The sequence below is a fragment of the Methylorubrum podarium genome, assembly GCF_040270385.1.
GTDB lineage: Bacteria > Pseudomonadota > Alphaproteobacteria > Rhizobiales > Beijerinckiaceae > Methylobacterium > Methylobacterium podarium.
Genome location: NZ_JBELQE010000126.1, coordinates 1 through 111,405 on the forward strand (window position 1 = coordinate 1; position 111,405 = coordinate 111,405).

At 71.1% G+C, this 111,405-nt stretch carries 102 protein-coding genes and 1 tRNA gene; 49 read left to right on the forward strand and 54 right to left on the reverse strand.

The genetic code is table 11. The annotated features are described in order from the left end of the window. Positions 1 to 474: 474 nt before the first annotated feature. Together ABS772_RS24005 and ABS772_RS24010 are read left to right on the forward strand one after the other, a co-directional pair. Positions 475 to 969 (forward strand): cupredoxin domain-containing protein, encoded by a 495-nt coding sequence (locus ABS772_RS24005; protein WP_350397201.1) that lies wholly within the window; start codon positions 475 to 477, stop codon positions 967 to 969. Between the two features lie 149 nt (positions 970 to 1,118). Continuing rightward, positions 1,119 to 1,508, forward strand: coding sequence for a hypothetical protein (locus ABS772_RS24010; RefSeq protein ID WP_350397202.1), 390 nt, complete (start codon positions 1,119 to 1,121; stop codon positions 1,506 to 1,508). Positions 1,509 to 1,575: 67 nt separating this feature from the next. On the opposite strand, the gene ABS772_RS24015 is transcribed toward ABS772_RS24010, so the two are convergent. Continuing rightward, a complete protein-coding gene (locus tag ABS772_RS24015; RefSeq protein WP_350397203.1) occupies positions 1,576 to 2,877 on the reverse strand; it encodes an MFS transporter in 1,302 nt (433 codons plus the stop codon). Between the two features lie 88 nt (positions 2,878 to 2,965). Then, the gene (locus ABS772_RS24020) at positions 2,966 to 4,141 is read right to left on the reverse strand and encodes a pyridoxal-phosphate-dependent aminotransferase family protein (RefSeq protein WP_350397205.1); all 1,176 of its coding nucleotides are present in this window, start codon (positions 4,139 to 4,141) and stop codon (positions 2,966 to 2,968) included. Between the two features lie 163 nt (positions 4,142 to 4,304). Here ABS772_RS24020 and ABS772_RS24025 point away from each other — a divergent pair, with 163 nt between their 5' ends. After that, positions 4,305 to 5,096: a GntR family transcriptional regulator gene (locus ABS772_RS24025; protein WP_350397206.1), complete on the forward strand. Its 792-nt coding sequence runs from the start codon at positions 4,305 to 4,307 to the stop codon at positions 5,094 to 5,096. A gap of 55 nt (positions 5,097 to 5,151) precedes the next feature. Next, entirely contained in the window at positions 5,152 to 5,922 is a 771-nt protein-coding gene (hyi, locus tag ABS772_RS24030; protein WP_350397207.1) for a hydroxypyruvate isomerase, read from the forward strand. A gap of 124 nt (positions 5,923 to 6,046) precedes the next feature. Here the strand turns inward: hyi and ABS772_RS24035 are convergent, their stop codons facing one another. The 6 genes from ABS772_RS24035 to ABS772_RS24060 all read right to left on the reverse strand — a co-directional run bounded on the left by ABS772_RS24035 (position 6,047) and on the right by ABS772_RS24060 (position 14,281). Then, complete coding sequence (locus tag ABS772_RS24035) at positions 6,047 to 6,919, reverse strand: SDR family oxidoreductase (RefSeq protein ID WP_350397208.1); 873 nt, start codon at positions 6,917 to 6,919, stop codon at positions 6,047 to 6,049. A gap of 77 nt (positions 6,920 to 6,996) precedes the next feature. Next, positions 6,997 to 9,969 (reverse strand): FAD-binding and (Fe-S)-binding domain-containing protein, encoded by a 2,973-nt coding sequence (locus ABS772_RS24040; protein ID WP_350397209.1) that lies wholly within the window; start codon positions 9,967 to 9,969, stop codon positions 6,997 to 6,999. A gap of 163 nt (positions 9,970 to 10,132) precedes the next feature. Further along, positions 10,133 to 11,509: a polyhydroxyalkanoate depolymerase gene (locus tag ABS772_RS24045; RefSeq protein WP_350397210.1), complete on the reverse strand. Its 1,377-nt coding sequence runs from the start codon at positions 11,507 to 11,509 to the stop codon at positions 10,133 to 10,135. 590 nt (positions 11,510 to 12,099) lie between these two features. Then, positions 12,100 to 13,533, reverse strand: a complete 1,434-nt coding sequence (locus tag ABS772_RS24050) for an NAD-dependent succinate-semialdehyde dehydrogenase (RefSeq protein ID WP_350397211.1) — start codon at positions 13,531 to 13,533, stop codon at positions 12,100 to 12,102. 231 nt (positions 13,534 to 13,764) lie between these two features. After that, a tRNA-Leu gene (locus ABS772_RS24055) sits at positions 13,765 to 13,849 on the reverse strand. Positions 13,850 to 13,975: 126 nt separating this feature from the next. Continuing rightward, positions 13,976 to 14,281, reverse strand: coding sequence for a FliM/FliN family flagellar motor switch protein (locus ABS772_RS24060; RefSeq protein ID WP_238256838.1), 306 nt, complete (start codon positions 14,279 to 14,281; stop codon positions 13,976 to 13,978). 57 nt (positions 14,282 to 14,338) lie between these two features. Here ABS772_RS24060 and lipB point away from each other — a divergent pair, with 57 nt between their 5' ends. Then, positions 14,339 to 15,082 (forward strand): lipoyl(octanoyl) transferase LipB, encoded by a 744-nt coding sequence (lipB, locus tag ABS772_RS24065; protein WP_238256839.1) that lies wholly within the window; start codon positions 14,339 to 14,341, stop codon positions 15,080 to 15,082. 115 nt (positions 15,083 to 15,197) lie between these two features. Here lipB and ABS772_RS24070 read toward each other — a convergent pair whose 3' ends face one another. Further along, a complete protein-coding gene (locus ABS772_RS24070; protein ID WP_350397212.1) occupies positions 15,198 to 16,358 on the reverse strand; it encodes a glycosyltransferase in 1,161 nt (386 codons plus the stop codon). A 187-nt stretch (positions 16,359 to 16,545) separates the two neighbouring features. On the opposite strand from ABS772_RS24070, the gene ABS772_RS24075 reads away from it, so the two are divergent. From ABS772_RS24075 to ABS772_RS24085, 3 genes are all read left to right on the forward strand, one after another. Next, entirely contained in the window at positions 16,546 to 17,040 is a 495-nt protein-coding gene (locus ABS772_RS24075; RefSeq protein ID WP_350397213.1) for a YciE/YciF ferroxidase family protein, read from the forward strand. 144 nt (positions 17,041 to 17,184) lie between these two features. Further along, on the forward strand, positions 17,185 to 18,342 hold the full coding sequence (locus ABS772_RS24080) for a Gfo/Idh/MocA family protein (RefSeq protein WP_350397214.1): 1,158 nt from the start codon (positions 17,185 to 17,187) through the stop codon (positions 18,340 to 18,342). Positions 18,343 to 18,556: 214 nt separating this feature from the next. After that, positions 18,557 to 19,003: a DMT family transporter gene (locus ABS772_RS24085; RefSeq protein WP_350397215.1), complete on the forward strand. Its 447-nt coding sequence runs from the start codon at positions 18,557 to 18,559 to the stop codon at positions 19,001 to 19,003. Positions 19,004 to 19,029: 26 nt separating this feature from the next. Here the strand turns inward: ABS772_RS24085 and ABS772_RS24090 are convergent, their stop codons facing one another. Then, a complete protein-coding gene (locus ABS772_RS24090; protein ID WP_350397216.1) occupies positions 19,030 to 20,982 on the reverse strand; it encodes an AI-2E family transporter in 1,953 nt (650 codons plus the stop codon). A gap of 86 nt (positions 20,983 to 21,068) precedes the next feature. Further along, positions 21,069 to 21,443, reverse strand: coding sequence for a response regulator (locus ABS772_RS24095; RefSeq protein ID WP_238254810.1), 375 nt, complete (start codon positions 21,441 to 21,443; stop codon positions 21,069 to 21,071). Between the two features lie 207 nt (positions 21,444 to 21,650). Between ABS772_RS24095 and ABS772_RS24100 the strand changes: the two genes are divergently transcribed. Next, positions 21,651 to 23,012: a pentapeptide repeat-containing protein gene (locus tag ABS772_RS24100; protein WP_350397217.1), complete on the forward strand. Its 1,362-nt coding sequence runs from the start codon at positions 21,651 to 21,653 to the stop codon at positions 23,010 to 23,012. Positions 23,013 to 23,091: 79 nt separating this feature from the next. Then, positions 23,092 to 25,500: a hybrid sensor histidine kinase/response regulator gene (locus tag ABS772_RS24105; RefSeq protein ID WP_350397218.1), complete on the forward strand. Its 2,409-nt coding sequence runs from the start codon at positions 23,092 to 23,094 to the stop codon at positions 25,498 to 25,500. Between the two features lie 126 nt (positions 25,501 to 25,626). On the opposite strand, the gene ABS772_RS24110 is transcribed toward ABS772_RS24105, so the two are convergent. Continuing rightward, the gene (locus ABS772_RS24110; protein ID WP_350397219.1) at positions 25,627 to 27,054 is read right to left on the reverse strand and encodes an aminotransferase-like domain-containing protein; all 1,428 of its coding nucleotides are present in this window, start codon (positions 27,052 to 27,054) and stop codon (positions 25,627 to 25,629) included. A gap of 121 nt (positions 27,055 to 27,175) precedes the next feature. Here ABS772_RS24110 and ABS772_RS24115 point away from each other — a divergent pair, with 121 nt between their 5' ends. Beyond that, positions 27,176 to 28,066 carry a DMT family transporter gene (locus tag ABS772_RS24115; protein WP_350397220.1) on the forward strand — a complete coding sequence of 297 codons (891 nt, stop codon included), beginning with the start codon at positions 27,176 to 27,178 and terminating at the stop codon, positions 28,064 to 28,066. 116 nt (positions 28,067 to 28,182) lie between these two features. Here the strand turns inward: ABS772_RS24115 and ABS772_RS24120 are convergent, their stop codons facing one another. After that, complete coding sequence (locus tag ABS772_RS24120; RefSeq protein ID WP_350397221.1) at positions 28,183 to 28,914, reverse strand: response regulator transcription factor; 732 nt, start codon at positions 28,912 to 28,914, stop codon at positions 28,183 to 28,185. A 132-nt stretch (positions 28,915 to 29,046) separates the two neighbouring features. Next, positions 29,047 to 29,601 carry a GNAT family N-acetyltransferase gene (locus tag ABS772_RS24125; RefSeq protein WP_350397222.1) on the reverse strand — a complete coding sequence of 185 codons (555 nt, stop codon included), beginning with the start codon at positions 29,599 to 29,601 and terminating at the stop codon, positions 29,047 to 29,049. Positions 29,602 to 29,783: 182 nt separating this feature from the next. Here ABS772_RS24125 and ABS772_RS24130 point away from each other — a divergent pair, with 182 nt between their 5' ends. Further along, positions 29,784 to 30,233: a DUF983 domain-containing protein gene (locus ABS772_RS24130; protein ID WP_238255782.1), complete on the forward strand. Its 450-nt coding sequence runs from the start codon at positions 29,784 to 29,786 to the stop codon at positions 30,231 to 30,233. Positions 30,234 to 30,314: 81 nt separating this feature from the next. Here ABS772_RS24130 and ABS772_RS24135 read toward each other — a convergent pair whose 3' ends face one another. Continuing rightward, positions 30,315 to 32,054: an L-lactate permease gene (locus ABS772_RS24135; RefSeq protein ID WP_350397223.1), complete on the reverse strand. Its 1,740-nt coding sequence runs from the start codon at positions 32,052 to 32,054 to the stop codon at positions 30,315 to 30,317. 279 nt (positions 32,055 to 32,333) lie between these two features. Here ABS772_RS24135 and ABS772_RS24140 point away from each other — a divergent pair, with 279 nt between their 5' ends. Continuing rightward, positions 32,334 to 33,257 carry a manganese catalase family protein gene (locus ABS772_RS24140; RefSeq protein ID WP_350397225.1) on the forward strand — a complete coding sequence of 308 codons (924 nt, stop codon included), beginning with the start codon at positions 32,334 to 32,336 and terminating at the stop codon, positions 33,255 to 33,257. Positions 33,258 to 33,344: 87 nt separating this feature from the next. Here the strand turns inward: ABS772_RS24140 and ABS772_RS24145 are convergent, their stop codons facing one another. The 6 genes from ABS772_RS24145 to yajC form a co-directional block, all read right to left on the reverse strand. Further along, the gene (locus ABS772_RS24145) at positions 33,345 to 35,015 is read right to left on the reverse strand and encodes a methyl-accepting chemotaxis protein (protein ID WP_350397226.1); all 1,671 of its coding nucleotides are present in this window, start codon (positions 35,013 to 35,015) and stop codon (positions 33,345 to 33,347) included. Positions 35,016 to 35,163: 148 nt separating this feature from the next. Next, a complete protein-coding gene (locus ABS772_RS24150; RefSeq protein ID WP_238256268.1) occupies positions 35,164 to 36,060 on the reverse strand; it encodes a phytoene/squalene synthase family protein in 897 nt (298 codons plus the stop codon). Between the two features lie 29 nt (positions 36,061 to 36,089). Then, a complete protein-coding gene (locus ABS772_RS24155; protein ID WP_238256269.1) occupies positions 36,090 to 36,488 on the reverse strand; it encodes an Mth938-like domain-containing protein in 399 nt (132 codons plus the stop codon). Positions 36,489 to 36,589: 101 nt separating this feature from the next. Continuing rightward, the gene (gene secF, locus ABS772_RS24160; RefSeq protein WP_238256270.1) at positions 36,590 to 37,534 is read right to left on the reverse strand and encodes a protein translocase subunit SecF; all 945 of its coding nucleotides are present in this window, start codon (positions 37,532 to 37,534) and stop codon (positions 36,590 to 36,592) included. Between the two features lie 106 nt (positions 37,535 to 37,640). Then, positions 37,641 to 39,242 carry a protein translocase subunit SecD gene (gene secD / locus ABS772_RS24165; protein WP_238256271.1) on the reverse strand — a complete coding sequence of 534 codons (1,602 nt, stop codon included), beginning with the start codon at positions 39,240 to 39,242 and terminating at the stop codon, positions 37,641 to 37,643. Positions 39,243 to 39,391: 149 nt separating this feature from the next. Then, entirely contained in the window at positions 39,392 to 39,724 is a 333-nt protein-coding gene (gene yajC / locus ABS772_RS24170; RefSeq protein ID WP_238256272.1) for a preprotein translocase subunit YajC, read from the reverse strand. Positions 39,725 to 39,945: 221 nt separating this feature from the next. Between yajC and ABS772_RS24175 the strand changes: the two genes are divergently transcribed. After that, on the forward strand, positions 39,946 to 40,827 hold the full coding sequence (locus tag ABS772_RS24175) for an ATP-binding protein (protein ID WP_350397227.1): 882 nt from the start codon (positions 39,946 to 39,948) through the stop codon (positions 40,825 to 40,827). Here the strand turns inward: ABS772_RS24175 and ABS772_RS24180 are convergent. The 5 genes from ABS772_RS24180 to serS all read right to left on the reverse strand — a co-directional run bounded on the left by ABS772_RS24180 (position 40,756) and on the right by serS (position 47,765). Continuing rightward, positions 40,756 to 43,317 (reverse strand): tetratricopeptide repeat protein, encoded by a 2,562-nt coding sequence (locus ABS772_RS24180; RefSeq protein ID WP_350397228.1) that lies wholly within the window; start codon positions 43,315 to 43,317, stop codon positions 40,756 to 40,758. The genes ABS772_RS24175 and ABS772_RS24180 overlap by 72 nt on opposite strands. Positions 43,318 to 43,452: 135 nt before the next feature. Then, the gene (locus ABS772_RS24185; RefSeq protein ID WP_350397229.1) at positions 43,453 to 44,829 is read right to left on the reverse strand and encodes a murein hydrolase activator EnvC family protein; all 1,377 of its coding nucleotides are present in this window, start codon (positions 44,827 to 44,829) and stop codon (positions 43,453 to 43,455) included. 186 nt (positions 44,830 to 45,015) lie between these two features. Further along, on the reverse strand, positions 45,016 to 45,696 hold the full coding sequence (locus ABS772_RS24190; protein WP_350397230.1) for a protein-L-isoaspartate O-methyltransferase family protein: 681 nt from the start codon (positions 45,694 to 45,696) through the stop codon (positions 45,016 to 45,018). Between the two features lie 18 nt (positions 45,697 to 45,714). Then, on the reverse strand, positions 45,715 to 46,479 hold the full coding sequence (gene surE, locus ABS772_RS24195; protein WP_350397232.1) for a 5'/3'-nucleotidase SurE: 765 nt from the start codon (positions 46,477 to 46,479) through the stop codon (positions 45,715 to 45,717). Further along, on the reverse strand, positions 46,479 to 47,765 hold the full coding sequence (serS, locus tag ABS772_RS24200; protein WP_350397233.1) for a serine--tRNA ligase: 1,287 nt from the start codon (positions 47,763 to 47,765) through the stop codon (positions 46,479 to 46,481). The genes surE and serS overlap by 1 nt, the downstream gene beginning before the upstream one ends. Before the next feature lie 533 nt (positions 47,766 to 48,298). On the opposite strand from serS, the gene pqqA (ABS772_RS24205) reads away from it, so the two are divergent. Next, the gene (gene pqqA / locus ABS772_RS24205) at positions 48,299 to 48,388 is read left to right on the forward strand and encodes a pyrroloquinoline quinone precursor peptide PqqA (RefSeq protein ID WP_015857429.1); all 90 of its coding nucleotides are present in this window, start codon (positions 48,299 to 48,301) and stop codon (positions 48,386 to 48,388) included. A gap of 63 nt (positions 48,389 to 48,451) precedes the next feature. Next, positions 48,452 to 48,541 carry a pyrroloquinoline quinone precursor peptide PqqA gene (gene pqqA, locus ABS772_RS24210; RefSeq protein ID WP_015857429.1) on the forward strand — a complete coding sequence of 30 codons (90 nt, stop codon included), beginning with the start codon at positions 48,452 to 48,454 and terminating at the stop codon, positions 48,539 to 48,541. A 149-nt stretch (positions 48,542 to 48,690) separates the two neighbouring features. Here the strand turns inward: pqqA (ABS772_RS24210) and ldtR are convergent, their stop codons facing one another. The 3 genes from ldtR to ABS772_RS24225 form a co-directional block, all read right to left on the reverse strand. After that, on the reverse strand, positions 48,691 to 49,209 hold the full coding sequence (gene ldtR / locus ABS772_RS24215; RefSeq protein WP_238258325.1) for a transcriptional regulator LdtR: 519 nt from the start codon (positions 49,207 to 49,209) through the stop codon (positions 48,691 to 48,693). A 160-nt stretch (positions 49,210 to 49,369) separates the two neighbouring features. Further along, entirely contained in the window at positions 49,370 to 49,837 is a 468-nt protein-coding gene (locus ABS772_RS24220) for a DUF6163 family protein (protein WP_238258327.1), read from the reverse strand. Then, on the reverse strand, positions 49,834 to 51,003 hold the full coding sequence (locus ABS772_RS24225; RefSeq protein WP_350397234.1) for an enoyl-CoA hydratase/isomerase family protein: 1,170 nt from the start codon (positions 51,001 to 51,003) through the stop codon (positions 49,834 to 49,836). The genes ABS772_RS24220 and ABS772_RS24225 overlap by 4 nt, the downstream gene beginning before the upstream one ends. Before the next feature lie 464 nt (positions 51,004 to 51,467). Between ABS772_RS24225 and ABS772_RS24230 the strand changes: the two genes are divergently transcribed. The 7 genes from ABS772_RS24230 (at position 51,468) to ABS772_RS24260 (ending at position 55,867) form a co-directional block, all read left to right on the forward strand. Further along, a complete protein-coding gene (locus ABS772_RS24230) occupies positions 51,468 to 51,704 on the forward strand; it encodes a DUF6894 family protein (protein ID WP_350397236.1) in 237 nt (78 codons plus the stop codon). 372 nt (positions 51,705 to 52,076) lie between these two features. Further along, complete coding sequence (gene hemB / locus ABS772_RS24235) at positions 52,077 to 53,132, forward strand: porphobilinogen synthase (protein ID WP_350397237.1); 1,056 nt, start codon at positions 52,077 to 52,079, stop codon at positions 53,130 to 53,132. Positions 53,133 to 53,162: 30 nt separating this feature from the next. Further along, positions 53,163 to 53,579: a hypothetical protein gene (locus ABS772_RS24240; protein WP_350397239.1), complete on the forward strand. Its 417-nt coding sequence runs from the start codon at positions 53,163 to 53,165 to the stop codon at positions 53,577 to 53,579. Between the two features lie 112 nt (positions 53,580 to 53,691). After that, a complete protein-coding gene (locus tag ABS772_RS24245) occupies positions 53,692 to 54,186 on the forward strand; it encodes an RDD family protein (RefSeq protein WP_350397240.1) in 495 nt (164 codons plus the stop codon). Between the two features lie 232 nt (positions 54,187 to 54,418). Continuing rightward, positions 54,419 to 55,165, forward strand: coding sequence for an arginyltransferase (locus ABS772_RS24250; RefSeq protein ID WP_238258077.1), 747 nt, complete (start codon positions 54,419 to 54,421; stop codon positions 55,163 to 55,165). A gap of 43 nt (positions 55,166 to 55,208) precedes the next feature. Beyond that, complete coding sequence (locus ABS772_RS24255) at positions 55,209 to 55,565, forward strand: addiction module toxin RelE (protein WP_350397242.1); 357 nt, start codon at positions 55,209 to 55,211, stop codon at positions 55,563 to 55,565. Continuing rightward, positions 55,562 to 55,867 carry a helix-turn-helix domain-containing protein gene (locus ABS772_RS24260; protein WP_350397243.1) on the forward strand — a complete coding sequence of 102 codons (306 nt, stop codon included), beginning with the start codon at positions 55,562 to 55,564 and terminating at the stop codon, positions 55,865 to 55,867. Before ABS772_RS24255 ends, ABS772_RS24260 begins: the two co-directional genes overlap by 4 nt. 1 nt (position 55,868) lies before the next feature. On the opposite strand, the gene ABS772_RS24265 is transcribed toward ABS772_RS24260, so the two are convergent. The 3 genes from ABS772_RS24265 to ABS772_RS24275 form a co-directional block, all read right to left on the reverse strand. Continuing rightward, positions 55,869 to 56,426, reverse strand: a complete 558-nt coding sequence (locus ABS772_RS24265) for a sugar O-acetyltransferase (protein WP_350397244.1) — start codon at positions 56,424 to 56,426, stop codon at positions 55,869 to 55,871. A gap of 34 nt (positions 56,427 to 56,460) precedes the next feature. Then, positions 56,461 to 57,366, reverse strand: coding sequence for a KPN_02809 family neutral zinc metallopeptidase (gene ypfJ, locus ABS772_RS24270; RefSeq protein WP_350397245.1), 906 nt, complete (start codon positions 57,364 to 57,366; stop codon positions 56,461 to 56,463). A gap of 105 nt (positions 57,367 to 57,471) precedes the next feature. Then, positions 57,472 to 58,398 (reverse strand): uracil-DNA glycosylase, encoded by a 927-nt coding sequence (locus tag ABS772_RS24275; RefSeq protein ID WP_350397246.1) that lies wholly within the window; start codon positions 58,396 to 58,398, stop codon positions 57,472 to 57,474. A 233-nt stretch (positions 58,399 to 58,631) separates the two neighbouring features. Between ABS772_RS24275 and ABS772_RS24280 the strand changes: the two genes are divergently transcribed. Continuing rightward, entirely contained in the window at positions 58,632 to 60,305 is a 1,674-nt protein-coding gene (locus tag ABS772_RS24280; protein WP_350397247.1) for an electron transfer flavoprotein-ubiquinone oxidoreductase, read from the forward strand. A 109-nt stretch (positions 60,306 to 60,414) separates the two neighbouring features. Here ABS772_RS24280 and ABS772_RS24285 read toward each other — a convergent pair whose 3' ends face one another. The 3 genes from ABS772_RS24285 to ABS772_RS24295 are packed head-to-tail and all read right to left on the reverse strand — an operon-like array spanning position 60,415 to position 62,678. Then, positions 60,415 to 61,416, reverse strand: coding sequence for a P1 family peptidase (locus tag ABS772_RS24285; RefSeq protein WP_350397248.1), 1,002 nt, complete (start codon positions 61,414 to 61,416; stop codon positions 60,415 to 60,417). Continuing rightward, entirely contained in the window at positions 61,413 to 62,333 is a 921-nt protein-coding gene (gene rarD, locus ABS772_RS24290; RefSeq protein ID WP_350397249.1) for an EamA family transporter RarD, read from the reverse strand. The genes ABS772_RS24285 and rarD overlap by 4 nt, the downstream gene beginning before the upstream one ends. 57 nt (positions 62,334 to 62,390) lie before the next feature. Continuing rightward, on the reverse strand, positions 62,391 to 62,678 hold the full coding sequence (locus tag ABS772_RS24295; protein ID WP_350397250.1) for a hypothetical protein: 288 nt from the start codon (positions 62,676 to 62,678) through the stop codon (positions 62,391 to 62,393). A gap of 155 nt (positions 62,679 to 62,833) precedes the next feature. Between ABS772_RS24295 and ABS772_RS24300 the strand changes: the two genes are divergently transcribed. The 3 genes from ABS772_RS24300 (at position 62,834) to ABS772_RS24310 (ending at position 64,897) form a co-directional block, all read left to right on the forward strand. Beyond that, positions 62,834 to 62,998, forward strand: a complete 165-nt coding sequence (locus ABS772_RS24300; RefSeq protein WP_350397252.1) for a ribosome modulation factor — start codon at positions 62,834 to 62,836, stop codon at positions 62,996 to 62,998. Between the two features lie 83 nt (positions 62,999 to 63,081). Continuing rightward, complete coding sequence (gene metC / locus ABS772_RS24305; RefSeq protein ID WP_350397253.1) at positions 63,082 to 64,266, forward strand: cystathionine beta-lyase; 1,185 nt, start codon at positions 63,082 to 63,084, stop codon at positions 64,264 to 64,266. Positions 64,267 to 64,369: 103 nt separating this feature from the next. Continuing rightward, positions 64,370 to 64,897 carry a hypothetical protein gene (locus tag ABS772_RS24310; RefSeq protein ID WP_350397254.1) on the forward strand — a complete coding sequence of 176 codons (528 nt, stop codon included), beginning with the start codon at positions 64,370 to 64,372 and terminating at the stop codon, positions 64,895 to 64,897. A gap of 38 nt (positions 64,898 to 64,935) precedes the next feature. Here ABS772_RS24310 and ABS772_RS24315 read toward each other — a convergent pair whose 3' ends face one another. Then, the gene (locus ABS772_RS24315; RefSeq protein ID WP_350397255.1) at positions 64,936 to 65,532 is read right to left on the reverse strand and encodes a pyridoxamine 5'-phosphate oxidase family protein; all 597 of its coding nucleotides are present in this window, start codon (positions 65,530 to 65,532) and stop codon (positions 64,936 to 64,938) included. Positions 65,533 to 65,912: 380 nt separating this feature from the next. On the opposite strand from ABS772_RS24315, the gene ABS772_RS24320 reads away from it, so the two are divergent. After that, the gene (locus ABS772_RS24320; protein ID WP_350397256.1) at positions 65,913 to 69,173 is read left to right on the forward strand and encodes a PAS domain S-box protein; all 3,261 of its coding nucleotides are present in this window, start codon (positions 65,913 to 65,915) and stop codon (positions 69,171 to 69,173) included. A 260-nt stretch (positions 69,174 to 69,433) separates the two neighbouring features. On the opposite strand, the gene ABS772_RS24325 is transcribed toward ABS772_RS24320, so the two are convergent. Together ABS772_RS24325 and ABS772_RS24330 are read right to left on the reverse strand one after the other, a co-directional pair. Next, positions 69,434 to 71,662, reverse strand: coding sequence for a glycosyltransferase family 2 protein (locus ABS772_RS24325; RefSeq protein ID WP_350397257.1), 2,229 nt, complete (start codon positions 71,660 to 71,662; stop codon positions 69,434 to 69,436). Positions 71,663 to 71,823: 161 nt separating this feature from the next. Continuing rightward, the gene (locus ABS772_RS24330) at positions 71,824 to 72,150 is read right to left on the reverse strand and encodes a cupin domain-containing protein (protein WP_238256496.1); all 327 of its coding nucleotides are present in this window, start codon (positions 72,148 to 72,150) and stop codon (positions 71,824 to 71,826) included. A gap of 118 nt (positions 72,151 to 72,268) precedes the next feature. Here ABS772_RS24330 and ABS772_RS24335 point away from each other — a divergent pair, with 118 nt between their 5' ends. From ABS772_RS24335 to ABS772_RS24350, 4 genes are all read left to right on the forward strand, one after another. Continuing rightward, positions 72,269 to 72,427, forward strand: coding sequence for a hypothetical protein (locus ABS772_RS24335; protein ID WP_350397258.1), 159 nt, complete (start codon positions 72,269 to 72,271; stop codon positions 72,425 to 72,427). Then, entirely contained in the window at positions 72,399 to 73,085 is a 687-nt protein-coding gene (locus tag ABS772_RS24340; protein WP_350397259.1) for a protein-L-isoaspartate(D-aspartate) O-methyltransferase, read from the forward strand. The genes ABS772_RS24335 and ABS772_RS24340 overlap by 29 nt, the downstream gene beginning before the upstream one ends. A 405-nt stretch (positions 73,086 to 73,490) precedes the next feature. Continuing rightward, a complete protein-coding gene (locus tag ABS772_RS24345; RefSeq protein ID WP_350397260.1) occupies positions 73,491 to 73,988 on the forward strand; it encodes an Hsp20 family protein in 498 nt (165 codons plus the stop codon). Between the two features lie 110 nt (positions 73,989 to 74,098). Then, positions 74,099 to 74,602, forward strand: a complete 504-nt coding sequence (locus ABS772_RS24350; RefSeq protein WP_350397261.1) for a hypothetical protein — start codon at positions 74,099 to 74,101, stop codon at positions 74,600 to 74,602. An 84-nt stretch (positions 74,603 to 74,686) separates the two neighbouring features. Here the strand turns inward: ABS772_RS24350 and ABS772_RS24355 are convergent, their stop codons facing one another. From ABS772_RS24355 to ABS772_RS24365, 3 genes are all read right to left on the reverse strand, one after another. Further along, positions 74,687 to 75,301 (reverse strand): Uma2 family endonuclease, encoded by a 615-nt coding sequence (locus ABS772_RS24355; RefSeq protein ID WP_350397262.1) that lies wholly within the window; start codon positions 75,299 to 75,301, stop codon positions 74,687 to 74,689. Between the two features lie 80 nt (positions 75,302 to 75,381). Then, on the reverse strand, positions 75,382 to 77,373 hold the full coding sequence (gene mutL, locus ABS772_RS24360) for a DNA mismatch repair endonuclease MutL (RefSeq protein ID WP_350397263.1): 1,992 nt from the start codon (positions 77,371 to 77,373) through the stop codon (positions 75,382 to 75,384). 209 nt (positions 77,374 to 77,582) lie between these two features. Next, entirely contained in the window at positions 77,583 to 78,809 is a 1,227-nt protein-coding gene (locus tag ABS772_RS24365; protein ID WP_350397264.1) for an acyl-CoA dehydrogenase family protein, read from the reverse strand. 159 nt (positions 78,810 to 78,968) lie between these two features. On the opposite strand from ABS772_RS24365, the gene ABS772_RS24370 reads away from it, so the two are divergent. The 3 genes from ABS772_RS24370 to ABS772_RS24380 all read left to right on the forward strand — a co-directional run bounded on the left by ABS772_RS24370 (position 78,969) and on the right by ABS772_RS24380 (position 82,822). Continuing rightward, a complete protein-coding gene (locus ABS772_RS24370) occupies positions 78,969 to 80,831 on the forward strand; it encodes an ABC-F family ATP-binding cassette domain-containing protein (protein WP_350397265.1) in 1,863 nt (620 codons plus the stop codon). Between the two features lie 162 nt (positions 80,832 to 80,993). After that, the gene (locus tag ABS772_RS24375; protein WP_350397266.1) at positions 80,994 to 82,019 is read left to right on the forward strand and encodes an alpha/beta hydrolase; all 1,026 of its coding nucleotides are present in this window, start codon (positions 80,994 to 80,996) and stop codon (positions 82,017 to 82,019) included. Between the two features lie 305 nt (positions 82,020 to 82,324). Next, positions 82,325 to 82,822 (forward strand): hypothetical protein, encoded by a 498-nt coding sequence (locus ABS772_RS24380; RefSeq protein WP_350397267.1) that lies wholly within the window; start codon positions 82,325 to 82,327, stop codon positions 82,820 to 82,822. A gap of 33 nt (positions 82,823 to 82,855) precedes the next feature. Here the strand turns inward: ABS772_RS24380 and ABS772_RS24385 are convergent, their stop codons facing one another. Then, the gene (locus tag ABS772_RS24385; protein ID WP_350397268.1) at positions 82,856 to 83,587 is read right to left on the reverse strand and encodes a RibD family protein; all 732 of its coding nucleotides are present in this window, start codon (positions 83,585 to 83,587) and stop codon (positions 82,856 to 82,858) included. A 164-nt stretch (positions 83,588 to 83,751) separates the two neighbouring features. On the opposite strand from ABS772_RS24385, the gene ABS772_RS24390 reads away from it, so the two are divergent. The 5 genes from ABS772_RS24390 (at position 83,752) to ABS772_RS24410 (ending at position 88,712) form a co-directional block, all read left to right on the forward strand. Next, complete coding sequence (locus ABS772_RS24390; RefSeq protein ID WP_350397269.1) at positions 83,752 to 84,204, forward strand: OsmC family protein; 453 nt, start codon at positions 83,752 to 83,754, stop codon at positions 84,202 to 84,204. A 185-nt stretch (positions 84,205 to 84,389) separates the two neighbouring features. Next, entirely contained in the window at positions 84,390 to 84,827 is a 438-nt protein-coding gene (locus ABS772_RS24395) for a GlcG/HbpS family heme-binding protein (RefSeq protein ID WP_350397270.1), read from the forward strand. 263 nt (positions 84,828 to 85,090) lie between these two features. Further along, a complete protein-coding gene (locus ABS772_RS24400) occupies positions 85,091 to 86,689 on the forward strand; it encodes a peptide ABC transporter substrate-binding protein (protein ID WP_350397271.1) in 1,599 nt (532 codons plus the stop codon). Beyond that, entirely contained in the window at positions 86,686 to 87,609 is a 924-nt protein-coding gene (locus ABS772_RS24405) for an ABC transporter permease (protein WP_350397273.1), read from the forward strand. Before ABS772_RS24400 ends, ABS772_RS24405 begins: the two co-directional genes overlap by 4 nt. Further along, positions 87,606 to 88,712 carry an ABC transporter permease gene (locus ABS772_RS24410; RefSeq protein ID WP_238256525.1) on the forward strand — a complete coding sequence of 369 codons (1,107 nt, stop codon included), beginning with the start codon at positions 87,606 to 87,608 and terminating at the stop codon, positions 88,710 to 88,712. Before ABS772_RS24405 ends, ABS772_RS24410 begins: the two co-directional genes overlap by 4 nt. Here the strand turns inward: ABS772_RS24410 and ABS772_RS24415 are convergent. Beyond that, complete coding sequence (locus tag ABS772_RS24415) at positions 88,688 to 88,978, reverse strand: hypothetical protein (protein ID WP_350397274.1); 291 nt, start codon at positions 88,976 to 88,978, stop codon at positions 88,688 to 88,690. The genes ABS772_RS24410 and ABS772_RS24415 overlap by 25 nt on opposite strands. A 131-nt stretch (positions 88,979 to 89,109) precedes the next feature. Here ABS772_RS24415 and ABS772_RS24420 point away from each other — a divergent pair, with 131 nt between their 5' ends. Then, positions 89,110 to 90,585, forward strand: a complete 1,476-nt coding sequence (locus ABS772_RS24420) for an MFS transporter (protein ID WP_350397275.1) — start codon at positions 89,110 to 89,112, stop codon at positions 90,583 to 90,585. A 256-nt stretch (positions 90,586 to 90,841) separates the two neighbouring features. On the opposite strand, the gene ABS772_RS24425 is transcribed toward ABS772_RS24420, so the two are convergent. The 4 genes from ABS772_RS24425 to ABS772_RS24440 all read right to left on the reverse strand — a co-directional run bounded on the left by ABS772_RS24425 (position 90,842) and on the right by ABS772_RS24440 (position 93,811). Beyond that, positions 90,842 to 91,090, reverse strand: coding sequence for a type II toxin-antitoxin system ParD family antitoxin (locus tag ABS772_RS24425; RefSeq protein WP_350397276.1), 249 nt, complete (start codon positions 91,088 to 91,090; stop codon positions 90,842 to 90,844). A 48-nt stretch (positions 91,091 to 91,138) separates the two neighbouring features. Next, entirely contained in the window at positions 91,139 to 91,729 is a 591-nt protein-coding gene (locus ABS772_RS24430) for a hypothetical protein (protein WP_350397277.1), read from the reverse strand. A 118-nt stretch (positions 91,730 to 91,847) separates the two neighbouring features. Next, positions 91,848 to 92,552, reverse strand: a complete 705-nt coding sequence (locus tag ABS772_RS24435) for a DUF1013 domain-containing protein (protein WP_238255469.1) — start codon at positions 92,550 to 92,552, stop codon at positions 91,848 to 91,850. Positions 92,553 to 92,932: 380 nt separating this feature from the next. Beyond that, positions 92,933 to 93,811, reverse strand: coding sequence for a LysR family transcriptional regulator (locus tag ABS772_RS24440; RefSeq protein ID WP_350397278.1), 879 nt, complete (start codon positions 93,809 to 93,811; stop codon positions 92,933 to 92,935). A 187-nt stretch (positions 93,812 to 93,998) separates the two neighbouring features. On the opposite strand from ABS772_RS24440, the gene wrbA reads away from it, so the two are divergent. Next, complete coding sequence (gene wrbA / locus ABS772_RS24445; protein ID WP_350397279.1) at positions 93,999 to 94,598, forward strand: NAD(P)H:quinone oxidoreductase; 600 nt, start codon at positions 93,999 to 94,001, stop codon at positions 94,596 to 94,598. A gap of 142 nt (positions 94,599 to 94,740) precedes the next feature. Here wrbA and ABS772_RS24450 read toward each other — a convergent pair whose 3' ends face one another. Both ABS772_RS24450 and mutS read right to left on the reverse strand, forming a co-directional pair. Then, on the reverse strand, positions 94,741 to 96,858 hold the full coding sequence (locus ABS772_RS24450; RefSeq protein WP_350397280.1) for a protein-disulfide reductase DsbD family protein: 2,118 nt from the start codon (positions 96,856 to 96,858) through the stop codon (positions 94,741 to 94,743). Between the two features lie 181 nt (positions 96,859 to 97,039). After that, entirely contained in the window at positions 97,040 to 99,691 is a 2,652-nt protein-coding gene (mutS, locus tag ABS772_RS24455) for a DNA mismatch repair protein MutS (RefSeq protein WP_407943018.1), read from the reverse strand. A gap of 408 nt (positions 99,692 to 100,099) precedes the next feature. On the opposite strand from mutS, the gene hrpB reads away from it, so the two are divergent. Further along, entirely contained in the window at positions 100,100 to 102,574 is a 2,475-nt protein-coding gene (gene hrpB, locus ABS772_RS24460; protein ID WP_350397282.1) for an ATP-dependent helicase HrpB, read from the forward strand. Here the strand turns inward: hrpB and ABS772_RS24465 are convergent. Then, on the reverse strand, positions 102,531 to 103,259 hold the full coding sequence (locus ABS772_RS24465) for a hypothetical protein (RefSeq protein ID WP_350397302.1): 729 nt from the start codon (positions 103,257 to 103,259) through the stop codon (positions 102,531 to 102,533). The two genes, hrpB and ABS772_RS24465, sit on opposite strands and share 44 nt — an antisense overlap. A gap of 115 nt (positions 103,260 to 103,374) precedes the next feature. On the opposite strand from ABS772_RS24465, the gene ABS772_RS24470 reads away from it, so the two are divergent. Beyond that, on the forward strand, positions 103,375 to 103,743 hold the full coding sequence (locus tag ABS772_RS24470; RefSeq protein WP_350397283.1) for a hypothetical protein: 369 nt from the start codon (positions 103,375 to 103,377) through the stop codon (positions 103,741 to 103,743). Between the two features lie 15 nt (positions 103,744 to 103,758). On the opposite strand, the gene ABS772_RS24475 is transcribed toward ABS772_RS24470, so the two are convergent. Beyond that, positions 103,759 to 104,154: a VOC family protein gene (locus ABS772_RS24475; RefSeq protein ID WP_350397284.1), complete on the reverse strand. Its 396-nt coding sequence runs from the start codon at positions 104,152 to 104,154 to the stop codon at positions 103,759 to 103,761. Positions 104,155 to 104,267: 113 nt separating this feature from the next. Between ABS772_RS24475 and ABS772_RS24480 the strand changes: the two genes are divergently transcribed. Continuing rightward, complete coding sequence (locus ABS772_RS24480) at positions 104,268 to 105,392, forward strand: tyrosine recombinase XerC (protein ID WP_350397285.1); 1,125 nt, start codon at positions 104,268 to 104,270, stop codon at positions 105,390 to 105,392. A 105-nt stretch (positions 105,393 to 105,497) separates the two neighbouring features. Continuing rightward, complete coding sequence (locus ABS772_RS24485; protein WP_350397304.1) at positions 105,498 to 105,626, forward strand: hypothetical protein; 129 nt, start codon at positions 105,498 to 105,500, stop codon at positions 105,624 to 105,626. Positions 105,627 to 105,671: 45 nt separating this feature from the next. Here ABS772_RS24485 and ABS772_RS24490 read toward each other — a convergent pair whose 3' ends face one another. After that, the gene (locus ABS772_RS24490) at positions 105,672 to 106,268 is read right to left on the reverse strand and encodes a histidine phosphatase family protein (protein WP_350397286.1); all 597 of its coding nucleotides are present in this window, start codon (positions 106,266 to 106,268) and stop codon (positions 105,672 to 105,674) included. 159 nt (positions 106,269 to 106,427) lie between these two features. Between ABS772_RS24490 and ABS772_RS24495 the strand changes: the two genes are divergently transcribed. From ABS772_RS24495 to ABS772_RS24505, 3 genes are all read left to right on the forward strand, one after another. Beyond that, positions 106,428 to 107,426 (forward strand): polyphosphate kinase 2 family protein, encoded by a 999-nt coding sequence (locus ABS772_RS24495; RefSeq protein WP_350397287.1) that lies wholly within the window; start codon positions 106,428 to 106,430, stop codon positions 107,424 to 107,426. Positions 107,427 to 107,510: 84 nt separating this feature from the next. Then, entirely contained in the window at positions 107,511 to 108,650 is a 1,140-nt protein-coding gene (locus ABS772_RS24500) for an AAA family ATPase (protein WP_350397289.1), read from the forward strand. Positions 108,651 to 108,653: 3 nt separating this feature from the next. Further along, on the forward strand, positions 108,654 to 109,337 hold the full coding sequence (locus ABS772_RS24505) for an MOSC domain-containing protein (protein ID WP_350397290.1): 684 nt from the start codon (positions 108,654 to 108,656) through the stop codon (positions 109,335 to 109,337). 3 nt (positions 109,338 to 109,340) lie between these two features. Here the strand turns inward: ABS772_RS24505 and fabI are convergent, their stop codons facing one another. Next, a complete protein-coding gene (gene fabI, locus ABS772_RS24510; protein ID WP_238256050.1) occupies positions 109,341 to 110,168 on the reverse strand; it encodes an enoyl-ACP reductase FabI in 828 nt (275 codons plus the stop codon). 239 nt (positions 110,169 to 110,407) lie between these two features. Continuing rightward, positions 110,408 to 111,361, reverse strand: a complete 954-nt coding sequence (locus ABS772_RS24515; protein ID WP_350397291.1) for a DnaJ C-terminal domain-containing protein — start codon at positions 111,359 to 111,361, stop codon at positions 110,408 to 110,410. Positions 111,362 to 111,405 lie beyond the last annotated feature (44 nt).

Here is a 111,405-nt window from a genome sequence, read left to right on the forward strand (position 1 = left end):
GCTCGTGCCCCCGCCCGCCGCGCCGGAGGCGTGACACGGTCCCGTTCCGGCACGCGGCCCGTTTCCGGCATTGACCGTCGGCTAACCGGTCGCGGTCATTCTACGGGGGAGCCAGGTTGCGTATCGGCTCAGTCGTGCGAACGACGCCCCCCGCCGTCCCAGCTTGGACGGCGGGGACGCCCGCCCCGCGCCGCCCTCGAACGGGCGGCCCCGGGCCCGCCGGAGCGGAGGGCCCGCGAGACCGGGGCCTGGGCGGCATCGAACCTTTTCACCGAATGCGATCGGCCGGCGCTCGACCGCCGATCGATGCGCCCGTCGCGCGGCGGGGCGTCGCGGACCGGAACAGGGCCGTGGTGCCGCCTCTTCCCTGGACGAACCGGCGCCCCCGCGCGGCCGCATCGCTCGGGCCGCGTCGGCCCGGGGGCGGATCGTCGTCGCGAAGGGTGCCGTGGACCCACCGCGAAGGATCCGTGCATGCCCCGACACCCGACCCGCCGCATCCCGGCCGCCCTGCCCGCCGCTGCGGCCGGCCTTGCCGCGAGCCTTGCCCTGTGCCTCGCCCTGCCGGCCGTCGCCCAGGGGCAGGGGAAGCCGCTGCCGCCGCCCGCGAGCGAGGTGATGCCGCCGGTCGAGCTGACCGTCGAGATGCGCGACGGTCATCCTGTCTGCCAGCCGGCGGAGCTGCGCCTTCCGGCCGACACCAACGTGGCGCTCAACGTGGTGAGCCGGGCCGACCAGCCGGTGACGATCACCATGCCGGGCCAGTTCGAGAACGGCCGCGTGCTGCACGCCGACGGCGATCTCGCCCACGTGGCGAGCGAGAAGGGCTACACGGTCAAGCGGGAGGGCCGGGGGCAGCTGCGCCTGCGCACGCTCGCGGCCGGCGAGAAGCCCTTCGCCTGCACCGGCGCCAACAGCCGCAGCAACCCGTTCGAGGGCAAGGTCATCCTGACCCCGCCCGCGGGCTGAGGCCGCCGCCCGCAGGACCGAGCCGGCCCTGCGGGCGATAAGGCATGGCAGGTCCCCTCCCCCATCCGTTAAGGGAGGGGGCGATTCCCGGTCGCTGCGTCTCGGCGGCGGGCAGGGGATCGGACCAGTGGATGCGAGATAGAGGGCGCATGGCCAAGCCGGGGGACGACGACGAGCAGGCCATCGACCGCCTGACCCTGTACATGCTGAAAGAGACCTATTGCGCGGCCGCCGGCGCCCTGATGCGGATGAACCCGCTGGCCGCCGAGGCGCTGTTCCAGGCCTTCGAGCGGCAGATCGCCGACGCGCTCCAGCGCATGCACGCCCACCGCTCGGAGGGGCCGGATTCGACCGCCATCGCCATGGCGGTCGGCGACCGGATCGCCGACATCCTCGATCAGGCCCACCGCCGCCAGTTCGAGCCGGCCGGCGCGCCGGGCCCTGAGGATCGCAGCCTCAAGGCCGTGCGGGAATCGGGCCTCTCGAACGAGGCGGTGGAGATGCTGGCCGACCTCCAGCGCCGCTTCCCCGCGCCCTGACCGCAGCCGTCGCCGCCATGACGGCGACGCGACGGCGGCGACGCGGCGGCGGCGACGGGGCCGGGTTCTACTCCGCCGGCACCGCCCGCGGTGCCAGGGGGGCCGGCTCGTCCTCGAACGGGCGCTCGGGATGCATGGTGAAGGCGAGCCCCGCGCCGAGGAGCAGCAGCCCGATCGAGCCGGCGAACGGCAGGATCCAGTTGCCGGTGAGATCCACGATCAGGCCGAAGGTGAGCGGCGAGACGATCGCGGCGAAGGCCGAGCCGAAATTCATCAACCCGCTCGCGGTGCCGGCATATTGCGGGGCGATGTCCATCGGCACCGACCAGATCGGCCCGATCACCAGTTCGAGGAAGAAGAAGCCGCCGCTGAGCATCAGCGCCACCAGGGTCAGGTCCTTGGTGAAGAACACCCCCGCGAGGCAGGCGGCGGCGCCCAGCATGCCGAGGGAGATCACGTTGCGGCGGGCCTTCTGCAGGTCGCCGGTCTTCTTCAGGATGCGGTCGGACATCACGCCGCCCAGCGTGTCGCCGACGACGCCGGCGAAGAACACGCCCGAGGCGAACAGGGCCGAGTTCTTGATGTCGAGGCCGTAGCCGTCCTTAAAGAACGAGGGCAGCCAGTTGAGGTAGAGCCACAGCGACCAGCCGTAGCAGAAATAGGTCAGCGTCACGGGCGCCATGCGCGGGATCAGGCGGCGCCACGGCACCGGCGGCTTGGCGGCGGGCTTGGCCGTCCGGTCGTGGATCGCCAGGCGCTCCAGATCCTCGTTCGTGATGCTCTTATGCTCGCGCGGGTCGTCCCGGTAGTAGAACGCCCAGACCAGCACCCAGGCGAAGCTGACGATGCCGAGGACGACGAAGGCGCCGCGCCAGCCGACATAGGCCATCATCAGCACGACGAGCGGCGGCGTGATCGCGTTGCCGAAGCGGGCGAACGAGTGGGTGATGCCCTGCGCGAAGCCGCGCTGGTCCTTGGCCACCCAGGACTGCATGGCGCGGGTCGCGGTGGGGAAGGTGGCGCCCTCGCCGAAGCCCAGGGCGAAGCGGGCCAGGAACAGCGAGACCACGCCGCCGACGAAGCCGGTCGCCACCGTCGCCGCCGCCCAGATCAGGCCGCAGATCAACAGGGTGCGCCGCGCGCCCCACTTGTCGGCCATCGCGCCGCCGACGATCTGGAACACCGCGTAGGGGTAGGCGAAGGCGGAGAAGACGAGGCCGAGCTCGGTGTTGGTGAGGCCGAGCTCACCCTTGATCGCCGGGCCGGCGGTGCCGACGTTGACCCGGTCGACATAGGTGATGAAGTACATCAGGCAGAGCAGGAACAGCACCATGCCCGGCGCCGTCACGCGGCGTGGGATCGTGATCATCGGAGCTTCCTCCAGTTCAATGGCAAGCACCCCGGGCCCCCGCGTCCGATGCGCGGGCTGGCCCGGGGCGTGGGCGTCGTGAGGCGGATCAGCCGTCGAGGCCGGCGCGCAGGCTCGCCATGGCGGCGAGCACGCCGCCGCGCTGGTGCGGCACGCCGGCCGCCGCGAGGCCCATCTCGACGCCGGAGAGGGCCCCCATCAGGGTCAGGTCGTTGGTCTCGCCGAGATGGCCGATGCGGAAGATCTTGTCGGAGAGCTTCGACAGGCCGGCGCCGAGCGACATGTCGAACTTTTCCAGCACCACCGCGCGGAAGGCGTCCGCGCCCTTGCCCTCGGGCATCATCACCGCGGTCAGCACCGGCGAGTACTCGTCCGGGTTCTGGCACAGCACTTCGAGGCCCCAGGCCTCGACCGCGGCGCGGGTCGCGGCGGCGAGCCGCTGGTGGCGGGCGAAGACGTTGTCGAGCCCCTCCTCCAGCATCATCGCCACGGCCTCGCGCAGGCCGTAGAGCAGGTTGGTGGCCGGCGTGTAGGGGAAGTAGCCCGTGGCGTTGGGCTTCAGCATCTCCTCCCAGTCCCAGTAGGACCGGGGCAGGTTGTTGGACTTGCCCGCCGCCCGCGCCTTGTCCGAGATCGCGGTGAAGCCGAGGCCCGGCGGCAGCATCAGCCCTTTTTGCGAGCCGCTGACGGTGACGTCGACGCCCCACTCGTCGTGGCGGTAATCGACCGAGCCCAGCGAGGAGATGGTGTCGACCAGGAGCAGGGCCGGGTGCCCGGCCGCGTCGATCGCCTTGCGGATCGCCGGAATGCGGCTCGTCACGCCGGTGGAGGTCTCGTTGTGGACCACCATCACCGCCTTGAAGCTGTGGCCGCGATCCTCCGCGAGCTTGGCCTCGACCAGGGCCGGATCGACGCCGTGGCGCCAGTCGCCGGGCACGAACTCGACCTCGATGCCCCAGCGCGCCGCCATCTGACGCCACAGGGTGGCGAAGTGGCCGGTCTCGAACATCAACACCCGGTCGCCGGAGGAGAGCGTGTTGACGATCGTCGCCTCCCAGGCCCCGGTGCCGGAGCCGGGATAGATCACCACCGGTCCCTCGGTGCGGAAGATCGTGCGGCAGCCCTCCAGCACCTCGCGGCCGAGCACGCCGAATTCCGGCCCGCGGTGGTCGATCACCTGCCGGTCCATGGCGCGCAGCACGCGCTCCGGCACCGGGCTCGGACCCGGAATATGCAGGAAATGTCGTCCGGTGCGGCTCGTCATGGTTCCTCCCGTTCAGCCGAATGCCGGGCGTTCCACGTCGCACCCGGTCTTTTCATCCCCCAGGTTTGCATTCATTTTGAGCGGAGACAAGAAGTATCATGCCTTCATTCCACCCATCGACGGCGATCGGACCCGCTGCTACCAATCCCTGATGACTTCCGCCATGACACTCGACGGACCTGACTCGGAGGGCACGGACGGCCCGATCCCCCTCCCCGCCGAGCTGCCCGTCGCGGCGCCGGCCAAGCTGCCCGCGCGGCCCCGGGAAAACCTCGTGCATTCCCTCCACGACGAGGTGCTGGCGCGGCTGCGCGACTTCATCGTCGAGGGCAACCTAGCCCCCGGCGCCCGCGTGCCCGAACGTCTCCTGTGCGAGCGCTTCGGCATCTCGCGCACGCCCCTGCGGGAGGCGCTGAAGGTCCTGGCTTCGGAGGGGCTGATCGACCTGCTGCCGAATCGCGGCGCGCGGGTCCGCCGAATCGGCGAGCGGGAGATCGTCGAGCTGTTCGACGTGATGGGCGGCCTGGAGGCCCTGGCCGGACGGCTCGCCTGCGAGCGCATCACGGAGGAGGCCTACGCGGCGATCGAGCGGCTGCACCACGAGATGTACGGCCACTACCTGCGGCGCGACCTGCACGGCTACTTCGCCTGCAACCAGGCGATCCACGACCGGATCGTCCAGGCCGCGGACAACGCGCCCCTGAGCGCCACCTACACGAGCTTCGCGGGGCGGCTGCGGCGGGCGCGCTACTCGGCCAATCTCGACGCCAACCGCGACCGCTGGGGCGAGGCGATGCGCGAGCACGAGGAGATGCTCGACGCCCTGCGCCGCCGCGCCGGGGCGGAACTCAGCGACATCCTGTTCCGACACCTGCGCAACAAGCGGAAGGCCGCCGCCGACCGCGAGGCCGCGGCACCGGCCCAGAGCGTGATCGAGGTCGGTGAGAGCGCCTGACGCGCGAACTTTCCATCATTTTTGAATGCATTTTGCACGACCGAGCGGCCCGTTCATGCCACGCTTTGCCGCCAATCTGAGCCTGCTGTTCACGGAGCTGCCGCTGCTCGACCGGTTCGCGGCGGCCCGCGCCGCCGGGTTCGCGGCGTGCGAGATGCAGTTCCCCTATGCCGAGCCGAAGGAGACGCTCGCCGCGCGCCGCGCCGAGGCCGGCCTGCCGCTCGTGCTGCACAACCTGCCCCCCGGCGACTGGGCTGCGGGCGAGCGCGGCATCGCCATCTTCCCTGAACGGATCGCCGCGTTCCGCGACGGCGTCGCACGGGCGATCGACTATGCCGGGGCGCTCGGCTGCCGGCAGATCAACTGCCTCGCCGGCCTCGCGCCGCCGGGCGCCGAGCGGGCACGCCTGCGCGCGACGCTCTCCGAAAACCTCGCCTACGCCGCCGACGCGCTGGGCGAGGCGGGCATCCGCCTGCTGATCGAGCCGATCAACGACCGCGACATGCCGGGCTTCTTCCTGAACCGCCTCACTGAGGCAGCCGCGGTGATCGAGTCGGTCGGGTCCGACAACCTCTTCATCCAGGCCGACCTCTACCACATGGCGATGATGGGCGAGGATCTGGCGGAGAGTCTCGCCGCCCACCGCGACCGCATCGCCCATGTCCAGATCGCCGACGCCCCCGGCCGCCACGAGCCCGGCACCGGCACCATCGATTTTCCCGCCGCCTTCGCGGCCCTCGACCGCCTCGGCTACGACGGCTTCATCGGCTGCGAATACCTGCCCGCGTCCGGCACCGAGGCGGGCCTCGGCTGGATGGCGTCCTAGCGCTGAAAGTTCCGGGTTCCCAAAGGGCTAGCCCTTTGGCGGGGCGCCGGGGCAGCGCCCCGGCCTTCTTCCAGGGCTCTGCCCTGGACCCGCGAAAGGACTCGTCCTTTCGAAACCTGCTTCTTCAGAAGATCGGCATGCCGCCCGCGACGGTGATGAGGGCGCCGGAGGTGTAGCTGCTCTCCTCCGCCGCCAGCATGACGTAGGCCGAGGCGAGTTCCGCCGGCTGTCCCGGGCGGTTGAACGGCACCTGGCTTCCGAAGGTCTTCACCGCATCCTCGCTCATCCCGGCGGGGATGAACGGGGTCCAGATCGGACCGGGCAGCACGCCGTTCACGCGGATGCCGGTCTCGGCGAGGAGCTGGGCGAGGCCGAGCACCATGTTGCTGAGCGCGCCCTTGGTGGCGCTGTAGGCGAACAGGGTCGGCACCGGGTGCTTGGAATTGACCGAGGAGGTGAAGATCACCGAGGCGCCGGGCTTGAGATGCGCCAGCGCCGCCTTGGTGGCGTAGAACGGGCCGAAGATGTTGGTCTGGAAGTGTTTTTCGAAGATGGCGTCGTCGATGTCGGCGACCCCCTGGTTCGGCTGCTGGAAGGCGGCGTTGTTCACCAGGATGTCGAGCCGGCCGAATTCGCGGGCGGTGCGCTCGACGATCTCGCGGGCATAGGCCGCGTCCTTGATGTCGCCGGGGAGCAGCAGGGCGCGGCGGCCCGCCCGCTCGATCCAGTTGCCGACGGTCTCGGCATCCTTCTGCTCGTCGGGCAGGTAGGAGATCGCCACGTCCGCGCCCTCGCGGGCATAGGCGATGGCGACCGCCCGGCCGATGCCGCTGTCGCCGCCCGTCACCAGGGCGGCCTTGCCGGCGAGCCGGCCCGAGCCCTTGTAGCTCTCCTCGCCGTGATCGGGCTCCGGCGCCATCCTGGCCGTTTGGCCGGGAAAGCTCTGGGCCGGCGTCTCGAAGGGCGGGCGCGGGTACTTCGTCAGCGGATCGGTCATCACGGCTCCTTCTCGGGGATTGCCGCGACAACCGGGTGCGAGGGGCGCCGTTCCGACGCGGCGACCCTGGGCCGCGGTCAGCGCGCCGGCACGAGGGTCGCGTCGAGCACGCGGGCGACGTGGAGGGCGTCGCGCCCGAGACCGTCGTGGATCTGGTGGCGGCAGCTGGTGCCGTCGGCGACCACGAGGTCGTCGGCGCCCGCCTTGCGCAAAGCCGGGAACAGCGACAGCTCGGCCATGGCGAAGGAGACGTCGATGGTGTCCCGCCCGTAGCCGAAGGCGCCGGCCATGCCGCAGCAGCTCGATTCGATGACGCGCACATCGAGCCCCGGCACGGCGCGCAGCACCGTCTCGACGGCGCCCATCGCCCCGAAACTCTTCTGGTGGCAGTGGCCGTGCAGGTGGGCGACCCGGCCGCCCTGATCGGCGAGCGGCAGGCTGATGCGGCCCGCGGCGAGGTCGGCGGCGAGAAGCTCTTCGAAGAGGAATGCCTTGCTCGCGAGTTCCCCCGCCTCCTCGCGCGGCAGCAACGACAGAAACTCGTCGCGGAAGGTGAAGAGGCAGGAGGGCTCAAGGCCCACCACCCGGGCGCCGGCCCGCACGAACGGCAGGAGCGTGTCGAGGGTGCGCCGGGCCTCCTCGCGCGCCCGGTCGGTCTGGCCGGAGGCGAGGTAGGTGCGGCCGCAGCAGAGCGGGCGGCGGCCCTTGTGCGCGACGACGCGGTGCAGGCGGTAGCCGGCCGCCCGCAGCACCCGCTCGGCGGCCTCGAGGTTCTCGCGCTCGAAAGCGCGGTTGAAGGTGTCGCCGAACAGGACGAGATCGCGGAAGTCGCCGCTCACGTCCTCCGGGTGGGCGACCTCGCCGGTCTCGCGCCAGGGCCGGCGCCACTCGGGCAGCGAGCGGCGGGCGGAGAAGCCGGCCCAGCTCTCGCCGAACCGGGCGAGCGCGGGGTAGCGGTTGCGCAGGTTGAGCAGCGGCGCCAGGGCGGCGGCGACGCCGGCATAGCGCGGCATCTCGGCGACCAGCCGCTCCTTCAGCGGCAGGCCGTGCCGGGCGTGGTAGTGGTGCAGGAACTCGACCTTCATCTTGGCCATGTCGACGCCGGTCGGGCATTCCCGGCGGCAGGCCTTGCACGACACGCACAGGTCCATCGTGCGCTTCATCTCAGGTGACAGGAACGCGTCGTCCCCGAGCTGGCCCGAGATCGCGAGGCGCAAGGAGTTGGCGCGGCCGCGGGTGAGGTGCTGCTCGTCGCGGGTGGCGCGATAGGAGGGGCACATCGCGCCCCCGGCGAGCTTCCGGCAGGTGCCGTTGTTGTTGCACATCTCGACCGCGGGGCCGAACCCGCCCCAGTCCGACCAGTCCAGCGCGGTCTTCTGCGGGGCGCTCACGGCGTAATCCGGCGAGAAGCGCATCAGGGAACGGTCGTCCATCTTCAGCGGGCGGACGATCTTGTTCGGGTTCAGGCGGTTGTCGGGATCGAAGCCGTCCTTCACCGTCTCGAAAGCGCGGGTGAGCTTCGCGCCGAACAGCGGCTCGACGAATTCGGAGCGCGAGATGCCGTCGCCGTGCTCGCCCGAGTAGGAGCCCTTGTGGCGGCGCACCAGCTCCGCCGTCTCCTCGGCGATGGCGCGCATCTTTTTCACGTCGCCGCCCTCCTTCATGTTGAGGATCGGACGCACGTGCAGGCAGCCGACGGAGGCGTGGGCGTACCACGTGCCGCGGGTGCCGTGCTTGGTGAACACCTCGGTGACCGCGTCGGTGTAGTCGGCCAGATGGTCGAGGGGGACGGCGCAGTCCTCGATGAAGGAGACGGGCTTGGCGTCTCCCTTCATCGACATCATGATGTTGAGGCAGGCCTCGCGCACTTCCCAGACCGCCTTCTGGCGGTTGGGCTCCACCACCTCGACCACGGCGTCGGCGAAGCCGTGATCGGCCATGCACTGGTCGAGGCGCTTCAGGTCGCGCTTGAGCGCGGAAAGATCGTCGCCGGCGAACTCGGCGAGCAGCAGGCAGTTGGGCTGGCCCCTGGTGATGTCGGCGAGCGTCGTGCGGAACAGCGGGATGTCGGCGCCAAGTACCAGCACGTTGTTGTCGACGAGCTCCACCGCCACCGGGTCGAGGGCGACGATGTGCTGCGTCGTCTCCATCGCCGCGCGGAACGAGGGGAAGTGGCACACGCCCATGACCCGGTGGGTCGGCAGGCGCGAGAGCTTGAGCGTCACCGAGGTGGTGGCGGCGAGCGTCCCCTCCGAGCCGACGAGGAGATGGGCGAGGTTCGGGCGCGGCTCGATCAGCGAATCGAGGTTGTAGCCGCCGACCCGCCGCTGCACCCGCGGGTACATCTTCTCGATCTCGTCGCGGTTCTCAGCGGCCAGGGCGAGCATGCGCCGGGCGAGGTCGTCCGCCCGCGCGCCGCCGGTGACCGCGCTCGCCTCGTTGCCGGTCAGCCCGAAGCCGAAGGCGGCGCCGTCGTGGAACAGCGCCTCCATGGCGAGCACGTTGTCGCTCATCTTGCCGTAGCGCAGCGAGCGGGCGCCGCAGGAATTGTTGCCGGCCATGCCGCCGATGGTGCAGCGGGTCGCGGTGGAGGGCTCCACGGGGAAGAACCAGCCGTCGGCCTTCAGCCGGGCGTTGAGGCGCTCCAGCACGTGGCCGGGCTCGACGGTGACCGTGCCGGCCTCCGCGTCGTAGGCGAGGACGCCGTTGAAGTGGCGCGAGCAATCGACCACGAGGCCGGCGCCGATCGGCTGGCCGTTCTGCGAGGTGCCGCCGCCGCGCAGGATCACGGGGACATCGAACTGCGCCGCCACCTTCAGCGTCGCGGCGATGTCGGCGGCGCTCTTCGGGAAGACGACGCCCGCCGGCATGATCTGGTAGATCGAGGCGTCCGTGGCGTAGCGCCCGCGGGTGAAGGTGTCGAAGCGGGCCTCGCCCTGCAGCACCTCCGCGAGCTTGCGCGGCAGCCCGGCATCGTTGCGGGCCTTTGCCCGCGCGCTGGGAGCCGGCGCTTCGGGAGCCGCCTCGGCCGGTTTCGCGCTCGCGCTCAAGTGGAACCTCCCTCCCCTCGCCTCACCCTGGATCGGCGCCCGGCGTTTTTGAATTCATAATTCTCCGGAAAGGGCGGGTCAAACGCGACGAGGTCGCGGGGGGACGGAAAAGCGGCCGCCGATGGGACCGGCAGCCGCCTCGCCTGAGCGGGTGTCCTGCGGACTACAGGGCGATCCGCTGCGGGATCGATTCCGGCGCGCGGTGCCGCTCCGCCAGGACGGGCACCGGCAACACGATCGGACGCTCGGGTGCCGCGGCCGCAGCCTGCGCGGCCGGGCCGCGGCGCAGGAGGATCGGGTGCGGCTCCGGCGCCGGCACCACGGGGGCCGGACGCGGCGCGACGGGCCGCAGGCTGCGCTCCATGAAGCCGCGCATCAGCGGCACGATGTCCTGGCGGAAGCGCGAGCCGTTGAAGATGCCGTAATGCCCGGCACCCGGCTGCATGTGGTAGGCCTTGGCCGCCTCGGGCAGGTTCACCGTGAGGTCGAGCGCGGCCCTGGTCTGGCCGAGGCCGGTGATGTCGTCCTTCTCCCCCTCGATCGCCATCAGGTGGCAGCGGCGGATCGCGCCGAGATCGACCGGCTCGCCGTGGTGGCGCAGGGTGCCGCGGGGCAGGTCGTGATTCACGAAGACGCTCTCGATCGTCTCCAGGTAGAACTCGGCGGTCAGGTCCATGACGGCGAGATACTCGTCGTAGAAGGCCCGGTGGCGGGCGGCGGAGTCGCCGTCGCCGCGCACGAGATGGTCGAACATCGCGTGGTGGGCGTCCCTGTGTCGCTCGAGGTTCATCCCCATGAAGCCGGCCAGCTGCAGGAAGCCCGGATAGACCGCGCGTCCGACGCCGGGATAGCCCGGCGGCACGGTGTGGATGCAGTGCCGCTCGAACCAGGAAAAGCCCTTCTCCTGCGCCAGCGCGTTGACGGCGGTGGGCGAGCGGCGGGTATCGACCGGACCGCCCATCAGCACCGCCGAGCGCGGCACGAGCGGGTGCTCCTGCGCCTCCATGCGGGCGATGGCCGCGAGCACCGGCACCGAGGGCTGGCACACGGCCGCGACGTGCAGGTCCGGTCCCAGCGCCGCGAACAGGGCGATGCAGGTGTCGATGTAATCATTGAGGCCGAACCGGCCGGCGGCGACCGGCACCTGCCGGGCATCGGTCCAATCGGTGATGAAGACCTGATGGCTGTCGAGGAAGGCCTCGACGGTGCCGCGCAGCAGCGTGGCGTAGTGGCCCGACATCGGCGCGACGATCAGGAGCTTCGGCTTCGCCGCCAGCGCCCCGGACGGCTCGCCGAACGCGATGACGCGGCAGAACGGGCGCTCCCAGACGATCCGCTCCGGCACGCCGAGTCCGAAGGCCGGCTTGGCGTAGACGCGGGTGGCGCGCTCGAACATCTCGCAGCCGGCGGCCACGGTGCGGCTCTGGGGGGCGTAGGCAAGGGGATTGAACGGATTCTCGCAGGCAAGCCGGGTGACCTCCGCCGCCAGGCGCATCGGTGCGAGCATGAGATGGCCAGCCTCGTATAGAGGGTACAGCATGCGAGCGCTTTCCTGGAGCAGCTCGCTTGACCCAAGCTGTCCTTTTCTTGCGTTGGTGGAGTGTGCAACTCGCCGTGCTGAGAAAAGGTTTCGTTTTTACAAGATCCTCCTGTTGACGGCGCCGGCCGAGCTTCAGAAAACGCAGTCAAAACAGGGGGGAGGTCCGCTGCGCTCGCACGTTTCGACTGGGAGCGCCCATCGCGGGCGCGTACGCGACCGAGCGGACCGTCCTGCCGAAGAGGTCGCGCCCTCGATTGCCTCGGCTCCGCCTCGAATTGTGGATGTTCAGCAATTCGCTGATCGTGGTCCGCTGCTGTCGGTGCTGCGAACACGCGTGACTGGGCGGTCGCCGCGAACGTCGTCACCACCGCCGTCATTCCGGGGCCGCGCAGCGGAACCCGGAATCCACGACTGGGCACGCCCGCCTGTCAAAACGTTCGGCATCTCGGGTGGATTCCGGGTTCTCGCCTACGGCGAGCCCCGGAATGATGGGATTAGGGCATCGATCAAGAAGGCCGGGAAATCAGCGAATTGCTGAACATCCACAGCAATGACGGCGGAGACACCGAAGCGATCCAGCAGAAGACGTCTCAGCCGTTGGCCTGCGTCACGAACTTCGTCGTGAGATAGGCCTCGATCGCCTCCGAGCCGCCCTCGCTGCCGTAGCCGGAATCCTTGACGCCGCCGAAGGGCGTCTCGGGCAGCGCGATGCCGTGATGGTTGATCGAGATCATGCCGGCCTCGACGCCCGCCCCGACCCGGTTCGCGCGGGCGGCGGAGCGGGTATAGGCGTAGGCCGCGAGCCCGTAGGGCAGGCGGTTGGCCTCGGTCAGCGCCTCCTCGTCCTCCGCGAAGCGCCGGATCGCGGCGATCGGCCCGAACGGCTCCTCGTTCATGATCCGGGCCTCGTACGGCACGTCGGCGAAGACGGTGGGCTCGAAGAAGTGGCCGCGATTGCCGATGCGGCTGCCGCCGGTGAGCAGCCGCGCACCCTTGGCCTCGGCGTCGGCCACGAACGCCTCCATCGCCTCGACCCGGCGGCCGTGGACGAGGGGGCCCATCTGCGTCTCGGGATCGAGGCCGTCGCCGACTTTGAGTGCCTTCGAGGCCGCGACGAAGCCGTCGACGAAGCGGTCGTAGACGCTGTCCTGCACGAGGAAGCGGGTCGGAGCGACGCAGACCTGACCGGCATTGCGGTACTTGTTGGCGGAGAGCACCCGCACGGCGGTGTCGATGTCGGCGTCGTCGAACACGATCGCCGGGGCGTGGCCGCCGAGCTCCATCGTCGCCCGCTTCATGTGCTGGCCCGCGAGCGCCGCGAGCTGCTTGCCGACCGCGGTCGAGCCAGTGAAGGTGATCTTGCGGATCACCGGATGCGGGATGAGATAGCCGGAGATTTCGGCTGGATCGCCGTAGACGAGGGCCAGCGCATCGCCCGGCACGCCCGCGTCGAGGAAGGCGCGCACCAGTTCGGCGCAGGAGGCCGGGGTGTCCTCCGGGCCCTTGAGGATGACGGGACAGCCGGTGCAGAGCGCCGCCGAGAGCTTTCGCACCGCCTGGTTGATCGGAAAATTCCACGGCGTGAAGGCCGCCACGGGGCCGACGGGCTCGCGGGTGACGATCTGCAGCACGCCCTCGGCCCGGGCGGGAATGACCCGGCCATAGGCGCGCCGCCCCTCTTCCGCGAACCACTCGATGATGTCGGCGGCGACCCCCGTCTCGATGCGCGACTCGGCGAGCGGCTTGCCCTGTTCGACGGTCATGGTGCGGGCGATCGTCTCCGCGCGCTCGCGCATCAGCGCCGCGGCCCGGCGCAGCACCTTGGACCGGTCGAAGGCGGAGACCCGCCGCCAGGCGGAAAAGCCGCGCTCGGCCGCTGCAAGCGCCTCGTCGAGATCGGCTTGCGTCGCCACCGCGACGCGCCCGACCGGCTCACCGGTGGCGGGGTTGAGGATCGACAGGGTCTCGCCGCCGCTTCCCGAGCGCCACCGGCCGGCAATGTGGAGCGAAACGTCGAGGTCCATGAGCCATCTCCGTGGAAGGGACGGCTCTCATATAGGCGCTGTGCGCCCATGCTGGCACGATCGGTACGCAGGCCAGCCGAGCAACGGCGGGATCCGTACGAGTGCGGCTTCGCGGCGCGGAGACCCGCTGCCCCGGCACCGCGTCATCATGTGTGAGATCGTTGTCTGAAGGCGATCAATCATCGATCGCTAAAAAGGCACCAACTCTTTGCTTCAAAACAGGAAAGAGTTTGGTGCGGCCAAGAGGACTCGAACCTCCACCCCTCGCGGGACTAGCACCTCAAGCTAGCGCGTCTACCAATTCCGCCATGGCCGCCCTTGCCGCCAGGCCGCTTCGTCAGCGGCCGGTGTCTTGTGTGGGCGGCGCAGCGGATAACAGATGCCCGGGGCGGGCACAAGCGCCGGATTCGCGTCTTCGCGTTTTGCCGCCTCGGAAACCGGATCAGAGCCCCATATCGCCGTCGTCGAGGATCGGCACGGCGCCCTCGCCGATCGTCACGCCGGGGGTGCGCACCACCTCGGCCTTGCGGATCAGCTCGGTCACCTCGACGGAGATGCGGTTGCCGGTCACCACGATCTGCCCGCGGGCGATCGGGTGGTCGTTGGCCAGGATCTCGACCATGTCGGTCTCGGTGGCTTCCAGCTCGATCACCGCGCCGCGGCCCATGCGCAGCAGCATGTGCAGCGGCATGTGGCTGCGGCCCAGCACGACCTTGAGATCGACCTGCAATTCGTCCAGGACCGCCACGTGCGGATGCTCCCTTTCTCAACGTTCGGAAAACCTTCCGCATGCAAGGGTGAAGTCTTGGTAAACAATTCCTTCACGGCGGCCGCTTCCCGACTTTCGATCGCACCCGCGACATTCCTGCCGCGCGCGGGCGCCCCGCCGGTGGCCTGGCGCGTGACCGATGCCCTCGTCGGCTACGAGGCGGCGGAGGCCGAGATGGAGGCGCGCGCCGCCGCGATCGCCCGGGGCGAGGCCGACGAACTGGTCTGGCTCCTGGAGCATCCGCCGCTCTACACGGCGGGCACCTCGGCCAAGGCCGCCGACCTCGTCGAGCCGGAGCGCTTCCCCGTCCACCGCACGGGCCGGGGCGGGCAGTACACCTATCACGGGCCGGGCCAGCGCATCGCCTACGTGATGCTCGACCTCAACCGGCGCCGGCCGGATCTGCGGGCCTACGTGGCGAGCCTGGAGGCGTGGCTGATCGCGACGCTCGACGCCTTCACCGTGCGGGCCGAGCGCCGCGAGGACCGGGTCGGGGTCTGGGTGCGGCGGCCGGACAAGGGCCAAGTGAACGGTGTCTGCGTCGAGGACAAGATCGCGGCGATCGGCATCCGCGTGCGGCGCTGGGTGAGCCTGCACGGCATCAGCCTCAACGTCGAGCCGGACCTCTCCCACTTCTCCGGCATCGTGCCCTGCGGCGTGCGCGAGCATGGGGTCACGAGCCTGGCCGATCTCGGCCGCATCGTCAGCCTGCCCGAGGTGGACATGGCGCTGCGCGCCGCCTTCGAGCCGATCTTCGGCGCCACGCGCGACGAGGCCTGATCCGGGTTTCGAAAGGGCGAGCCCTTTCGCGGGTCCAGGGCGGAGCCCTGGTCATAGGCCGGGGCTCTGCCCCGGCACCCCGCCAAAGGGGTGACCCCTTTGGGATCCCGGGAACTTACGCGTCGGCGGTCGCCGTCGGCGTGACCGCGAGCGGCACCGACGGCGCGGTCCGGCGCAGGCGCAGCACGCCGCGCAGCAGCGGCAGGACGAGGCGGGCGAGCCGGATCTGGCCGGGAAGCTGCCGCGGCATCAGCGGGCGGTAGGCGAGGCGCGGGCTGGCGCGGTCCACCGCCGCGACGATCTCGCCGACCCGCGGCAGGGCGGCGATGCGGCGGGCTTCCGCCTCGGGGATGCCGAGCCGACGCGCCCAGGCGAGGTCGCGGCCGAGCCGGCTCTCGGTGTGGAGACGGCGCAGCCGCGCCCGCCAGGCGTAGCGGTGGAGCGCCCGCGGAACGGCCTCCATCCGGGCGTCGCACAGGGCGTCGGGCTCCTCGCACCGGGAGCGGATCGTGTCGGCGACGCCGCCGGCCGCGCGGCCGGTGAGGCGGGCGGAGATCAGCACCCGCACCGCCCGGTCATGGCGCACGCGGAAGCCCCGCTGCAGCAGGGCGCCGACGAAGGCGCCGTCCTCGCCGAGCGGGATCTCCGGCATGCCGCCGACGGCGCGATAGGCGGAAAGCCGCACGGCGAGCGAGGCGCCGATGGTAGTGCGGTGGCAGGGCCAGGGATCGTGCGGATCGGGATCGATGCGCGCCTCCATCTCGGTGATGAGCGCGTCGTATGTGTCCTCCAGCCGGCCGCGGGCGGGGAGCGACGGCGGCAGCAGGGCCGCCTCCTCCGGAATCAGCTCGACCCGGCCGGCGACCGCGTCGGCGCCCGCCTCCAGGGCCGCGAGGTTGGCCACGACCCAGTCCGGCGGCACGATGCTGTCGGCGTCGCTCGTCAGGAGCGTGGCCGCTTCGGCCGTCCCCACCTCCTGAAGCCACGCCTCCGCCGCGTCCATCGCCGCGCGGCGCGCCCAGCCCGCATGCGCGCCCGGATGGACGCGCTCGATCACCCGGACGGGGATCGACATCCGCGGCACGAGGTCGGCCACGATCCCGGCCGTGTCGTCGGTGCAGTTGTTGAGGAACAGCACGAGCCCGAGCCGCCCCGGCGCGAGGCCGGCCTGCCCGTCGATCGCCCCGAGGCAGCGGGCGATCCGCTCGGCCTCGTTGCGCACGGGGATGGCGATGACGGTGTCGAGGGTCGGCTGGATCGGGGAAACGGGCGGCACGGACGGGCTCCGGAAAGGCCGAAGAGGGGCGCCGAACGGACCGGATTCCGGCCCGTCCGACACCTCGCGCGTCGGTTTACGCCACGCTTGATGAACCGCGGCTGATGGTCCCGCACGGCGGAACAGGGTCCGCCGCCCCCGGTTTCCCGGGCAACCCGCAACCCGTCAGATCCTCCAAGGAGCCCTCATGTCGGCACCCGGCAGCCTCAAGGACGTCTATCTCGACGAGATGAAGGACCTCTGGTCGGCCAACGACCAGATGGCCCGCGCCGTGCAGCAGCTCAGCGACCAGGCGAGCGACCCCAAGCTGAAGCAGATGCTTCAGGATTCCGTCGGCGGCATCACCAAGCACACCGGAACCCTCAAGTCCCTGATCGAGGAGAACGGCGGCCAGACCTCGCCCGAGCATTGCAAGGGCATGGAGGGCCTCGTCGCCGAGGCGCTCAAGCACGGCATCAAGGAGGCGCCCGGCGACGGCCGCCTGCGCGACGTGCAGATCATCGCCCAGTATCAGCGCATGTCGCATTACGGGCTGGCCGGCTTCGGTTCGGCCGCCGCCTACGCCAAGGCGCTAGGCAAGTCCGATCAGGAGAACCGGCTCAAGAGCGCCGTCTCCGAGATCTACAAGAGCGACGAATTCGCGAGCCGCCTCGCCGAGAGCGTCGAGCGCGCCGCGGCCTGACCGCTCATCCGGCGGGCCGGCCCCGCCCGGCCCGCCGTGACGTCCCCACGCCTCCCCGGCCATCCCGACGATCGGCCCGCGCCGCGTGACCGGCGCGGGCCGATCGCCCGCGTCCGGCCACGCGCTGTTCAAGGAGACCCCCGCATGAGCGTCCTGTCCGCCCTCGGCCTGACCTCGGGCAAGAAAGTCCGCTACGCCGTCGTGGCGCTCGGCGACATCTCGCAGGAGGCCATGCTTCCGGGCGTGGCGCATACCGGCAATTCCGAGGTTACGGCCTTCGTCACCGGCGATCCCGAGAAGGCGCGCCGGGTCGGCGAGCGCTACGGCGTCACCGAAACCTACGGCTACGAGCAGTTCGGCGACCTCCTCGCTTCCGGCACGATCGACGCGATCTACCTCGCGACCCCGAACTGGCGCCACGCCGAGTTCGCGATCCCCGCCCTCAAGGCCGGCATCCACGTGCTGGTCGAGAAGCCGCTGGAGATCTCGACCGAGAAATGCCGGGCGATCATGGCGGCGCAGGCCGCCTCTTCGGCCAAGCTGATGGTCGCCTACCGGCTGCATTTCGAGCCGGCGACGCTGGCCACGATCGACCTGATCCGCTCCGGTCGACTCGGCGAGATCCTGACCTTCACCTCGACCTTCACGCAGATGGTCTCGCCCGAGAACCACCGGGCGACGAGCGGCGTCGAGGGCGGCCCGATCTTCGACATGGGCCCCTACCCGATCAACGCCGTGCGCTACCTGTTCGGCGACGAGCCGACCGAGGTGGTCTCGGCCGTCGGCGTGCGCCACCCGGAAGCCGGACTCGGCGATTTCGACGACACCGTCGCCGTCACCCTGCGCTTTCCGAACAACCGCCTCGCGCAGTTCGTGCTGTCCTATTACGGCAACGTCCTCGACAGCTACGCCGTCGTCGGCACCGAGGGCAGCGTCGAGGTCAATCCGGCCTACATGTACGGCAAGCCGCTGGAGCGCACGGTGACGCTCGGCGAAAGCAAGAGCCACGAGAGCTTCAAGAACACCGACCATTTCGGCGGCGAGCTGAAGTACTTCTCCGATTGCATCCTGAACGGCACCGATCCCGAGCCCGACGCCGAGGAAGGCTACGCCGACCTGCGGGTGATCGAGGGCATCCTGAAGGCGCTGGAGACTCGCGGGCCGGTGGCGCTGGAGCCGTTCACGCGCCGGCGCCGCATCGACACCGAGGCCCAGCGGCAGACGCTGTCGGCACAATCCGCGCCGGATCTCGTGAACACCTCCAACCCCGGCAAGGGCAAGGAGAAGGTGCCGAAGAACTGACGCGGTTTCCGGTTGATCGCTTCGGTCTCTCATTCGTCATTGCGAGGCGAAGCCGTGGCAATCCAGGGCGCGCCCTCTCCGGAAATGTCGCGACCTGGATCACTTCGGCTCCGCCTCGTGATGACGGAGGGGGTCAAACCCGAACCAATCAGCCGGAAGCCGTATGACGCGCCTTCGAAACAGGCACCATCGCCCCGCAGGGATCCGGAAATCGATGATCTTCCTCTACGGAATCGCCCTGCTCGCGGGCATCGCCACGGCGGTGCAGCCCGGACAGAGCACGCAGCTCGCCAAATCCTTCGGCGGGCAGCCCTTCGCGGCGGGGCTCGTGTCGATGCTGGTCGGCACCGCCACCATGCTCGTCATCGGCCTCGCCACCGGGCGGCTGCAGCTGCCGAGCCTTCAGCAGGCGGGCGGTACGCCCTGGTGGGCCTGGGGCGGCGGCGTGCTCGGCGCCGGCGTGATCCTGGCCCAGCTCTTCGTCGCGCAGCGGATCGGGGCGGCGACCTTCCTCGGCCTCCTCGTGACCGCGGGCGTCGTCACCTCGATCACCCTCGACCATTTCGGGCTCGAAGGCTTCGCCACCCATCCCGCGAGCCTCGCGCGCCTCGTCGGCGGAGGGCTCATGATCGTGGGCGTCGCCCTGGTCGCCCTGTTCTGAACCGGACCGCGCCGACGGCCTGAGCCCTACTCCGCCGCCTGCCGGAGCCGGGGCGGGGTCGCGGACGGGGTCCCGGCCCTGGCCCGCTCCAAGGCCGCGTCGAGGGCCTCGCTCAGCGAGGTCACGAGCAGGTCGGCCGAGATCGCCCGCCGCAGGCGCCCGAGGGAGGCCGGGTCGCGCTCGCGCCAGAAGCCGACGAGGATCGTCACCCCCGGCGCGGCCTTGCGGGCGCGGCGGATGGTGAGGCGGATCTGCGACAGGCTGATCGGGTCGAGATAGGAGAAGCAGATCATCGCCGGGCGCTCGCCCTCGGGCAGGCCGTCCCGCAGCCCGTCGGCCGCCGCCACCCGCGCGCCCAGGCCGTGGCGGGAGAGCGTCTGGGCGAGCATCAGCGTCGCCGCCTCGTCGAAGGCGCCGCCGCTCGGCACGCACAGGACCGGCGCCGCACCGCGCCAGGCCGGGGCCAGGTCTTCGGGGCTGAGCACGATGCCGGCCGTGCGCCGGTCCGGCCCCACCGCCGCGAAGGCGGCCTCGGCCTCGGCGCCGCGGGGCTTGCGCGAGCGCTTGAGGAGGCCCGGGCGCGTCTGCCCCAGCGCCTCGGCCACGGCGCGAAAGCCGGCGCCGACCTCGCCCTGCCGCTCCCGGTCGAGCATGCCGCGGGCCGCATCCTCCTGGGCCATGCGCAGGCCCGGCAGCACGACCTCGTCGTAGTAGGTGACGAGCGCCCGCTCCTTGAGGAACAGCCGGCCCTGGTCGATCGCCTCGGCCGGGTCGCCCGCGAGCATGCGCTGGTAGAAGATCTCCTGCGGCCCGAGCGCCGGGCGGTCGCCGAGGATCACGTCGAGGAACCACAATCGCTCGACATGGCGCCCCAGCACCACGAGGCAGACGGTGAGCGGGGTGGCGAGCAGCAGGCCGATCGGCCCCCACAGAAAGGTCCAGATCGTCGCCGCCAGGATCACCGCCACCGGCGAGATGCCGGTCGAGTGCCCGTAGAGCAGCGGCTCGACCACGTGGCCGGCGATGGGCTCGACCACGACGAACAGGATCGCGACCTGGATCGCCATCGACCAGCCGGGATCGACCGCCACCGCGATGGCGAGCGGCAGCACCGCCGAGATCACCGCGCCGACATAGGGCACGAACCGGGCGATGCCGGCGATGACGCCGAACAGGATCGGGCTCGGCACGCCGATGAACCACAGGCCGGCGCCGATCACGAGGCCGAAGGCGACGTTGAGGATGAGCTGCGCGATGAAGAACCGGCTGAGCCGGCTCGTGGCGTCGTCGATCGCCGCGGTCGTCCGGCGCAGGTCGCTCGATCCCGCGAGCCGGATCGCGCGGTTCCGCAGATCCTCGCGCTGGAGCAGGATGAAGATCGTGAACAGCAGGATGAGGCCGAGCGTCGCCAGCGGGTGCAGCACGCCGCCCGCCACGCTGCCGAGCGTCGTCAGCAGGCCGGAGCGCGGCGCGTGGATCTCGACCTGCATCGGCCGCTCCGCCGTGCCCAGCGCCGCGCCCGTCTCGGACTCGGACTTGGCGGGCGGCTGCAGCTCCTTGCCGACTTCCTCCGCCATGTCGAAGAAGCCGGAGAAGGTGTCCGACAGGCCGCCCCGCTCGGCGGTGGCCGCGCGCAGGGCCGTGATCTTGTCGCGGAGCGTCAGCGAGTAGCGCGGCAGGTCGGCGGCGAGCTGCGCCGCCTCCCGGGCGATCAGGCTGCCCACCGCGCCGAGCGTCCCGAAGGCGAGCAGCACCACGAGCAGCACGGCGGCCGCCCGCGGCACCCGCAGGCGCCGCAGCCAGCGCACGGCGGGCACCAGGACGAAGCTCAACAGGATCGCGAGCGACACCGGCACGAGGATGTCGCGGCCGAAATAGAGCGCGCCGGCGAGCGTCACCACCAGCAGCAGCGAGGCGAGCGTGGTGACCACCGGCAGCGCCTGCCGCAGGAGCCGCTGGGTGACCGGATCGGTGGTCATGGCGTCCTCATGATGGCGTCATGCGTCGAGAGATGCAGTCGATCCCACCCGCCCCCTTCATCCTGAGGATGGGAGGATCGATCCGCTCACTCCGCCGCCCCGATCGCCGTGCCGATCTGGGTGAGCAGTTTCGGAAAATCGATCGGCTTGGGGTGGTAGTCGTCGCAGCCCGCCTGGATCGCCTTGTCGCGGTCGCCCGACATGGCGTGGGCGGTGAGCGCGATGATCGGGATGGCGCGGGTATCGGTCGCGGCCTTCAGGGCGCGGGCGGTCGACCAGCCGTCGAGGATCGGCAGGTTCATGTCGAGCAGGATCACGTCGGGCTGGGCGGCGCGGGCCTGCTGCACGCCCGCCTCGCCGTCATGGGCGAGCACCACCTCGTAGCCGCGGCGCTTGAGCCGGCGGGAGAGAAAGTCCCAGATCTCCTCGTGGTCTTCCACCAGCAGGATTTTTCCCGACACGCCCGAAACCCCTCACTCGCGCTGCACGCGCCGTCCGCGACCTAACGCGCGGGAAGGCGTTGCGGTCTCATGGGGCCGCGCAATCCGTGTTCCTTGCCGTAACCCTTGCCGTAACCCTTGCCGTCTCCGTTGCATGTTCGTCGCCTTGTCTCGCTCGGCTCCGCACGGTTAAGGGGTCAGACGGGCGGATCATGCGGGGCTGACGCGGTGCGGGATGGCGGGGCGGAGGACGGTGACCCGCGCATCGCGGCGCTGCTCGCGCAGCTCTCGGCGCGCGCGGCGCCGTTCTCGATCGGCGGCCGCGACGACCTCGCCGGGCTCGGCCTCGGGCGCGCGGCCCTGACGCCGCACATCGACCCGCAGGCGCCACCGCGCTGGTGGGCGAAGGAGACGGGCGGGCTCGACCTGGCGGGGGCCGACCTCGCCGACGCCCGCCTGGAGGAGACCGACCTGTCCGGCGCCAACCTGCGGCGGGCCTCGCTCGCCGGGGTGCTCGCCCGCTCCGCCGGCTTCGCGGGCGCCTGCGTGGAGGAGGCGGACTTTTCCGGCGCCGACCTCAGCGGCGCGCGCTTCACCGGGATCGCCGGCGGGCAGGCCTCCTTCCGCGAGGCGATGATCGAGGATGCCGACTTCTCCGGCGCGACCATGCGCTTCGCCCGGCTCGACAAGGCTTTGCTCGACGGCGCCCGCTTCGAGGGCGCCGACCTGTGGGGCACCGACTTCACCGGCGCGGATGCCGACGATTCCGTGTTCCGGAAGGCCCGGCTCGACGAGGCCAACCTCTCCGACTGCAACCTGACCGGCGCGGATTTCGAGGATGCGAGCCTGAAGAAGGCGCGGCTCGTCGGCTCGCGGCTGCGGGGCGCCAACTTCTCCGGGGCGCGGCTCGACGGGGCCGACCTGTCGGGGGCCGACTTCTCGCGCACCAGCCTCGTGCGGCTCGACCTCACGGCGTGCAAGCTGCGCCACGCGCGCTTCGCCGGGGCGTGGCTGGAGGGTGTGCGGCTCTCCGTCGAGCAGATCGGCGGTATGGTCGGCGAGGAGGAAGCGGGCGAGTACGAGGCGGCCCAGGCGAGCTATCTCGCGCTCGAGCGCAACCTCCAGAGCATCGGCAGCCACGAGGGCGCGAGCTGGGCCTACAAGCGCGGGCGCCGCATGGGCCGCCGCCACGCCGGCGTGCGCGCCCGCGAGGCCTTTTCCACCCGCGATCTGCGGGGAACCCTGAGCCACGGCTACCGCTGGGTCGCCGACCGCTTCGTCGAGTGGCTGTGCGATTACGGCGAGAGCCTGTCGCGGATCGCCCGCGCCTTCCTCGTCGGCATCCTGCTCTTCGCCGCGGCCTACGGGGCGACCGGCGGCCTGTTCCACGAGGGCGCGAACACCCCGACCTACAACCCCCTCGACCTCGTCAGCTACAGCGCGCTCAACATGATGACCGCCAACCCGCCGGAGATCGGCGTGAAGCCGCTGGGCCGCGTCACCAACCTGCTGGTCGGGTTCCAGGGCGCGGCGGGGATCGTGCTGATGGGCCTGTTCGGCTTCGTCCTCGGCAACCGGCTGCGGCGTTGAGCGGCGGATCCGACTTTTGATTTCGCATCCGCGCGAAAGCCGGCCACAGCTTTCGCGAGGATGCCGGGACGGCAACGTCATGACGGGAGACATCACCGTGACCGTACAGGACGGGAAGGTGCCGGCCACGGGGCCGACCATGGCCGATTTCCGCAACCTCGCCGACGCGCTGCCGCAGCTCGCCTGGATCGCCGAGGCCGACGGCAACATCGTCTGGTACAATCGCCGCTGGTACGACTACACCGGCACGACGCCCGCCGAGATGGCCGACCACGGCTGGCGCAAGCTGCACCATCCCGATCACCTCGACCGCGCCGCCGCGCGCTTCTCCGCCTGCATCGCGGCCGGCGAGTCGTGGCACGACACCTTCCCCCTCCGTGGGCGGGACGGCCGCTACCGCTGGTTCCTGTCGCTCGCCGAGCCGGTGCGCAACCCGGACGGCGCCATCGTGCGCTGGTACGGCACCAACACCGACGTCACCGAGACGCGCCTCGCCCAGGACGCGCTCGGCCATTCCGAGCAGCGCTTCCGGGCGCTGGTGGACGCCTCCGCCGCCGTGATCTGGAACACCACGGCCGAGGGCGAGCTGATGCCGCCCCAGCCGCGCTGGGCCGCCTATACCGGCCAAAGCGACGAGGCCTACCAGGGCTGGGGCTGGGTCGATGCGGTCCATCCCGAGGACCGGGCGCGGGCCGCCGAGGTCTGGGCCGAATGCGTCGAGGCGGTGAAGACCTACGAGGTCGAGTACCGCCTGCGCCGCCACGACGGGGTCTGGCGCGACATGGAGGTGCGCGGCGTGCCGGTGCTGGCCGCCGACGGCACGATCCGCGAATGGGTCGGGCTCAACATCGACATCACCGCCCGGAAGGAGGCCGAGGCCGCGATCGAGCAGGCCCGCGCCGCGGCGGAGGCGGCGAACCTCGCCAAGAGCCAGTTCCTGGCCAACATGAGCCACGAGCTTCGCACCCCGCTCTCGGCGGTGATCGGCTATTCCGAGATGCTCGGCGAGGAGTTGGAGGATCTGGGCCAGGCCGAGCTGCTGCCGGACCTGCGCAAGATCGAGGCCTCCGCCCGCCACCTGCTCGGCCTCATCAACGACGTGCTCGATATTTCCAAGATCGAGGCCGGGCGGCTGACGCTGGCGGCGGAAACCTTCGACGTGGCGACGCTGATCGAGGACGTCACCGCCGCGACGCAGTCGCTCATCACGAAGAAGCGCAACCACTTCCGCCTCGACATCGAGGGCGATCCGGCGATCGGCCTCGGCGCGATGCATCAGGACCAGCTGAAGCTGCGCCAGTCGCTGATCAACCTGATCGGCAACGCGGCCAAGTTCTCGGAGGACGGGGAGATCGTCCTCTCCGTGCGGCGTTTCCGGGAGGACGGGGCCGACTGGATCCGCTTTGCCGTCTCCGACACCGGCATCGGCCTGACCGAGGAACAGATCGGCCGGCTGTTCGAGCGCTTCTCCCAGGCCGACGAATCCACCACGCGGCAGTTCGGCGGCACCGGCCTCGGGCTCGCCATCACCCGCGCCTTCGTCGAGCGCATGGGCGGCACGATCGGCGTGGAGAGCACCTTCGGCGCGGGCGCGACCTTCACCATCCGCCTGCCGGCGGAGATCGACGCCCACGAGGAGGAGGTCCAGGCGGAGAGCGTGGCCGCCCGCGTCCACGAGATCACCGAGGGCGAAGCGCACCTGCACGACGTGGTGCTGCTCGTCGACGACGACCCGGCCGCCCGCGACCTGCTCCAGCGCTTCCTCGAACGCGAGGGGTTTCGCGTGCGCACCGCGAACGACGGCCGGGCCGGGCTGACGTTGGCCCGCGCCCTGAAGCCGCGGGCGATCCTCCTCGACATCGAGATGCCGCGCATGGACGGCTGGGCGGTGCTGCACGCGATCCGCACCGATCCCGAGATCGCCGAGACGCCGGTCATCATCACCAGCGTGGTCAACGAGTTCAGCCTCGCCCACGTGCTCGGCGCCACCGACTACATGGTCAAGCCGATCGACTGGGGCGCGCTCAAGGACGCGATGGAGCGCTACCGCCCGGTGGACCGCGAGGGCAGCGTGCTCGTGGTCGATGACGATGGCGATGCCCGCGAGCGGGTGCGCCGCACGCTCCAGCGCGACGGCTGGCAGGTGCGCGAGGCCGAGAACGGCGCCGCCGCCCTGGAGAGCCTCGACGCGGAACGCCCGAGCCTGATCCTGCTCGACCTGATGATGCCGGTGATGGACGGCTTCGCCTTCCTGCGGGCCCTGCGCGGGCGCCCGGACGGGGACAGCATCCCCGTGGTGGTGCTCACCGCCAAGGAGATCACGACGGAGGAGAAGGAGAGCCTGGGCGCCCAGGCCGACCGGCTGATCATGAAGGGCTCGATGAGCCTGTCCGAGATCGGCCGGCAGTTGCGCGACCTCTACGCCCGCCAGGACGGCACGCCGCTGCCGGGCCAGCTCCAGGGGCTGATCGACAAGCTGCCGCCGTAGGGTTCGCCCGTTTCTGCCGACCCGCTGCCTTGTACGGTTCCTGTCGATCGCTTCGGTCAGGGCTGTCCCCTCCCCCTTGTGGGGAGGAGAGGGGGCGAGGCCAACGGTGATCAATCGGAAACGGTATCAGGGGGAGGCAGCGGTCGGGAGATCGGCCCCATCCCGCGCTCCCGCCATCGCCCGCGCCAGCGCCTCGTAGACCCGCGGGTCCGTCATCTGCGCCACGTTGAAGCGCATGAAGCCGCCCGCCGTCTGCGCGACGCTGAAGACGTTGCCGGGGGCCAGCACCAGACCTTCCGCCAAGCCGGCGCGGGCGAGTGACGCCGCGTCGTGCCCGTCGGGCAGGCGGCACCAGAGGGTGAAGCCGCCGCGCGGCACGATCCAGGGGACGACGCCGAGCGATCCGAGCCGGGCGGCGGCCTCCCGGCGCGCCCGCGACAGGCGGCGGCGCAAGGCGTCCAGATGCTTGCGGTAGCTGCCGTCGGCGAGCGTGCCGGCGATCAGCTCGGCGGCGATCGGGCTCGGGCCGCCGAAGCTCGTCGCCACCTGGAGATCGACCAGGGCCTCGATCCAGTCGGCGCGAGCGGCGATGAAGCCGCAGCGGATCGAGGCGGAGAGCGTCTTGGAAAAACTGCCGATGCGGATCACGCGGGTCAGGCCGTCGAGGGCGGCGAGCCGGGTCGAGGGCTCGGGCTCCAGGTCGGCGAAGATGTCGTCCTCGACGATGGTGAGGTCGTGCGCCGCCGCGAGCGTCAGGAGCCGGTGGGCGGTCTGGGGCGAGAGCGTCGCGCCGGTCGGGTTGTGGAGCGCGGAATTGGTGACGTAGAGGCGCGGACGATGCTCGGCGAGCGCCGCGGCGAAGGCCGCGAGGTCGGGCCCGGTCGGCGTGTAGGGCACGCCGACGATCCGCACCGCGTGCACGCGCAGCAGGGCCTGGAAGTTGAAGTAGCAGGGATCGTCCACCAGCACCGTGTCACCGGGCCGCAGCAGGAAGCGGCCGATCAGGTCGATCGCCTGCGTGCCCGAGGCCGCGAGCAGCACCTGATCCGCACTTAGCTCGATCCCCTCCCCCGCCATCCGGCGCACAAGGTGACGGCGCAGGGCCGGCGCGCCGCGGGCGGCGCCGTACTCGGTGAGCACCGCGTCCCCGGCGCGGCCGAGGCCGCGCACGGCCCGGCGGATCGCCCCGTTCGGCATCCACTCGGCCGGAAGCCAGCCGCAGCCCAGCTTGAACATGTCCGGTCCGGAATCGAGCGACTGGCGCGAGACCCAGAGCGGATCGATCGCCCGGTCGCGCCGCGGCTCCGCCTCCGTGAGCGCCAGCGGCGAGACCGCGCCCGAGACGGTGAAGCCGGAGCCCGGCCGGGCCTGGATCAGCCCCTCCGCCGCCAGCCGGTCGTAGGCTTCGACCACGGTCGAGGGCGAGACGCCCATGGTCGCGGCGAAGCGGCGGATCGAGGGCAGCTTCTCGCCCGGAGTCAGCACCCGCGCGGCCAGCTTTTGGCGGATCGCCGCCATCACCGTTCCGGTGCGCCCGCCCGCTTTGTCCGTCATGGCACGATCGCCCATGCGTACTGATCCTGAAACCCATACAGTTCGGAGAAAACCGTACGGCACCGTTTCTGTCGCGGCTGCGGCCTGCTGGCTAGTCTCGCGCGGGCTTGAGAGGCGAACGATGCCGCGACGAAACACGAACGACCAGGTCCGGACGACCTGGGAAGGCTGGGGCCACGGCCTCCTCGGCGTGCTCATCTTCAGCGGGTCGCTGCCGGCGACGCGGGTGGCGGTCGGCGGCTTCACGCCGCTCTTCCTCACCGCCTCGCGCGCCGTGATCGCCGCCGGGCTCGGGGCGGCCCTGCTGGGGCTGCTGCGTCAGAAGCGGCCGGCGCGCGGCGATCTCGGGCCGCTCGCCGTGGTAGCGCTCGGCGTGGTGATCGGCTTTCCCCTGCTCACGGCGCTGGCGCTGCGGCACATCACGTCGGCCCGCTCCATCGTCTTCATCGGCCTGCTGCCGCTCGCCACCGTCCTGTTCGGCCTGCTGCTGCGCGCGGCGGACAGGCCGAAACCCGCCTTCTGGCTGTTCTCGGGCGCGGGCAGCCTGCTCGTCGCGGGCTTCGCCCTGGTGCGGAGCGAGGGCGCCGACCCGACGGGCGACGGGCTGATGCTGGGCGCGATCCTGCTGTGCGGCCTCGGCTATGCCGAGGGCGCCCACCTCTCGCGCCGGCTCGGCGGCTGGCAGGTCATCTCCTGGGCGCTCCTGCTCGCCTCCCCCGCCATGGCCGTGCTGGCGCTGGCGACGCTGCCCGAGACGTGGCGCGGGATCGGCCTGCCGGCCTGGGCCGGGCTCGGCTACGTCTCGGTCTTCAGCATGCTGGTCGGCTTCGTGTTCTGGTATCGCGGGCTGGCGCTCGGCGGCATCGCCGGGGTCGGGCAGCTGCAACTGCTCCAGCCTTTCTTCGGCCTGGCGCTCGCCGGCCTCGTGCTGCACGAGCCGGTCGAGGGCACGATGGTCGCGGTCGCCGCCGGGGTGGTGCTGTGCGTCCTCGCCGCGAAACGCTTCGCATGAGGCGGTGTCCGCCTGATCAGAGCGGACACCGTGTCAGCGGGCCCGCGCGGCGCGTGAGCGACGCCCAAATCCGCCATCCCGAGGGGATCGATCGGATTTGGCAGAGGCGGTTCCGTTCAGAAGCCGCCCGCCTGCTCGAAGTCGAGATAGGCGGTCTCGATCACGATCTGCGTGCGGCTGATGACTTCGAGCTTGCGCAGGATCTCGGAGACATGCGCCTTCACCGTCGAGTCGCCGACCTGCAGCTCGTAGGCGATCTGCTTGTTGAGCTTGCCCTGGCGGATCATGCCGAGCACCCGCATCTGCTGCGGGGTCAGGCGGGCGATCCGCTCGGCGATCGGCGCCTTGTCGCCGCCCCGCGCCGGGGTCGGGCTCGCAGCGAGGTCGGCCGGCATGAACAGGGCGCCGCCGAGCACCTCGGAGATCGCCCGCGTCAGGGTCGCCTTGTCGACGGCCTTCGGCACGAAGCCCGCCGCGCCGTGGCGCAGGGCCTCCTGCATCACGCGCGGCTCGGTGACGCCGGAGACGATCAGGATCGGCACGCGGGGAAAGCGCGCCCGGATCGTGGTGAGCCCCTCGAAGCCGGTCACGCCCTGCATCGAGAGGTCGAGCAGGGTCAGGTCGATGGCGGGGTCGCGGGCCAGGATCTCGCAGGCCGCGCGGATGCCGTCGGCCTCGTGCAACTCCGCCTTCGGAAAGGCCAGGGCGATGGCGCTCGCCAGCGCCTCGCGGAAGAGCGGATGGTCGTCGACGACGAGGAGGCGCAGGGCGTTCGCGGCTTCGAGCGGTGCCGCGGCCCCGGAGGCGCCGTCGAAGTCCGATGCTGGGTGAGCCGTCATCGCGATCATGCCTTCCGGCGGGCCGCGCTCCCCGGCATGCGGCCCCTTTCGCGGACCGTTTTACGGCATTTCGGGCGGCGCCGCTGTCCGTCTTTCGTCTACCGCGCGCCGGGACCCTACGGACGGCGCGGCCCGACCCGCTCACGCCCCTTCGAGAACGAGCTGGCGCCGGCCCGGACGATGCCCCTCCGAGCCGGTCTCGCGGAAGCCGAGCTTGTGCAGCAGGCCCCAGGAGGCGACGTTGCCGGGCCGGCACTCGGCCACGACGACGCGGCGCGGGAAGCGGCGGCGCAGGCAATCGATGGTCGCCGAGACGGCCTCGGCCCCGAAGCCGCGGCCGCGGGCGGCGCCCCCGACCCAGTAGCCGATCTCGACCGCCCCCTCGCCCCGCAGATGCGCGCCGACGACGCCGACGAGCGCGGCGCTCTCTCGACCGGTCCCGCCGGCCTCGCCGTCGCGGCTCCAGGCGCCGAGGAAGCGGTCGCGCCCGTGCCGGGCGGAGCCGATCAGCGCCTCGGCATCCTCGAGGGTGAAGGGGTCGGCGAGGAAATCGACGGCGCCGAGGATCGCGGGATCGTCGGTCAGATCGCGCAGGGCCGGCGCGTCCCGGTGCGCGAGCGGCGCGATCGACAGCCGCGCGGTCTCGAAGCCGGGCAGGTCGGTCAGGCTGTCGCGGCGGGCGCGGCGGAAGAGCATGGCGGGGCTTTGACGCCTTTGACGCGCGGAAGAGTGGGTAAACGAACGAGGCCGCCCGCCTCATCCATCACATTCCGAGAAATTCTCGGCTCGAAAAAAATCCCTCGGCCCGGCATGGGAGACCTGCGGGCCGGTGCGCGAACCAACGCGGCGGGCACCGGTTGCCCTGCCAGGAGACCCCGATGACCGATAGCCGTGACGAGATCCGGGGTGACACCCGCTTCGAACCCCAGGCGCCGCTGAGCGTCGCCGCGCGCAGCGCCTGCCCGCGCTGCGGCCGCGGCCACCTGTTCAAGGGTTTTCTGGAGATCGCCCCCCGCTGCGATGCCTGCGGGCTCGACTTCTCCTTCGCCGACCCGGCCGACGGCCCGGCCTTCTTCGTGATGATGACCACGGCGATCCCCGCGGTGGCCTTCGGCCTGTGGCTGGAGCTGACCTACGATCCGCCGATCTGGCTCCACTTCGTCCTGACGCTGCCCGTGGTGCTGCTCACCTGCACCCTGCCCTTGCGCTTCTTCAAGGGCTGGCTGGTGGCGAGCCAGTACGTGCACCGGGCCGAGGAGGGACGGCTCGCCCGTCCCGCGGCACGGCCGGCCGAGGCGACCGGGCCGGACGGTCCCGGCCCGCGCTGAGCGCAAAAGCAAGAGCCCGCCCCGTTCGGCACGGGGCGGGCTCCTGTCACGGGTCGGGCGCCGGGTTGCGGGCGCCGGGCGTCAGTGCGCGGGCGCGACGGTCGCCGGCGGGTGGATCACCATCTCGGTGAACGGGTAGACGTAGGCCTGGAGCATCACGAGGCCGCCGACGAGGCAGGCCAGTACGATCGAGTGCCAGAACACGAAGCGCAGGATCTTGCTCTCCTGGCCGAAATAGCCGGTGGCGGTCGAGGCCACGACGATCGACTGGGCGTCGATCATCTTGCCCATCACGCCGCCCGACGAGTTCGCCGAGGCCATTAGGATGCCCGACAGGCCGAGCTGCTCGGAGGTGATCCGCTGCAGGCCGCCGAACAGCACGTTGGAGGCGGTGTCCGACCCCGTCAGCGCGACGCCGAGCCAGCCGAGCAGGGTGCCGAAGAACGGGTAGAGAATGCCCGTGCCGGCGAAGGCCAGGCCCAGCGTGGCGTCGACGCCGGCGTAGCGGGTGAGCACGCCGAGGGCGAGCATCGCCGCGATGGTGATGAGCGAGTAGCGCAGCACCCAGATCGTCTCGAAATAGGCGGTGACGAGACGCACCGGCGAGAAGCGCATGATCAGGCCGGAGATGATCGCGGCGAAGAGCACGCCCGTGCCGGTGTAGGACATGTAGGTGAAGTTGAAGATCGCGGCCTCGGCCTTCGGCGCCGCCTCCACGGGCGGCACCTTCATGATCATGTTGTGCAGACCCGGCACCTCGTATTTCCACGAGAAGATCGGGTTCACGATGCCCTTGAACCAGCCGGTGCCCCAGATCGCGACGATGATCGAGAGGATGATCCACGGCACCCAGGCCATCAGGATCTCCTGCGAGGAGGCGGTGCGGCCGCCGAGCTGGACCTTCGGCAGGTCGCCGGGGACGCCCGCGCCGAGGGAGGCCGGACGCGGCTCGCCGTAGCCGATCGACGGGTCGTGGCCGCGCAGGGCCGGCGAGGTCCAGACCTGGGCCGGACGCCAGACCTTCAGGAAGGCGACCAGCGCCGCCATCGAGACCAGCGAGGCGCCGATATCGACGATCCAGGGGTTGATGTAGTTCGAGATCAGGAACTGCGCCGCGGCGAACGAGATGCCGCAGACCGCGATCGGCGGCCAGATCGCCATCATGCCGCGGAAGCCCGCGAACACCCAGATCAGCCAGAACGGCACGATCACCGAGAAGAACGGCAGCTGCCGGCCGATCATCGCGCCGAGCACGTAGGGGTCGTAGCCCGTCACCGAGGCGAGGCCCTGGACGGGCGCGCCGAGCGCGCCGTAGGCCACGGGGGCGGTGTTGGCGATGAGCGAGAGGCCGGACGCCGCCAGCGGCGAGAAGCCGAGGCCGATCAGGATGGCGCCGGTGACGGCCACCGGCGTGCCGAAGCCGCCCGCGCCCTCGAAGAAGGCGCCGAAGGCGAAGGCCACCAGCAGGAGCTGGATGCGCCGGTCCTCGGTGATGCCGGCCACCGATTGCTGCAGGATGGCGAACCAGCCCTTCTCCACCGTCAGGCGGTAGAGGAAGATGACGTTGAGGATGATCCAGCCGATCGGGAACATGCCCGTGACCATGCCGAGGATCGTGGCGCGGACGGCGAGATCCGTCGGCATGCCGAACGCGACCACCGCCACCAGAAAGGCGACGAGGAGGGCGAGAACCGCGGCGATGTGGACCTTGATCTTACCGCTCGCGATCATGCCGAGCAGGGCGATGACCGGTAGCGACGCGACGAAGGTCGAGAGCCACTGGCTCCCGAATGGATCGTAGACCTGATTCCAGGGTGTCACGGGCTCTGCCCTCCTCCCAGATCCCGATCTTCCGCCGGGATCTCCTGGCAAAGGGTGCTAGCAGAGCCGCCAAGCCTGCTCAACGGACGCGATCATGTATTCAATCCGTGTCCCGAGCGATGTTTGCCGGGTGACGCTTTTTTGGCACCGCGGGCGGCGGACCTTTTTTGCGCGGGGTGAGCGATTGTTCGGGGGGCGTGCGGAACTGTGCCGGGAGAGTCCGGTTCCCGCTGGACGCCCCCGGGCGATTCCCGAACGCAGCGAGAGGGACTTCCTCCCATGTTCATGCGCGTCGACAAGTTACAGGCCGAGCTTCCCGCCCCGAAACGCAGGGATCCGAACGCGGCCGCAGCGCTGCAGGAACTGCTCGGCGGCAAATACGGCGAGATGTCCACGCTCGGGAACTATATGTTCCAGAGCTTCAACTTCCGCAGCAAGGACAAGCTCAAGCCGTTCTACAGCCTGGTTTCCAGCATCACGGCGGAGGAACTCGGCCATGTCGAGCTCGTGAGCAACGGCGTGGCCATGCTCAACAACGGGCCCGACAACGACGGCGACGAGACGGACGGGGGCGACATCTCGGGCGCGCCCTTCGAGGACATGAAGGATATCCGTCTCGCCGCGGCCTTCCTCTCGAACGGCGGCGGCGCGGCGCCGATCAACAGCAACGGCGCGTCCTGGAACAACGACTTCATCACCTCGACGGGCAACGTCGTCGTCGATCTCCTGCACAACTTCCACCTCGAATGCGGCGCGCGCCTGCACAAGCTGCGCGTCTACGAGACCCTGTCCGACCCGACGGGGCGCGAGGTCTGCGGCTACCTGCTGGTGCGCGGCTCGGTCCACGCCCACGCCTACGCGCTGGCGCTCAAGCAGATCACCGGCGTCGATCTCGACAAGTTCCTGCCGACGCCGAACATCAACCTCGACAAGATCCCCGAGTGCCAGAAGTACCTGCAGGAGGGCTCGCACCGCCGGCTCTACACCTGGAGCCCGAACGATTACCGGGACATCGCCGGGATCTGGAACAGCGGCGAGCACGCGCTGCCGGGCGATCCGCCGGGTGAACTGGAGGTCGTCGAGGGCATGCCCGACGGCGGCAAGATCCACCAGCTCACCGGCATCCCCTCGGCCTTCGCGCCCGACTACGCGCCGGAGGAGATGTTCGAGATCGCGCAGAAGCTGACGAAGAAGGCGCGCTGAGGCGACCCTCGGCCGGTCCGATCGTGCGTCGATCCAGGCGGCCGCACGACAGCATTCGCCTGAGGTCGTGCGGTTTCTCGCGCGGCCTCAGGCGGCGCGCACGGTCTGAAGGAAACGGGAGACCTCCGTATTGAGGTGCTCCGACTGCTGCGACAGTTCGGACGCTGCCGACAGCAGATGGCCGGCCGCGTTCCCGGTTTCCTCGGAAGCCTGCGCCACACCGGTGACGCTGGAGGTGACCTCGTTCGTGCCGCTCGCGGCCTGGGCCACGTTGCGCACGATCTCCTGCGTCGCCGCACTCTGCTGCTCGACCGCCGCCGCGATGCTGGCGGCCGTGCTGTCAATGTCGCGGATGCGGTTGGTGATGCCGCCGATGGCGATGACCGCCTGATCGGTCGCGCCCTGGATTGCCCCGATCTGCCCGGCGATCTCGTCCGTGGCGCGCGCCGTCTGGCCGGCGAGTTCCTTCACCTCCGTCGCCACCACGGCAAAGCCCCGGCCCGCCTCGCCCGCACGCGCCGCCTCGATCGTCGCGTTGAGCGCCAGCAGATTCGTCTGCGAGGCGATGTTGGAGATGAGCCCGACCATGTCGCCGATCTTGGCGGAGGTGAGCTTCAGCGTCTGAACGAGACCCGCCGTCTTGTCGGCCTCGGCGACCGCCATCTGAGCCAGTTCGGCCGAGCCCTGCACTTGGCGCCCGATCTCGCGAACCGAGGCGCCCAGCTCCTCGGCTGCGGCGGCCGCCGCTCCGACGGTCGAGGATGCTTCCTCGGCGGAGGCCGCGACGGAGACCGAGCGGGACGCCGTCTGAGCGGCGGTGGATGTGAGTTGCTCGGCGGTGGCGCGAAGCTCGGTGGCGGACGAGGACACCATCCCGACGATGCTGCCCACTGCCGCTTCGAACCCGTCCGCCATCTGGCGCATGCCGGCCTTGCGCTGCTCCGCGGCCGAGGCGCGGGCCTGCTCGGTTTCCTCTTCCAGGCGGCGGGTCCGGATCAGATTGACCCGCGAGGCCTCGACCGCACCGGCGATGGCACCGATCTCGTTGGTCCGATCGAGGTGGGGAACATCCGTCTCCGCGTCACCCTCCGCCAGCCGCCGCATCCGGCCGATCAAGCGATCGAGCGGGCGCGTCAATCCGAGAATGACGAAGGCCAAGCCGGCCAGGGCGATCGCGAGGGCGACACAGCAGAGCACAACCGTCATCCGGATCGCATGTCCGTAGGCGCTCTCTGCGTCAGCCTTGGACTGGTCCCCACCCTTGATGTTGAGCGCGGTGTCCTCATCGAGCTGCTTCAGGGCGGCATCGAAGGAGGCGCGCGAGGCGGCGAAAAGCTCCCTCATCCGCTTGTGGTCGTTGTCGTAGGCGGCGGCTTTGAGCTGGGTCCGCACACCGAGATAGTCGGACCAGGACCGGCGATACGCATCCCAGAGGTTTCGCTCTTCATCGCTCGCAATCAGCGACGCGTAGCGATCAGCCGTCCGGGCGGCTTCGGCAAGGCGCTGCTCCGAGATCCTGTCCAGCTCCGCGACAGGTTCGACCGCCGTGACGAAGCGCGCATCCACGAGACGCAGACGCGTGATCCTGTATTTCAATTCGCCGAGTTCGCGCACACTCGGCATCCAGTTTTCGGACAGTTCGCTCGCCCTGTCCCTGACGGTCCGCAACTGCGATGTCGCGACGACGCCTTGGACGACGATTGCAATCGATAGTCCGCCGATCAAGGTGAACAATGTGCCTTTGATCTTCAAACTCATCGCTGGCCCCGTAGCCGTCCAGCGCGATATTGGACTAACGAACGTAAAGATGTCGTAAAAAGATTATCATTTGTCAAGAATGCGCCGTCCCCCTGGCCTATTGCAGGGAGGGGGGGACGGCGCAATGAAGAAGCAAATGGAGGGGACGTCACCGCCCCATGCGCGCCGCCCGCCACAGCCGCCACAGGCGGCGCCAGCGGGCGATCTCGATCACGCTGTTGAGCGGATCGTAGCCGGGGCGCTCCATCGCCGCGAGATAGGGCTCCACCAAAGCCGTCGGCAGGAAGGCCGGCCGGGCGGCGGGGGCGATGGTGGCGCGGGCCGCCTCGCAGGCAGCGAGATGGCGGCGCGCCAGCGCCCGCAGCTCGGCGCAGCTGCGCACGAGGCCCGGTCCGCCGCGGCCCGAGACGATGTCCTCGCGGGTGACGCCGTTCTGGCGCAGCAGGTCGCCCGGCAGGTAGACCTGTCCCTGGCGCGCGTGCCAGGGCAGCGACCGCAGCAGGCCGGTGATGCCGTAGGCGACGCCCGCATGGCCGGCCGCCGCCGCGCCGCCGGGCTCGGCCCCCTCGGCGAGCACGAGGCCGGAGAGGCGGATCAGCGACGAGGCGGTCTCGCCGCAATAGCCCTCCAGGTCGTTCACCCGCGGCATCGGGTCGTCGTAGAGGTCGAAGACCCGGGCATCGATCAGGTCGACGAAGGGCTGGCGTCCGAGGCGGCGCACGACGATCGCGTCCTCGAGCGCCGCGGCGACGGGGTTGGCGCGCACGTCGCCCCGCGCCTCGCCCTGGAGCGCGTCGCGCCACCATTGCAGGCGGATCTCGCCGGCCATCGGGTTCGAGGCCGCCTCGCGGACGCGGGCGATGGTCAGGCTGAAGGCGGCGAGCGCGAAGAGGTGCGGGCGGAAGGCGGCGGGCGCGAACAGGGCGGCGAAGTAGCGGTCCGGGTCGCCCTCGCGCACCAGCTCCTCGCAGTGCCGGAAGGCGAAGGCGAGGCCGCCGTTGCCGGCCTCCGGGCTCGTCTCGGTTCGGGTCTCGGGGCGCGTCATGGAGCGGGGCTCATGCGGCGTTCTGGAACTCAGGTGACGGCGATCAGCGCGGCCGCGACCTTGCGGTTCTCGGCCATCAGGATGTTGTAGGTGCGCGCCGCCGCCCCCGTCTGCATGGCATCGACGCCGATGCCCGCGGCCTTCAGGCGCTGGCGCAACGCGTCGGGCAGGAACACGATGTCGGCGCCGGTGCCGATCAGGAGCAGTTCGATCCCCTCGGCCTCGGCGATCACCGGCGCGAGGCTCGGCCCGTCGATGGCGGACGGGGCGCTCACGTCCCAGGCGCGGATGCCCGAGGGCAGCAGCAGGATCGAGCCGCGATGGGACATCTGCCCGAAGCGGAAGCCGCCATTGCCGTAGGCGTCGATGCCGTGGCGGCCGGGCAGGAAGCCGTCGTGGATCTGACCCGGTACCCGTCCCTCGCTCACGCCGCGCCTCCCGTCATCCCGTACCGGACGATGTCGGACGCCCGGTCGCCGGCCGCTTCCCCTCGGCTGCGACGGGGCCGCGGGCGTTCGGCGGGAGACACTTACTCGGCCGCCTGAGGCACGCCGGCCTCGCGATGCGACGCCTTCGAGCCCGACAGGCGCAGGCCGATATAGATCAGCGCCGGCGTCGAGACGAAGATCGCCGAGTAGGTGCAGATCACCACGCCGCAGAGCATCACCACGGCAAATCCCTTGATCGCCTCGCCGCCGAACAGCACCAGCGCCACGAGCGACAGGGTGGTGGAGAGCGAGGTCATCACCGTGCGCGACATGGTGGAGTTTATCGAGAGGTTCAGGAGCTCGACCACCGGAATCGTCTTGTAGCGGCGCATCAGTTCGCGGGTGCGGTCGAACACCACCACCGTCTCGTTGAGCGAGTAGCCGACGATTGTCAGGATCGCGGCGATCGAGGTCATGTTGAACTCGATGCGGGTGATGATGAACACGCCGACCGTGAGCACGATGTCGTGCAGGGTGCCGACGATGGCGCCGAGCGCCAGCTCGCGCTCGAATCGGAACCACAGGTAGAGCAGCACGGCGAGCACCGAGAGCACGACGCCGACCGTGCCGGACTGCACCAGCTCGCCCGAGACGCGCGGGCCCACCGTCTCGGTGCGGCGGAAATCGTAGCCCGCGTCGAAGGCGGCGTGCGCCTTCTGCATCACCGCGGTCTGGCCCTGCTCGCCGGGCTGGAGCGGGAAGCGCACCAGCACCTGCCCCTGGCCGCCGAGCTCCTGCACCTCGGTCTCGCCGAAGCCGAAGCCGTTGGCGGTGTGGCGGATCTCGGCGACGTCCGCCGTGTGGCCGGCCTTGGCCTGCAGCTCGACCAGGGTGCCGCCCTTGAAGTCGATGCCGAAATTGAGCCCGACCGTGAGGAACAGCACCAGGGTCACGACCGACATCACCGCCGAGAGCGGGAAGGTGACGCGCCGGAACCGCATGAAGTCGAAATGCGATTCGTCGGGCCAGAGGCGGAGCAGGCGCATGGTCGGTCTCGGATCATGAAGGCGCGGCGCACGGGGCCTTGAGCCTTGCGAAGCGGTCTCGCGGCCCGCGTCAGACGGGCCGCGCGTCATCCCCGAACGGGGTTCGTCAGAACGGCAGGGCCTTCGGCCGGAACCAGTTGTACCACACCGCGATCATCATGCGCGTCAGCGTCACGGCGGTGATGACCGTGGTGAGGATGCCGAGGATGAACACCACGGCGAAGCCCTTCACCGGGCCCGAGCCCATGAAGAATAGGAGCAGGGCGGCGATCGCCATGGTCGAGTTCGAATCGATGATGGTGGCGAACGCCCGATCGAAGCCGGCCTGGAGCGCCGAGACCAGGGAACGGCCGGAGCGCGCCTCCTCGCGCATGCGCTCGTAGATCAGCACGTTCGAGTCGACCGCGGTGCCGATGGTGAGCACGATGCCGGCGATGCCGGGCAGCGTCATCGTCGCCTCCAGCACCGACATCAGGCCGAGGATCAGGCCGACATGGACGATCAGCGCGATGTTGGCGATGAAGCCGAAGGTGCCGTAGGTCGCGAACATGAAGGCGATGACGAGGCCGGCGGCCACCAGCGTCGCCATCTTGCCGGCCTCGATCGAGTCGCGGCCGAGGCCGGGGCCGACCACGCGGCGCTCGACGACGGTGAGCTTGGCCGGCAGCGCGCCCGCCCGCAGCAGGATCGAGAGGTCGTTGGCGTCCTTGACGGTGAAGTTGCCGGTGATCTGGCCCGAGCCGCCGGTGATCGCCGAGCGGATCACGGGGGCCGACTGCACCACGCCGTCGAGCACGATCGCCATGCGCCGGCCGACATTCTCCGAGGTCGCCTGACCGAAGCGCTGGGCGCCGCGCAGGTTGAACTTGAAGCTCACCATCGGCTCGTGGGTCTGCGGGTCGAAGGCGGGCTGGGCGTCGGTGAGGTCGCTGCCGTCGGCCATGACGCGCCGCTCCACCGGCACCTTGGCGCCGCCCTCGTCCTTCGAGGTCAGCAGATCGACGTCGCCCGAGGGCGAATCGGCGATCATGCGGAATTCGAGCTTGGCGGTCTTGCCGAGCTGGTCCTCCAGCTCCTGCGGGTTCTGCAGGCCCGGCACCTGGACGAGGATGCGGTCCGAACCCTGCTGCTGGATCGACGGCTCCTTGGTGCCGCCGAAATCGATGCGCTTGCGCACGACCTCGATCGCCTGGCTCACGGCGCGGCGGGTGCGGTCGTTGACGCCGGCATCGGTGAGGACGAGCTGGATCGTGCCGTTCTCGGACTCGTTGACCGTCAGGGTCTGGCCGCCGGCGGCCAGCGGGTTGTTGATCGGCTGGGCGAGCTCGCGCAGCTTCGGCATCACCTTGGCGCGGGCCGCCGCGTCGGGGATGCGCAGCTCCACGCCGCGGTTGATCACGCGGATGCCGCCCTCGGGCGAGACGGAGGCCTCGCGCAGGATGCGGCGCACGTCGTCGCGCAGGCCCGTGACCATCGAGCGGACGAGGTCGGGCTGGTCGATCTCCAGCAGGATCTGCGAGCCGCCCTGGAGGTCGAGGCCGAGCACGATCGCCCGTTGCGGGATGATCCAGCTCGGGAACCACGACGGCAGCGAGGCCATGAAGGCCTTGCGGCTGTCGGCCGGGATGAAGCTCGGGACGGCCAGGCTCAGGCCGATCAGGATGACGGCGAGCGTCGCGACGATCTTGGTTCTCGAGAAGCGCAGCATCCGCCCGGTTCCGACTTTTTTTGTCATGGGTGCCGGCCGTTCACGGCCGGCACACGCGTGTGGCGCCTCGGAAGGCCTCGCGAAACTCCCGGTCGCTCACCGGTCTCGCTCGGGCGACGACGGCGCGGCGGGAGTCTCGTCGAAGACGCTCAGGAGGCCTTGACCGGGGCGCCCTTGACGCGAACCTCGGAGATCATCGTGCGCACCACCTTCACGCGCACGTTCGGGGCGATCTCGACCTCGATCTCGGAGGCGTCGTCGGCGACCTTGGTGACCCGGCCGACGAGCCCGCCGGTGGTCACGATGGTGTCCTCCCGGCGGACGTTCTTCACCATGCTCTGGTGATCCTTGAGCCGGCGCTGCTGCGGGCGCAGGATCAGGAAGTACATGATCACGAAGATCAGGACGAAGGGCACGAATTGCAACGCGACGTCCGCGCCGCTTCCGGCACCGGCTCCTTGCGCGAAGGCGGGGGTGATCAACGCGAAAACTCCTGATCCGAGGCATGCAGCCCGTCAGGCCCGGCGGCGCCGAGCCTTGCGACGACGAGCCTGCCGAAAAGCGCGCGGACTATAGCGAGGGGCGACTCGAAAGCAACGGCGGGACGATGCATCAGGGGCCGCGCCCTAGTGGTTCCCCTTCTCCGCCCGTTGCGCCTAAAAGGCGTTCTCCCCTGAAACCGGACAAGCCCCCGGACGCCATCATGGCCGCAGAGCCGACGCCCGCCGACCTTCTCCCGCTCCTGGAGCGGATCGCCGCAGCCCTGGAGCGCGCGGCCCCGCCCGCCGTCCCGAAGGTGGACACCGGCGCCGCCGACGCCTTCCTGTGGGGGCCCGAGCGCCGGCTGATTCCGGTGCCGCGGGTCAACCGGGTCGAGATCGGCATCCTCACCGGCATCGACCGGGCCCGCGACACGCTGGTGGAGAACACCGAGCGCTTCGCCCGCGGCCTGCCTGCCAACAACGCCCTACTCTGGGGCGCGCGCGGCATGGGCAAGTCCTCGCTCGTCAAGGCGGCGCATGCGGAGATCAACGCCCGCCGGCCGGAGGGCAGCCGGCCGATGAAGCTCGTGGAGATCCACCGCGAGGACATCGAGGCGCTGCCCGAGCTGATGAGCCTGCTGCGCAACGATCCCCATCGCTGGCTGGTGTTCTGCGACGACCTGTCGTTCGACGCCGACGACACCTCCTACAAGTCGCTCAAGACCGCGCTCGACGGCGGCATCGAGGGGCGGCCGGGCAACGTGCTGTTCTACGCCACCTCGAACCGGCGCCACCTGCTCGCCCGCGAGATGGTCGAGAACGAGCGCTCCACCGCGATCAATCCCGGCGAGGCGGTGGAGGAGAAGGTCTCGCTCTCCGACCGCTTCGGCCTCTGGCTCGGCTTCCACAAATGCAGCCAGGACGAATATCTGGCGATGATCCGCGCCTACGCGGAGCGCCATTCCTTGACGATCGAGCCGGACCGGCTGCGGGCCGAGGCGCTCGAATGGGCCACCACCCGCGGCTCGCGCTCAGGGCGCACGGCGTTCCAGTTCATCCAGGATCTCGCCGGGCGGCTCGGGCAAAAGCTTGAGGGTGTATGATCCTACGGAGTAAGACTTTACCCCTGCGTCGGATGAGATGCTTCTTAAATTGTTTCTGATAGTCTGCGTATTGGGGTGGCTCGGACCGAAAATTTTCTCGTAAATTGACAGGGCGCGCTCGTAAAGCGACTTGGCTCCGGCAGAGCCATCTTGATCTTTGATTACGCCTGCGAGGTTGTTGAGGCTTATGGCCGTTTCGGGATGGTCGGGCCCAAATGCCGCCTGTCGAATGGCCAACGCACGCCGATAGAGGGGCTTGGCCCCGGCATTATCGCCCTGAATCCTGAGTAAGAAGGCAAGATTGTTGAGGGCTGTTGCTGTGCTGGGATGATTCGGTCCAAATGTATTCTCGTAAATAACCAGGGCACGCTGGTAGAGAAGCTTGGCTTCGGCGTGCTCACCCAAATCTGTGAGTAGATTGGCGAGGTTGTTTAAGCTTGTAGCAGTATATTGATGCTCAGTTCCGAGAGATATATTGCAGATATTCAATGCGCGCTGGTATAGAAGCCTGGACTTTGCAAATTCATCTTGAGCCTTGAGCGCAGTGGCGAGGTTGTTGAGGGTTGTTGCCGTATTGGGATGGTTAGGGGGGAGCGCCTTCTCCTGAATGGCTAGAGCGCGCTCGTAGAGAGGCGCAGCCCTGGTATAATTACCTTCGGCGTTGAGTAGACTGGCAACGTTGCTGATAGCTATAGCCGTTTCAGGATGGTCAGGACCAAAAACATTTTCGTGATTGATCAAAGCGCGTTGATAGAGGGGCTTGGCTCCGACATAGTCACCTTGGGCATAGAGCAGGTTCGCGAGACGGTTGAGGCTCAATGTTGTATCGGGGTGGTCGGGGCCCATGTCTTTTTCGCTTAGCGCCAACGCATCACGCCAAAGCGCTGTAGCTTGGGCGAAGTGAACTGACTTTTGGAGAATGTTAGTGAGACTACATAGCCAATCAACATACCCCTGCGAGCCCTGCAATCGACGTAGAAACGCGGCCTCAAATAACGCGAGCACATGCGCATCTGTTAACGTGAGATTAGATCCGACTTGAGCTCGAGCCGTATAGTGTTCAAGCAAGACTTCGATAGAGGAAATTCGCTTTTCTTCGCTGATCTGACTGCGAACTGCTCCGGCCACTACATTGTGGAGGCTTAGAAAGCCATCAGATGAGCGAGTAACAAAAGACATCGCCTCGATTCGTTCGAAACTATCCTGCGGCACGGCAGTACCAAATTTCTGCACCACGCAGGCGAATGCGGCGCGATCAAACCGTTGGGCGACCGAAAGGCGCTCAATTGTTGCCTGAAGCGGATCGCCATAATCACGCAGCACGCGCTCGATCATCTCGATGCAGCGGGCCTCAAAGGTTTCTGCCTCGACCGTAAAAGACTCAGGCAGCACCTTCCCCTTGGATGAAAGGTTGCGCCAATGTTCGACTTGAAGATCGAGCATCAGCGGATAGACTACTGCGTCGGTCTTCGTGGACTCGCGCGCTCCGTCGATGATCGCCTGACGGATAGCCACGTCATCAATCGGAATCGCGGCGAGAAAGGCGTCGGCATCGGCGTCGGCGAGACCGCCGAGGAGATGCTGGTTGCCGGCGAGATCCTCCCGCCAGTCTGGGTCTACGTCCCAGGGCAGACGCTCACGAGAGAAAAATACTGCAAGGAGGCCGTTGGTCTCCTTCAACAAGGTCCGCATATGGCGATCGAACGGATTCTCAATCCAACGTGCACCTGCGCCACCCTGCTCGAAGACGCGCTCGTACTCGTCGATGAGCAGCACCAGACGCTCGGCCGGATTCTGCAACAAGTGATGGTTCAGATCTTGTGCCAGCATCCACGGTAGCAGCGCCGATAATTCGTGAGACGGTTTCAGCGCCCCGGCACCGTCATAGAGTTGCTTGAGGGACTCGCGGGTGCGGTCGAGATAGGCACGCTTCGCCTTGTCGATCACCCAGTTGCCAAGGCGTCTGACAACGAAACCAGCTCCTGGGATCTCGCCGATCGCCTCGCCGATCAACTCCTTGGCCGTATCGCTGCCGAGCCAGCTTCCACCCTCGTCGACTGCATTTCTTGCCGTACCGGTTGCGCGGCCAAGCCAAGGCTTCGTTAGCGTTGGAAACGGCTCCTCTACTCGCGCTGCCTCCCAGGTCAGCGCTAGGGCAAGGTCGAAGGCCGGCAAGTCGATTCCAGCCTCAGCGAAGCCGTTGCGGATCCACACGAGCAACAGATCTGGGTCGGTCTTCGGGCGCCCGTGGAGGTCGAGCAGTGCGCGCCGCAGGAAACCGTAACTAGGATCACCGTCTGAACCGATCTTGCGCATCAGCTCGCGGCAGAGGGCCGTCTTTCCTTGGCCGCCGATGCCATAGAAAACGCGCAAGATCACTCCGTCGGCAGGAATTGCGAAGGCCGCCTTTTCAAAGATGCGCTGCGGCTCCTCGCGATCGACGAAGATGCGGTTAGCCGGTGGAAGCGTAGCGAAACGAGCTGGGGGCATGACTGCAGCGGGAGGGGTCCAACACTTAATTGCAGGATGGCCTGACTTCAGGCCACTGCGCAACGCCGAGCCTCAGCAACAAAAAAGGCGGCTCCGCGAGGAGCCGCCCCTTTCGTCTTCGAGGATGGGAAGAGATCAGCCGCCGAGATGGGGCATCGGGTCGACCGGGGTCGCGCCCTTGCGCAGCTCGAAGTGGAGCTGGGGCGAGGTGACGTTGCCGGTGGCGCCGGACTTGGCGATCGTCTGGCCGCGCTTCACCTTCTCGCCGGGGCGCACGTCGAGCTCGCCGTTATGGGCGTAGGCCGAGACGTAGCCGTTGTTGTGCCGCACCAGCACCAGCTTGCCGTAGCCCTTCACGTCGGAGCCGGCATAGGCCACGGTGCCGTCCTCGGCCGCCTTGACCGGGGTGCCCTCGGGCACGGCGATGTTGATGCCCTCGTTGCCGGCCGAGCCGTAGCCGTTGATGATGCGGCCCTTGGCCGGCCAGCGGAACGACTCGGCCGGCGCCTGCGGGGCCGCCGCGGCCGGGATCGGGGCGGAGGCGTCGGCGCTGGCGACCTTGACCGGAGCGGCGGGCGCCGTCTCCTTCGCGGGCGCCTTGGCCGCTTCCTTGGTCTCCTTGGCCGCGGCCTTGGCGGCCGCTTCCGCGGCGCGGGCCTCGGCGAGCTTCTTGGCGGCGTCCGCCTTGGCCTGCTTGGCCTCGGCCTCGGCCTTGCGGGCGGCCTCCGCCTTCGCGGCTTCCTTGGCCGCGTCCTTCGGATCGACCTTCGTCTCGATCTTCGTATCCGCCTTGGCGACCTTCTCGCCGGCCTTCTGGCCCGGGCGCGGATGCTTGGCGGCCTCGGCGGCCTTCTTCGCCTCGGCGGCCTTGGCGTCGGCGAGCTTCTTCGACTGCGCCGCCTTCTCCGCGGCCTTGGCCTCGGCGGCCTTCGCTTCGGCGATCTTGGCGGCGGCAGCCTGCCGCTCGGCCTCGCGGCGGGCATCCGCGGCCTTGGTCTCGGCGTTCTTGGCGGCGGCCTCGGCGGCGCGCTTCTCCGCGGCCCTTTCGGCGGCCTTGTCGACGGGCTTGCCGAACTGGAGCTTGGGCTGCGGCGCCGGGGCGGAGGCGCGCGGCGTCATCGCACGGCCCGCATCCGGGTTCAGGCCGGACACGCTGCTCGCCATCCCGCCGGAGATCGGCTCGGCGGTCGCCACGCGGGTCGCGGCCTTGGGCGCGGCGGCGCTGATCGCGCCGGGACGCGGCGACAGGGCCGGGCCGGGAGCGGGCAAAGCCTGGGACTGGATCCGCGGGGTGCGGATCGCCGGGGCCGGCGCCATCTCGCCGTCGGCGCCCTCGGCCGGCAGGCTGCCGGTGGCCGAGGGTTCGCCCGTCAGGGAGGCGAACGGGTTGGTGAAGGGATCGCCGAGACGCGACGCGTCCGACGAGCAGGCGGCGGTACCGCCGCCGATCATTCCGATGAGGGCGAAGCGCGACAGCGTCCTCAAGCCCAGAACTTTCCCCCGAACCCGCATCGACGCACCCGTTTGAACACTGACGCAACGTGATGCGCTATTCAAACGGGATTCAGGTTAAGCAACCGTTCCCGAGATCCGCGCGAGGATCAGTTTCGCGCGTGTTCCGTAAAGGTTGAGGAACGTCGGCAACGGAGCCGATCCCGCTCTCGACGCTCCGGCGCCCCGCCTTCGACGGGATGACGGCTACGGCGCGATGGCCCGCCCCGGGGTCAGCGGGCCGAGCCGCAGGGCCGCTCCTTCCGTCCGCGCGAAGGCCGCGGCGGCGTCGCGGGTCAGCGTCACGAGCCGGCTTCCGCGGCCGGTCCAGAACCCCGCCACCAGGCGCCCGCCGGATTTGAGCGCGGCGGGAAGGTGCGGCGGCAGCGCGGCGAGGCTGCCGTTGACGAGGATGCGGTCGTAGCTCCCGCCCCGCACGGCCTCCGCGGCGAGCCCGTCGGCGGTCTCGACGCTGGCCTCGGCGAGATCGGGCCCGAGATGTGTCCGCGCGGCGCGGGCGAGCCCCTCGTAGCGCTCCAGGCTGCGCACATGGGCCGCCCCCAGCCGCGCCAGCAGGGCGGTGACGTAGCCCGTGCCCGTGCCGATCTCCAGCACCCGCACGCCGGGGGCGATGTCGAGGGCGCCGAGCATCGCCGCGACGACGCTGGGCGCGGTCATGGTCTGGCCGCAGGCGAGCGGCAGGGCGATGTCGCGCCGGGCGTGGACGCGCAGGGCCGGCGGCGCGAAGCGCTCCCGCGGCACCCGCTCCATCGCCCGCAGCACGGCGGTGTCGCGCACGCCGCGCTCGCGCAGGGCCAGCACGAAGGCGGCGTTGCCGGTCGCCTCCGCCAGCCCGGCCTCGTCCGGTTCGCCGGCCTCAGACGGCATGGACGCCGGATCGGACGCTCACGCCCGGAACGCCGCCGCGAATCGGGTCAGTTCCGGCTCGTCGGTGAAGTCGAGCCGCAGCGGCGTCACCGAGATGCGGTTCTCGGCGATCGCCTTCAGGTCCGTGCCGTTGCCGGGCTCGAACCGGGCCTTGGCGAAGGCGAGCCAGAAATAGGGGTTGCCGCGCCCGTCGTGGCGGGCGTCGATCTGCAGGAGCGCCTGGTTGCGCTGGCCCTGCGCCGAGACCGCCACGCCCTGCACGTCGCCCGGCTCGCAGTCCGGAAAGTTGACGTTGACGAGGATGCCGGGCTCGATCCCGATCTCCAGGATCTTGCGGATGACCCCCGCGCCGTGCGTGGCGGCGCAGGACCATTTCAGGTTGGCCCGCCCGCCCGCGCCGTAGGCTTGGCTGAGGGCGATCGCGCGGATGCCGAGGATCGTGCCCTCCATCGCCCCGGCGATGGTGCCGGAATAGGTTACGTCCTCGGCGACGTTCTGGCCGCGGTTGACCCCCGACAGAACGAGGTCCGGCTTCTGGTCCTTGAGGATGTGGGCGACCCCCATGATCACGCAGTCGGAGGGCGTGCCCTTCACCGCGAAGCGTTTTTCCGCGATCTGCCGCAGGCGTAAGGGATCGTTGAGCGAGAGCGAGTGCGAGACGCCCGACTGGTCGTATTCGGGCGCGACCACCCAGACGTCGTCGCTGAGTTCGCGGGCGATCCCCTCCAGCGTCTCCAGACCCGGCGCGTGGATGCCGTCGTCGTTGGTGACCAGGATGCGCATCAGGTGTTCGGTCCCTCGATCCGGTTCAAGCCGCCCATGTAGGGCTGGAGCGCCGACGGGATCGTGACGCTGCCATCGGGATTCTGGTAGTTCTCCATCACGGCGATCAGCGCGCGGCCGACCGCGACGCCGGAGCCGTTCAGGGTGTGGACGAAGCCGACCCCCCTGCCCTCCTTCGCCCGGTAGCGCGCATTCATCCGCCGCGCCTGGAAGTCGCCGCAGACCGAGCAGGACGAGATCTCGCGATAGGTCTGCTGGCCGGGCACCCAGACCTCGATGTCGTAGGTCTTCCGGCTCGCGAAGCCCATGTCGCCGGTGCACAGCGTCATGACGCGATAGGACAGGTCGAGCTTCTTGAGCACGGCCTCGGCGCAGGCGAGCATCCGCTCGTGCTCCTCGTCCGACTTCTCCGGGGCGGTGATCGAGACCAGCTCGACCTTGTTGAACTGGTGCTGGCGCAGCATGCCGCGGGTGTCGCGCCCCGCCGCCCCGGCCTCGGCGCGGAAGCAGGGGGTGAGCGCGGTGTAGCGCAGGGGCAGCTCGTCCTCGGCCAGGATATTTTCGCGCACGAGGTTGGTGAGGGGGACTTCGGCGGTGGGGATCAGCCAGAAGCCGTCGCCCGCCGCGAACTGGTCGTCGCGGAACTTCGGCAGTTGCGCCGTGCCGAACATCGCCTCGTCGCGCACGAGAACCGGCGGAACCACTTCGGTGTAACCGTGCTCGCCCGTGTGCAGGTCGAGCATGAACTGACCGAGCGCCCGCTCCAGCCGGGCGAGGTGCCCTTTGAGCACCACGAAGCGCGAGCCGGAGAGTTTCGCGGCCGCCTCGAAATCCATCAGGCCAGTGGCCTCGCCGAGCTCGAAATGCTGGCGGCCCTGGGCGAGGCGCTCGCGGGAGGAATCGAAGCGGCGATACTCGACATTGCCGTGCTCGTCGGCGCCGAGGGGCACGTCCTCCTTCGGCCGGTTCGGGATCGCGGCGAGGCGCGCGTCGAGGGCCTTTTCCGCCTCCCCTTGCGCGGCTTCCAGCCCCGGCGCCTCGTCCTTGAGGCGGGCGACCTCGGCCATCAGTTCGGCGGCACGGGCCTCGTCCTTCGCCTTCTTGGCGGCGCCGATCTCCTTGGACAGCGCGTTGCGCCGCTCCTGGGCGCCCTGCGCCGCCGAGACCGCCGCCTTCCGCGCATCGTCGAGGGCGATCAGCTCGGCGCTCAGGGGCGAGAGGCCGCGGCGCTCCAGATCGCGGTCGAAGGCCTCCGGATTCTCGCGGATGGCGCGGATGTCGTGCATGTCGGGGCTCTTAAGGGTCTTGTGCGCGCGAGGGCCCCGCTTTGCCGCATCGCCCTCCGCATCACAAGAGAGGACGGCCCGGTCGGAAGGAGCTCGAAGCCCGGCTGACGCCGTGACGAACTCCCACCGTGTCCAAACACCGTCATCCCGGGTTCGCCGCCGACGCCTCGAAATGACGGGGGAGCGGCAGTCTTCTTACAAAAATCAAAGGGGCACATGGCAATCCGTCTTGCCAAACGCTCCGGCCGTTCGGCTTGCGGATCCGCCGATCCTGCACCATATCGCTGGTATCGCAGCATTTTTCCGCATGACCTGCACGGAAATGCCGCGTCCGAGGCCCGTTTCGGACCCTCCCCAGCGCTCCCTATGAGAAATATAAGTGTAGGGTCCGCTTGAATTGCGCCCAACGGATTGTCTATATCAAGGGCGTCGAACACGAGGGGCCCGGCGAACGAACGGCCACCGCCTCAGTTCGAGGTGGGCCGGTCATGAGACCGACCTTCGTTTTCAAAACGTCACTCAGGAGACACGCCATGAAGTGGTCTGCCCCCGTCGTTGCCGAGATCTGCGTCGGCATGGAAGTCACCTCCTACGAGTCCGCCGAGATCGACACCTTCAACTAAGAAGGCGTCGCCGGCCCCAGGCCGGTTCGGTTTCCCATCCATTCGCTACTTAGGAGAAACGTCATGAAGTGGTCCGCTCCCGTCGTCGCCGAGATCTGCGTCGGCATGGAAGTCACCTCCTACGAGTCCGCCGAGATCGACACCTTCAACTAAGAAGGCTGTCGCCGGGCTCATCCGGTGAATTCGAGGGCGTCACCCGGACAGGGTGGCGCCCTTTTCGTTTGCCGCGCGCAAACAAACAGGAAGGCCGGAGGATTCGCGAACCCTCCGGCCTTCCTGTCTCGCAGCGCCCGATTCGGCGATCAGAGGCGGTAGCGGATCTGGTCGGTCCAGAAGCGCTCCAGACGCGAGAGCGCCTGGTTGAGGCGTCCGAAATCGTCCTCGGAGATGCCGCCGATCGGCTGGATCGTGCGGGCGTGCTTGTCGTAGAGGCCCTGGATCAGGTCGTGGATCTCGCGGCCCTTCGGCGTCAGGCTGATGCGCACCGAGCGCCGGTCGGTCTTGGAGCGGGCGTGGTGCAGGAAGCCGGCCTCAACGAGCTTCTTGACGTTGTAGGAGACGTTCGAGCCGAGATAGTAGCCCTTGGAGCGCAGCTCGCTGGCGGTGAGTTCCTTGTCGCCGATGTTGTAGAGCAGGAGCGCCTGGACGCTGTTGACGTCCTCGCGGCCGCGCCGGTCGAACTCGTCCTTGATCACGTCGAGGAGGCGGCGGTGCAGACGCTCCACGAGGTGCAGCGCCTCGAGATAGGAGCCGGCGGCGCCCTGGGTCTCGGGGGCGGCGTCCGTGGTCTTGAGGGCGGTGTTGGCGGCCTTGGTGCTCATCGTGGTGCCTTCCTGTCGGTTCGTGCCGGCTCTTGCTGGCCGGCCTCGCTTATGAGGTGAACCTAGGGCCCACCGATGAAAGCCGATTTAAGCGACAGGATGAACTCGCGATTTACTTCTGTCGGTAAATGCAAAATGAAACGATGATGTTGACCTCTTATTAGCCTACGTCGCGCGCCGCGAGCCAGGACAGCACGAAGTACACGGCGACAATGCTTGCCTGCACTGCGATCAACGGCATCGACATCGGCAGGAGCTGCGGCGTCAGCAGCGCCAGGGTCAGCGCCGAGGTCGCGGCGAGCAGCCAGACGACGCCGCCCCAGGCGCTCGTCAGCCACAGGCCGACCGCCGCCACGAAGTCGATCACCGCGAAGTAGACGATCGCCGATTGCCGCCCCATCGGCAGGTCCGCGAACGGGGTCCGGCCGGGGATCAGGTCGAGGATCTCGCCCCAGGTCGCGAGACCCTTGGCGAGCCAGACCAGGGCGGTGAGGCGCATGAACCAGACCAGCACCACGTCCCAGCGGGTCTGCGCCCGCGGCGCGGTGCCCTCGATCCGGTCGCCGGCCCCGGCGCTCGGGCGCCCGCGCCCGTCGAGGGTGGTGCCGACCTTGGTGAGCGCCTTCACGACCGGTCTCCCGGCCGTCCCGCCGCAGCCGGCGCCTCGTCCGGCGGCCCCTGGCTGCCGTCGAAGCGCGGCTCCGTGGCGTCGGCCGGGGCGAAGGCCGCCTCGATCGCCGCGCCGTCGACCGCGTCCAGGGTGGCGGGCCGCCAGGCCGGCCGGTTGTCCTTGTCGATGATCACCGCCCGCACGCCCTCGTAGAAGTCGTGCCCGCTCATCAGCCACTCGGCCAGCCGGTATTCGGCGAGCATCGCCTCGGCGAAGCCGAGCGTGCCGCCCCGGCGCATCAGTGCCAGGGCGATGGTCAGGCTGGTGGGCGAGCGGCCCCGCATCGTGGCCGCCGTCGCCTCGGCGAAGGCGGAGCCGTCCCGCGCCGCCGCGTCGAGGCGGGCGAGCACCTCCGCCACGGTCTCGGCGGAGAAGCAGGCATCGATCAGCGCCCGCTCGGCGACGAGGGGGCCGGTCTCCATCTCCGGCGCGTCGAGGCCGTCGAAGGCGCGGTCGATCGCCCCGCCCCCCGCCAGCCGGTCGATGAGGATCTCGAAATCGGCCGCCCGCGCCGCGTGGGTCGCGAGTCCCACGGCGAGCGCGTCGCCCGCGCCGATTCGGGCGCCCGTCAGCGCGAGGTAGCGCCCGGTGCAGCCGGGCAGGCGCGGCAGGGCGTAGGTCGTGCCGACATCGGGGAAGAAGCCGATGCCGGTCTCGGGCATGGCGAAGCTGTAGCTCTCGGCCGCCACCCGCACGTCGCCGTGCAGCGAGATGCCGACGCCCCCGCCCATCACGATGCCCTCGATCAGGGAGATGTAGGGTTTCGGAAAGCTCTTCACGGCGGCGTCGAGCCAGTATTCCCCGCGCCAGAACGCCGTCAGCTCGGCGCGGCGCCCGGCCTTCCCCAGGGCGTGGATCTGGCGGATGTCGCCGCCGGCGCAGAAGGCGCGCCCGCCCGAGCCGCGCAGGACGACCCGGCTGACCCGCGGGTCCCCGGCCCAGGCCCGGAGCTGGCGGTGCATCGCCTCCAACATCGGCAGGGTCAGGGCGTTGAGCGCCTTCGGCCGCCTCAGGGTGATCAGCCCGGCCTCTCCGCGGATCTCGAACACGATCTCGGGCTCGGACAACTCCGCCCGCCCGTCCGCCCGCCCGTCCTCACGCAAGGTCCCTTGCCCACCCGACATTCCGCGCTCCACCGCCGCGCTCCACTCCGCCCGACCGCCGCGGAGCGGATGCCCGCTGCCCGGCGACGCGATGCCCGCGGCACGGGCCGCGCGGGCCTCTTAGACGAAGTCCCGGGCGAGGCGTCAACGCGACGGGCTGGGGGATGACGAACCGGCGCGGCCGCGGGGCGGAGGGCTTCCTCCGGAAAAGTCTCGACGTCCGCGGGACATCGAGCCGCGACGGTTTCGAGCGGATCGTCCGCGCGTCGAGGGGATCCGACGGGAGGCCTTCTCGCCCGTCGCAGACACGCATCCGGAACCTCGTCCGTCCCCGGCCAAGCGTTTCTTCTAGGTTGTAATGACCCGTGCATTTGTTGTTGAGCCGCTCTTCCATCTTCTGCACGTTCGCGGGGCGGGGGCGGCGGTTTCCCGGCGAATCGCGGCAGCACGGACCGACGCCCGGGACGAGGCGGAAGGGATGGACGGTGCCTCGCTATTTCTTCGACATCCGCGAAGACGCCATCGTCATCGACGTGAAAGGCGTGGACCTGCCCGACCGCACCGCCGCGCGCGACGAGGCGCTGGCGCGGGGGGCGGCCTTCGCCGCCGATCCGCACAAGCTCGGCGGGGAGGGTGTCGTCGTCGTGACGGTGCGCGACGGACCCGAGCGGGTGGTGATGTGCCTGCGCCTCGTCTGCCAGATCGAGGATGTGGCGGACTGATCGAGGCGGGAGCCTGCCCTGCGGCAACGGCGCCTTTCGGGTCCGAATCCGGATATGCTAGGCGCATGTTCAAGGCCGCGCGTTCCGCGGCGCTCGTCCCGTCGCCCCTTCTCGCGGGGAAACCTCCGGCCGCCGGACGGTTTTTCCGAACGGTGTTCGGGGATGCGAGCCCGGAATGCTCCGCCCTTGGGCCATCGCCGATCGACCTGCCGTCGACCACGCTCTGACCCCATCGTCGTGACGCGCTCATTCCCGCCGGGCCGGCCTCCGGCTCGCGAGCGCTTCGGCGCCGTGTCCCGAAAGGTGGTTGCCGGCTTTCGGAACAGGACGATGCACCGTTAAAGACCGAGAGCAACCGGAGTCCTGAGGGCCATGTCAGACGCCACCCCGCGCCCGCTCGCCATCGAAACCGCGCGCGAAGCCGCTCCGGGCTCGGGGCCGCTGAGCCTGACCCAGCGCCCGCGCCGCAACCGCAAGGCGGACTGGTCGCGGCGCCTCGTGCGCGAGCATACCCTCACCGTCGATGACCTGATCTGGCCGCTCTTCGTGATCGAGGGCGAGGGGCGGCGCGAGCCGATCGCCTCCATGCCCGGCGTCGAGCGCCTGAGCGTGGACGAGGTCGTGCGCGAGGCCGAGCGCGCGGCGCGGCTCGGCATCCCGCTGGTCTCGTTCTTTCCCTATACCGAGCCGTCCCTGCGCGATCCGACCGGCTCCGAGGCGCTCAACCGCGAAAACCTCGTCTGCCGGGCGGTGCGGGCGGTGAAGCGGGCGGTCCCCGAGATCGGCGTGATGACGGATGTCGCGCTCGACCCCTATACCAGCCACGGCCATGACGGGCTGATCGAGGACGGCGCGATCCTCAACGACGAGACCGTGGCGGTGCTGGTCGAGCAGAGCCTGATCCAGGCCGAGGCCGGCACCGACATCATCGCCCCCTCCGACATGATGGACGGGCGCGTCGGCGCGATCCGCACCGGCCTCGACCGGGCGGGATTTCGCGATGTGCAGATCATGGCCTACGCCGCCAAGTATGCCAGCGCCTTCTACGGCCCGTTCCGCGACGCCATCGGCACCAAGGCCGCCCTGGTCGGCGACAAGCGCACCTACCAGATGGATCCCGGCAACGCGGCCGAGGCCCTGCGCGAGGTGGCCCTCGACCTCGCCGAGGGCGCCGATTCGGTGATGGTCAAGCCGGGGCTCCCCTATCTCGACATCATCACCCGGGTGAAGACGCAGTTCGGCGTGCCGACCTTCGCCTACCAAGTGTCGGGCGAGTACGCGATGATCGAGGCCGCCGCCCGCAACGGCTGGCTCGACGGCGAGCGCGCGATGACCGAGAGCCTGCTCGCCTTCAAGCGCGCCGGCGCCGACGGCGTCCTGACCTACTATGCCCCCCGCGTCGCCGAGCGTCTGCGCGCGGGCGCCTGAGCGGGGACGGCCGACGGGGTTGGGACGCGCGTGCGCCGGCTGGTTCCGGACGGCGGCCGTGCCGCGGTGTGGGTGGGCGCCCTCGCCCTCTGGCTCGCGGCCGGATCCGGCTGCGACACGGCGCTCGACGCGCGCCGGGCGACGCTCTGCCGCCGGGCGGTGCCGGCTTTGGCCCCGCCCGGCGCCGACATCGGCCTGCTGCGGGTCGGGCCGGGCGCGAGCCGCGGCAGCGTGCGGGTCGATTACCGCGTCACGGGCGGGAGCGGAAACCTGCCGAAGGCCGAGGCGACCCGGCCCCGCCACCTCGTCTGCCATTTCGGCGCGGGCGACGAGCTCACGGCGCTGACGACCGAGCAGGGGCCGGTGAACGGCGCCTCGCTCTACCTGCTCAGGCGCTACTATCTGGCGACGCCCGAGGCCGAGGCCGCCGATCCCGGACGCCGCTGAGAGGATCGCCCCCGCCCTGCTCGTGATCCCGCTCTCGATGCCACTCTTGGCAGCGCCGCACCCTCTCCCCACTTGACCGAAGGTGCACGCAACGGTCGAGGAAGCGGCGGCCATGACGGATTTTCAGCCCGGTTATCACCCCGGCTACACCAACACGGCGGGGATGCCGGGCCACGGCGGATTCCCCGTGCCCTACGTGCGGGCGAGCCTCGGCGGGCGCACGGTCGCCTACCTGCTCGACCTCGCCTTCATCTTCGTGTTCACCGCCGTTCTCGCCACCGCGATCGCGATCCTCGGCGTCCTCACCTTCGGCTTCGCCTGGGTGCTGTTCCCGATCCTCGGCATCAGCGGCATCCTCTACAGCGCGATCACGGTCGGCGGGCGCAAGCAGAGCACGCTCGGTATGCGCATGCTCGGCCTGCGGGTGGTGGCGCCGGAGAGCGGCCGGCCCGTCGATTTCCTGACGGCCGCGGTCCACGCGCTGCTGTTCTACGTGGCGGTCTCGACCTTCCTGCTCTGGTGCCTCGACGTCCTGTTCGGTCTCGTCCGCGCCGACCGGCGCCTTGGCCACGACCTGCTGCTCGGCCTCGCCGTCGTGCGCGACTGAGTGCCCCTCACGGAGCGTCCGCCCCGCCACCGCGGTCGAAGGACAGGCGGTCGGCGAGCAGGCGTTTCGTGAGGCAGGCCGATCCCTCCTTCGGGTGAGACATGGCGGCGGAAAGCCGCCGCCGGGGATGTTCAATCCCCCATCAATCCGGTTGAGCGTCGCCGCGATCCCGCTACACTGACGGTGGCCTCGGCGTCCGATGCCGCCGGCCCCGAGGGCGAGCCTTCCCAGCGTGACGAGCCATCCGCGCGATACACCGCAATTCTACCTCACGGCCCCCTCCCCCTGCCCCTACCTGCCGGGCCAGGAGGAGCGAAAGGTGTTCACCCATCTCGTCGGGCGCCGCGCCCGCGATCTCAACGAGATCCTGACGCAGGGCGGCTTCCGCCGCTCGCAGACGATCGCCTACCGACCGGCCTGCGAATCCTGCCGCGCCTGCGTCTCGGTGCGGGTCGTGGTGGAGGATTTCGCCATCACCGGCAGCCAGCGGCGCATCCTCCAGCGCAATGCCGGCCTGATCGGCACGCCGGAGCCGAACCGCCCGGCCTCGGAGCAGTACGCCCTGTTCCGCCGCTACCTCGACGCCCGCCACGGCGACGGCGGCATGGTCGACATGACCGTGCTCGACTACGCGATGATGATCGAGGACAGCCACGTCGACACCCATCTCGTGGTCTACCGCGAGCGCGGCCCCGACAGCGCGATCCACGGCCGCGGCGTCGGCGCCCCGGTCGCCGTCTGCCTCACCGACGTGCTCGCCGACGGCCTGTCGATGGTCTACTCGTTCTACGACCCCGAGCAGGCCAGCCGGTCGCTCGGCACCTACATGATCCTCGACCACATCCAGCGCGCCCGCGCGCTCGGCCTGCCGTATCTCTACCTCGGCTACTGGGTCGATGGCTCCCGCAAGATGGACTACAAGGCCAAGTTCCTGCCGCAGGAACGGCTGATGCCGCAGGGCTGGGTGCGGGTGGAGTAGCCGAGGTGGGGCGCTCCCCGACAACGGCCCGCACCTGAGAGCGATGGACGTTCCGCTCCATACGGTCGCCGAGACCGATGCGTATCTTGCCCGGTGCAGGAGCCTGAATCTCACGGCGTCGGAGCGCGCGGCCATCGTCGATCAGATCGCTGCCGATCCGGCGGCCGGTGACGTGGTTCGCGGCTCCGGCGGTGTCCGCAAGGTGCGTTACGGCGGTTCTGGCGGCTACCGTATCATGGTCGCGTATCTCGGAGCCGACGTTCCGGTCTACCTGCTGTCGATCCTGTCGAAGGGGCAGCAGGCGAACTTCACGGCAAAGCAGATCGCAACGATGTATGATCTGACGAAAGCGCTCATGCACCGGTGGAGCGAGCGGCGAAAGCAAGGGAGCGGATCGTGAAGGATGTGACGGACGATGTCTTTGCCGATATCGTCTCGGGGCTGGAGCAGGCGGCTGCTCATGCTCGCGGCGAAGCCGATCTGCAACTGACGGTGCCCGACTCCGTCAGCGTGGATGTCGTCGCCATCCGCAAGCGGACGGGCAAGAGCCAACCAGCCTTCGCGAGAAGCATCGGCGTGCCGGTCGGGACACTGCGTCAGTGGGAGGCGCACAGACGGCAACCCCGCGGTGCAGCCCTCGTGCTCCTGGCTCTCCTGGAGAAGAATCCGCGCCTGGTGGAAGAGACGCTGTCTCGCGGCTGAGCTATCCCCGCTTCACCACCTTCGCCGGGTTCCCCACCACCACCGCGTTCGGCGGCACGTCGCGGGTCACCACCGCACCCGCGCCGATCACCGCCCCGTCGCCGACCGTGATGCCGGGGAGCAGGATCGCGCCGCCGCCGATCCAGACGTCGTCGCCGATGGCGACGGGCCGGGCCGATTCCCAGAAGGCGGCGCGGCTGGCGCGGTCGAGGGGATGCTCGGCGGTGTAGATCTGCACCGCCGGGGCGATCTGCGCCCGGTGGCCGATGGTGATCGGGGCGCAGTCGAGGAAGACGCAGTTGAAGTTGCAGAAGAAGTCGTCGCCGACGCGGATGTTGGAGCCGTAATCGCAGGCGAAGCCGGGGCAGATCGTCGGGTTGCGCCCGGCCGCGCCGAGAAGTTCGCGGATCACCGTCTCGCGGCCGGCCGCGTCCTCGGGTTCCATGGCGTTGAGCCGCAGAAGCCGCCGCTTGGCGGCGTTGCGAAGTTGGACCAGTTCCGGATCGTCGCCGCGATAGGTCTTTCCGGCGAGCATCAGCTCGCGCGCGGTCTCGGCCATGGGAGCTCTCCTCGGGAAGAGTCTCTGGAAAAGATCAGCCGCGGCTGGTGCGGAAGGTGTCGCAGGACTTGGTCTGGCCGCTCTTGTAGCCGGTCATGAACCAGCGCATCCGCTGCTCGGACGAGCCGTGGGTGAAGGAATCCGGCACGGCGTAGCCTTGCGACTTTTCCTGCAGCTTGTCGTCGCCGATGGCGCTCGCCGCGTTGAGCGCCTCCTGGATGTCGCTCTGGTCGAGCGAATTCCAGCGGTCGTTGGAGTTCTTGGCCCAGACGCCGGCGAGGCAGTCGGCCATCAGCTCGACCCGCACGGAGAGCTGGTTCGCCTCCGTCTTGCTGCCCGCGTTCTGCTGGCGGCTCTGCACCTTGCCGAGGATGCCGAGCACGTCCTGCACGTGGTGGCCGACCTCGTGGGCGATGACGTAGGCGTAGGCGAAGTCGCCCTTCACGCCGAACTTCGTCTGCATCTCCTTGAAGAAGCCGAGGTCGATATAGACCTTCTTGTCGAGCGGGCAGTAGAACGGCCCCATCGCCGCCTGCGCCATGCCGCAGCCCGAGCGGGTGCCGCCCTGGTAGAGCACCATCGTGGTCGGCTTGTACTGCCGCCCGGTCTGGTTCGGCAGGATTTCGTTCCAGACATCCTCGGTGTTGCCGAGGATCTTCGTGGCGAACTGGCCGGCGCGGTCGGTCGGGGCCTCGCGGCGTCGGGCCTGCGTCTCGGGATCGACCCGCTGCTCGCGCTGCTGCCCGCCGCCGGCCATCTGCTGGGCGCCGCCGAGCAGGATCGCCGGGTTGATGCCGGTGACCCAGGAGATCAGCAGCACGATGACGATCGTGCCGATGCCCAACCCGCCCATGCCGCCGCCGGGAAAGCCGCCGCCTCCGCCGCCCTCGCCGCGTCGGTCCTCGACGTTCTCAGAGGCGCGAAAATCGTCCCAGCGCATAGAGTCTCCCGCCGCCCCGCGTCTTGCCCGGCCTCATCGGGAGTCCGGGCCTGCTTCTAGAATGGCGAGGCGGAGGATACGGTTCCGCTTACGCCCGCCCCCGGCCTACTTGCCCGCGGCGCTCCCGTCGAGGGCGCTCTTCAACATCCGGAAGTCGCGCCAGGCGAGCCGCTTCTGCACCGGCTGGCGCAGCAGGTAGGCCGGGTGGAGGGTGGCGAGCGCCCGGATCTCGCGGCCGTCGCGCAGGCGATAGGGGTAGAAGCGCCCGCGCGCCTTGAGGATGCCGTCCTTGGTACCGGTCAGCGTCTGGGTCGCCGGCGCGCCGAGGCAGACGAGGATGTCGGGATCGGCGAGTTCGATCTGTCGCTCGACGAAGGGGCGGCAGATCGCGATTTCCTGCGGGGTCGGGTTGCGGTTGCCCGGCGGGCGCCAGGGCACGACGTTGGAGATGTAGGCGCTCGATCGGTCGAGGCCGATCGCCGCCATCATCCGGTCGAGGAGCTGGCCGGAGCGGCCCATGAACGGCTTGCCGATCCGGTCCTCGTCGGCACCGGGCGCCTCGCCGACGAACATCACCCGCGCCTGCGGATTGCCGTCGGCGAAGACGAGGTTTTTCGCGGTGAAGCGCAGGCCGCAGCCCTCGAAGCCGCGCAGCAGCGCTTCGAGATCCTCGAGCGTGTCCATCTGCGCGGCGCGCGCCCGGGCGTCGTCCGCCGCCTCGCCGGGCTTGGCGCCGGCCGCATTGCCGTAGGTGCGGGGAGGCTCGCGCGGCGGCGGGTCGCGGCTCGGCAGCTCGCGCCGCATCTCGAGGGACGCGCCCTCGCCGGACGGGGCGTCCCGCGGCGGCGCGCGGCGCGGGGCCGGCTCGGCCCGCGGGGCGGCGGGCGCCTGAGCGGTCTCGGCCTCGGCGAAACGGTCGTGGGGCCGCTCGTCCAGCGCCGCGTCGACGCCGGCCTCGACGTGGAAGTCGAGGTAGGAGATCAGGTCGCCCCTGGCGTCGGGATCCGCGTGGTTCGCAGTCATCGGTTCCATGTGGCGTGCGGGCGGCCTGTGGACAACGCCCGGCGCGGCAACGCGGATCGTCGCACGGGTGCGGCCTGCGCTGCCCTCTGCGCAAGACCCTGCGCAAGACCCTGCGATCGCCTGCCGCTACCCGAACGGCCTTGCCTTCCTACCTTGGAATCACTTGAGAGACATCTTGACAATAGATAGGGCCGAAACGGCGTGACACGGCGCCCGAACGAACGGCCGCAGGAGGAATGAGGATGGCGCTGCCCGAACGCGAAGGCATGGATTTCGACGTGGTGGTCGTCGGCGCGGGCCCCGCCGGCCTCGCCGCCGCGATCCGCCTCAAGCAGCTCTCCGCGGAGAAGGGCGAGGAGATCTCGGTCGTCGTGGTGGAGAAGGGCGGCGAGGTCGGCGCGCACATCCTCTCCGGGGCGGTGGTCGATCCGATCGGCCTCGACACCCTGCTCCCCGACTGGCGCGAGGATCCCGAGCGTCCGCTCAAGACCGCGGTGGAGCGCGACGAGTTCCTGTTCCTGACCAAGAACAGCGGCGTCAGCATGCCGAACCTGTTCTTCCCCAAGCTCCTGTCGAACCACGGCAATTTCGTCGGCTCGCTGTCGAACACGGTCAAGTGGCTCGGCGCCAGGGCGGAAGCGCTCGGCGTCGAGATCTATCCCGGCTTCCCGGCCTCCGAAGTGCTCTACGACGAGCGCGGCGCGGTGACCGGCATCGCTACGGGCGATCTCGGCATCTCCCGCACCGGCGAACCGCGGGACGACTTCACCCGCGGCATGGAGCTGCGGGCCAAGTACACGGTGTTCGGCGAGGGCGCGCGCGGCTCGCTCACCAAGACGCTGATCGATCGGTTCGGGCTCAACCGCGACAGCGATCATCAGAAGTACGGGCTCGGGGTGAAGGAGCTGTGGCAGCTCAGCCCCGAAAAATTCGAGCCGGGGCTGGTGCAGCACACCATGGGCTGGCCGCTGCCGAACAAGGCGGGCGGCGGCTCGTGGCTCTACCATTTCGACGACAACCTGCTCTCGGTCGGCTTCGTCACGCACCTCAACTACGAGAACCCGACCCTGTCGCCGTTCGAGGAGTTCCAGCGCTTCAAGACCCATCCGATGATCCGCGAGGTGTTCGAGGGCGCCAAGCGCATCGGCTACGGCGCGCGGGCCATCATGGAGGGCGGCTGGCAATCGGTGCCCAAGCTCGTCTTCCCCGGCGGCTGCCTCGTCGGCGATTCCGCCGGCTTCGTGAACGTGCCGCGCATCAAGGGCTCGCACAACGCGATCCTGTCGGGGGTTCAGGCGGCGGACGCGATCTTCGACGCGCTCGTCGCCGGCCGCCAGGGCGACGAGCTGACGGCCTACGAGGAGGGCTGGCGCGACAGCCCGATCGGGCGCGACCTCAAGCCGGTGCGCAACGTCAAGCCGCTCTGGTCGAAATACGGCACGCTGGTCGGCGTCGGCCTCGGCGGCCTCGACATGTGGATGAATGCGCTCGCCGACGCCTCGCTGTTCGGCACGCTGGGCCACGGCAAGCCGGACCATGCCTGCCTCAAGCCGCTCTCGGAGGTGACGCCGATCGTCTACCCCAAGCCCGACGGCAAGCTGACCTTCGACCGGCTCTCCTCGGTCTACCTCTCGAACACCAACCACGAGGAGGACCAGCCGCCCCATCTCAAGGTGAAGGATATGGGGCTGCAGAAGACCTCGGAGCACGACGTCTACGGCGGTCCGTCCGGCCGCTACTGCCCGGCGGGCGTCTACGAGTGGGTGGAGGACAAGTCCGCCAGCGACGGCGTGCGCTTCCAGATCAACGCGCAGAACTGCGTCCACTGCAAGACCTGCGATATCAAGGACCCGAACCAGAACATCAACTGGGTCACCCCGGAGGGGCCGGGCGGGCCGAACTACACGAACCTGTAAGTCTGCACGCCGTCATCGCGAGGCGGAGCCGACGCGATCCAGGGCGCGCCGTATCCGGACACGTCGCGCCGCTGGATCGCTTCGCATTCGCTCGCGATGACGATCGGGCTCAGCCCTTTCCGAAAAGCTCCCGCCACGCCGGCAGATCCAGGCACGGCAGCCGGGTCGCGGCGTGGACGCCGATGGCGACCGCCCGCGCCAGGGTCTCGGCCGCCGCCGCGCCGAGGCGGGCGAGGTCGGCCACCTCGTCCCCGAGCGGCACCGCGCCGGTGGCGACCGCGAACACCACGTCGCCGTCGAGCGGCGTGTGCGCCGGGTGGATCGCCCGGGCGAGGCCGTCCTGCGCGGCGATGGCGAGGCGCTTGGCCTGCGCCTTGGTCAGCGCCGCGTCGGTGGCGACGACGGCGAGCGTCGTGTTGGCGCCGGGCACGGGCTCGCGCGGCCACGACAGGCCGTCGTCTGGCATCCGCGGCGGCAGGCCGAGTCCGCCGAACTCGCCGTCCCGCTCGAACGGCGCCGCCCAGAAATGCGGCCCTCGCCCCATCGTCACCCGGCCGAAGGCGTTGACCGCCACCAGGGCGCCGATCTGCGCGGGCAGGCCCGGCACGGCGCTCGAGGCCGAGCCGAGGCCGCCCTTCAGGTTGGCGGTGCGCGCGCCGTATCCGGCGCCGACGGAGCCGAGGGCGAAGGCGCCGGCCTCGGCGCTCCCGGCCGCCGCGTAGCCGAGGTCGCGATAGGGCGGGAACCGGCCCCAGGCCTTGTCGCCGCCGTTGAGGAGGTCGAACAGGATCGCGCCGGGCACGATCGGCACCCGCACGTCGCCGATCGCGAAGCCCCGCCCTGCCTCCCGGAGATGGGCGACCACGCCCGCCGCCGCGTCGAGCCCGAAGGCCGAGCCGCCCGACAGCACGAGGGCGTCGACCGCCTGGACGGTCGAGGCCGGATCGAGCAGGTCGGTCTCGCGGGTGCCGGGTCCGCCGCCGCGCACGTCCACCGCGCAGGCGAAGGGTTTCTCGAAGACGAGGGCGGTGACGCCGCTCGCGACCCGCGCATCCGCGGCGTGGCCGACGCGGATCCCCGCGATGTCGGTGATGCGGTTGAGTCGGGTCATCGCCTCTCTCCTGCAAGGATGGCCGGCGACGCGGCGGGTGGTGCGGCGGGTGACGCGGAGACCAGCGCGGCGCGCCGTCGGCGCTCGTGGCGGATCGCGTCGATGGCGTAGAGCACCAGCGCCAGCCAGATCAGCCCGAACAGCACGATGCGGTCCGGCGTCAGGGTCTCGCCGTAGACCAGCGTGCTGAGCCCCATCAGGCAGGAGGGGGCGATGTACTGCATCAGCCCGAGGGTCGCGAGGGTCAGCCGCGTCGCCGCGGCAGCGAACCAGATCAGCGGCAGCGCCGTGGTCACGCCGGTGAGCGCCAGCAGCGCCCAGGTGCGGGCGTCGCCGGGCACCGGGGGCGCGGCGAGGGCAAGGTAGGCCAGGGCGGCGGGCAGGAGCAGGAAGGTCTCGGCGCAGAAGCCGACGGTGCCGTCGACGGCGACGACTTTGCGCACCAGCCCGTAGAGCGCGAAGGTGACCGCGAGGCCGAGCGAGAGCAGCGGCAGGCGCCCCGCCATCGCCACCGCGATCACCACGCCCAGCACCACGATGGCGACCGCGACGACCTGGACCGGGCGCAGGCGCTCGCCGAGGACGAGGGCGCCGAGCGCCACCGAGACCAGCGGGTTGATGAAGTAGCCGAGGCTCGCGTCGAGCATGTGCCCGCTCGACACCGCCACGAGGTAGAGCATCCAGTTGACCGCGATCAGCCCCGCCGAGACGAGGAGCAGGGCGTGGCGCGGCCGCAGCGGGAACGGGTTGGCGAGCCGCTTGCGCAGGAGCGCGATCAGGCCGACCACGAGCAGGGCCGACCACGCGATGCGCTGCGCCAGGATCGTTCCCGGCGGGATGCCGTCGAGCAGGCGGAAATGCACCGGGACGACGAGGCCCCAGCTCAGGTAGGCGGCGAGCGCGTAGATCAGGCCCACGATGATCCGGACGGCGGCGTGGCGGGGCGCCGCTTGTAGCCCGGATGGGCCGCGCGGTCAGCGCTTGCGGGCGGGGGCCGGAAACGTCTCGCCGCGCATGAGCGCGTTGAGGCGCTCGGTGTCGAAGCCGGTGAGCATGCGCTCCGTCTTGGTCTCGACCGCCGGTCCCTGCGTCACGGTGCCGGTCGTGACGGGATCGGACAGGACCGGGGCGGCCCGCGCGATCGTCGGAGCCGGCACCGCCGCGACCGCCCGATGCGCGATGCGGTCGGCACTCACGAGGACCACCGACAGCGTGCCGAAGGCGATGACCGTGCCGAAGGCGATGACGCGCAGGATGCTCACGATGGGGAACTCGGATACGCGGGATACGCGGGAGCGTGAACGGCGGCTCCCGGAAACAGGATGCGCCCGCTGTCGTTAACGAACCGGACGGGCAGGCCCCCGGCGGACCGGCCCTATTCAGGACAGCAGCCAGAGAATCGGCAGAGGATTCCGCCATGAACGAGCAGGCGACGGCGAGCGACAGCCCCTTCATCCAGGGCCGCAACGCCCGGCTCTACGGCAAGAGCATCGAGTCGTGCCCCTATCCGGAGGGCTCCCAGGACCGCGCGGCCTGGATCCAGGCCTACGAGGAGGCGGCGGCCGACGATCCGGCGGAGTAAGGCGCGACGCGAACCGCCTTGACGCTTCCGGCTTCGAAGGGCTGAAAGGGCTTCAACGCCCGCCCTCTCTCCCTTCGAGGCTGATGTCCAAGACCCCTCCCCGCGACCGCGGCCGCTTCGGCGCCGACACCCGCCTCGTGCTCGCCGGGCGCGACCCCGGCGCCCAGCACGGCTTCGTCAACACGCCGATCTATCGCGGCTCGACGGTCCTCTACCCGACCTACGACGACATCAAGCACCGGCGCGGGCGCTACAACTACGGCACGTCCGGCACGCCGACGATGGACGCGCTCTGCGAGGCCTGGAGCGAGATCGCGGGCGCCGCCGGCACGGTGCTCGCGCCGTCCGGCCTCTCGGCCCTGACGCTGGCGCTGATGTCCTGCGTGAGCGCGGGCGACCACCTCCTCGTCACCGATTCCGCCTACCGCCCGACCCGAATCTTCTGCGACGGGGTGCTGGCGCGCTACGGTGTCGCCGTCGAGTACTACGATCCGGTGATCGGGGCCGGGATCGCCGGGCTGATGCGCGACAAGACGCGGGCGGTGCTGGTGGAGGCGCCGGGCTCGCAGACCTTCGAGATGCAGGACGTGCCGGCCATCGCCGAGGCCATGCATGCCCGCGGCGGCACGGTGGTGATGGACAACACCTGGGCGACGCCGCTGCTGTTCCCGCCGCACGAGCGCGGCGTCGATCTCGCGGTGGAGGCCGGCACCAAGTATCTCAGCGGCGGCTCCGACCTGCTGCTCGGCCTCGTCTCGGCCAACGCGAAGCACTATCCGGCGCTCAAGCGCACCTACGAGCACTTCGCCCCCTGCCCCGGTCCCGAGGACATCTTTTTGGGGCTTCGCGGCCTGCGGACCATGGGCCTGCGCCTGCGCGAGCACGGCGCCCGCGGGCTCGCCATGGCCGAATGGTTCCAGGCCCGTCCCGAGGTGCTGCGGGTGCTGCATCCGGGATTGCCGGACGATCCCGGCCACGCGATCTGGAAGCGCGATTTTTCGGGTGCCTCGGGCCTGTTCGGCGTGATCCTCAAGCCCGTCTCGGAGGCGGGGCTCGCCGCCTTCCTCGACGGGCTCGAACTGTTCGGGATGGGCTTTTCCTGGGGCGGCTTCGAGAGCCTCGTCATCCCCTTCGACCCGACCGTCTACCGCACCGCCACCCGCTGGCAGCCGGGCGGCCCGGCGCTGCGCTTCCATATCGGGCTGGAGGATCCGGAGGATCTGAAGGCGGATCTGGAGGCGGGGTTCGCGCGGATGGTGGCGGCCTAGGCGGCGGTTCCGAAACGAGGCTTCCATCACGGGAAGATTGCTGGACAGCGGTGCAGGGGTTACAACTAGAGCGTGAAAATTGTCTACCGAATGGACGGGTCCGATGCTGCGCATATCCGCCCTGGCTTGGGTCCTCGCCGCGATGCTGATTTCTCCCACGCTCGTTTGGGCGGAGGATCGGGCACGGGTGGCTCAAACGCCGGACCAAGCGACATCCGCGGAGACGGTCAACGGGATCAGGACCGAGCGGCACGGTACCTCCGTCCTCAAGATCGACACGACGGGGAAAGGCGCCGTCCTCTGCATGCTCGGACTCTTGGAAGGGATTGAGAAGATCGGCTCCGAATGCCGCGCTGGTGAGGATCCGGAGTTTCAGCACGAAGTCCGCCGCTCGATCGAGAGGATCGACCAGTTCGTGGTCGAGAACAGCGTGCCCAGACTCACCTCAGAGCAGGTGACGGCGCAGCGTGCCGCCCGCGACCGGATGGTCGTCCCTCATGTCAGCCTATGCGGGAAGGATTCCGTGCTCATCTATCAAGCCCTGCGCGCGAGCGGCGCGGACAAGCTTCGTGCGAGCGTGACGGATCTTCTGTCGATTCCCCGCGAGCCGGTGATCAACCCCTGCCTGTGATCGCAGGACGCCCGGGAAAATAGCCGTCCCGAGCCGCCTCACGGCACCACCCACGTCCCCCTCCACCCCTCCTCTCCCCGAAAGAAAACCGCCCGCCGGTGCCCGCGCCGGTCGAGGTAGAGCAAATCCATCCGCGCGACGGTCAGCACCACCGCGCAGAAATTCCCGCGGCCGAGGCGCGCCTCCGGGTCCTCGTCCGGCAGGGCGTAGGCGTCGCCCGCCGCGAGCGCGGTGCCGGGGGCGGGGTCGATGCCGTAGCAGACCCGGCTCATCGCCAGCGCGGCGGCCCAGGCGGCGTCGGCGACCGCGTCGTCGCGGTGCAGGCGCGCCCGCCCTTCGAGGCGGAGCTGGAGCTTGGCGCGCCCGTCGTAGACGTGGAGGGCGGAAAGCCCGCTGTCGGCGATCTCCCGCGCCTTGTCCGAGCGGCGGTCGCAGTGGAAGCGCAAGGTGCCCGCCCCGGTCGCGGCGGCGCGCAGCACCACGGTGCGCAGCCGCGGTTGGCCCGCGGAATCGACGGTGGCCAGCGCGGGCGTATGGAAGGGGCTGTGCCGGTTCCCCACCCCCTCGGCGAGGCGGCGCCACGCTTCCGCGCGAAACCCGTCGAGGTCGTCGTAGAAGGAAGGCAGCGCGTCCACGAAAAGGACTCCCTCGGGTGTCATGCCCGCGTGTGATGCCGCCGTGCGGGAAGCCCGCCGGACGGCCGCCGGATGCTGGCGCGGCCGGTGCATCGGCGCAAGGCGCCGACGGTCCCGAACCGCGTCGGCGCCCGGCGCGATCAAACACCTTGGCACGGCCGACGGTTAGGGCCATTGCACGCCTCCGTGACGATCCCGGCACCGCTTCTGCATCCGGCGATGGCACGGCTGGCCGGCTACCGCATTGAACGCTCTCGAACACACGGTCTCGCTTCCATCTTGTCCCCGCACCGGCCCTCCTGTCCGAACCTCCCCCGTCCGCCCATCCCCCGATCCGTCCCGCGTCCCGGCGGGCGGCGGCCGCGCGGGGAACGGGCCGCGTGAGCGCCACCCCCTCCTTCCTCGCCGGCGGCGGCGAGGCCGGCGCGCTGATGCGCGGGCTCGACTGGGCGGCGACGCCGCTCGGGCCGGCGGAGGCGTGGCCGGTCGCACTCAAGACCCTGGTCGGCGTGATGCTCGGCTCGCAGCAGCCGATGCTGATCGTCTGGGGCGAGGCCCACGTCACGCTCTACAACGACGGCTACGCGCCGATGTGCGGCGCCCGCCATCCGCGCGCCCTGGGCCGCCCCTTCGACGAGGTCTGGCACGACATCTGGGACCAGGTGGAGCCGATCCTGTCGCGGGCCTATGCGGGCGAGGCCACGCATATGGACGACATCACCTTCACGATGCAACGCAACGGCTACCCGGAGGAGACCCACTTCGCCTTCGGCTACACGCCGGTGCGGATCGAGGACGGCACGGTGGCGGGCATGTTCTGCGCCTGTTCGGAGACCACCGCCGCGGTGCGGGCCGGCCGGCAGATGCAGGCCGAGCGCGAGCGCTTCGCGCGGCTGTTCGAGCAGTCGCCGAGCTTCGTCGCGGTGCTCGACGGGCCCGACCACGTCTTCGCCTTCGCCAACGCCGCCTATCGCGGGCTCGTGGCCCACCGCGACGTCCTCGGAAAGCCGGTGCGCGCGGCCCTGCCGGAGATCGAGGGCCAGGGCTTCTTCGAGCTGCTCGACGAGGTGTTCGCCACCGGCCGCACCCACACCGCGCACGGGGCGCCGGTGACGCTCCTGCGCGTCCCCGGCGGCGTGCCGGAGCGCCGCTTCCTCGATTTCGTCTACCAGCCGATGCGGGACGCGGGCGGGACGATCACCGGCGTCTTCGTCGACGGCTCGGACGTGACCGAGCGGATCACCGGCAACGCGGCGCTCGCCGAGAGCGAGGCGCGCTTCCGCACCATGGCGGACGACGCGCCCGTGATGATGTGGGTCACCGATCCCGACGGCGCCTGCCACTACCTCAACCGGCGCTGGTACGAGTTCACCGGCCAGACCGAGGGGCAGGCGCTCGGCCTCGGCTGGCTCGACGCCGTCCACCCGGACGACCGCGGCTGGTCGGGCGAGACCTTCCTGAGGGCGAATGCCCGGCGCGAGGGCTTCCGCCTCGAATACCGCCTGCGGCGGGCCGACGGCGTCTATCGCTGGGCGATCGATACCGCGAGCCCGCGATTCGCCGCCGACGGGAGCTACATGGGCTATATCGGCTCGGTGGTCGATATCGAGGAGCGCCGCGCCGCCGAGCTGGCGCTCGCCGAGAGCGAGGAGCGCCTGCGCGTCGCGGTGGAGAACGCCGAGGTCGGCTTCTGGGACGTCGATCCGGTCGCCCGCACCCTGTTCTGGCCGGCGCGGGTCAAGGCGATGTTCGGCATCTCGCCCGACGTGCCGGTCTCGATGGACGACTTCTACGCCGGGCTCCACCCGGAGGACAGGCCGAAGACGAGCGCCGCCTACGCCGCCGCGGCCGACCCGGACCGGCGCGCGCTCTACGATGTCGAGTACCGCACCGTCGGCAAGGAGGACGGCCTCGTCCGCTGGGTCGCGGCCAAGGGGCGCGGCGTGTTCGACGCGGACGGCCGCTGCCTGCGTGTGCTGGGCACCGCCATCGACATCACCGCGCGCAAAGCGACCGAGGAGCGCCTCCTCGAGACCACCCGCCGCCTCGACGCGGTGCTCGACAACGCGACGCAGGCCATCTTCATGATGGATGAGCGCCAGCACTGCGCCTACATGAACCGCGCCGCCGAGCGGCTGACCGGCTACACCCTAGAGGAGACCCGGGGACAGGCGCTCCACGACGTCGTCCACCACACCCGGCCCGACGGGAGCCCCTACCCGCTCCACGAATGCCCGATCGATCAGGCGTTCCCCGAGAACAACCAGGAGCAGGGCCAGGAGATCTTCGTCCACCGCGACGGCTCGTTCTACCCCGTGGCCTTCACCGCGAGCCCGATCCGCGACGAGGCCGGCGCGCCGATCGGCACGGTGATCGAGGCGCGCAACATCGAGGGCGAGCTGCGGGCCAAGGCGCAGCTGGAGGCGTTCAACGCGAGCCTGGAGCAGCAGGTCGCGGCCCGCACCGCCGAGCTGATGCGCACCGAGGAGGCCCTGCGCCAGTCGCAGAAGATGGAGGCGGTGGGCCAGCTCACCGGCGGGCTCGCCCACGACTTCAACAACCTGCTCACCGGCATCACCGGCTCGCTCGAATTGCTCCAGACCCGCCTCGCCCAGGGGCGGCTCACTGAGATCGACCGCTACGTCAACGCGGCGCAGGGCGCCGCCAAGCGCGCGGCGGCGCTGACCCACCGCCTGCTCGCCTTCTCCCGCCGCCAGACCCTCGACCCCAAGCCCACCGACGTGAACCGGCTGGTGATGGGCATGGAGGAGCTGATCCGCCGCACCATCGGCCCGTCCATCACCCTGGAGGTGGTGGCCGCGGGCGGGCTGTGGTCGGTGCTGGTCGATCCGAGCCAGCTCGAGAACGCGCTCCTGAACCTCTGCATCAACGCCCGCGACGCCATGCCGGATGGCGGCCGCATCACCATCGAGACCGCCAACAAGTGGCTCGACGACCGCGGCGGGCGCGAGCGCGACCTCGATCCCGGCCAGTACCTGTCGCTCTGCGTGACCGATACCGGCACCGGCATGAGCCCGGACGTCATCGCCAAGGCGTTCGACCCGTTCTTCACCACGAAGCCGATCGGCCAGGGCACGGGGCTCGGGCTGTCGATGATCTACGGCTTCGTGCGCCAGTCAGGCGGGCAGGTGCGGATCTACTCGGAGGTCGGCCAGGGTACGACGATGTGCCTCTACCTGCCGCGCCACTACGGCGCGGCGGAAGAGCCGGACGCGGCTCCCGACCTCGCCACCGCGCCCCGCGCCGAGCAGGGCGAGACGGTGCTGATCGTCGACGACGAGCCGACGGTGCGGATGCTGGTGACGGAAGTGCTGGAGGATCTCGGCTACACCGCGATCGAGGCCGCCGACGGCCCGTCCGGCCTCAAGGTGCTGCAATCGGACGTGCGCATCGACCTTCTGGTCACCGATGTCGGCCTGCCCGGCGGCATGAACGGCCGGCAGGTGGCGGATGCAGGCCGCGTGATGCGGCCGGAGCTGAAGGTGCTGTTCATCACCGGCTACGCCGAGAACGCGGCGGTGGGCAACGGCCACCTCGAGCCCGGCATGCAGGTCATCACCAAGCCCTTCGTGATGGAGGTGCTGGCCGCGCGCATCAAGGAGATGATCAACGCGCGGTGAGGGGCCAAGCCTCCGAGATTCCGAGCGGATCGACGACGCGCATCCCCTCTCCCCGCACGCGGGGAGAGGGCTTTGCCGACCTTGTCGTCGGCAAAGCGAGGCGGCAGCCGGAGGTGAGGGGGCTCGACCGGAGGAGCCTCTTCCTGAGCCGCCCCCTCACCCTCGCTCTGGCTTCGCCTCCGCTCCCGGCCTGCACGACAGGATGCAGGCCGGCCTCTCCCCGCACAGCGGGGAGAGGGGAACCCGACTGGAACCCGAGATCAGAACCGCGCCGGGTCGAGCTCGAAGGTCGGCGGCAGCGCCTCGAACCACTCGCTGTAATAGGGATCCTTCGGGATGGCTTCCGCCCAGCGCGCGCGGAAGCGGGCCTGCTCGTCCGCCGCGACGGTGCGCGCCCGGTTGCGGCTCTCGTAGTGATAAAGTTCGACCTCGGCGCAGTAGACGCTGCGCAGGCCCCGCTCGCGCAGGCGCAGGCAGAGATCGACGTCGTTGTAGTTGACGGCGAAGTCCTCGTCGAAGCCGCCGATGGCTTCGAAATCGGCCCGCCGCACCATCACGCAGGCTCCCGTCACCGCGAGGTAGTTGCGGTTGCCGGCCGTGGAGAAGAAGTGGCCGGGGTCTTCCCGCGGGTAGGAGCGGCGGGGATGGTCGGGGGTCGCGTCGATCACCGTGACGCCGACATGCTGCAGCTCGCCGGTCTCGAACAGCAGCCTGGGGCCGACCGCCCCGACGCCGGGGATCTGCAGCAGCGCCAGCATCGCCTCGATCCAGTCGGGGCTGATCACCTCGATGTCGTCGTTGAGGAAGACGAGCACCTCCCCCGTCGCGGCCCGTGCCCCGAGATTCATCTTGGCGGCGACGTTGAAGACGGGCCGGTCCCAGGTAACGGAGCGGGCGCCGAACCGCTCCAGAGCCGCCCCGGTCGCCGGCCGCAGGTCACCGTTGTCGACCGCCACGATCTCGATCGCCTCGTAGGTGCTCCGCTCGCGGAGGCTCGCGAGGCAGGCGGCCAGGAGATCGACGGTGCGGCCGCGGACCGCGCTGTCGCGGCCGGCGGTGGGGATCACGATGGAGACCAGCGGGCGCCCGGCCAGGGGCCGGCGCAGGTGGAAGCTGCCGGCGAACGCCGTCGGGCGCACGACGTCGAGCCCGCCGGTTCGCCGCGCCCTGTCCTCCAGCGCCCGCACGGCGGCGGCGACCACGTAGCCCTTGTTGTCCATGGCCTGGGCCGTCGAGCCGGGGATCGCCCGCCAGTGATAGAGCACCTGGTCCACGTGGCGAACGCGGGTGACGTGCTCGGTGTAGCGCAGCACGAAGTCGTAATCCTGCGCGCCCTCACATTCGGGCCGGAACGCGCCGATCCGGGTCACGATGTCCCGCCGGTAGAGCGCCAGATGGGCCGTGTACATGCAGGCCTCCAGCGTCTCGGGCGACCAGTCCGGCTTGAAGAACGGCTCGTAGCGCTCGCCCGCAATCGTGATCTTGTCCTCGTCGGAGTAGAGGAAATCGGTCTGCGGATCCTCGTTCAGGGCGGCGACGAGGGCGAAGAGCGCGTGCGGCGGGATCGTGTCGTCGTGGTCGATCAGGGTGATCCAGTCGCCGGTCGCGAGCGCCAGGGCGTCGTTGCTCGCCCCGACGATGCCGCCGTTCGTCGTCCGCCGATGCAGCCGAACCCGCGGCTCCTCCGCCGCCAGGGCGTCGAGCATCGGCGCGACGTGGGGGGCGGTCGAGGCGTCGTCGCAGAGGCACAGCTCCCAATCGGGATAGGCTTGCGCGCGGATGCTGGCGAGCGCCGCCTCCAGATAGGGCCGGGGCGTGTTGTAGACCGGCATGACGATGGAGATGCGCGGCCGCACCCGAAACCCGTCGATCGCCGCCCGCATCGCCTCCGGCGACGGCAGGGCCGGGCGCTCGACCCGCTCGATCCAGGCGGCGTAGGAGGCCGCCGCAGGGCGCGGCCGGGCGCTGTCCCAGAAGGCCCGCCACAGGGCGGCGGGCGGGCGGCTCAGGGCGAGGCGCGCGAGACGCCCGAGCAGGGCTCGGCCTCCCCTCTCCTCCTCCGGCAGCCGGGCCAGGAGCCGGCGGGCGACGGCGAGCGCGGCGGCGGGGCCGCGCAGGGGCTCCAGCGTCGCCCGCGCGAGGCGGAACCGCCCGCTGGCGGCGAGCGGATCGAGGCGAAGGCCCCGCACCCGGCGCGGCAGGCGCACGAGGTCGTCGATCCCGCCGTCCTCCCGCATCTCGAGGCGAACCGCCTCGTCCTCGCGAAAGCCCGAGCCGTCATCGACGTAGAGGAGCGGCACCGGCTTTGTCGCGCCGAGCCCCTCGAGGTCGGCCCGGATGCGCACCCAGCCCGCGGAGAGCCGGAGCGGGAACAGCCGCCCGCCGCGGGGATGGGTGAGGCGGAATTGCGGGTCGGAGCCGGTGGAGCGCCAGACGCCCTCCCCCTCCGGCTCGACCTGTCCCTTCGGTTCGATGCGGCACGCGATCATGGGGACAGGCGTTAGAGCGCATTTCGCCGAAGTGGCAACCGGTTCGTCATCGGAATGCGCGTCGGAACAAAGGTCTAGAGCATCGTCCCGAAAGGTGGTTGCCGGCTTTCGGGACGATGCTCTACAGCCACCGGCCCGATGCCGTCAGGGCGGATTGGGCGCTAGCGCGGCGCGCGGTGAACCGCGAGCCAGATCGTCGGATTCTGCGTGCGCTCGACGCGATGCCGGCGATGGGCCGGGATCAGTAGGTGGTCGCCCTCGGCGAGGCGCCGCGGCGCGCTCTCGTCGGCGAAGCGCAGTTCGGCGCTGCCTCGAAGCACCGCGACCCACTCGTCCTCGTCCTGATCGTACCAGAAGCCCGGCGGGCTCGCCTGCCCCGTCGAGACGATGCGCTCGATCCGCAGGCCGGGGGCGGCGAGCAGCGTCTCGAAGAGTTCCTCATCCGCGTGCGCCGGCAGGCCGGCGAACAGGTTGGGACAGGCGGTCATGTCGAGGTCTCTCCCGGTCGAGGGGCGCCGCCGGAGCCGGCCGGACACCGCGCGGCGCGTCCGGCGTTGAATCGGGGAAGGCGGCGCGCCCCGCGCCGCCGCAGCTTGCGACGGATCGATGCCCGAGACCAAACCCGCGCCGCCCCCGCCGGCCACCGAGGATGCCGGCCTGCCGACGCCGCCGAGCCCCGGCCGCCTGCCGCCGCCGAATCTGCCCCCCGCGCCGCCCGCCGACGAATCGTCCGACGATGAGGCGGACGGCGCCGGCACGGAGTGAGGCGGTGCCGGACCGTGCCGAGGCCCGTGCCCGGATGGTCGAGACGCACCTCGTCGCCCGCGGCCTGCGCGACGCCGCGGTCCTCGAAGCGATGGGCGCCGTGCCGCGGGAGGCCTTCGTGCCGGCCGACCTCGCGGCGGCGGCCTACGGCGACGGGCCGCTGCCGATCGGCGCGGGCCAGACGATCTCCCAGCCCTACATCGTCGCCCTGATGATCGAGGCGCTGGCCCTGCGGCCCGGCGACCGGGTGCTGGAAGTCGGCGCCGGCTGCGGCTACGCGGCGGCGGTGCTGGCCCGGATGGGGGCGCAGGTCTTCGCCATCGAGCGCCACGCCGCCCTGGGCGAGGCCGCGGGCGCCCGCCTCGCCGCGCTCGGCTTCGGCTCGGTGCATCTGCGCGTCGGCGACGGACAGGCGGGCTGGCCCGAGGCGGCGCCCTTCGATGCGATCCTCGTCTCGGCGGCGGGCCCGGACGTGCCGCCGGCGCTGAAGGACCAGCTTCGCGACGGCGGCCGCCTCGTCATCCCGGTCGGGCCGCCCGGTGGGCAGACGCTGCTGCGCCTGACCCGGCGCGGGCCGGACCGGTTCGAGAGGACCGATCTCGGCCCGGTCTCGTTCGTGCCGCTGCTGCGGGGCGTGGGGACGGTGGAAGCGGGGTGAGGAGGCGTGGAAGGGCTCAGGGATCGTCGCGACGCCGCGCTCGATCGCTCAACGCCCGTGCGAGGCTTCGTCCGCGGTCCCCTCTGCCGCCGTCGCGGAGGTGAGCCTCAGCCGCGGTTCCATCCTGTCGTGCAGAACTCTGAGGATCACGACCTCGCGCTCGCCCCCATCGCATTCGTGATCGTGAAGTACGGGACGTGTTGAGTGAGCCTCCGGTTGCCGCCTCGGATCCGGCAGGTGCGTGGATTGGATAGCGGATCGCAAAAAATTTCGAGCAAAGCCGGAACCCGGTTCGCTTGACCACGTTTACGCGCGTGCGAGGCCCGAACGGGCTCGCATGGTGGGCGCCGGACGTCAGGTGTCCGGCGGCCCTCGTCATCACGTTGCTCCCAGGAGGATGTGGTCATGAGGACCTTCGATTTCGCTCCTCTCTATCGTTCCACCGTCGGCTTCGACCGCCTGTTCTCCCTGCTCGACCAGGCCGAGACCTCGGCCGCTTGGCCGCCCCACGACATCGAAAAGGTGTCCGAGGACGGCTACCGCATCACCATGGCGGTCGCCGGCTTCGCGCCCGACGAGATCGAGCTGACCCAGCACGACACCGCGCTCCTCGTCGCGGGCCAGAAGAAAGCCCAGGAAGGCGAGCGTCAGTACCTGCACCGGGGCATCGCCGGCCGCACCTTCCGCCAGACCTTCAACCTCGCCCAGCACGTGCGGGTCACCGGCGCCAGCCTGGAGAACGGCCTGCTCACGGTCGAGCTGAAGCGCGAGGTGCCGGAGGCGCTCAAGCCGCGCCGGATCGCCATCGGCGGCAGCCAGGCCGCCGCCGGGCAGGACAACGCGCCGGTTCAGGGCGCGGACCGGTCCACGGGCCAATCCACGGGCCAATCCAAGGCCGCCTGACCCGACGCGCGACCCATAACACGAGCCGACATCCCCGGAGGCCCGCGCTTCCGGGGATCCCTTCCTTTTCGCACGCGAACCCCGTGCCTTCAGGGAGATGACCCGTGACGATGATGGAGACCTCTTTCGGCCATTCCGGCCCCGTGAACGCCGGACCCGTGAACCCGGCCGGCACCCCGGCCGCCTCGTTCGACGCGTGGCAGGCGCGCGTCGCCCCCGGCGACGTGTTCCGCCACCCGCGCGAGGTGCTGGCCCACCCGCTCCTGTCCCGCGCGGACAAGCGCGCGATCCTGGCGTCCTGGGCGTCCGACGCCTGCGCCCTGGAGAACGCCCCCGCGCTGCGCTGCCTCGCCGGCTTCAGGGCCGAGCCGGTGCCGCTCGATGCCGTCCTCGCCGCGCTCGGCACGCTCGACTGGGAGGCGCCCCCGGCGAAACCGGCCCAGCCGGGAGGCCGGCCCCTGCCCCGGCGCCCGCGGCGGCTCTCGAACCTGCACCGGTTCCTTCGCCGGCGCCGGGACGACGACGACGATCCGCCGCCCTGCCCGGCGGCGCGGATGCCACGTCCGCGGACGCCGCCGAGCGCCGCGGCCCTGGCTCTCGGCATTCCGGCCTAACTCCGGCGCCCGCTGGCGTGCCCGCAAGGGCGGAGCCTGCCGAACGCTTCCTCAAGCGCCTGTGACCTGCCGCGGACGACGCGTTCAGCGGCCGGATTTCAGCGCCGCGGCCTCGTCCTCGACGACGAGCCGCGGCGTCGGCGGGAACGTGACGCCGTCATAGACGTCCGCCATGCGGAGGGTGACCCCGATCTGCGGCAGGTCGATCTCCGCATCGAGACCCTCGATGGTTCTCGCCGACCACGACCCGTCCGTCCCCCTCCACCACAGCCGGACGATGGGTTGGTTCGGCTCGACGAACAGGATGGAGTCGAGGCCATCGACCGCCTTGTACTCGCCGAGCTTGTCGATCGCATCGAAATCGCGCGTGCTCGGCGACAGGACTTCGACGACGAGCCGTGGCCCTGCCGCCGTGAACGCACCGGGTTTGCGGTTCCCGCAATCGAGCCCGACATCCGGCCGCCGGATCTGGGAGGGGCCCGTCTGAACCGCGCCGTCGCCGGTGAACGGCCGACACCCGGAGCCGCGCGTCTGGTTCTTCAGTTCGGTGAGGATGTTGACGACGATGTCATCGTGCACGTTCTTGGCGCCGGCCATGAGCTGAGGCTGACCGCCGACCAGTTCGTACAGGTCGGACTGGCGTTCCTGCCAGGCGAAGAATTCCTCGATGGTCCAGCGACGCCGTGCCGACTCTGCCATGCCGGGCCTCTCCCGTCTGGGCCGACGCTACCGCACGCGGCCGGCCCGCGCCAAGTCGGAGCGGCCCGTCGGCTCGCGCCTCACCGCCGCCCGAACAGCCGCTCGATCTCGGCCAAGCCCAGCGTGACGAAGGTCGGGCGGCCGTGGTTGCACGAGCCGGAGAGCGGGGTCGCCTCCATCTCGCGCAGGAGCGCGTTCATCTCCTCGGGCTTGAGGCGGCGGCCGGCGCGGATCGAGCCGTGGCAGCTCATCCGCGAGAGGAGCGCGTCGAGGCGCCGGCTCACCGGGTCGGGATCGCCCTCGCCCGCCGGGCCGCCCTCCTCGACGCCGCTCGCGTCCAGCGCGTCGAGCACGTCGAGCACGAGCCCCTTCACCGAGCCGCCCGCGAGCGCCGCGGGCACCGCCCGCACCAGCACCGCGCCGGGGCCGAACGCCTCCAGGCTCAGGCCCAGCCGCTCCAGTTCGGGGGCGGCCTCGACGAGGCGGTCGGCCTCCTCGGGCGCCATCTCGACCACGTCGGGGATCAGGAGGCCCTGCCGCGCCACGCCGCCGCCGGCGCGCTCGCGCTTGAGCCGTTCGTAGACCAGACGCTCGTGGGCGGCGTGCTGATCGACCAGCACGATGCCGTCGCGGGTCTGGGCGAGGATGTAGGTCTCGTGGATCTGCGCGCGGGCGGCGCCGAGCGGATGGGTCTCGGCCTCCGGGATCGTCTCCGGCTCGGGCCGCAGGTCGGCGCCCGGCGGGGCGAGGCCGGCGGAGAACAGCGCCTGCGGCGTCTCGGCGAAGCCCGCGCGTGCCTCGTCGGCCGGACGCAGGGGGGCGCGGTAGCCCGCGGGCGCGGCCACCGAGGGGCCGGAGAACAGGCGGCTCGCCGGGCGGGGGCTCAGGGCGCTCGCGGCGGAGACGCCGGAATGCACGGCGAACCGGCCCGCGCCGGCCGCCATCGGCGGGGTGCTTCCCAGGCCGCCGAAGCCCGGGCTTCCGCCGCCCGCGCGCAGGGCGTCGAGGGCGGCCTGGGTGCCGGTGCTGGACGAGCGGGCGCCGGCCCGGCGCAGGGCGTCGTGGATCGCGCTGACGATGAGTGCGCGCACCAGCCCCGGCTCGCGGAAGCGCAACTCGGTCTTGGCCGGATGCACGTTCACGTCGACGAGGGCGGGATCGCAGGTGAGGGTGAGCGCGAGCACCGGGTGCCGGTCGGAGCTCATCGTGTCGGCGTAGGCTCCGCGCACGGCGCCGAGCAGCAGCCGGTCGCGCACCGGGCGCCCGTTGACGACGAAGTGGATGTGGCTCGCCGCCCCGCGATGGAAGGTCGGCAGGCCGACATGGCCCTGAAGCGCGAAACCCTCGCGGGCCATGTCGACGGGCACGGAATTGCCGGGAAAGTCCGGCCCGAGCACCGCCCCGAGCCGGCGCAGCAGCGCCGCCGGACCCGGCTCGCTCTCGGCGGGGAACACCGTCGGGCTGCCGCTCTCGGTCCGCAGCGTGAAGCGGATGCCCGGCTGCGCCACCGCGAGCCGGCGCAGGATCTCGGAGACGGCCGCCGTCTCGGCCCGGTCGGATTTGAGGAATTTCAGCCGGGCCGGGGTCGCGGCGAAGAGTTCGGTCACCTCGATGCGGGTGCCCCGCGTCGCGGGTGCCGGGCGCACCGGGCCCTTGGCGCCGGAATCGACCGTCAGGCTCACCCCCTCCCCGTCCGCGGTGCGCGAGGTGAGGGTGAGCCGCGAGACCGCCCCGATCGAGGGCAGCGCCTCGCCGCGGAAGCCCAGCGAGCCGATCCGGGTCAGGTCGCCGTCGGGCAGCTTCGAGGTGGCGTGGCGCTCCACCGCCAGCGCCAGATCCTCCGCCCCCATGCCGATGCCGTCGTCGACGACGCGGATCAGGCGGCGCCCGCCGCCCTCGATCGCCACCTCGATGCTGCGCGCGCCGGCATCGATGGCGTTCTCCACGAGCTCCTTGACGGCGGAAGCCGGCCGCTCGACCACCTCGCCCGCGGCGATGCGATCGACCAGGATCGGATCGAGGCGGCGGACGGCGGCGCGCGGCGGATCGCAGAAGTCGGGGGCGGCGGACATGGCTCGCGAAATATAGGAGGCTTGCCAACCGCCCGATAGGCGAAGGCCTGCGCTTGCGAACAACCCTTCCCCGCTCACCCTCATCCTGAGGTGCCCGCGTCGGCGGGCCTCGAAGGATGCTCTAGGAATCGCAGCGGCCGCCGGAGGACCCTTCGAGGCTCCGCTTCGCTCCGCACCTCAGGGTGAGGCATTGGGTGGGACGACGAGGCTCACCCCCGCGGCAGCATCCGGTCGCTGATGATGCGGCGCTGGATCTCGCTGGTGCCCTCGAAGATCGTGGTGAGGCGGGCGTCGCGCCAGTAGCGCTCGATCCGCCGCTCGGTGGTGTAGCCGTTGCCGCCGTGGAGCTGCATCGCCTGGTTCGTCACCCGCACCGCCATCTCGGTGGCGAGGAGCTTTACCGCCGCCGACTCGCTCTCGGCGGGCAGGCCCTCGTCGAGGAGGTGGGCGACCTGTTGCCAGTAGGCGCGGGCTTGGGCCACCTCCGCCGCCATGTCGGCCAGCGCGAAGCGCAGGGCCTGGAACTGGCCGATCGGCTGGCCGAACTGCTCGCGCTCCTGCAGGTAGGCGGTGCAATCCTCCACCGCGGCCCGCGCCACGCCGACCGCGCGGGCGGCGGTGTGGACGCGGGCAATGTTGAGGCCGCGCTGGACCGAGGCGAAGCCGCCGGAATCGGCGTCCGCCCCCTCGTCGCCGTAGAGGCCGGTGAGCCGGTCGCGCTCGGGCGCCCGCACGCCGTCGAGCCGAAGCTCGTAGGTGAGGAAGCCGTGATAGCCGATCTTGTCGATCACCGTGCCGGTCATCCCCTCGGGGAAGGTGCCGGGCTCCTTGACCACGAGGAAGGGTTCGAGCCCGGCGGAGCGCGGTTCGCCTGGCTCGGGGTCGCGCACGCGGGCCAGCACCTCGATGAAGTCGGCCCCCAGCGCGAAGCCGGCCCAGCGCTTGGTGCCGGTGAGCACCCATTCGTCGCCCTCGCGCACGGCGCGGGTCTGCACCCCGGCGAGATCCGAGCCGGCGGTGGGTTCCGACAGCGCGATCGAGCCGATCCATTCGCCCCTGGCGGATTTGGCGAGCAGCGCCCGGCGGCTCTCGTCGTCGAGGGTCTGGGTGCCGAGGCCCTGGCCGCGGGCGAGGATCGAGCCGGTGGAGAGCCAGGCGCGGGCGAGTTCCTCCGAGATCAGGCAGTACTCGAACACGCCGAGCCCCATCCCGCCATACTCGGCGGGGATGGTGATGCCGAACCAGCCCTTCTCGGCCATCGCGTCGATCAGCGAGCGGGGCATCTCGCCCTTCTGCGGATCGAGTTCGTCGGCGAGCGGCAGGATCACGTCGCGGGCGAAGTCGCGGGCCTCCTCCTGCAAGGCGACGCGTCTCTCCGTGCGCCAGGGCGAGAGCAGCTCCGGCGGGCGCGGCGCCTTGAAGTCCGATCGGCCCATGACTCCTCCCCGTAACGTGCGGTTGTTCGTCGGAGCCGAACGCTCAAGTTGGCAAAACGTTCGCGGTCCCGGCACTTTCCCCTCCCCACAAGAGGGAGGAGAGCCGCCGCTGCGACGCCGCTCTTGCGCTCGGTCGCGCCCGCCCCCAGAACGCCGCCCATGCTGCGCGTCAACGATCTCACCTACCGCATCGGCGAGCGGGTCATCCTCGATGCCGCGACCTTCGCGATCCCCGATCGCGCCCGGGTCGGGCTGGTCGGCCGCAACGGCGCGGGGAAGACCACCCTGTTCCGGGCGATTCTGGGCGAGTTGCCGATCGATGCCGGCGCGGTCTCGGTGCCGAAGGGCATGCGCATCGGCGCGGTGGCGCAGGAGGCGCCCGCCGGCCCCGAGACCCTGCACGCGGTGGTGCTCGCCGCCGACCTCGAGCGCACCCGGCTGATGCGGGAGGCCGAGACCGCCGACGGCCTGCGCCGGGCCGAGATCGAGACGCGGCTCGTCGATATCGGCGCCCACTCGGCCCCGGCCCGCGCCGCGGCGATCCTGCACGGGCTGGGCTTCGACGCGGCCGCCCAGGCGCGGCCCTGCTCGGACTTCTCCGGCGGCTGGCGGATGCGGGTGGCGCTCGCGGCGATCCTGTTCTCCGAGCCCGACCTGCTGCTGCTCGACGAGCCCACCAACTACCTCGACATCGAGGGCACGCTCTGGCTCTACGACTACCTCGAGAAATACCCGCGCACGGCGATCATCATCAGCCACGACCGGGAGCTGCTCGACACGAGCGTGGACCACATCCTCCACCTCGACCGCGGCAAGCTGACGATCTACCGCGGCGGCTTCACCAGCTTCTCGCGCCAGCTCTCCGAGAAGCGGGTGCTCCAGGCGAAGGCCAAGGCCAAGCAGGACGCCGAGCGGGCGCATCTCCAGAGCTTCATCGACCGGTTCAAGGCCAAGGCGACCAAGGCGCGCCAAGCCCAGTCGCGGATGAAGCGGCTCGCCAAGATGGAGCCGATCGCCGCCCTCCTCGAGGACGAGGCGCCGGTGATCCACCTGCCGAGCCCGGAAAAGCCGCTCTCGCCGCCAATCGTCGCCATGGAGCGGGTGCAGGCCGGCTACGGCGAGCGGGTCGTGCTCTCGGGGCTCAACCTCAGCCTCGCCCCCGACGACCGGGTGGCGCTGCTCGGGGCCAACGGCAACGGCAAGTCGACCTTCTGCAAGCTGATCGGCGGCCGGCTTCCGCCGCTGGCGGGGGAATTGAAGCGCTCCTCCAAGATGGAGGTCGCCTATTTCGCGCAGCACCAGCTCGACGAGCTGCGCCCGTCCGAGAGCGCGGTGGCCCATGTCCGCGACCGCATGCCCGACGCCCCCGAGGCCAAGGTGCGCTCGGCCGCGGCCCGCCTCGGCTTCCCGGCCTCGAAAGCCGACACGCCGGTGGAAAAGCTCTCCGGCGGCGAGAAGGCGCGGCTGCTGATGGGGCTCGCCGCCTTCGACGGGCCGCACCTCCTCATCCTCGACGAGCCGACCAACCACCTCGACATCGAGAGCCGCCAGGCCCTGGTCGAGGCGATCAACGACTACGAGGGCGCGGTGATCCTCGTCTCCCACGACCGCTTCCTGATCGAGGCCTGCGCCGACCGGCTCTGGATCGTCGGCAACGGCTCGGTGAAGACCTTCGACGGCGACATGGACGATTACCGCCGCCTCGTGCTGGCCGGCCCGGAGCGGGCGGAGTCTTCTGGCGATGGGACCGGCGGGCAGAGGGCCGAGGCGCGCCGCTCGGCGGTGGAGCGGCGGGCGGCGCTCGCCCCGTTGAAGAAGCGCCTCGACGGGATCGAGGCGCGCATGGCCAAGCTGTCGGGGGCGATCGCGAAGATCGACGCGGCGCTCGCCGACGGCACCGCCTTCCTCAAGGACGCGGCCAAGGCCGGCGACTTGGCCCGCATGCGCGCCGAGGCCGCCGAGGCGCTGGCCAAGGCCGAGGAGGAGTGGCTGGAGGTGAGCGGAGAGATCGAGGCGGCCTGAGGCCGAAGCGGGGCTGCCAGGGCCTGCGCTCAGGCTGGCTTCCGCGCGAGCGCCGGCCGCGGCCTCGCGGATGGCCGTCGCGTCGTCAACCGCCGGTCGTCGGACCCGGCAACGCCGGCCCGCGCCCCGCGTTGTCGGACGCGAAGTCGGAGCGGAGGAACCATGCGCGGCACGAGCCATCCCGTGACCCGTCGGAGCGGCAAGGCCCTCGCCCTGCTGCCGCTCGCCGCGGCCGGGGCCTGGATCGCCTGGAGCCATCTCGGGCTGAACCGGGCCGGCCCTCTGCCCCCGGCCCTGCCGGGGCGGCGCAGCACCCTGCGCACGCGGGCCGGCCGGGTGAACCTCTACGCGGCGGATGCGCAGGGCGGTCGGCCGCTCCTCCTGATCCACTCGATCAACGCGGCCGCCAACGCCTACGAGGTGAAGCCGCTCTACGAGCATTACCGGGGCAGCCGCCCGGTCTACGCGCTCGAACTGCCGGGCTTCGGCTTCTCGGAGCGGGCGGACCGGATCTACACGCCACGGCTGATGACCGACGCGATCCTCGACGCGGCGGCCGAGATCGCCGGCCGCCACGGCGGCGCGGCGCTCGACGCGATCGCGCTCTCGCTGCCGTGCGCCTATCTCGCCCGCGCCGCGCTGGAGCGGCCCGACCTGTTCGCGACGCTGGGGCTCATCAGCCCGACCGGCTTCGACGCCCGCCTTTCCGGGCGCGGGCCGAAGGACGCCCACCGCGGCAACCCGCTGGCACGCCAGCTCGCCGCCTTCCCGCTCTGGGGCCGCCCGCTCTTCGACGCGCTGGTGAGCCGGCCGAGCATGCGCTTCTTCCTGGAAAAGACCTGGGGCAGCCGCGCCATCGACGAGGGCCTGCTCGCCTACGACCAGCTCTCGGCCCACCAGCCGGGGGCCGAGCACGCGCCGTTCTCGTTCCTGGCGGGCTACCTGTTCCCCGACGACACCACGCGGGTCTACGAGGCGCAGACGCTGCCGGTCTTCATGGTGCACGGGGCGCGGGGCGATTTCGTCGATTACCGCCATGTCGGCGAGGTGGCGGGCCGCCCGAACTGGACGATCCGACGGCTCCCCACCGGCGCCTTCCCGCATTTCGAGGATCGCGCGGCGGTGACGGATGCCTACGACGCGTTTCTCGCTGTTCACGGAGCCCAGCCCACCGATCCGGTGACGTGAACGCCTCACGGCCGCTCGACCGCGCTACTCCCCGACCCACTTCTGTTGTAGACACGGGAAGGCGAGGCATGAGCGCCGCATGTGGCCACCCAGCTCCGTCTCGATCACGATCCGCGAGGTCGGACAGGCCGACACGGCGCTCATCGAGATCGAGACGCCGGCCGGACAAGTCCGAATCCTCTGCCGCTTGGAGTGGAGGGGCCGCACGCTCACCCTTCGCGAGGCGCACATCGAGGGACTTTCCAGAGGAGCTTTGGGCCGTGCCGGCCTGAACGCCATTGGGGCCGCGATCCGAACCGAGGCGGATGTCGATGCAGTTGTCGTTGAAGGCGCTCAGAGAACGACGGGAACAGGGCCTCAGCGCGGCCGAAGACCGCCTGCCTTCCGGTATCCCCGTTGAGGTCGTTCTCAGGGCCAGCGCTCCGATCGAGCGGCCCGTCGGCCTCGCCGAGGCTCTGACCGGCTTCGGCCTTCCGCTCGATGCGGCCCATACGGTGCTCAACCGCTTGGTGGAAGGAGAAGCCGTCCCGGTGACGCTGTATCTGACGCAGGGCGGCGAGCTGCCGTTCACGCTGTCGCGGTTCGGCCTCAGCATCGGTGGGGGCTCTGCCCCGGCGCCGCGCCTCGACACCATCCTGACCCGCGATCTGGTCGATTCGATCGAACGCTGGCGCCGGGCGCAACCGGCTCGTCCTTCGGCGGGCGAGGCGCTGGGCCAGATCGTCCGGACGTACATGGCCGAGCATGGCCGGGCGAGCGGCACGGACGAGGCATCGCCTCCGCGCCGCAGGTCCGAGAACTGAGGCACCGTCACGCCGACGCGCGGGCGGCTCCGCTCAGGCGCCCGACGACGGCGACACCGCCTCGATCCGGTAGCGCAGCCACACGGTGCCGTCGTCGAACGGCTCGCAGGCGGTGCGGGTGAGGCGGCGGCGCGCGCCCATGGACGCGTCCTCCCCGCCCTCGACGTCGAACAGGGCCGGCGTGCCGATCACGCCGTCGACGGCCGGCGCCAGCAGCAGGCTCAGTTCGTCCACGAGCCCCGCCTTCAGCATCGAGCCGTTGATGCGCCCGCCGCCCTCGACCAGCAGCCGCTCGATGCCGAACAGAGCCTTCAGCTTGGCCAGCGCCAGGGCGAAATCGACCTCCCGCTCGCCCGCCAGGATGTAGGACTGGCCCCCCGCCTTGAGCCGGCGCAGGCGGTCGTCCGAGGCTTGGCCGGTAGTGAGCACGATGACGTGATCGCCCTCGATGTCGTTGCGCGCGCCCCAATCCATCGCGCCGCGGGCGTCGAGCGCCACGGCGTAGCCGGGCGCGCCGGTGCGGGCGACGTGATCCTCGCGCGACACCGGCCCGTCCGGCGGCTCCGAGGCGAGCGGCTTCGCACTGTCGGCGTAGCCCTGCATGGTGATGCGTCCGCACATCCAGGCGTCGCCGCCGAGGCGCTTGTGGACCTCCTCGTAGTGGGAATCCGCGTCGATGGTGGTCCAGCGCCGGACCTTGATGCGCCCATCGACCGAGGTCGTCATGTGGCACAGGACGTAAGGGCGCTCCGCGGTGTCGGCCATGGGTTCCGGGTTCCTGCTCTCGATGATGGGGGCGGAACTAGACCGGCCGCCCGAGCGGGCCAGGGCGGACCGCCGCGGCGACGCGCCGCCGGCTTGGCCGGAGACGCCCGCGCCGGATAGGCTGACGTCGCGGGATCGGGAGGCGACGGTTCGGGAGGCGACACATGGCGACCTACACCGCGGATGTCCGCTGGGCGCTCGCCGCGGGCGAGGATTTTTTGGCCGGGCGCTACAGCCGCGGCCACACCGTGCGCTTCGACGGCGGCGTCGAACTCGCGGGCTCGGCCTCGCCGCACGTCGTCGGCAAGTGGGCGGTGGAGGCGGCGGTCGATCCCGAGGAGATGCTGGTGGCGGCGCTTTCCACCTGCCACATGCTGAGCTTCCTCCACGTCGCCCGGCTCGCCGGTTTTTCCGCCTGCGCCTACCGCGACCACGCCGAGGGCACGATGGCGGAGATCGCCCCCGGCCGGCAGGCGGTGACGCGGGTGGTGCTGCGCCCGCGTATCGAGTGGGCGGGCGAGAGCCCCGATGCGGAGCGGCTCGCCGCGCTCCACACGCAAGCCCACGAGACCTGCTTCATCGCCAATTCGGTGCGCACCGCGGTGACGATCGCCTGAGGCCGGTGCTTGGCGAAACCGGCCCTGCCGGTGCATGTCCTCGACGACGCCTTCCTTCGAGGATTGAGCATCGTCCCGAAAGGTGGTTGCCGGCTTTCGGAAAAAAGACGATGCAACATCAAAGACCTAGACCATCGTCCCGGATCCGATATCCGGGACGATGGTCTAGACGAGAGGACATTCGAATGACCGACCTGACGCTCGCCGCCGCCCAGACCCTCGTGGCAACCGCCCTGAAGACCGCCCGCGAGAGAAATCTCAAGCCGCTGGCGGTGGTCGTCTACGACGCCCGCGGCGCCCTCAAGTGCCTGGCCGCCGAGGACGGCACCTCCCTGCGCCGGGCGGACGTCGCCCGCGGCAAGGCCAACGGCGCGCTGGCGCTCGGCCTCGGCTCGCGGGCGATCGCCAAGCGGGCGGAGGAGCAGCCGCATTTCGTGGCCGCCGTGAGCCACCTCGTCGGCCCGGACGCCCTGGTGCCGGTGCCCGGCGGCGTGCTGATCCGGGACCATGACGGCCGCCTGCTCGGCGCGGTCGGCATCTCCGGCGACACCTCCGACAACGACGAGATCTGCGCGCTGGCCGGCATCGAGGCGGCCGGGCTCAAGGGGGAGACGGGGGCTTGAGAGGCTCTGGTGTCTCTTCGACGTGAACGCCGCAACCCCCCTCTCCCCGCCGGGCGGGGAGAGGCCGCCTTGCACCCTGTCGTGCAGGGCGGAAGCGAAGTCGGAGCGGGGGTGAGGGGGTATCCCCGGATGAGGTTCCTTCGGACACGCCCCCTCACCGTCGGCTGCCGCCTCGCCGCGCTCCCCGACGAGGGGGAGACGCGGCCCTCTCCCCGCGGGCGGGGAGAGGGGGGTGAATCGGCCGTCCGAGCGCGGCCCGTCCCATGACCCTCCCCAGGCGCACCGTCCTGCACGGCGGCGCGGCTTTGGCCGCCGGGCTCGCCCTGCCCGCCCCCGCGCGGGCGGCCTCCCCGGGCTACCGCCGGGGCAACGACGCCGACCCGGAGACGCTCGATCCGCACAAGACCTCGACGGTCGCCGAGGCGCATATCCTGCGCGACCTGTTCGAGGGGCTGCTGACCTACGACAACTACGGCGCCATCATCCCCGGCATGGCCGAGAGCTGGACCGTCTCCGACGACCGCCTCACCTACCGCTTCCGTCTCCGCCCCGACGGGCGCTGGTCGAACGGCGAGGCCGTGACGGCGGACGACTTCCTGTTCTCCCTGCGTCGCATCCTCGACCCGAAGACGGCGGCGAAATACGCCGAGGTGCTGTTCCCGATCCGCGGGGCCGCCGCCGTCAACGCGGGCGAGGCGCCGCCGGAGACCCTGGGGGCGGCGGCCCCCGATCCCGGCACCCTGGAGATCGCGCTCGCCGAGCCGGTGCCCTATCTCCTCGAACTCCTGACCCACCAGACCTCGCTGCCGGTCCACCGCCCCTCGCTGGAGCGCTGGGGCGACGCCTTCGCCAAACCCGGCAACCTCGTCTCGAACGGCCCCTACGCCCTGGTCGATTGGGTGCCGAACGACCGCATCACGCTGATCAAGAACGCGCATCACCGCGACGCCGCCCGGATCCCGATCGAGCGGGTCGATGTCGTCCCGACCCCCGACCTCGCCGCGGCGGTGCGGCGCTACGCGGGGCGTGAGATCGATTCCCTCTCCGATCTGCCCGCCGACCAGATCGCCTCGCTCAAGAGCCGGTTCGGCGCGCAGGTGCAGCTCGGGCCGGGGCTCGGCCTGCTCGCCATCGCCTTCAACCTGCGCAAGAAACCCTTCGACGACGCGCGGGTGCGCCGCGCCCTCTCGCTCGCCATCGACCGGGAGTTCCTCGCCGAGATCGTCTGGGGCCAGACCATGGCCCCGGCCTACTCGTTCTGCCCGCCGGGCCTCGACAACGCCCTGCCGCCCCCGCTCCTGCCGGGGCGCGACGACGGGCCGATCGACCGCGAGGAGGAGGCTTTGCGGCTGCTGGCGCAGGCCGGTTACGGGCCGGGCAATCCGGTCACCGTCGAGTACCGCTTCAACGTCACCGACAACAACCGCAACACCGCGATCGCGCTGGCGGATGCGTGGCGCGGCATCGGCGTCGTCACCCGCTTCGTCTCCACCGATGCCAAGACCCACTTCGCCTACCTGCGCGACGGCGGCGCCTTCGACCTCGCCCGGATGTCCTGGATCGCCGACTATTCCGACCCGCAGAATTTCTTGTTTCTGCTCCGCACCGGCAATGACGGCTTCAACGCAGGACGCTGGTCGAACGCGCGCTTCGACGGTCTGCTGACGCAAGCCGCAGGGGAGCGCGACGTGCAGGCCCGCGCGCGGATGCTGTTCGAGGCGGAAACCATCGTGCTCGACGAACTGCCCTGGGTGCCGCTGCTGCACTACCGCTCGAAGGCGCTCGTTTCGCCGCGCCTGCACGGGATGCACCCCAACATCCGCAACGTCGCCCCCACCCGCTACCTCCGGCTCGATCCGTGATCGCCCTCGTCGCCCGCCGGATCGCGCAGAGCCTGCCGACCCTGTTCCTGGTCGTGGCCGGCAGCTTCTTCCTGATCCGGCTGGCGCCCGGCGGCCCGTTCGACCTGGAGCGGCCGCTGCCGCCGGCGGCGATGGAGAACCTGCGCCGGGTCTACGGCCTCGACCAGCCGCTCATCGTGCAGTTCGGGCGCTACCTCCTGAGCCTGCTGCGGGGCGATCTCGGCCCCTCCTTCACCTTCCGCGACCTCACTGTCACCGACCTGTTCGCCCGCGGCCTGCCGGTCTCGGCGACGCTGGGCGGCCTCGCCCTCGTCCTCGCGCTGACCCTGGGGCTGGCACTGGGAAGCCTCGCCGCGTTCCATCGCGGCGGGGCCGCCGACCGGCTGGTGGGGCTCGCCGCCTCCCTCGGGCTCGCGGTGCCGAACTTCGTCACCGCGCCCCTGCTCCAGATCGTGTTCGGCCTCGGGCTGGCCTGGCTCCCCGTCGGCGGCTGGGCGGACGGGAATCCGCGCAACCTCGTCCTGCCCGTCCTCACGCTCGCCCTGCCCCACGCGGCGGGCATCGCCCGGCTCACCCGCGCCTCGCTCGGCGAGGTGCTGATCCAGCCGCATATCCGCACGCAGCGCGCCATGGGGCTCTCGCCCGCCCGCGTCGCCCGGCACGCCCTGCGCGGGGCGCTGCTCCCCGTGGTCGCGACGCTGGGGCCGCTGGCGGCGGGGCTGATGACCGGCTCGGTGGTGGTCGAGACCATCTTCGGCCTGCCCGGGATCGGCCGCTACTTCGTCGAGGGCGCGCTCAACCGCGACTACACCCTGGTGATGGGCACCGTGGTGCTGGTGGCGGTGCTGGTCATCGCCTTCAACCTGATCGCCGACCTTGTCGCCGCCGCCCTCGATCCGCGGGTGAGGCTCTCCGCATGAGCCTCGCGCTCGCCGGCCTCGCCCGCCGACGCCTCGCCCGCGACCGCCCGGCGCTCGCGGCGCTGGCGAGCCTCGTGCTGGTCGCGCTGGCCTGCCTGATCGGCCCGTTCCTGACCGGGCACGCGCCCGAGCGGATCTTTCCGGATTTCGTCCGGGTCGCCCCGAGCCTTTCCGCCCATCCGCGGCCCGACGAGGTGCGCCCGGCGCTCCAACGCCTCGCCTTCCGCATGCGGGTCGCGCTGGAGGATGTGACCCGGGAGGGCGACCGGGTGCGGCTGACCCTGTCGGCAGCAAAGCCGATCGACCTGCGCTCCCTCCGCCTGCTGCCCCGCTCCGGCCTGTTCGGCGAGCCCACGGTGCTGGAGCGGTCCGCGGACGGAAGCCGGCTCGTCATCGAGGTGCCGGTCCGAAAACTCACCTTCCTCCTCGGCACCGACGCGCTGGGGCGCGACCTCCTCACCCGCTGCCTCGTCGCGGGGCGGGTCTCCCTGCTGATCGGGCTCACCGCGGCGCTCGCCGCCCTGCTGATCGGCGTCGCCTACGGCGCGGTCTCCGGCATGGCCGGGGGAGCGGTCGATGCGCTGATGATGCGCCTCCTCGACATCCTCTACGCCCTGCCCTTCGTGTTCTTCGTCATCATGCTGCTGGTGTTCTTCCGCGCCGGGCTGTGGCTGGTGCTGGTCGCGGTGGCGGCGGTCGAGTGGCTCGACATGGCCCGCATCGTCCGCACTCAGACGCTCAGCCTGAAGGGGCGCGACTTCGTCCGCGCCGCCGCCGCCCTGGGGGCGGGGACGGGCACGATCCTCGTGCGCCACATCGTGCCGAACACGCTCGGGCCGATCATCGCGGCGGCGACCCTGCTGGTGCCGCGGGTGATCCTGCTGGAGAGCTTCCTGTCCTTCCTCGGCCTCGGCGTGCAGGAGCCCGCCACCTCCTGGGGCGTGCTGATCGCGGAAGGCGCCCGCGCGCTCGAATCCGCGCCGTGGATGCTCGCCGCGCCGGCCGGCTTCCTCGTCGTCACCCTGGTGGCGCTCAACCGGCTCGGCGACGGGCTCGGCGAGGCGCTCGATCCGCGTTTTCAGCGGGACTCGGCCGGCAGGTAGCCCTGGTAGACGATGCGCACCGTGCGCCGCTCGCCGGGCAGCTCCGACACGGGGATGGCCTTCGATCCGCGCAGGGCGGGTGCGGGCTCGACCGGAGCGGGCTCCGACGCGGCCGGTGCGGGCGGCGCCTTGGGGCGCAGGGCCCAGCGCTCGGCGCCGCCCGCGCTCGCCAGGGTGGAGACCGCGATGACGGCCCCCATGGAGGCGAGCCCGGCGGCAAGCGGGGGAAGCAGGATCCTGACGGTGCGGTGCGCGAAAAAAGTCATGGCGGGTGGCCCGGCGAATGGGGCCATTCCACAACCTGAAGCGTTTCCGAACGCCGATAAGCCCTGCCCGCCGGCCGCCGCCGGGTGGGACTTGCGAACACTTTTACCGAGTCAGGGTAAACGGAGGGGCAATGACGAGCCGAGCGGAAGGTCAGGCCGGGACTGCGCCCGAGCGCGTCGCGGCCGGCACGGTCATCGACACCGACATCTCCGCCCGGCTCGACCGCCTGCCCTTCGGCCGTTTCCACACCCTGGTCATCGTCGCGCTCGGCATCACCTGGGTGCTCGACGGGCTCGAAGTGACGCTGGCGGGCGCCCTGGTCGGGGCGCTGCGCAAGGAGCCGATGGCGTTCACCGAGTTCGACGTCGGCTTGGCGGCGAGTTCCTACCTCGTCGGCGCCGTCGTCGGCGCGGTCGGCTTCGGCTGGCTCACCGACCGGATCGGGCGCAAGAAGCTGTTCTTCATCACGCTCGCCCTCTACCTCATGGCCACCGCGGCCACGGGCCTGTCGTGGAATATCTGGAGCTTCTGCCTGTTCCGCTTCCTCACCGGAGCCGGCATCGGCGGCGAGTACACCGCGATCAACTCGACCATCCAGGAACTGATCCCGGCCCGCGTGCGCGGCTGGACCGACCTCGTCATCAACGGCTCGTTCTGGATCGGCGCGGCGCTCGGCTCCTTCCTGTCGATCGCGCTGCTGCGCCCGGAATGGATCGACCCGGCCTGGGGCTGGCGCATCGCCTTCTTCGTCGGCGGCGGCATCGGCCTCGTCATCCTGCTCCTGCGCACCTGGATCCCCGAGAGCCCGCGCTGGCTCGTCACCCACGGCTACGCCGCGGAGGCCGACCGGGTGGTGACGGGCATCGAGAAGCGCTTCACCGACGATGGGATAACCCTGCCCCCGCCGGACGCGTCGCGGCGCCTCAAGCTCAAGGTCCGCAGCCACACGCCGCTCTCCGAGGTGGCGCAGGCGATGTTCGTCACGAGCCGCCGCCAGACCATGGTCGGGCTGGCGCTGATGATCTCGCAGGCCTTCTTCTACAACGCCCTGTTCTTCACCTACGCGCTGGTGCTGGAGCGCTTCTACGACGTGCCGGGCGGCGACGTCGGCTGGTACCTGCTGCCCTTCGCCCTCGGGTCGTTCCTCGGTCCGCTGGTGCTGGGGCGGCTGTTCGACACCGTGGGCCGGCGCCCGATGATCGGCTTCACCTACGGTATCTCGGCGGTGCTGCTCGCCGTCGTCGGCTTCGTCTTCCGCGCCGACCTGCTCGGTCCCGTGGGCCAGACCGCGGCCTGGATGGGGGTGTTCTTCTTCGCCTCGGCCGCCGCGAGCTCCGCCTACCTGACGGTCGCGGAGACGTTTCCCCTGGAGATCCGGGCGCTGGCGATCGCGGCCTTCTACGCCATCGGCACCGGCATCGGCGGCGTCTCGGGCCCGCTCCTGTTCGGCACCCTGGTCGAGACCGGCTCCCGCGACCTCGTGCTGGTCGGCTACCTCATCGGCGCCGGCCTGATGGCGGTGGCGGCGGTCGTCGGCTGGATCTGGGGCACGGCGGCCGAGGGCAAGTCCCTGGAGGACGTGTCGAAGCCGCTGGCCTCGGCGTAAGACTCGATTCTTTGGAGCCGCTTCCCGTCATCCCAGGGCCGCGCAGCGGAACCCGGGATCGACCCGTGATGCGCGGCTCCATGTGGCATCATACGGTTTCCGGTGAATCCCCTCGGGTTTCGTCACACTCCGTCATCGCGAGGCGAAGCCGAAGCGATCCAGGGCGCGACCTTTTCGGAGATGTCGCGCCCTGGATTGCCACGGCTTCGCCTCGCAATGACGGAGGGAGAAGCCGAAGCGATCAAACGGATGACGTTCAAGATCGGAAGCTTTCTTCAAGCTGCGCGCTCCCGGCCGCGAGCGCGGCGTCGATCTCGTCCTCGGTCATCTCTCCTCCGGCGGCCATGGATGCGGCGAGCGTCTCCCGAAGAGCACCGAGGCGCGTTTCCCGTTCCTGGACCAGCCGTAGCCCTTCGCGCACGACGTCGCCGGCAGAGGCGTAACGACCTTCGCGCACGACCTGCTCGATGAAGCCTTCCCAGCGATCGCCCACGGAAACGTTCATGCCGCCCTCCTCACTCAGCTGAGGATAACAGAAAACGCGTGGAACGGATCAGCCGATCCTTGTCGAGGCCGCGTCCGGCTCTCCGCGCCGAGCCGTCCGCCGCAGCCAGATCGCCGAGGCCGTGGCGAGCGCATCGAGCGGCAGGGTCACGGTACCCTGGCGCTTGCCCCATAGCTCCAGCCCGCCGAAGCCGACGTCGCGGATGTCCAGCCACGCGCCGAACGGGAACACCGTCTCGGTGCCCTCGCCGGGGCCGAAGCATTCCTCGAAGGCGAGGGGATCGACCATGATCGCGTCGTACTTGGCGAGGTGGTCGGCGATCGCGACCTTCGAGCGGAACGGGCCGCGGTCGCGGTGGAACGAGGCGAAGCAGGGCTCGAACCCCGTCAGCGTCATCCACATCTTGCCGCCGATGCGCAGGTAGGGCGGGTTCGGACCCTCGGTCCCGAAATTCTCCGGTCCCCAGCCGGCCTCGCGCATCAGGGATTCGGCGAGCGTCACCGGCTCGCCGGGCGGGGACGCGGGGGCCCGCGCGTCGAGCGCGCCCGCGGACCCGGAGGGCAGGCCGGGGCCGGTCACGCCGCCCTCGGCCAAGCGGCCGGGGTCCGAGCCACTCTCGGTCACGCCACCGTGGATCATGCCACGTCCTCGCGCCTGCCGCCGCTCCGCGGGAGCGACCCAACGGCATTATTCCGCATATAGGTCGGGCGGGCGAGAATTTTCTTTCGCGGGCGGCGGGCCGCCGTGCGGCGGAAAATCAGTCCTCGTCGTCGTCCTCGTCGATGCGGCTCATGCCCTTGAGCTTGGCGAAGACCGCATCGGCGTTGAGATCCTCCTCCTCGCGCTCCTCCTCCCGCTCCTCGGCGGCCGGGGCGGTCGAGACCTCGGTCGGCAGGAGCTTGGCGCCGCCATCCGTCGGCAGCACGGCGGGGCGGTCCTTGGCGGCGCGCTGGACCTCGAAGTCGAGGTCGATCTGCGAGCAGAGACCCAGCGTCACCGGGTCCATCGGCTGGAGCGCGGCGGAGTTCCAGTGGGTCCGCTCGCGGATCTGCTGGATCGTCGCCTTGGTGGTGCCCACCAACCGGATGATCTGCGCGTCCTTCAACTCGGGATGGTTGCGGATCAGCCAGAGGATCGCGTTCGGCCGGTCCTGGCGGCGCGACAGCGGCGTGTAGCGCGGACCCTTGGTGGTGCGCTTGACCTCGGGCAGCTTTACCTTCGAGACCGCGACCTTGAGCCGGTAGTTGGGCGACTTCTGCGCCTTCTCGATCTCGTCGCGGGTGAGCTGGCCCGTGGTGATCGGGTCGAGGCCCTTGATGCCGGCGGCGACCTCGCCGTCGGCGATGCCCTTCACCTCGAGCGGGTGCAGCTTGCAGAAGTCGGCGATCTGCTCGAAGGCGAGCGAGGTGTTCTCGACGAGCCACACGGCGGTCGCCTTGGGCATCAGCGGACCTTGGGACATCGGACAAAGCTCCAGGCGATCAGGGGTCGCGGCAGGGAAACGGGCGGGATGCCGGAAAGGCTTCCCCGCGGCCTCCGGCCCGGTCAGGCCCGAAGGATCCCATGTCGCGATGAATGAGGGGATTGCCGCTTATACAGGCGGGACCGGCCGTTGCGCAATCTGGTTCGGGCGCGAAGCAGGGCAATCGCTCGAAGCTGCTTTGGCAGCTTCGCGGCGCCAAGGGGCACGACCAAGAGCGCCGCGCGGAGCGGGCATTTCAGGATTTCGGTCCTGACATGCACCGAGCGGAGCGACAGCCTGAGCCCGCGGAGGCGGGCGCTGGCGATTGAGGCCGGCATGAACCAGGGCAATCGCTTTCAGGCGATTGCCCTGGGCCCGGATCAACGGATCGATCGCCCTTCCAGGGCGGGCCGCAGCGGCGCGACCTCGGCGACGACGTGATCCATGAAGGCGCGCACCCGCGCCGCGTGGCGCAGGTCCGGATGGGTCAGAAGCCAGAGCGAGCCGGCCAGTTCCGGCTCCGGCCCCGAGAGGCGGCGCAGGCCCGCGATCCGGTCGCCGCGGGAGCAGGGCAGCGGGCCGATGCCGACGCCCTCGCTGATCGCCTCGCACAGGCCCTGCACGGTGTTGAGGCGAAGCGCTACCCGCTCCGGCCCGGCGCGGGCGGCGACGAAGCGGGCGAACTGGCCGCCGGCCACCGCCTCGCTCGGCGTGACCCAGCACGCGTCGGCGGGATCGCCCGGCCCGTCCACCGGGCCGTAGACCGCCCAGGCGATGGTGGCGAGCCGGCGCCCGACGAGGTTGGGCGGCGGGTCGCGGGTGGCCCGGAGCGCCACGTCCGCGTCGCGGCGGGACAGGTTCAGCGCGTCCTCGGAGACGATGAGTTCGAGCTGCACCTTCGGATAGCGCGCCCGGAAGCGGCCGAGCATCGGCATCAGCAGATCGGTCACCAGCGTCGCCGCGGCGGTCACGCGCAGCAGGCCCGAGGGCGTCAGCGCACGGTCGGCGACCTCCCGGTCGAAGCGCGCGACCTCCTCCTCCATCCGCCCCGCCGCCGCGGCCATCGCCTCGCCCGCGGGCGTCGGCACGTAGCCGGAGCGGTGGCGCTCGAACAGGCGCGTGCCGAGCCCCGCCTCCACCGCGGCGAGGCGCCGGAAGGCGGTCGAGGGGTTGATGCCGAGATGCGCCGCGGCCGGGGCCAGCGCCCCCCGCTCGGCGATCGCGCGCACGAGGCGGAATTCGTCCCAGGCCACCGGCACCGCGCCCTCCGTCTTGCAAGTTTGCAAGCGTGATTTTGCACGGCAGGGCGTTTCTGCAAACAGCGCGAACCCTCATACTCACCCGTGCATTCGACGCTCGGGCCGTCATGCGCGCGTCGTCCACCGTCTGAAAGCGAACACGCGCTTTCGGGAGGACGCGCCGGGTCCGCGAACAGGAGAGACGACGATGGCGAAGGTTCTGGTGCTCTACTACTCGTCCTGGGGCCATGTGGAGCAGATGGCGCGGGCCGTGGCCGAGGGCGCCCGCGAGGCCGGGGCCGAGGTCGCGGTCAAGCGCGTGCCGGAACTGGTGCCGGACGAGGTGGCCCAGCAGTTCCACTACAAGCTCGACCAGGAGGCGCCGATCGCCACCGTCGAGGAACTGGCCGAGTACGACGCGATCATCTTCGGCACGCCGACCCGCTACGGCAACATGGCCTCGCAGATGAAGCAATTCATCGACCAGACCGGCGGCCTGTGGGCCCGGGGCGCGCTCGTCGGCAAGGTCGGCTCGGCCTTCACCTCGACCGCCTCGCAGCACGGCGGCCAGGAGACCACGCTGACGAGCTTCCACACGGTGATGTTCCACCACGGCATGGTGGTGGTGGGCCTGCCCTACAGCTTCGCGGGCCAGAACGGCGTCGAGCAGGTGAAGGGCAACACGCCCTACGGCGCCACCACGATCGCCGACGGCGACGGCTCGCGCCAGCCCTCCCCGGTCGAGCTCGACGGCGCCCGGTTCCAGGGCCGCCACGTGGCCGGCATCGCGGCCAAGCTCGCGGGCTGACGATCGTCCTTCCCCACCGATCTCGGGCTTGCCTGAGATCGGTGGGGAGGGGTTCGGGGTGGGGTTGGTGCGGAAGGCACCGCCCAGCCGCATCCTGAACCACGCCCACCGCCTGCTCCTCCCCACAGGGGGAGGAGAGGCCCTACTGCGCCGCCGCGACGTCCCCTTTGCCGATCGCCGCGAGCACGATCCCCTCGGTCAGGATCTGCGGCAGCACCTGCGCCGCGCCCGTCCCGCGATAGACGAGGTAGAGCGGCACGCCGCTGCGGCCGTGATGCTCGAGGAGGCGGGTGATCTCCGGGTTCTGGTTGGTCCAGTCGCCCTTGAGATAGGCCACCTGCCCCGCCCGGAACGCCGCCTGGACGCCCGCGCGGGCGAGCACCGTGCGCTCGTTGACCTGGCAGGTGATGCACCACGCCGCCGTCATGTCCACGAACACCGTGCGGCCCTCCGCCCGGAGCGCGTCGAGGCGGGCCTGCGTGAAGGCCTCCTCGCCCTGGGCCAGGGCGGTGCCCCGCGCGGCGGCGCGGTCGCCGTCGAGGACGGCGACGAGGCCGAGGGCCGCGACGAGCGCCGCGATGGCCGCGACGCGGCTCACGCCGGTGCCGAGCGGTCCGGCGCCGCGCGCCCGCTCCCAGGCCCAGGCGGCGAGCGCGACGAGCACGAGGCCGGTCAGCCCGGCGAGGAGCCCGTTGGGGCCGACCTGCTGGGCGAGCACCCAGATCAGCCACGCCACCGTGGCGTAGACGGGGAAGGCGAGCGCGCCCTTCAGCACGTCCATCCAGGCGCCGGGGCGGGGCAGCAGGCGCAGGGCCCGCGGAAACACGGTGAGGCAGAGGAACGGCAGGGCGAGGCCGAGGCCGAGGCTCGCGAAGACGGTGAGCGCGGCGAGCGGCGACTGCGTCAGGGCGAAGCCCACCGCCGCGCCCATGAACGGTGCCGTGCAGGGAGTCGCGACCAGGGTCGCCAGCACGCCGGTGAAGAACGAGCCCTGGTAGCCGGCCCGCCGGGTCAGGCCGTCGCCGAGCCCGACGATCCCGCCGCCGAGATGCACCACGCCCGACAGGCTGAGGCCCATGGCGAACAGCCCGTAGGCCAGCAACGCCACCACCACCGGCGACTGGAGCTGGAAGCCCCAGCCGATCCCGGCGCCCCCCGCCTTCAGCGCGATCAGGAGGCCGGCGAGACCGAGGAAGCTCGCGAGCACGCCCAGTGTGTAGGCGAGCCCGTGCAGCCGCACGCGGGTGGCGGATTCGCCCGCCTGCCGCACGAGGCTCAGGACCTTGATCGACAGGACCGGGAAGACGCAGGGCATCAGGTTGAGCAGGAGCCCGCCGACGAGGGCCAGCCCGGCGGCGCTCCACAGCGTCAGGCTCTCCTCCGCCGGCGCGGGCGGCGCCTCGGGCGCCGCGGGGACGGCCGCCGTCGGCGCGGGCACCGGTTCCGGGCCGAGGGCGTAGGCGCGGCGCGCGCCGTCCGCGGTGAGGGCGAGCACGCCGGCGAGCGCCTCGGAGGATGGCCCCGCCTCCCCCGGCGTCAGGGTGAGGTGCAGGCCGGCGGCATCGACGGCGAGATCCTGCGGGGCGGCGTTGTCGAGCGCGCCCTCGGCATAGGGGAAGAAGGCGGCCCCGGTCACGCCGGCGAGATCGGCCCGGTCGAGATGCAGCACGAGGCGGTCGCCCGCGCGGGTGGTGCGATACGGTCCGGGCGCCGCCTCCGGCAGGGCGGCGCGGGCGCGGGCGAAGAGCGCGGCCTGTCCCGAGGCCGGCTCGGCGGAGGCCGCCACCGGCAGATCGAGGCTCAGCTCCGCCGAGCCCGGAATGCAGATCTCCTCGCAGACGAGGTAGGAGAGCGTGCCGGCCAGCCGCGCGGTCTCGCCGGCCTTGGCGCTCTCGGGAACCTTGAGCGGCACCAGCAGGGTGACGGCGCCCTCGTAGCCGAAATTCATCAGGGTCTGGACCGGGATCCGCTCCGGGACGGGCCACTGCACCGGGCCGACCGAGAAGCCCTCGGGCAGGCGCCACGCCATTTCCGGGTGCAGGCCGGAATCGCCGGGATTGCGCCAGTAGACGTGCCAGCCCGGCTTCATCGCCATGTGCAGGCCGAGCGTCACCGTGCGGCCGGCCACCAGCGCCTCGCTCTCGGCCACGAGCTGGGCCCGCACGAGATCCTTGGCCTTCACTGCCGTCATCGCCCCCTGCGCCCCGGCGAGACCGGGGGCGGCGAGCGTCAGGAGGAGGGCGAGGAGGAGACGGAGCATCGATCTGTTTCCGAGCGGCCCGGCGCCTCGTCCTCCCACGACGATGGTCCGATCCCGGGCGAAGCCGGGACCGCGACGGGGAGAGACGACGGCCGGGCCGGAGCGGCCGGCATCGGCGCACGCTCTATAGCAGACCTCGGCCGCCCCGTGAGCCGCGCGGCCCCGCGGCCTCGAACCGCGCTTACCCCGCGGCCCGCTCCTTCTTGAGGCGATAGAGCGCGTCGAGCGCCTCGCGCGGGGTCAGCGCGTCGGGGTCGAGGCCGTCGATCAGCCGGCCGAGCCGGTCGTCCGGTGGGGGCTTGGCCGGCTCCGGCGGGGGCGGCGGCGCGGCCGACAGGCTCGCGAAGAGCGGCAGGTCCTCGATCTTGCGGCGGGCGGGGCGCTCGCGCTCGGAGCTTTCGAGCCCTTTCAGGATCGCGCCGGCCCGCGCCACCACGCTCGGCGGCAGGCCGGCGAGGCGGGCGACCTGCAGGCCGTAGGACCGCTCGGCCACGCCCGGCACCACCTCGTGCAGGAACACCACCTCGCCGCGATCCTCGGCGACCTTCAGCGTCGCGTTGTCGAGCCGCGGCAGGCGCTGGCTCAGCGCCGTCAGCTCGTGGAAATGGGTGGCGAACAGCGCCCGGCAGCCGTTCTTCTCGTGCAGGTGCTCCAGGCAGGCCCAGGCGATGGACAGGCCGTCGAAGGTCGCAGTGCCGCGGCCGATCTCGTCGAGCACCACCAGCGAGCGGCGGGTCGCCTGATTGAGGATCGCCGCGGTCTCGACCATCTCGACCATGAAGGTCGAGTGGCCCCGCGCGAGGTCGTCGGCCGCGCCGACGCGGGAGAACAGGCGATCGACCACGCCGAGCCGGACCTCGTTCGCCGGCACGAAGGCGCCCATCTGCGCCAGCACGGCGATCAGCGCGTTCTGGCGCAGGAAGGTCGACTTGCCGCCCATGTTCGGGCCGGTGACGAGGCGGATGCGCCCGGCCTCGTCCCCCGACAGGTCGCAATCGTTGGCGATGAAGGCTTCGCCGGCGCTCAGCAGCGCCGCCTCCACCACGGGATGACGCCCGCCGCGGATCTCGAAGGCGAGGCTCTCGTCGATGATCGGCCGGGTCCAGGCGAGCTCGACCGCGAGCTCGGCGTGGCTCGCCGCCACGTCGAGGCCGGACAGCGCCTCGGCGATGTCGGCGATCGCCTCCGCCTGTTCGCCCACCCGAGCAGCGAGGCGGTCGAACACCTCGGATTCGAGTGCCAGCACCCGGTCGGAGGCGCCCGCGATCTTCGATTCGAGTTCGCCGAGCTCGACGCTGGTGAAGCGCATCGCGTCGACCATGGTCTGGCGATGCACGAAGTCCTGCATCAGGCCCTTGAGGCAGGCCTCGCCCACCGCCTGCGGCACCTCGATGTAGTAGCCGAGCACGTTGTTGTGCTTGATCCGGAGCGTCCGGCAGCCGGTGGCCTCACTGTAGCGCGCCTGGAGCGCGGCGATGACCTTGCGCGAGTCCTGGCCGAGGAGCCGCGCCTCGTCGATCTCGGCGTGGTAGCCCGCGCGCACGAAATTGCCGTCGCGGCGGTTGAGCGGCAGGTCGTCGGCGAGCGCCGCGGCGAGTTCCCCGGCGAGCGCCCGGTCGGCCTTGTCGAGGCGGCGGGCGAGGCGGGCGAGCCCGTCCGGCAGGTCCTCCCGCGACAGCCGCTCATGGATCGTCGCGGCGGCGTCGAGTCCGTCGCGCAGGGCGGCGAGGTCGCGCGGGCCGGCGCGGTTCAGGCCGACGCGGGACAGCGCGCGGGCGATGTCGGGGGCGGCGTGCAGCGCGTCGCGCAGGTGCGCGCGCAGCGCCCCGTCCTCGGTCAGGAAGGCGACGGCGTCGTGCCGCCGGGCGATCTTCCGCAGGTCCGTCAGCGGGCCGGCGAGGTGCTCGGCGAGCAGCCGGGCGCCGCCCGCCGAGACCGTGCGGTCGACGGCGTCGAGCAGGCTGCCCTTGCGCTCGCCGGAGAGGGTGCGGGTGAGTTCGAGGTTGGCGCGGGTGGCCGCGTCGATGGCGAGCGTCGCGCCCGTGGCCTCGCGGCTCGGCGCGGAGAGCGGCACGCGGGTGCCGAGCTGCGTGCGCTCCAGGTAGAGCAGCGCCGCCCCGGCCGCCGCGATCTCCGCCCGGCTGAAATTCCCGAACCCGTCGAGGGTCTTGACGCCGAACTGCTCGCGCAGGCGCCGCTCGGCGGAGGCCGGCTCCAGCTCGCCCTGCGCCAGCGGCACCACCGCCGCCTTGGTCTCGCGCCACAGCTTGGCGAGGGCGGGGTCGGCGTGGATGACCTCCGAGAGCACGATCTCCCGCGGCTCGTGCCGGGCGATCGCCGCGGCGAGTTCCGCGCCGTCCACCTCGCTCAGGGAGAAGCGGCCGGTGGAGATGTCGAGGGCGGCGAGCCCGTAGGCCTCGCGGCTGTCGGAGACCTTGCGCCGGCCGATGGCGAGCAGCAAGTTGGCCCGCGTCGGGTCGAGCAGGCGGTCCTCGGTCAGCGTCCCCGGCGTGACGAGGCGGATCACCTCGCGCCGCACCACCGATTTGGGCCCGCGCTTCTTCGCCTCCGCCGCATCTTCGGTCTGCTGGCAGACCGCGACGCGGTGGCCGAGCGCGATCAGCCGGTGCAGGTAGTCGTCGGCCCGCTCCAGGGGCACGCCGCACATCGGGATGTCGGCGCCGCCGTGCTTGCCGCGCTTGGTCAGGACGATGCCCAGCGCCCGCGAGGCGATCTCCGCATCCTCGAAGAACAGCTCGTAGAAATCCCCCATCCGGTAGAACAGCAGGCAGTCCGGATTGGCGGCCTTGATCTCGATGTACTGCGCCATCATCGGCGTGGCGCCGGGGATGTCGAGGGGCGAGGAGGTCACCGTATCCGCCGCCTGGGCACGCCGTTCGAGGGGTTGGGAACGTTTGAGGCTGGGCATGGGGAGAGGCTAGCAGCCCGGCTCCGGACGGGCACCGCCGGCCCGTCGCGAAGTCCGTGGACAAGTGGTCGCTCTCCCCAGCCGTCGCAAGCGGCGCCCCCGCCGGGACCCCCGAGGACGGTGGAATCCCGCCCGGATTCGCGCCGGGAGCCTCCCCTTCGAGGATCGTTCGTCGGCTGACCGACTCACTCGGTTCGGTCAGCCCCGACCGCGTCATCCGGGTCCCGCCGCGCAGCCCCTGGATGGCCGGGGGCGGCCTCGGGAGGGTCCGGACGGTTGCGCCCGCGCGCGAACCGCGGCACCTCGCGGACCATGTCGTCCCCCGCGCTCCCGATCGACGCCGCCCTCCCCGCCCTGCGCGCGGCCCTGTCGGAGCGCGCCTCCGCCGTGCTCGTGGCGCCGCCGGGCGCCGGCAAGACCACCCGCGTGCCGCTGGCCCTCCTCGACGAGCCCTGGCTCGGGGCGAAAAAGATCATCCTCTTGGAGCCCCGGCGGCTCGCGGCGCGCGGGGCGGCCGAGCGCATGGCCGCGACCTTGAGCGAGCGGGTCGGCGACACGGTGGGCCTGCGGGTGCGGCTCGGCTCCAAGATCTCGGCCCGCACCCGGATCGAGGTCGTCACCGAGGGCGTGTTCACCCGGATGATCCTCGACGATCCGGAACTGACCGGCATCGGCGCAGTGCTGTTCGACGAGTTCCACGAGCGCTCCCTCGACGCCGATCTCGGGCTGGCCTTCGCCCTCGACGCGCAGGGCGCCCTGCGGGAGGACCTGCGGATCCTGGCGATGTCGGCCACCCTCGACGGCGCCCGTGTGGCGGGCCTCCTCGGCGACGCGCCGGTCGTCGAATCGGAAGGGCGCGCCTTTCCCGTCGAGACGCGCCATCTCGACCGCGATCCGGCCGAGCGCATCGAGGACGCGATGGCCGCCGCGATCCTGCGGGCGTTGCGGGCCGATCCCGGCTCGGTGCTTGCCTTCCTGCCGGGCCAGGCGGAGATCCGCCGCACCGCCGAGCGGTTGGAGGGCCGGCTGCCCGAGGACGCCGACCTCGCCCCCCTCTACGGCGCCCTGACTCCGGGCGAGCAGGACCGGGCGGTCGCCCCCGCCGCGGCCGGGCGGCGCAAGGTGGTGCTGGCCACCTCCATCGCCGAGACCTCGCTGACGATCCAGGGCGTGCGCATCGTCGTCGATTCCGGGCTCGCCCGCGTGCCGCTCTACGAGCCCGGCAACGGCATGACACGGCTCGTCACCACCCGCGCCTCGCGCGCCTCGGTCGACCAGCGCCGGGGCCGCGCCGGCCGCACCGAGCCGGGCGTGTGCTGGCGGCTCTGGCCGGAGGCGGCGACCGCCGCGCTCGAACCCTTCGCCCAGCCCGAGATCCTGTCCGCCGACCTCGCCGGGCTGACCCTCGACTGCGCCGCCTGGGGCGTCACCGATCCGACCGCCCTGCCCTTCCTCGATCCGCCGCCGGCGCCGGCCCTGACCGAGGCGCGGGCGATGCTGGCCGATCTCGGCGCCCTCGACGCGGACGGGCGGCTCACCGCCACCGGGAAGACCCTGCGCAGCCTGCCGCTGCCGCCGCGGCTCGCCCGGATGGTCGCCCGCGCCGCCGAATCCGGCGAGGCCCGCACCGCCGCCGATCTCGCCGCCGTGCTGGTCGAGCGCGGGCTCGGCGGGGATGCGGCGGACCTCGCCGAGCGCCTCGACCGCTTCCGCCGCGACCGCGGGGGCCGCGCCGCCGACATGCGCCGCCTCGCGGAAGGCTGGGCGCGGCAGGCGGAGCGGGCCGTCTCCGGCGCCGCCGAGCCCGATCCCCGCCTCGCCGAGCCCGGTGCCCTGCTCGCGCTCGCCTATCCCGACCGGGTGGCGCGGGCGCGGGGCCGGGACGGCGCGTTCCTCATGGCCAACGGCCGCGCCGGCCTCGTCGATCCGGCGAGCCCGCTCGCCCGCGAGCCCTTTATCGTCGTCGCCGACCTGACCGGAACCGCGGCCTCCGCCCGCATCCTCGCCGCCGCCGCGATCGCGTCCGAGACCATCGACGCGCTGTTCGCCGACCGGATCGCCACCGTGCGCAGCATCAGCTTCGACCGCGAGGCGCGCGCCCTGCGCGCCCGCGCGGGCCGCCGTCTCGGCGCCGTGACGCTCGACGAGCGCACCCTGCCCGTCCCCGCCGACGCGGAGGCGGCGGAGGTGCTGGCCCGCGGCATCGCCGGGCTCGGCCTCGACCGCCTGCCCTGGACGCCCGCCCTAGCGCAGTGGCGCGCCCGTGTCCGCTTCCTCCACGATGCCGAGGGCGGGGAGTGGCCGGACCTCTCCGACGAGGCGCTGGCCGGGACCGTCGAGGCGTGGCTCGCGCCGGCCATCCTCGGGCGGACGTCGCTCGGCACGATCACCGCCGACGACCTCGGCCAGGCCCTCCAGGGCCTGCTGCCCTGGACCCTGCGCGCCCGCCTGGAGGCGGAGGCGCCGAGCCATATCGAGGTGCCGACGGGCTCGCGCATCCCGGTCGATTACGAGTCGGGCCCCGAGCCGGTGCTGGCGGTGCGGGTGCAGGAGCTGTTCGGCCTCGACCGGCACCCGACCCTGGGCGGGGGCCGCGTGCCGCTGGTGCTCCACCTGCTCTCGCCGGCCCACCGCCCGATCCAGATCACCCGCGACCTGCCGGGATTCTGGCGCGGCTCCTGGGGCGCCGTGCGCTCCGAGATGCGGGGGCGCTACCCCCGCCATCCCTGGCCGGAGGACCCGCTCAGCGAGGCGCCGACCCGGCGGGCGAAGCCGCGGGGGACGTGAGGCGGACCTCGGGCATCAGCCAGATCAGGAGCCGGTGGGTCGGCCAGCAGATCAGCAGCGGGATGCCGACGACGAGGCCCGTGAACCACGCCCAGGCCGGCATCATGGTCTGGGCGGCGTTGTCGCTCATGCCCCAGACATAGTTGATGTTGACCGGCGTCAGGCCGGGATCGGGCCGCGGCGGCGGCATCAGGAAGAAGCAGACGAACAGGACGACGACCGCCAGCACCGACCACGCGGCCCAGGCGCGGCGGTCGTAGCCGAGCCGCCAGACGAGATAGACGAGCAGGAACGGCAGCCAGCCGTGGAACAGCGACAGCCCCCGCAGGAACGGCGAGGTCTCGCGGTTGAACATGTAGGCGGTCATGCCGGTCAACGGATGGCCCGCGGCCTGCGCCGCGAAGTCGACGACCCAGAGCGCCTGCGGCGCGAGGATGCCGACCGCGCAGATCGAGACGAGGAGCGCGCTCTCCGCCCAGATGCCGACGAGGGTCAGGACAAGGGCGATGTCGCAGAAATACAGGAAGTTCGTGGGCCCGTACTGGGTGAGGTAGACCGGGACCAGCACCGCCATGAAGGCCGAGTAGGCGAGCTTGAGGCTCAGGGGGATGCGCCCGCGAACCCGTCTGCCGCCCTGCTCGATCACCGGAGGATCGGCCGTCGCCGCGCTGCCGGAAGGACTCATTGCCACCCCCTGTCGTTTCCGGCTTGACCGTGGCCGAGATTCGTTTCCGAGAGCGTGAGGGAACGCACGCGGCCCGTCAGCCTCGCGCGATCCCGAGACAGGAAGGAAACGTTCGATGCGTTCAGCGGCCTGCCGCCTCTCCGGCCTCGCGCTCGCCCTCCTCGCCGCCGGTGCGGCCCGCGCGCAGACGCCGCCCGACGCCGGCGGCGCCCGGCCGCTGGTGATCCCGCAGGTCGAGGGCGAGCGCCAGGGTAAGATCCTGGGCCGGGCGCTCGCCTGCGGCGCGGAGCGCGAGCGGGTGGAGCGCGTGCTGAGGGCCGGCCGCGAGCGCATGCTGGCGGCGGTCGGCCGCGCGCTCACCGAGGAGCGCTACGCCCTGTCCCTCGACGACGCGATGCGCCTGGAGACGAGCCTGCCGGCGCCGTCCGCACAAGGATGCGAGAAGGCGCTCGCCGCCCTCGAGCGGCTGGAGACGGCGCCTTAACCTCCGGCGAGACGGTCAGCCGAAGCGACCGCCCTTCTGGATCACCTCGATCTTGTAGCCGTCCGGGTCGGTGGCGAAGAAGAAGGTCGCGAGCGCGGTCTCGCCGTGCTTGAGGGTCTTGACCGGCGTCACCGAGAACCCCTCGCGCTCGAAGCGCGCCTGCTCGGCCGCCGCGTCCTCCACCACGAAGGCGAGATGGCCGTAGCCGTCGCCGAGGTTGTAGGGCTCTGAGCGGTCCTTGTTGACCGTCAGTTCGAGTTCGAACGGCGAGGACGGGTCGCGCAGGTAGAGCAGCGTGAAGTCCGGGAAGTCGAAGCGGTCGGCCGGCTCCAGGCCGAAGGCGCGGGCGTAGAAGTCGCGCGAGCGCGCCTCGTCGCGGACGCGGATCATGGTGTGGACGGGCTTGGCCATCGGCCCTCTCTCCCTCGAGCGGATGCGCGCTCATCTGGCGCGGGGCCGGCCGGGCGGAAAGGGTCTGGGCCGTTTACCCTTCGTCAACCTTAAGGGATCTTTGCTGCTCCGCGATGATGCGCGCCGCGTCCCCCCGAGCCGTCGATCCCGACGCCCTGCTGCCGCCGGGCGACGCCGCCCTGCGCGCGGCGATGCTGGGCTGGCGCGAGGCGCTGGCGCGGGAACGGCGCATGGCCGCCAACACCGTCGAGGCCTACGAGCGGGACCTGCGCCAGTTCCTGACCCATCGCGCCGCCCGCTCCGGCACGCCGACCATCGCCGGGCTGATCGCTCTCAAGCCGCGGGACCTGCGCGCCTTCATGGCCGCGCGCCGGGCCGAGGGGATCGGCGGGCGCTCGCTGATGCGGATGCTGGCGGGCCTGCGCTCCTTCGCCCGCTTCCTCGAACGGGAGGGCCACGGCAGCGTGGCGGCGCTCGGCGCCGTGCGCTCGCCCAAGGTCGAGCGGCGCCTGCCGCGCCCAGTACCGGTGACGGCCGCGCGGGCGATGACCGCGCCCGAGACCCGGCCCGACGACGACCGCGCCCCCTGGGTGCTCGCCCGCGACGCGGCGGTGATCGCCCTCCTCTACGGTTCGGGCCTGCGCATCTCCGAGGCGCTGGGGCTCAGCGCCCGCGACGCGCCGGTGCCGGGCATCGACGAGGTCCGGGTGACGGGCAAGGGCGGCAAGGTCCGCGCCGTGCCGGTGCTGCCGGCGGTGGCCGAGGCGGTGGCCGCCTACCTGTCGCTCTGCCCCCATCCCCTCAACCCGCAGGGACCACTCTTCGTCGGCGTGAAGGGCGGCCCGCTCTCGCCGCGGGTGGTGCAGTACGCGGTGGCCGCGTTGCGCGGCGCGCTCGGCCTGCCCGAGAGCGCGACCCCGCACGCCCTGCGCCACTCCTTCGCGACGCATCTGCTCGCCCGCCAGGGGGAGCTGCGGGCGATCCAGGAGCTTCTGGGCCACGCCTCGCTCTCGACCACGCAGATCTACACCAAGGTCGATGCCGCCCGCCTGATGAGCGCCTTCGAGGACGCCCATCCCCGCGCCCGGCGGCTGCCGCCGCGAGCCGAATCGGGTCCGGCGCGGACCGAGGCCGTTGAGCCGGCGCAGGGCCCGAGCGCCCGATCCGGCCATGCTGCCCGGCCGGCCGCCGCGGCGGGGCGCGGTCCGGAACACCGGCCGGAGCGCAGAAATGCGTGAGTCGGCTCCGTTTACCTTGGTCTTGCCGCGATTGAGTGGCGGATTGTCATCAACCGGGCGGCGCGGCGCCGCCGAGTCAGAAGCTTCAGGGAGTGTCCGATGCGCGTGAGCGGAATCTGTCTCGCAATCCTGCCCGTCGTCGCCGTCCTCGCCGTGACCGCGACGGTGAAGACGCTGCTGCTTCCCGTCACCGCCGTGCGGCTGCTCGCCCGCGGGCGCGCCGCCCGCGCCTGACGGCGGCTCCGGGCGCCGTAATCCGGCGCGCGCGCCGAATCGCGTTCACGCCCAGCCCCAACCCTCGGGCTCGACGACGAGGATGCTGCCCTGGCGGATGCCGAGCCGCGGGGCGGTGTAGATGTCGAGATGGCCGAGGATGACCAGCAGCGCCCGGGCGACGCCGCCATGGGCGACCATCACCGTCGGGCGGCGTAGCTCCGCCACCACCTCCTCCACCCGCGCCTCGACCATGGCGTAGCTCTCCGCGCCCTCCCCGCGGGGCTGGTAGCCCCAGCGGTCGCGGTCGCGCGCGGCAGCGCCTGCGGGATCGCGCCGCCGGATCTCGGCCCAGGTCTGGCCCTCCCAGGCGCCGAACCCGATCTCCCGCAGCCGCGGATCGGCGCGATAACCCGCCGCCGGCAGGCCGATGCCGGCGCGCAGGATCTCCATCGTCCGGCGGGCGCGGGTGAGCGGGCTCGCGACGTAGTCGGCCGTCGGCAGCTCCGCCCCGGCGACCCGGCGCAGGCGCTCGGCCGCCTCCGCCGCGTGGGCGAGCCCGTTGGCGTTGAGTTCGGTGTCGCGGTGGCCCTGGAGCCGCCCTTCCGCGTTCCAGTCGGTCTGGCCGTGGCGCACGAACCAGATCGTCGGCACCCGGCTCATGCCCCCGCTCCGCAGCGACCGGAGCATCCCCGCGAAGACCCCGACGCGCCGGATCGGGAACGGCGAAGGCGGCGCATCTGTTGGGGCTCCAAGCTTTTCCCTTCCTGCGGGGCCGCCCCGGCGGCCTCGCGAGCGGCTCGTGAGCAGGTAATCTTCGGTATGGCGCGCAAGAACGGCAAGGACGGCAGCGGCTCCGCGAGTGACAAAGGGGGTGACAAAGCCGCGGAAACAAAGTCGCAGGCGGGCTGGCGCGACCATCCGCCCTCCTTCGCCGGCTGGGCCCGGGCCGCGATCGCGGGGAGCGGCACGGCGCCGAGCCTGTCGCCGCACCTTCACCCGGTCCTGCCGCCGGCCGCCCCCGGCATCGTCACCGTCGAACCCGGCCGGAGCGTCAGCCTCGCCGCCATCGATCCCGACGCCACCGGCGGCCTCGACAAGGCGGAGGCCAAGGCCGCGCTCGACGCGCAGCGCGCGCGGATCAAGCACCTGCAGGAAATGCTCTACGCCGAGCGCCGCCACGCCCTGCTCGTGGTGTTCCAGGCGATCGACACCGGCGGCAAGGACGGCACCATCCGCAACGTGCTGGAGGGGGTGAACCCGCAGGGCTGCCGGGTCTGGTCGTTCAAGGTGCCGAGCGCCGAGGAACTCGATCAGGACTTCCTGTGGCGCTACCACCTGCGCACGCCCGGCCGCGGCCTGATCGGCGTGTTCAACCGCAGCCATTACGAGGACGTGCTGGTGGTGCGGGTGAAGGGGCTCGTGCCGGAGGAGACCTGGCGCGAGCGCTACGGGCTCATCAACGACTTCGAGCGGCTGCTGACGCTCTCAGGCACGGTGATCCTCAAGTTCTTCCTGCACATCTCCAAGGACGAGCAGAAGGAGCGCCTGGAGGCGCGCCTCGCCGACCCGGAGAAGCACTGGAAGTTCGACCCCGCCGACCTCGTCGAGCGCAAGGCCTGGGACGCCTACCAGGCCGCCTTCGACGACGCGCTTGCCCGCTGCTCGACGCCCTACGCCCCTTGGCACGTGGTGCCGGCCAACCGGAAGTGGGCCCGCAACGTCATGGTCGCCAAGACCATCGCCGACACGCTGGAGGCGATGGACCCGCGCTTCCCGGACCCGCCCAAGGGGCTGAAGGGCATCAAGGTGCCGGATTGAGGCCGAGTCCGCCCAATTTGCCTTCCCGAATCGGTAGCTGGGCGGTCTAGTTCCACGCCCGCCGAGGTTTGAGGGAAAGCACCGATGCCGGTGGTTCGGGAGATCGAGGCGGCCGGCTATCGCTCGCTGAGGAGCATCCGTTTCCCGGTCGGCCCGCTCTCGGTCTTCGTCGGCGGCAACGGCACCGGCAAGACCAACCTCTACCGCGCCCTCGCCCTGCTCCAGGCGGCCGCCTCCGGCACGCTGACGCGGGTGCTCGCCGCCGAGGGCGGCATGGACTCGGTTCTCTGGGCCGGCCCGCGCCGCAAGGCGGAGCCGGCGCGGGTTCGGCTCTCCGCCGAACTGTCCGACGAGGCCACGGGCCAGAGCTACAGCTACGCCGTCGAGATCGGGATCCCGCCGCCGGTGACGGCGGCGGCCTTCGCCCTGGAGCCGCAGGTGAAGACCGAGCGCCTCACCGTGCAGACCGGCGCGCGTCCGGTCACGGTGCTCGACCGTGACGGGCCGGCGGGCTTCGTGCGCGACGAGGAGGGCCGCAAGCGCCCCCTCGGCGTGAGCCTGCTGCCGACCGAGACGGCGCTCGCCGCGCTTCAGGACGCGGTGCGCTTTCCCGAACTGCAGATCGTGCGGCAGGCCTTCGGCGCGTGGCGCTTCTATCACGACGTGCGCACCGATGCGGGCTCGCCGCTGCGCCGCCCCTGCCTCGCGGTGACGACGCCGACCCTGGCCTCGGACAGTGCCGACCTCGCCGCCGTCCTCGCCACCCTCGCCCATATCCGCGGCGACACCGCCGACCTCGACGGAGCGTTCGCCGACGCCTTTCCCGGCGCCCGCCTCGTGATCCCGCCGCCGGCGCGCGAGGCGCGGTTCGGCGTGATCTTCTCGGAGTATCCGAAGCGCGTGTTCGAGCCGTCCGAACTCTCCGACGGCACGCTGCGCTACCTCGCCCTCGCGGGCGCGCTGCTCGCCTACCGGCTGCCGCCCTTCCTGGCGCTGAACGAGCCCGAGACCAGCCTGCATCCGGACCTGACGGAGCCGCTGGCGCGCATGATCGCCCGGGCGGCGCGGCGCACGCAGGTCTGGCTGGTGACGCATTCCGAGCGCCTCGCCGCGGCCTTGGCCGAAGCCGGCGGGGTGCGTCCCCGCCTGGTGCTCAAGCGCGAGGGCGCGACCTGGATCGACGGCCTGCGGCTGGCCGGCGACTTTTCCGACGAGGACGCGTGAGCCATGCGGGTCGTGATCGAGGCCGTGCTGACCGGGCGCGCCGCGCCGCTCGGGACGACGACGAGTGCCATCGCCAAGGCCCCCGTGGAGGGTCCCGTCGCGGTGGGGCCGCTCGGGCTCGCAGGCGACGCGCAGGCCGACCGCCGCTTCCACGGCGGCCCGGAGAAGGCCGTCCACCACTACGCCCTCGACCACGCCGCCGCGTGGCGCGGCGAACTGCCCGGCCTGCCCGACCTGCTGGAGCGGCCCGGCGCCTTCGGCGAGAACGTTTCGTCGCACGGTCTGACGGAAGCCCAGGTCTGCGTCGGCGACCTGTGGCGGGCGGGCAGCGCCCTGCTCCAGGTCTCGCAGGCGCGCCAGCCCTGCTTCAAGCTGAACCTGCGCTTCGGCGTGCCGGACATGGCCCGACGGGTGCAGGCGAGCGGGCGCACCGGCTGGTACTACCGGGTGATCGAGCCCGGCGCCGTGGCGGCGGGGGAGGCGCTCGACCTCGTGGAGCGCCCGCATCCGGACTGGCCGCTGTCGCGGCTCCTGCACCACGTCTACGTCGATCGCCTGAACGCGGCGGCCTTGCGCGAGATCGCCGCGCTGGCGCCGCTGACCGAATCCTGGCGGGCGCTTGCCGCCCGCCGGCTCGCGAGCGGCGCCGTGGAGGACTGGCGCCGGAGGCTCGGGGAGGCGGAGTGAGCCTCAGTCCCGCTCGCGGGTGATGTCCGGCGCGTCGGGGTTCTTCATGCCGACGACGTGGTAGCCGGCATCGACGTGCAGGATCTCGCCGGTCATGCCGCGGGACATGTCGGAGAACAGGTAGGCCGCGGTCTCGCCGACCTCCTCGATGGTCACGGTCCGGCGCATCGGCGCGTTGTACTCGTTCCACTTGAGGATGTAGCGGAAGTCGCCGATGCCGGAGGCCGCCAGCGTCTTGATCGGCCCGGCCGAGATCGCGTTGACGCGGATCTGCTTCGGGCCGAGGTCGGCGGCGAGGTAGCGCACCGACGCCTCCAGCGCGGCCTTGGCGACGCCCATCACGTTGTAGTGGGGCATCCACTTCTCGGCGCCGTAATAGGTCAGGGTCAGCATCGAGCCGCCCTCGCGCATGATCTTCTCCGCCCGCTGCGCCACGGCGGTGAACGAGTAGCAGGAGATCAGCAGCGACTTGGTGAAGTTCGCCTCCGAGGTTTCGAGGTAGCGGCCCGTCAGCTCGTCCTTGTCGGAGAAGGCGATGCAGTGGACGACGAAGTCGATGCCCTCGGGAAACAGCTCGGCGGTCGCTTTGAACGCGGAATCGATCGAGGCCGGATCGGTGACGTCGCAATGGCCGACCACGTGCGCGTTCAACTCGCGCGCCAGCGGCTCGACGCGCTTCTTCAGCGCCTCGCCCTGGTAGGTGAAGGCCAGCTCCGCCCCGTGGGCGGCGGCGCTTCGGGCGATGCCCCAGGCGATCGAGCGGTTGTTGGCCACTCCCAGCACCAGCCCGCGCTTGCCCGCGAGCAGCCCGCCCGGCTTCTGTTCCGACATGCGTCACCTTCGCTTCGGCCGCGCGGGCGCCTCTCGAGGGACGGCCCTGCGCCGGGGGCTTCCTTAGCGGAGGGTGGCCGGGGGGGGAAGCCTGAAGGCGTCCGGGATCGCCGGACGGCGATCCCGGTCTCATTGACTTTCGCCTCAAGCGCCGGCGGCCGCCTCCGCGGCTTCAGGCTTTCGCTCCGCTCGGCGCCGCGGCAGAATGCCGGGGCCCGCTCCGCGGACTTCGCCGACCCTTAGGCCGTCCCGGCCTTGGCCTCGCGGCGGCGGCGGGCATAGTCGGTCAGGGCCGCGTCGTCGCTGGCCGGCAGGGTGATGGCGGTGGTGGCGAACAGGTCGCCGCGGGTGCCGTCCTTCTTCGGCAGGCCCTTGCCGCGCAGGCGGAAGGTGCGGCCGGAACTCGTCATCGCCGGCACCTTCATCTCGACCGCGCCGGTGAGCGTCGGCACGCGCAGGGTCCCGCCGAGCACCGCATCCTCCAGCGGCAGGTCGACGGAGGCGCGCAGGTCCGCGCCCTCCACCTTGAACAGCGGGTGGGGCAGGACGCGGATGGTGAGCAGCGCGTCGCCGGGCTCGCCGCGCGGGCCGCCCGAGCCGCCCAGCCCCCGCAGGCGGATGGTCTGGCCGTCGACGACGCCCTTGGGGATCATCACGTCGACGTCGCGCCCGCCGGGCAGGCCGATCCGCATCTTCTCCTCGCCCGCGACCTGCTCCAGCGTGACGCTGAGCTCGGCCGCGACGTCCTCGCCGCGGGCCGGCCCGCCGCGGGCGAACCCGCCGGGCCCGGCGCCGCCGGCGCGGAACGCCTCGCCGAAGATGTGGCTGATGAAGTCCTCGCCGATGCCGCCGGGTCCCGCTCCGGCACCGCCCGCGCCGCCCGCGCCGCGGGCGCGGGTGAATCCCTCGAAGTCGAAGCCGGCGCCGCGCCCGCCGCCGAAGCCGGAAAAGCCCTCGAAGCCGGTCGCCCGCGGCTTGCCCTCGGCGTCGATCTCGCCGCGGTCGAACTGCGCGCGCTTCTCCTTGTCGCCGAGGATCTCGTAGGCGGTGTTCGCCTCCGCGAAGCGCTCGGCGGCCTTCGGATCCTTGTTGCTGTCGGGGTGGTACGCCTTGGCGAGCTTGCGGAAGGCCTTCTTGATCTCGGCCTCGCCCGCGCCCTTGGCCACGCCCAGAACGTCGTAGGGGTTTCGCATCGGGATTCTTTTGTGGGGGTCGCAACCGTCTAGGGATACGGCCT

Bases quoted from the DNA above. Each gene is read 5' to 3' on its own strand.
- ABS772_RS24005 (WP_350397201.1), top strand. From the start codon at position 475: ATGCCCCGACACCCGACCCGCCGCATCCCGGCCGCCCTGCCCGCCGCT.
- ABS772_RS24010 (WP_350397202.1), top strand. From the start codon at position 1,119: ATGGCCAAGCCGGGGGACGACGACGAGCAGGCCATCGACCGCCTGACC.
- ABS772_RS24015 (WP_350397203.1), bottom strand. From the start codon at position 2,877: ATGATCACGATCCCACGCCGCGTGACGGCGCCGGGCATGGTGCTGTTC.
- ABS772_RS24020 (WP_350397205.1), bottom strand. From the start codon at position 4,141: ATGACGAGCCGCACCGGACGACATTTCCTGCATATTCCGGGTCCGAGC.
- ABS772_RS24025 (WP_350397206.1), top strand. From the start codon at position 4,305: ATGACACTCGACGGACCTGACTCGGAGGGCACGGACGGCCCGATCCCC.
- hyi (WP_350397207.1), top strand. From the start codon at position 5,152: ATGCCACGCTTTGCCGCCAATCTGAGCCTGCTGTTCACGGAGCTGCCG.
- ABS772_RS24035 (WP_350397208.1), bottom strand. From the start codon at position 6,919: ATGACCGATCCGCTGACGAAGTACCCGCGCCCGCCCTTCGAGACGCCG.
- ABS772_RS24045 (WP_350397210.1), bottom strand. From the start codon at position 11,509: ATGCTGTACCCTCTATACGAGGCTGGCCATCTCATGCTCGCACCGATG.
- ABS772_RS24050 (WP_350397211.1), bottom strand. From the start codon at position 13,533: ATGGACCTCGACGTTTCGCTCCACATTGCCGGCCGGTGGCGCTCGGGA.
- ABS772_RS24075 (WP_350397213.1), top strand. From the start codon at position 16,546: ATGTCGGCACCCGGCAGCCTCAAGGACGTCTATCTCGACGAGATGAAG.
- ABS772_RS24080 (WP_350397214.1), top strand. From the start codon at position 17,185: ATGAGCGTCCTGTCCGCCCTCGGCCTGACCTCGGGCAAGAAAGTCCGC.
- ABS772_RS24085 (WP_350397215.1), top strand. From the start codon at position 18,557: ATGATCTTCCTCTACGGAATCGCCCTGCTCGCGGGCATCGCCACGGCG.
- ABS772_RS24090 (WP_350397216.1), bottom strand. From the start codon at position 20,982: ATGACCACCGATCCGGTCACCCAGCGGCTCCTGCGGCAGGCGCTGCCG.
- ABS772_RS24105 (WP_350397218.1), top strand. From the start codon at position 23,092: ATGACGGGAGACATCACCGTGACCGTACAGGACGGGAAGGTGCCGGCC.
- ABS772_RS24110 (WP_350397219.1), bottom strand. From the start codon at position 27,054: ATGACGGACAAAGCGGGCGGGCGCACCGGAACGGTGATGGCGGCGATC.
- ABS772_RS24115 (WP_350397220.1), top strand. From the start codon at position 27,176: ATGCCGCGACGAAACACGAACGACCAGGTCCGGACGACCTGGGAAGGC.
- ABS772_RS24120 (WP_350397221.1), bottom strand. From the start codon at position 28,914: ATGATCGCGATGACGGCTCACCCAGCATCGGACTTCGACGGCGCCTCC.
- ABS772_RS24125 (WP_350397222.1), bottom strand. From the start codon at position 29,601: ATGCTCTTCCGCCGCGCCCGCCGCGACAGCCTGACCGACCTGCCCGGC.
- ABS772_RS24130 (WP_238255782.1), top strand. From the start codon at position 29,784: ATGACCGATAGCCGTGACGAGATCCGGGGTGACACCCGCTTCGAACCC.
- ABS772_RS24140 (WP_350397225.1), top strand. From the start codon at position 32,334: ATGTTCATGCGCGTCGACAAGTTACAGGCCGAGCTTCCCGCCCCGAAA.
- ABS772_RS24145 (WP_350397226.1), bottom strand. From the start codon at position 35,015: ATGAGTTTGAAGATCAAAGGCACATTGTTCACCTTGATCGGCGGACTA.
- ABS772_RS24150 (WP_238256268.1), bottom strand. From the start codon at position 36,060: ATGACGCGCCCCGAGACCCGAACCGAGACGAGCCCGGAGGCCGGCAAC.
- secF (WP_238256270.1), bottom strand. From the start codon at position 37,534: ATGCGCCTGCTCCGCCTCTGGCCCGACGAATCGCATTTCGACTTCATG.
- secD (WP_238256271.1), bottom strand. From the start codon at position 39,242: ATGCTGCGCTTCTCGAGAACCAAGATCGTCGCGACGCTCGCCGTCATC.
- ABS772_RS24175 (WP_350397227.1), top strand. From the start codon at position 39,946: ATGGCCGCAGAGCCGACGCCCGCCGACCTTCTCCCGCTCCTGGAGCGG.
- ABS772_RS24180 (WP_350397228.1), bottom strand. From the start codon at position 43,317: ATGCCCCCAGCTCGTTTCGCTACGCTTCCACCGGCTAACCGCATCTTC.
- ABS772_RS24185 (WP_350397229.1), bottom strand. From the start codon at position 44,829: ATGCGGGTTCGGGGGAAAGTTCTGGGCTTGAGGACGCTGTCGCGCTTC.
- ABS772_RS24190 (WP_350397230.1), bottom strand. From the start codon at position 45,696: ATGCCGTCTGAGGCCGGCGAACCGGACGAGGCCGGGCTGGCGGAGGCG.
- surE (WP_350397232.1), bottom strand. From the start codon at position 46,479: ATGCGCATCCTGGTCACCAACGACGACGGCATCCACGCGCCGGGTCTG.
- serS (WP_350397233.1), bottom strand. From the start codon at position 47,765: ATGCACGACATCCGCGCCATCCGCGAGAATCCGGAGGCCTTCGACCGC.
- pqqA (WP_015857429.1), top strand. From the start codon at position 48,299: ATGAAGTGGTCTGCCCCCGTCGTTGCCGAGATCTGCGTCGGCATGGAA.
- pqqA (WP_015857429.1), top strand. From the start codon at position 48,452: ATGAAGTGGTCCGCTCCCGTCGTCGCCGAGATCTGCGTCGGCATGGAA.
- ldtR (WP_238258325.1), bottom strand. From the start codon at position 49,209: ATGAGCACCAAGGCCGCCAACACCGCCCTCAAGACCACGGACGCCGCC.
- ABS772_RS24225 (WP_350397234.1), bottom strand. From the start codon at position 51,003: ATGTCGGGTGGGCAAGGGACCTTGCGTGAGGACGGGCGGGCGGACGGG.
- hemB (WP_350397237.1), top strand. From the start codon at position 52,077: ATGTCAGACGCCACCCCGCGCCCGCTCGCCATCGAAACCGCGCGCGAA.
- ABS772_RS24245 (WP_350397240.1), top strand. From the start codon at position 53,692: ATGACGGATTTTCAGCCCGGTTATCACCCCGGCTACACCAACACGGCG.
- ABS772_RS24255 (WP_350397242.1), top strand. From the start codon at position 55,209: ATGGACGTTCCGCTCCATACGGTCGCCGAGACCGATGCGTATCTTGCC.
- ABS772_RS24265 (WP_350397244.1), bottom strand. From the start codon at position 56,426: ATGGCCGAGACCGCGCGCGAGCTGATGCTCGCCGGAAAGACCTATCGC.
- ypfJ (WP_350397245.1), bottom strand. From the start codon at position 57,366: ATGCGCTGGGACGATTTTCGCGCCTCTGAGAACGTCGAGGACCGACGC.
- ABS772_RS24275 (WP_350397246.1), bottom strand. From the start codon at position 58,398: ATGGAACCGATGACTGCGAACCACGCGGATCCCGACGCCAGGGGCGAC.
- ABS772_RS24280 (WP_350397247.1), top strand. From the start codon at position 58,632: ATGGCGCTGCCCGAACGCGAAGGCATGGATTTCGACGTGGTGGTCGTC.
- ABS772_RS24285 (WP_350397248.1), bottom strand. From the start codon at position 61,416: ATGACCCGACTCAACCGCATCACCGACATCGCGGGGATCCGCGTCGGC.
- ABS772_RS24300 (WP_350397252.1), top strand. From the start codon at position 62,834: ATGAACGAGCAGGCGACGGCGAGCGACAGCCCCTTCATCCAGGGCCGC.
- metC (WP_350397253.1), top strand. From the start codon at position 63,082: ATGTCCAAGACCCCTCCCCGCGACCGCGGCCGCTTCGGCGCCGACACC.
- ABS772_RS24310 (WP_350397254.1), top strand. From the start codon at position 64,370: ATGCTGCGCATATCCGCCCTGGCTTGGGTCCTCGCCGCGATGCTGATT.
- ABS772_RS24325 (WP_350397257.1), bottom strand. From the start codon at position 71,662: ATGATCGCGTGCCGCATCGAACCGAAGGGACAGGTCGAGCCGGAGGGG.
- ABS772_RS24330 (WP_238256496.1), bottom strand. From the start codon at position 72,150: ATGACCGCCTGTCCCAACCTGTTCGCCGGCCTGCCGGCGCACGCGGAT.
- ABS772_RS24335 (WP_350397258.1), top strand. From the start codon at position 72,269: ATGCCCGAGACCAAACCCGCGCCGCCCCCGCCGGCCACCGAGGATGCC.
- ABS772_RS24340 (WP_350397259.1), top strand. From the start codon at position 72,399: ATGAGGCGGACGGCGCCGGCACGGAGTGAGGCGGTGCCGGACCGTGCC.
- ABS772_RS24345 (WP_350397260.1), top strand. From the start codon at position 73,491: ATGAGGACCTTCGATTTCGCTCCTCTCTATCGTTCCACCGTCGGCTTC.
- ABS772_RS24350 (WP_350397261.1), top strand. From the start codon at position 74,099: ATGATGGAGACCTCTTTCGGCCATTCCGGCCCCGTGAACGCCGGACCC.
- ABS772_RS24355 (WP_350397262.1), bottom strand. From the start codon at position 75,301: ATGGCAGAGTCGGCACGGCGTCGCTGGACCATCGAGGAATTCTTCGCC.
- mutL (WP_350397263.1), bottom strand. From the start codon at position 77,373: ATGTCCGCCGCCCCCGACTTCTGCGATCCGCCGCGCGCCGCCGTCCGC.
- ABS772_RS24365 (WP_350397264.1), bottom strand. From the start codon at position 78,809: ATGGGCCGATCGGACTTCAAGGCGCCGCGCCCGCCGGAGCTGCTCTCG.
- ABS772_RS24370 (WP_350397265.1), top strand. From the start codon at position 78,969: ATGCTGCGCGTCAACGATCTCACCTACCGCATCGGCGAGCGGGTCATC.
- ABS772_RS24375 (WP_350397266.1), top strand. From the start codon at position 80,994: ATGCGCGGCACGAGCCATCCCGTGACCCGTCGGAGCGGCAAGGCCCTC.
- ABS772_RS24380 (WP_350397267.1), top strand. From the start codon at position 82,325: ATGTCGATGCAGTTGTCGTTGAAGGCGCTCAGAGAACGACGGGAACAG.
- ABS772_RS24385 (WP_350397268.1), bottom strand. From the start codon at position 83,587: ATGGCCGACACCGCGGAGCGCCCTTACGTCCTGTGCCACATGACGACC.
- ABS772_RS24390 (WP_350397269.1), top strand. From the start codon at position 83,752: ATGGCGACCTACACCGCGGATGTCCGCTGGGCGCTCGCCGCGGGCGAG.
- ABS772_RS24395 (WP_350397270.1), top strand. From the start codon at position 84,390: ATGACCGACCTGACGCTCGCCGCCGCCCAGACCCTCGTGGCAACCGCC.
- ABS772_RS24400 (WP_350397271.1), top strand. From the start codon at position 85,091: ATGACCCTCCCCAGGCGCACCGTCCTGCACGGCGGCGCGGCTTTGGCC.
- ABS772_RS24410 (WP_238256525.1), top strand. From the start codon at position 87,606: ATGAGCCTCGCGCTCGCCGGCCTCGCCCGCCGACGCCTCGCCCGCGAC.
- ABS772_RS24415 (WP_350397274.1), bottom strand. From the start codon at position 88,978: ATGACTTTTTTCGCGCACCGCACCGTCAGGATCCTGCTTCCCCCGCTT.
- ABS772_RS24420 (WP_350397275.1), top strand. From the start codon at position 89,110: ATGACGAGCCGAGCGGAAGGTCAGGCCGGGACTGCGCCCGAGCGCGTC.
- ABS772_RS24425 (WP_350397276.1), bottom strand. From the start codon at position 91,090: ATGAACGTTTCCGTGGGCGATCGCTGGGAAGGCTTCATCGAGCAGGTC.
- ABS772_RS24430 (WP_350397277.1), bottom strand. From the start codon at position 91,729: ATGATCCACGGTGGCGTGACCGAGAGTGGCTCGGACCCCGGCCGCTTG.
- ABS772_RS24435 (WP_238255469.1), bottom strand. From the start codon at position 92,552: ATGTCCCAAGGTCCGCTGATGCCCAAGGCGACCGCCGTGTGGCTCGTC.
- wrbA (WP_350397279.1), top strand. From the start codon at position 93,999: ATGGCGAAGGTTCTGGTGCTCTACTACTCGTCCTGGGGCCATGTGGAG.
- ABS772_RS24450 (WP_350397280.1), bottom strand. From the start codon at position 96,858: ATGCTCCGTCTCCTCCTCGCCCTCCTCCTGACGCTCGCCGCCCCCGGT.
- mutS (WP_407943018.1), bottom strand. From the start codon at position 99,691: ATGATGGCGCAGTACATCGAGATCAAGGCCGCCAATCCGGACTGCCTG.
- hrpB (WP_350397282.1), top strand. From the start codon at position 100,100: ATGTCGTCCCCCGCGCTCCCGATCGACGCCGCCCTCCCCGCCCTGCGC.
- ABS772_RS24465 (WP_350397302.1), bottom strand. From the start codon at position 103,259: ATGAGTCCTTCCGGCAGCGCGGCGACGGCCGATCCTCCGGTGATCGAG.
- ABS772_RS24470 (WP_350397283.1), top strand. From the start codon at position 103,375: ATGCGTTCAGCGGCCTGCCGCCTCTCCGGCCTCGCGCTCGCCCTCCTC.
- ABS772_RS24475 (WP_350397284.1), bottom strand. From the start codon at position 104,154: ATGGCCAAGCCCGTCCACACCATGATCCGCGTCCGCGACGAGGCGCGC.
- ABS772_RS24480 (WP_350397285.1), top strand. From the start codon at position 104,268: ATGATGCGCGCCGCGTCCCCCCGAGCCGTCGATCCCGACGCCCTGCTG.
- ABS772_RS24490 (WP_350397286.1), bottom strand. From the start codon at position 106,268: ATGAGCCGGGTGCCGACGATCTGGTTCGTGCGCCACGGCCAGACCGAC.
- ABS772_RS24495 (WP_350397287.1), top strand. From the start codon at position 106,428: ATGGCGCGCAAGAACGGCAAGGACGGCAGCGGCTCCGCGAGTGACAAA.
- ABS772_RS24500 (WP_350397289.1), top strand. From the start codon at position 107,511: ATGCCGGTGGTTCGGGAGATCGAGGCGGCCGGCTATCGCTCGCTGAGG.
- ABS772_RS24505 (WP_350397290.1), top strand. From the start codon at position 108,654: ATGCGGGTCGTGATCGAGGCCGTGCTGACCGGGCGCGCCGCGCCGCTC.
- fabI (WP_238256050.1), bottom strand. From the start codon at position 110,168: ATGTCGGAACAGAAGCCGGGCGGGCTGCTCGCGGGCAAGCGCGGGCTG.
- ABS772_RS24515 (WP_350397291.1), bottom strand. From the start codon at position 111,361: ATGCGAAACCCCTACGACGTTCTGGGCGTGGCCAAGGGCGCGGGCGAG.